The following is a 115,343-nucleotide window of genomic DNA, read 5'->3' on the forward strand; positions in this document are numbered from 1 at the left end:
ACCATAACCATAACCGTAGCCATAGCCATAGCCATAACCTCTGGCAAAATCGACATCATTAATTACAAAAGCCATATTTTTCAATTTACTTTGTTGATAAAGCTCTTTAGGCACTTGTAACAATCTTTTATCGAGATAATTTGCTCGTGACACATAAATAGTTAAGTCGGCATTATGGGCAATTAATACAGTATCAGTCACTAAGCTCACGGGAGCCGTATCAACCAAAACATAGTCATAATTTCTACGTCCGTACTCAATAACGTCGTCAAAATGACCGTTCATTAAAAGTTCCGCGGGATTTGGAGCGACATAACCCGAATAAATAATATCAAAATTGTAATTCCCAGGTTTCTTTATTACGATATTATCAAGTTCCATGTCGGGATTAATCATATACTGCGTGATACCTATATTGGTGTGTTGAAGGTGTGCAAGTCCCAAATAATCCAAAACTTTAGGACTTCGGATATCTGCACCTATCAGAAGTACCTTTTTCCCAGACATGGCAAGAATTTTCGCTAGATTAGTTGACACAAACGACTTCCCTTCTCCAGACGTTGTTGAAGTAATAAAAATAACTTTCGAATCATTTTTATTAGGTCCCAACATGAAGGACATATTTGTACGGAGTATTCGAAAAGCCTCAGCTAATGAAGAACGATCATTCTCCTGGATGATAGGATGGTCACTTCTAGGAATCTCTCCCAATATAGGAGCTTTTATAAGATCTTCAATATCCTTCCTAGACTGAATTTTGTTATCCAATAAAAACTTTAAATATAATATACCAAATGGCAAGATCACCCCAACAATTAAAGCTCCTAACAACACAATACTTTTCTTAGGAGATACTGGAATATTGGAGCCAAAGGCTTCATCAATAATCTTTAAATTGTCCGGTGTTGCTGCGGCCTTGATCTCATTCTCTTCTCTTTTTTGTAATAAAAAAAGATAAAGAGATTCGACAATCTGCTGCTCTCTTGAAATATCTTTAAATCCACGTTCTTGTTTAGGAAGATTACTCAATTTACCTTGTAACTCCGATTTCTTAGCTTGGGCAGAATTTAGGGCTAATTGTGTAACGTTTCGGTAATTATTTAATGACTTTATCACATTGTTATTCAAGACTCTAATATTATCATTGATATTTTTAATGACAGGATTATCAATAGTAGAAGACTTCAATAAACCATCTCTTTCTAATACCATCTTATTATACTCAGCAATTGTCTTTTCAATTGAAAGATCCTGAAGGCCGATATTTGTAGGCAAAAGTTCGGTATTGTTGGATTGCACATATTGCTTCATATAATCAACCAACTGAAGCTGAGTTCTTTGTTCTACAACTTTCTTATCTGATTCTGAAGCATTTTCAAGAAAAAGCTTCGCTTCAGATTCAACATCAATTAGACGATTCCCTTCTTTAAAACTTTCAGCTTTACTATCGACATGAGACAAATCCCCAGAAATTTTATCGAGTCGCTCGTTGATAAATTTAGACGTAGCCTTAGTAAGTTTATCTTTATCTTGAGTAAGATCTATATTATATTGATTAATTAATTCATTAATAATTTTAGAAGCCTGTAAGACTGAGGCAGAAGTAGTTGAAAAATTAATAATATAGGATTGCTTTTCTTGATTAGGAGTCACATTTATATCCTTCACTAAATTCTCTAATGCATTCAACCTAGGAAGAACTGTAATGTTTATACTTTTATTAATAAAAGACTGAATAATTGGAGTTTGAGGCAAAAGAATAATCTCACCTAAACTTGACTTAACTTTTGTTCCAAGAAGAATCTCTTTTGTATTCTTTCCAAATTCATCTTCGAGAATTACTTTTGTGGGAGAGAGTATATCAACACGAAATCGTCCTTTTATTGTATCTTGGTAAGATATATTTGAATTTACCAAAAAGAGGCGAATTGGGGATTCTTGTTGTGCTAACATTTCTTTCTTAAATCTACCTTCAGAATAAGAAATGTTCAAATTCAGCGTATCGACAACTTTTCCCGCCAATCTTCTAGATTTAAGAACATCAATCTGATCCATTACTTTAGCCGTATTACCAGCACTACCAGTGATAGATGCGAGATCCGCTAGGCCAGCCAACTCACCTTTACCTTCATTTTCATTTGGCAGCAGTATTTTAGCATCTACTTTATATTGCTTAGTTGCAAATTTAAGATAAAGAAATGCACTAAATAATACGATTGAAATAGACAAAACAAACCATTTCCAATAGTAAAAATATTGCTCAAAAAGGGCTTTTATATTTATTTGCTGGTCTTCTTGTGAATCAGAACTCAATTGCGATAAATTATCAGGCATAATAAAATTTGTAAATTTTTAACGTACAATAACAGAAATAACAGTGATAATCAAACCAACTACTGAGATCAACACATTCGTATTCTGACCATAATTAGCATTTCGAATTTGAGATTTATTTGGTTCAACATACACAACATCATTTTGTGCTAAATAATAAAAAGGGGAATTTAAAGCACCTTGTTTAGAAAGATCCACTCGATTAACCGTTTTTTGTCCATTTACCTCTCGTATGACCAAGACGTTATTTCTTACCCCTTTCATCGTCATATCTCCAGCCATACCTAAGGCCTCAAGCAATGTTATACGCTCATTTTGTAATGGAAATGAGCCCGGACGAGCCACCTCCCCAATCACCGTCACTTTGAAATTATTGAATGACATATTAACCCCTGGATCAACAATATATTTCTTTAATTCTCCCCGCAATTTATCCATCGCTTCCATTCTTGTCAAACCCTCCAAACGAATCTTACCTATTACAGGGAAATCAATCATACCCATTTGGTCGACGGTGTAAGTTGGCTTCATTGCCAAATCGGTACTAGTAGCACCATTCATTTGATAGGGGCTAACTTGATTAAATGGCATAGCAGCTTTCAAATCAGCAGCAGAAACAGTTATTGATAAAATATCATTAGGTTGTATACGTGGAATGTATTTTTCGTAATCATTAACAATATTTGTCGAGTCGGATTGGAGGTATATTATACTTTTTCGAGAGCCACATGATGTTAGCCCTAAAACTATGCTTGTTAGCAATAATAATTGAAAATAATGTTTAAACTTAAAATAAGTATGCATGAATGAAGTATTATTTGTATAATTCGTGGTAAAAATATCATTTTTTTATTGAATAATCATCTCAAGATTACAATTAGGTTGCTACTTGAACCCCATCATTATCAAAATCCAATACACTAAAATCTGAATTTTGGGATTTAAATTCTGGAACAATCTCTTTTAAAACTTTTACCAAGGACATTGCGTCCATTTTTTGCAATGAGGTCATAGTAACAAGTTCTTTCAATTTTTCACATTTAAATGCTAGATTTTCATGATTAATTTTTGCAATCATAATTTTAGGATGGTGAGTTTCCAGGGTATTTTCACCATTTGCTAACAGTTCTTCAAAGATTTTTTCACCAGGTCTAAGTCCCACTATTTTGATATCAATATCCTCAGGATACCGATATCCTTTTAAACGAATCATCCGTTTAGCCAAATCCATAATTTTGACAGAGCTACCCATATCAAAAACAAATATCTCCCCGCCTTGGCCCATAACGGCAGCCTCCTGAACTAATTGACAAGCCTCCGGAATAGTCATAAAATAACGTGTAATATCAGGATGCGTAAGTGTAAGTGGACCTCCTTCAGACATTTGCTTCTCAAACAAAGGAATAACTGAACCATTTGAGCCTAATACATTTCCAAAACGTGTAATAACAAACGATGTATTACCCTTACCATAACAACTGCTGACATAAATCTCAGCAGCTCTCTTCGTTGCTCCCATCACATTTGTAGGATTTATCGCCTTATCAGTAGAAATCATAACAAATTTTTTGGAATTATACTTTAAGGAAAGGTCTGCAAGATTCTTAGAGCCAACAACATTTGTCCAAATAGCTTCGTAAGGGTTATCTTCCATTAGTGGAACATGTTTGTAAGCAGCAGCGTGAAAAACGATATCAAAATTATACTGATTAAATAAATGATCTAAGAATACAAGATCCCTAACATCGCCAACAACACACTTTATTTTATCAGAATTATTCAGGTTTAATGATTGCTGCAAATCATAAAGTGGAGATTCGGCCTGGTCTAATAAAACCAGTTTTTTAAATCTTTGTTTTGCAATTTGACGAGAAAGTTCCCCCCCGATAGATCCTGCAGCGCCCGTTATCAGAATTACTTTATTCTCAGTCTCAGCTGTTATTTCAGGATTGTTCAATTTTATATTTTTCCTCCCTAATAAATCTTCTACTTTAAGAGGCCTAATTTCTCTCTTGATACCCGAATTTAACAATAAATGGGCCGGAGGCATAATTTTCAACTCAACTTTCAATTGCTGAAAAGCATCTGTTATTTTGGCCAATCTTTCGGGATCGTCATTTTCAACCGCTATAATAACATCAGAGATATCATTCCCTCGAATAAAATCTTTTGTTAAACTAGAAATATCGATTATAGGCAACCCCGCAATACGCTTCCCCACACGCGAGGCCTTATCTTCAACAAATGCGATAACTTGATATTTTGTCCTCTGATCTTCTTTCAGTAAAGAGAACGCAACCAAACCTGGTCTTGAAGCGCCAAAAATCAACACTTGCTTCATTTTTCTATTCCTCAGAAACAAACTTTCATATATTGTACGATAAAAAACTCTGGAGGCAACCAAAGAAACCATCGTAAAAAAGGTATGCATTAAAAGTACACCATATGATAATCTAAGAAAACCAAATATATTCTGATCTTCACCGAAGAAAACCCGAACTATCACACTTAATAATGCCAAAATCATAAAAGCAAGCCAAGATGTTTTAAATATCTTAACGGCATCACTTAGCCCTGTTTGCCTTACAATACCTTTGTAGGTTTGCATTATCACAAAACAGCTGAGGTAAATAATCAGTACAATAGGTGCCTTCCACATCATATCAAATATATCTAGACTTCCCTTAAAGCTATTAACGATAAAATTCGAAAAGACATAGCAAAACAAAACTATACCCAAATCAAATAATAATACAACCCATCGTGGATTTTCTTTGCGAAGCCTTCTTCTTAAATATGATAAATTCATAAAACCAAATATTTCATGGGTTACAATAACGTTTCAGTATTATCAAAAAACAAACCAAAAAAGAAAATTATCCTTATTTTTCCGGGACCGAAAGCACTTTTCATAAAACGAACAAATATACATCAAATTTAGAATTTGATGTATACTAAAAACGACACTTCGTAACTATTTACAGAATTTCATATACCTTTTATACTTTCATAACACATTTTTATCACAAAATAAACAACCCCCTATTGTAGCACTACCTTTTATTTAATTCCGCCATAATTTGATCCAGTAAGTAGCTGATCGCACCGTCGCTCATCTGCGGCAGTCGTGTGGACATTTCAACCTCAGCACGGTTGCCTACTATACCCTTGGAAGTGATCGCTGTACTGCCATATTGATTGAGCTGCGCCACCGTTGCTTCCCATTGTCTTCCCGGTGTTACGCCCATTTCCTTTAACATTGTCGGTAACTTTTTTAGGTCAATAGCCGCAGACATCTTATTTTGCTTCATCAGTTTTACAAAGTCTTTATTTCCGGGAGCATTCATCTTATTCTGACGGATATCATTTAGGGACAATGAGTCATTACTAACCATTACCAAATCTTCTTTCAAGAGAACATACATTGGAAAATCCTTGGCTTTCTGTTTTGAAAACGCATAAATGCCATCATAGACCTGCCCAACTTGCTTTGAAACAGCCATGTCCAAGCCTTTTTTTATCAGACGTTGATCCTTCGATGTGAACATCCAAATAAACACCGGAAGTGTTTCTTCCTTGGTCTTTTTCACTTCGGTTGCATTGTAATCATCGTCATAGGTGTAATCGATATAATCTTTTTTGAACTTACGAAGACCGTTAACAACCACGAGGTGGTCTCCTGGCATTACCTGGGCAATGGCCTTTTCATCTAGTGCTATTTCAAGAGCCATCAGTCCCCATTCGACAAGGTCCTGTTGAGGCCCCAATAAACCGCTATAATATTTTGCCATATAGGCAGGCATTTCTCTGAGATAAGCCTCCGAATTAATATTCACATTAAAAAAACCTAAGGTTTTATCCGTTAAATATTTACTGAACTTCGAATTAGGTTTTCGCGCATACATTCTTTTGGTCATCTCAGCAAGGGCCTTATCTAAACCCACAGATCCCTTTAATTTCAGCACATTGCCCTCTTGCACTAAATCCAATAGACCGTCTTGATAACCCGTCTTGAACTTATCCAGTTTAATTCCCATATAATAATAAGGAAGAGAGGTGGTATAAGGCAATAGACCACGATATAGATCCTCTACATGAGGAACATACAATCGAACAAGCCCGAGATTCTTTAGAACCTTCTCCTGATCTGAAATTGACAGGGACTTATAATTTCCTGAAAGCAAACGGGTAGCCTCATTCAACAACCATTTATCGCGTAAGCCGTGACGAATCGAATCGTTTTTCCGATTTTGATCTTCATAGGCCGTATAAAGCGAATCATAATAACCCGGATCATGCATGTCTGCCGCGTCAGCCGCTGCATCCGCAGCCGCAGCCGAAGCAATATCAACAACTGGTGGCAGTACTTCTGTAGCACCTACTATCGTATCAGGTTCTGCAGCTATAGCAACCGGTGGGGATACTGGCACCGCTAGATTTTCATCCGCATCCCAGACTACGGCAGCAGAGTCCATTGCGGCTACAGTTGTATCTGCCCAAGCATCTTCGTCATCAGCTGGACGTGCAACGTAATCCACCTTTTTGATTCCATAACGACTAGCGATCGAATCATTATCCAAAAAGGTAGTATTTGTCGTCGCCGAAATAAATCGAGCAACCCGATCGTTATACACCAACATACTGCCGGCTTTGAGACCTATGCTCGTATAACCATTGGCAAATGCCTTGGGTTCTCCAGCCTCATGAAGCAGTTTCTCAAATTGCCCCCTGTTGTTCAAGGAAAATATAAATTCCGTAAAACTGATACTATCGGTCTTTCTGGTATAAAAATAGGCCGTTTGAGATAGGTCTACTCCCAAATTTTTAATATCATTGTTCGCTGAAATTCCCGATGTCTCAAAAAAACCAGTCTTTTGGAGTAACTCGTTCAGTTTATTTGCATTTGCTTTCTGCACAATATCTTTCATATGGAAAGCTGCAATCATTTCTGCATCTTCAGGGATCTGTTTGATCAAGTCCTGTGCCTTTACACCTGTCCCAAAAGACAAACAGGCTAATCCTAGCAGTATAAATTTTGATTTCATTTTATAAATAATTTTTCAGCTACACCCAACCTACGCTATAGAAGCGCTTTCAGCAACTAAATATGGCCCTGGTTTCACCAATGTTATTAGGTTATTTTGTTAATGTGATTTTATTTGCCAAACTCGATTTACCATATACCAAATCCATAAACGGTAGCTTTAGCAAGACCCCTTTCTTATTTCCGGCAACCTTTGCCTGGCCGTTTGCCTGAGATGCTATCGATTTTTCAAAACGAATAATCTGCGTATAGAATGCGTCTGCAAACTGGGTCGTATTATCGCTTCCCAACTGATTGAATTTGGTCTTCCAGTCAGCAGAAGCCACAAATTTGCGTTCAAACACATTGCTTTGCGCGTTATAATAATAGCGGTTTGAATTCGATATTTTCGTTTTAAATCGATTTGCCAATATATCTGAAAAGGCATTCAACGATTCTATCTGACTAAAGTCACATGAAATATTAACGATATAATTGGTAAAATCTGTGCTGTACTGCACATTAGAAATACCTTTAGTCTGCTTGAGCAGCTGAACAGCAGATCGAATCTCTTTCTCCATATCGGCTTGAGAAGGGATCTGTATGCCCTTGATACTTTTCATCTTCATTAAAGAAGCTACCTTGGTCTTGCTTTTACTTAAATTCAATGTCGCTGCAATATGCCCAGAACCATTCGTTTTTAAGTCGATCTGCTCAACAAAATCAAAACAGCTCGATAATGTCAACGCCATTACAACGGCACAGATCATCGTATAAAATCTTTTCAATTTTCCTTTCACTTTAAGTACTTCATCCATTACAACGTTGTAACGATTAAAAATTTGTCAAATCAATATATGTTTTGACATGAACAGCAAACATTGTGCTATTTTTTTCCTATTGACAAATTTATTAAAAACGAGAATGCAGTTTACTACCTGATTTCAGGGAAAAATGAAGAAAACCAATGCAATGCTATTACTCCTTCACAAAGGAATTAAAACTGCTATCCTTAGCCCGACGCATCACGAGGACAAAAGCAATATTATTGTCTTAACAACTGTTTAAAAATGCTAAATATACATCCAATGAGATGCTAAAAAACCTGAATAGTCCCTAAAATATCTATCTCAAGATCAATTGAATACAAATCTTACAACCAGTAGCACTGAAAATATAGCTATAATGTATAGTCAACTTGCCTATTTTTGCCGTCACTTTATCAATATATACGAACTATTCATATGACGAACAAGAACACAGCAATCCCGGATCAAAATATATTCTGGATAGCTTACTTTATAATTGCATTGCTTACTTTTAGCTCTTGTCAGAAAACCGAATCTAGAATTGATCGAGCAGCGGTACAATTTACCTCCACCATTGTAGGCCAAATCAATACAAAAACGACAGGGACTTCTTGGGATAAAAATGATCAAATTGGTGTTTATATGTACAGATCCGACCAGTCTTTGGTAGCAACGTCGCTTATCAACCAAATCCAAAATCACCCCTTCATGTTTAACGGTTCGCTTTTTCAAAGTAGTAGCCCAGTCTTTCTACCCAATGAAAAAGTAGACTTTATCGCCTATTATCCTTACAAATCACTAGTAGACTTTCAATACCCCATCAATGTAAGTGATCAGTCCAATGTTGCAGCTTTAGACCTGATGTATGCAAGCAATGCCAAAAATATCGATAAAAGCAACAACACAATACCCCTTATTTTTGTACGACAGTTGAGCAAAATCAACATTAATCTATCCATTACCAATACAGCCGCATTGGAGACCAATCAGATTATAGTAAAAATGCCAGCGATAAGCATCCAAGGAGGATTCGATTTGACAACAGGAAAATTGGATGTTAATTCTACCGAGAAAAAGGAAGTGCACAAAAAGGTATCTGTAAATGCCAATAAAACCACTCGCATAGAGTTTGTGCTACTGCCCGGAGAAGATATCACAGGAAAAGCGATTAAATTTATTGCCACTAATGGTGAAACCTATACCTGGACAGCACCGCATAATCAGCAGTTAAAGAATTTAGTAGCGGGTAGCCAGTATAGTTTTAATATCAACATTGACAATGGAAAACTGACGGGAGAAATTGGTGATTCACAAGCTTATCTAGAAATACCCAAAATGAGTAATCTCAGTAGTGATGAGATATTTATACAACATTTTATGCCAGACGCAAGCGATAGTAGGAATTATGCAATGCTATATGATAAAAAGCTAAAAATGGCGTATTGGGTTGCATATCCCTTGTACAACAGCATTTTAGGCTCAGGCAACCGTACGGATGCCTGGGGTTACGACCCTGCTGTATCAACAGCATTTCAAGCCAATCTATTTAAGGGATTTCAACCAACAGGCTACGATAGAGGGCACCAGTTGCCAAGTGCTGACAGGAATTTCAATATCGCTCAAAATAAAACAACATTTTATTTTACCAACATGACAGCACAGGTTTCACGCCTTAACCAAGGGATTTGGGCAAACCTGGAAACGAAAGTCAGAACCTGGACCGCACAGTGTGACACGATGTATGTCGTAACCGGCGCAATACCTAAGACAAGCACAGATAACAGCCTCGATTTTGCGCAGGACAACGACGGAAAAGATATTGCCAAACCAAAATACTATTTCAAAGCCTTGGCAATGAAAAAAGGAAACGAATATTATACCATTGGTTATAAGATAGACAATGTCATTCCTCCCGCAGGAAGCACATTCGAAAATTATAGGTTAACCGTAAGCGAGCTGGAAAAAATAACTGGATTCACTTTTTTCCCTGATCTAAATGATACGCAGAAAGGAAATATAAATACCTCCATTTGGAATTATTAGGTTCCTTTTAATCTCATCATTCCACTATGGTTCTATCTCAATTTTTACTAGATTTATCAGATGAAGATTATACTATTTGATCTGGACGGAACACTGCTAGACACATTACAGGACCTCGGGGACAGCTGCAATGCTATTCTTGAACAATATGGATATCCAACCCATCCCCTTGTTGCTTATAAGAAATTTGTCGGCAACGGTGTCCAAAAACTTATCGAACGCGCATTACCGCAAGAAGCACGGACAGAAAAAATCATCTCAACTTTACTCCGTGCCTTTAAAGTGTATTATGAACAAAAACCTGTATCGCATACACGACCCTACACAGGGATCATACCGCTACTACAAGAACTGAAATCATTAGGCTATCTCATCTCGGTAGCATCAAATAAATACCATGAAGCGGTGATACCTTTGATGGCCGAATACTTTCCCGATATTTCATTTGATCTCGTCCTGGGGCATCGAACAGGTCGCCCCGCCAAGCCTGATCCCGATATTGTCTTCGACAGTATCCAAACACTCGGTGTTAGCAAACAAGATTGCTTTTATGTAGGCGATTCATCCGTGGATATGGATACCGCCAATAATGCAGGGGTAACAGCTATTGGTGTTACTTGGGGCTTTCGGGAAGAGAGCGAGTTAAGACAACACGGTGCACAGCATATTATCCACCATCCACAGGAACTGTTGGAAATTCTATAAAAGAAAAGCGGGACCTAAATCAACACTGATTTAAGTCCCGCGTTCACTCCCAATGGTCTGGAGTAGCGCTCATATACGTTTGAAATGCCGATGAGATCGCGAAAACCTTCGCGCGAACGCTAAAATTTACATTTTTGCATCCATTAATTGATCAGCCTGTACTTTGGGCCTACCAAGCTTCATTTTTACAACAAAAGCTTTATCTGTATTAAACGTTGCCGGAAGAACAACATCATAATATGTATTCTTATCAAGATCCAAACCAATGTCGGAACGTTTAAGAGCTAATGATTGACCATTTTGCAATAAGACAGCTTCTACCGGAATTACCACGATTCTATATAGTCCAACTTATTCAAAGACAAACAACACAACTATTCGGGACGATCAATATACTGTTTCTGTAAAAAAGTATTAACCGATAAAAGCGGGTCGTTTACCGAGATTGTCTCGAGATTGGCCTAATGCCCCTCTTCAGGGCCATATTTGCTTCCTATCTTTGAGTCATCAAATAAGAAATAAAAAAATTAAAAAATAAACATCATGGCAACTAAAACAACATTCAGCATCAACAGTAAAACAATTACTAAAGTTTTTCAAGATCTTTTTGATTCCTTCAAAAGCTCCCGTTTAAAAGTTTCCTCCAAGAATGGACAAGAATACTTAAATATCTCCTTGTTATTGGCTGTAATCATCGGAATTATTTTCCCTGTAGCTTTCATTGCATTGATTATTTTAAGTCTGATTGCACCGATTGAAATTGCAATCCTTCAAGAAGTAAAAGAAGAGCATGCTAATCAAAAGATGATTGAGCTCAAATAAATAAAGCTTCTATACCTTATAAAGAGCTAGGGCTTTCCAACGGTTGGATAGCCCTAGCTCTTCTCTTATTTCCTTTCTATCTTATCAAACGCTGTATTAGGAGACAAATTAAATGTAAAATTTCCTTTTGAATCCACACCGCCAGCACCTCTGACACGGGCTTTGATTTCGTATTTCGATTGGGGATTATAATTCGTTACCGTAAAATTGTAGTAAAAAGGTTTGATCTTGTTGGTTCCCCTAAATTTATCCGCAAGCGCATGATGTCCATCCTCTGCAATGACCTGCCCGTCCTGTAGCAATTATACGGCATCGATCTCCAGAAAATTCTTCCCCTCCACAAAGAAAAATCCAGCTTGCGCTCGTCCATTATCGTAAATCTTCCTGCTCACGTCAAAAGTTAGAAAGCTATACGTTTCCTTGATATCATTAGGGCCCCATGATCCGGCAATATATCCCCCGGGACGATAATAATCAATACGCATGGAGTCTAATCTTGGAAGATTGGCATCCAATCGATGGCTGAACGCTGAATAATCTTTTGCTGACTTAGCAGCCCATCCAATTTCAGCAACCGCAAGCAATCGCGGAAAATTCTGCACATTCAGGTCTTTAATATCCTGGGCCAACGCTGTCCACATATTTCCCTGAACACCGAGGACAAGCTGATCCTCAGCCGGACTAAGCCCTGCAGAAGGATCAAATTCATACACTCTTTTCAGCGAGTTTATCTGCGGATAGGCCAGGTCAGTCATAGTCCCATCATTCCGATCGGCCTGTGTAATATCAAAATAGAGATGCGATGCTGGTGTGGCCACGGCTTTAAACCCATCTTTGGTCGCTTCCTTGATCGCTTCTTCACCAAGCCAGCTCATAATCGCTGTGCTCTTTGGTAAGTTTTCATATCAGAAACGCGTTGAACGAAATAGCTCTGAAGGGCTTTGACATCCTTAATCTGGTGCTGCTTCATAAAATCCTGCACGTGAGCCTCTTTTTCCCACAAATCGTGACGAACCTCATCCCCTCCAAAATGAATATAACTACCTGGGAAGAGATTAGCGATTTCAGTGAACACATTATTTAAGAATTCATACGTAAACTCTTTTGTCGGATCCAATGTATTGGGGGTAAATTGATTTCCCCAATATCCCCAAGATGACACAAAAGGAAAGATGTGATTCGGGTAGGAATTTTTGTTTACCCCAAGTTCAGGATAGGCTAATATGGTTGGCCATGAATGTCCAGGAACATCAATCTCGGGCACAATCGTAATATTACGCTCTCGAGCATAATGAACAACTTCCTTGATCTGCTCCTGTGTATAAAATCCACTGCGTTCTGCAGGTTGCTTTTCTGTTCGATGAAATACCGTCGCATTTTCCATGGTCAATTTGGGATATTTCTTTATTTCGATCCTCCAGCCCTGGTCATCCGTCAAATGCCAATGGAACGTATTCATTTTGTATAATGCCATGACATCCAAATACTTTTTCACGGTTTTCACATCGAAGAATGTCCGGCTCACATCTTTCATATAACCGCGCCAATGATAGCGGGGATAATCTTTAATTTTCACAGCCGGAATATTCCAGCTTATTTCTTTGGTTGGGCTACCACCCTCGAAAGCTGTCGGTAAAAGTTGCCGCAGTGATTGCGTTGCATTGAAAAGCCCATGGGAGCTTTTTGCTGTCACGACCACTCCCCGATTGGAAACCTCAAGCTGATAGCCTTCATCATTAGGTGTTGTCAATTTAGAGTCTAGGTTAAATTCAATGCTATTGCTCGCCTGTTTCTTTATGTTCAGGGGATAATGCGTTACTTTTCTCAGCTGCTCAACAAACAAAGACACATCTTTCGCATCGCAGTTCTTAAAACTTAAGGTAGTTTGTGGATTTACAGAAACTGGCCCGCTCCCATATTGATTTCCTGAGGTTTGGGGATAATAGCAATCCCAGACTGCGCATAGAGCCCTTGCGCAAATAAAAGGGATAACGGTACTGAACAGAGGAGTGTTTTCATTAAAATTTAAGTTTTTATTTTTAAATAAACAGACAAAAAAAGACCGTTTATTGGTTTCGTTATGCAAAATAAAAAATAAAAAATGATCCTTCTACTCCAACTTTCAATCAAACGATTGTGTAATATTTGAAAAAGTAGCTGACTGACCACAGCAGTAATCGACTGATATGATTTTTTAGTATTAAATTTGACTTCCATAAAAATCAAAATGGACTATAGTTAAATTATTGGAGGTGAAAGAACAATAACGTGAAAAACAGTAAAAAATTATTTATTATCAGGACAGTTTTAATTGCTTTTCTGATTCTTTCCTTGGTTTATATCGGTTCGATATTTACCTATCAATATATTGAGTACCAAAGGACCGAAGCCCGTTTAAATAAAGCATATAGTTCTAAAAATCAATTGACGAATCTTTTCTACGAAGCTCATTAGTTATATTGATATTGATCCCAACATCTCAATCAAAAGCGGAACATATCGTGTACGTCAGATTGTTTCCAATCTGCTGAGCAATGCGATTAAATATACAAATAAAGGTCAGATCGAGGTGAAAGCATTTATCAGCAGCGATCAGAGCTCCAAATTACATATAGTAGTTAAGGATACAGGAAAAGGTATCTCTGCAAAAGATCAAGGACATATTTTCGAACAATATTATATGACCGATCAAAAATCCAAGCATAGTTTCGGATTGGGCTTACATATATCTAAGCTTATGACCGAGCAACTAAACGTAACCTTAAGTGTTAGAAGCCAACAGGGTAAGGGATCCATATTTACATTAGTCGTTCCATTAACCGAAGAAATTAAATACATGAAACAAATAACGAGCTTAGACAAACTTTCAAAAAACTTACGTTTTGTTGTTGTTGACGATAACCCAATTAATAACTTATTTGTTAAACAGGCATTACTACATTTCTATGATGTAAAGATTTTCGAAGATTCCTCCACTGCAATCGCATACCTCGAAAAGAATAACGCTGACATTATCATTACTGATCTCAAAATGTTTGGCCCTACCGGTTGGGACATTTTGAATACTGTCAAAGACAGTAATCTTAAACAGGAATGGAACAGCAAGGTTATCGCCCTCACTTCAGACGAGTCACAAGTAACCGTACAAATTCCCGAAGGGCAGCTACATCAATTTGATGGCGTCATGACCAAGCCTCTGGACAAGGCTATCCTTGCTCAGCTTATAGCAAAGATTTTGTAAGCGTGCTAGTCAAAAACATTACTCTTCAATACCTGTGTAAAAAAAACTACCTGCCGTATCAAGATTCTTTAAGGAATTGGATAGCCTTCCTATTCTTGCTTAACTCCATTTTTACAAACAAGGACCATATAATCCACCGCTAGCATAGGCAAAAGCTACAAACCTATTACGAAGCTGTTTATAGACAACATAAATAGCAATAAAGGCCCGATGCCAATAGTACTAATTCAAAATTTCGCCATATTGTAGCTATCTCTCGCAAAGGGATGAAAAGAGTTTCTGAGGAATATCCGGTTATTCGGGAAGTAATGCTGCAGCTTGCAGGTTTAAAGAAAAGGGCATTGGGTTTAAGTGAGATAGGAGCAATGTACCATTACCACTGAGCACAGTAACAGTTGTGGTTGCAGGACTGCTACCGTCTGCGGAACAGCTACCGATGGACCGGGCACACCAACGGTCCTATGCTGCGAGAACCGATAGGCGGAGGATATGCAATGGCCTGTACAGGGAAATACGGAAGTACTTAAACGAAAGAAACCCTTGACTGTTTCCAGCAAGGGCTTCCGTGTAAAAAAAGGCACCGACCTACTCTCCCACCTGTTACGGCAATACCATCGGCTCTGGCGGGCTTGACTGCTCTGTTCGGAATGGGAAGAGGTAGACACCGCCGATATAGGCACCTAAAAATCTTTATTGGATGATCTATGATATTCTTATCATGTGATTCATGCCAAATGACATATGTATTGAAAGAGGTTCGTTTCTTGTTTGTTTCTTAAAAATTAAAGAGGAAGACAACAGTGTCTGTCTGCTTGAGAAAGCTTCGGGCTATTAGTACCACTTGGCTTTGGTCTCTCAACCTTTACACCTATGGCCTATCAACGTAGTCATCTTCTACGACCCTATAAGGAAGTCTCATCTCGTGGCTAGTTTCGCACTTAGATGCTTTCAGCGCTTATCTATTCCAGACGTAGCTACCCTGCCGTACACCTGGCGGCATAACAGGTTCACCAGAGGTCTGTCCAACCCGGTCCTCTCGTACTAAGGTCAGATCCACTCAAACTTCCAACGCCCACAACAGATAGGGACCGAACTGTCTCGCGACGTTCTGAACCCAGCTCGCGTGCCACTTTAATGGGCGAACAGCCCAACCCTTGGGACCTTCTCCAGCCCCAGGATGTGACGAGCCGACATCGAGGTGCCAAACCTCCCCGTCGATATGAGCTCTTGGGGGAGATCAGCCTGTTATCCCCAGCGTACCTTTTATCCTTTGAGCGATGGCCCTTCCATACAGAACCACCGGATCACTATGTCCGTCTTTCGACCCTGTTCGACTTGTCGGTCTCACAGTCAAGCAAGCTTATGCCATTGCACTCCACGTACGGTTACCAAGCGTACTGAGCTTACCTTTGAAAGCCTCCGTTACCTTTTTGGAGGCGACCACCCCAGTCAAACTACCCACCAAACAATGTCCTCGGCATTGCCGAGTTAGAAACCGAATACAGAAAGGGCGGTATTTCAAGGTTGATTCCATGACTCCTGGCGAAGCCACTTCAACATCTCCCGCCTATCCTACACATCCTGTACCCAATCTCAATGTTAAGCTATAGTGAAGGTGCATGGGGTCTTTCCGTCCCGTTGCGGGTAATCGGCGTCTTCACCGATACCACAATTTCACCGAGCTCATGGCTGAGACAGCGCCCAGATCGTTACACCATTCGTGCAGGTCGGAACTTACCCGACAAGGAATTTCGCTACCTTAGGACCGTTATAGTTACGGCCGCCGTTTACTGGGGCTTCGATTCAATGCTTCTCTTGCGATGACATCCCCTCTTAACCTTCCAGCACCGGGCAGGTGTCAGGCCTTATACTTCATCTTGCGATTTTGCAAAGCCATATGTTTTTGTTAAACAGTCGCCTGGGCCTTTTCACTGCGGCTGCTCTTACGAGACAGCGCCCCTTCTCCCGAAGTTACAGGGCCATTTTGCCGAGTTCCTTAGCCATGACTCACTCGAGCACCTTAGGATTCTCTCCTCGACCACCTGTGTCGGTTTGCGGTACGGGTCTTCATAACCTGAAGCTTAGCGGGTTTTCTTGGAAGTCTGTTTACCTGCTCTATCAGCGCCACCGGAGCTTTGCTGTACTATTGGGTTTCAGCAGGGTCGGCGGATTTGCCTACCGTCCCTATACCTACGCCTTTCAACGAACTATTCCGTCAGTTCGCGGCAGTGTCACTACTCCGTCACCACATCGCAGTTATGAAGAGTACTGGAATATTAACCAGTTGTCCATCGGCTTGCCCCCTTCGGGTGCGCCTTAGGTCCCGACTGACCCTGATCCGATTAACGTTGATCAGGAAACCTTGGTCTTTCGGTGGGCGGGTTTCTCACCCGCCTTATCGTTACTTATGCCTACATTTGCTTTTCCATAACCTCCACAGTTCATTGCCAAACTGCTTCTCCGGCGATGGAATGCTCCCCTACCAGATGTACATATTTCAGTACAAATCCATAGCTTCGGTACCGTTCTTGATGCCCGTTTATTATCCACGCCCGGCCGCTCGACTAGTGAGCTGTTACGCACTCTTTAAATGAATGGCTGCTTCCAAGCCAACATCCTAGCTGTCTGGGCAACCGGACCTCGTTAGTTCAACTTAGAACGAATTTGGGGACCTTAGCTGATGGTCTGGGTTCTTTCCCTCTCGGCCTTGGACCTTAGCACCCAAAGCCTCACTGCCGGCTATATTTGATAGCATTCGGAGTTCGTCTGGATTTGGTAGGATTTGACTCCCCCGCACCCAATCGGTAGCTCTACCTCTATCAAACTCTACGCCGACGCTGTTCCTAAAAACATTTCGGGGAGTACGAGCTATTTCCCAGTTTGATTGGCCTTTCACCCCTACCCTCAGGTCATCCGGAAACTTTTCAACGTTTATCGGTTCGGTCCTCCATTACATGTTACTGCAACTTCAACCTGCCCAAGGGTAGATCACAAGGTTTCGCGTCTACCTCATCTGACTATGCGCCCTATTAAGACTCGCTTTCGCTTCGGCTGCGTCCCTGAAGGACTTAACCTTGCCAGACAAGAGTAACTCGTAGGCTCATTATGCAAAAGGCACGCTGTCACAGGACCTGCCTGCTCCAACCGCTTGTAAGCACACGGTTTCAGGTTCTTTTCACTCCCCTGTTCGGGGTTCTTTTCACCTTTCCCTCACGGTACTGGTTCACTATCGGTCTCTCAGGAGTATTTAGCCTTACCAGATGGTGCTGGTGGATTCCCACAGGATTTCTCCGGTCCCGCGGTACTCAGGATACCACTATGTCAACATTCTTTACCTGTACGGGGCTCTCACCCTTATTGCGCAGTTTCCCACCTGCTTCCAGTTCATAGCGCTGTACAATGTCGTGGTCCTACAACCCCGACCATGCCGTAACATGATCGGTTTGGGCTCTTTCCCGTTCGCTCGCCACTACTTGGGAAATCATTGTTATTTTCTTCTCCTACGCCTACTTAGATGTTTCAGTTCAGCGCGTTCGCGTTTTATACGACTATTCTTCAAATAGTCAGGTTGCCCCATTCGGAAATCTCTGGATCAAGTCGCATTTGCCAATCCCCAAAGCTTATCGCAGCTTATCACGTCCTTCTTCGCCTCTGAGAGCCTAGGCATCCCCCGTGTGCCCTTATTTACTTTCTTCACCGGCATAGCCTTTTGCTACTATGCGGCTGCTTTTGATATATATACACATATGCTAGGTTCGGGATCGTTCGGCCTTGACCGAGGGTCTCTCCCTTACTTCAGACACATACACGTATTGTCTCTATACTGTTGTCTTCTCTTGTAATTTTTTTTCTCTTTCAATATGTCAAAGAACTCTTTTTCCGGATTTTCTGAAGTATATCGCTATACACTTCCCCGGTGATGTGGAGAATAACGGATTCGAACCGTTGACCCCCTGCGTGCAAGGCAGGTGCTCTAGCCAGCTGAGCTAATTCCCCAATCGTTTTCGTAGTCCCGAGCAGATTTGAACTGCTGACCCCTACATTATCAGTGTAGTGCTCTAACCAACTGAGCTACGGGACTAGCTTATCTTGTTCATCTCTTTCTCTCGGTCCTGCTCCCTTAGGGGCGGGCACTTTCTTCTGATGTTTTTTCTTCTTGCAATCATATGTAACGTGACGAGCACCGATCTTCGATACTCTAGAAAGGAGGTATTCCAGCCGCACCTTCCGGTACGGCTACCTTGTTACGACTTAGCCCCAATTATCGGTTTTACCCTAACACGCTCCTTGCGGTAACATGCTTTAGGTACCCCCAACTTTCATGGCTTGACGGGCGGTGTGTACAAGGCCCGGGAACGTATTCACCGCGTCATTGCTGATACGCGATTACTAGCGAATCCAACTTCATGGGGTCGAGTTGCAGACCCCAATCCGAACTGTGAATGGCTTTTAGAGATTAGCATCATATTGCTATGTAGCTGCCCGCTGTACCATCCATTGTAGCACGTGTGTAGCCCCGGACGTAAGGGCCATGATGACTTGACGTCGTCCCCACCTTCCTCTCTGTTTGCACAGGCAGTCTGTTTAGAGTCCCCACCTTAAATGCTGGCAACTAAACATAGGGGTTGCGCTCGTTGCGGGACTTAACCCAACACCTCACGGCACGAGCTGACGACAGCCATGCAGCACCTAGTTTCGTGTCCCGAAGGACGAGTGCGTCTCTGCACTCTTCACTAACTTTCAAGCCCGGGTAAGGTTCCTCGCGTATCATCGAATTAAACCACATGCTCCTCCGCTTGTGCGGGCCCCCGTCAATTCCTTTGAGTTTCACCCTTGCGGGCGTACTCCCCAGGTGGATAACTTAACGCTTTCGCTTGGACGCTGGCTGTCTATCGCCAACATCGAGTTATCATCGTTTAGGGCGTGGACTACCAGGGTATCTAATCCTGTTCGATCCCCACGCTTTCGTGCATCAGCGTCAATACCAGCTTAGTGAGCTGCCTTCGCAATCGGAGTTCTAAGACATATCTATGCATTTCACCGCTACTTGTCTTATTCCGCCCACTTCAAATGGATTCAAGCCCATCAGTATCAAAGGCACTGCGATGGTTGAGCCACCGTATTTCACCCCTGACTTAATAGGCCGCCTACGCACCCTTTAAACCCAATAAATCCGGATAACGCTCGGATCCTCCGTATTACCGCGGCTGCTGGCACGGAGTTAGCCGATCCTTATTCTTCCAGTACATTCAGCTAAATACACGTATTTAGGTTTATTCCTGGACAAAAGCAGTTTACAACCCATAGGGCAGTCATCCTGCACGCGGCATGGCTGGTTCAGGCTTCCGCCCATTGACCAATATTCCTTACTGCTGCCTCCCGTAGGAGTCTGGTCCGTGTCTCAGTACCAGTGTGGGGGATTCTCCTCTCAGAGCCCCTAGACATCGTCGCCTTGGTAGGCCGTTACCCTACCAACTAGCTAATGTCACGCGAGCCCATCTCTATCCTATAAATATTTAATAATACTCCGATGCCGGAGAATTATGTTATGCGGTGTTAATCTCTCTTTCGAGAGGCTATCCCCCTGATAGAGGTAGGTTGCTCACGCGTTACGCACCCGTGCGCCACTCTCACCATCTTCGAGCAAGCTCTCCGATGGATCCCGTCCGACTTGCATGTATTAGGCCTGCCGCTAGCGTTCATCCTGAGCCAGGATCAAACTCTCCATTGTAAAATGAAGTTTTTGATTCTAACTATTTATAATAATCAGAATTCTTTTTTTTATATCTCTGATCTTGGATCGAATTGAACGAATTACTTGAATTTGTTCATGACTTTCGTTTGTCTACTCGTCACGCTTACATGATTGTGTTTTCTTAAAGAACTTTTGTCGCTTCAACTTCCGTATCCGCTATATTCCGATGGCATTGCGCCGTCTTTATCGTTTTGTTTTTCCCTTCGTTTCCGTTGGGACTGCAAAGGTAGAAATCTTTTTTGAACTTCCAAAAACTTTTTGAAGTTTTTTTTCTTTTCCCTTTTTTCGATTTCCGCGTTTAAAATAAACTGAGCGGGATTTTAATTCCTGCCAAACTTCTCTTAAACCCTTCTTTTTTCAGGATTCCCTCTTTCGTGGTAACCGTCCCTCCCTTGCGGAGTGGTGCAAAGATAGGGAGTTTTCACAATCACTTCCAAGCCTTTCGTTCTTATTTATTTCATTTTGTCCCTAACTACCTGTAACGGTGCGAGATTCTTTTTGTAAAACAGGTGATCGGAAGGCTGGGATGGCTGATCCGGCTGCCAGATTGGGCCACATAGCGGCATCGAGCAACGAAAACATCCCGAATTGCACCTGCCGGATCTATCGCCCCACCGACGCAGCATAGCAAAGGGAGATCGGAAAACGCAAACATACCCGAACAGAGAACAACAGAAGAATACCGCAGCACAGCAAAAGAATGAGAGCATACACCGCTCCGGATTACCCATTAAATGATCACACTCTTTTACTACTTTACTTAGGGTTTGTTTAGGTATAGCTTAGGTTATAGCTAAATAAATCCTAACCAAAAGCTAACTAAATACTAATTAAAATCTAACTTAAAGAAGAACTAAATAAAAACGAATAAACATAACATTATGTAAATAACCCTACAAGCGTCCCAGCATCCAACCAGAATCACCATGATATAGGCATTTTTGGAGGGTTTATGGGATCAAAGAAAATGAGCAAGAGAAAGCGTTCAGCTTGTAACACGTTTAGAATAACGACTAAGTTCAAAAAACATAACAACCAAACAAAAGGCTCCGAATCAATTTAGATGATTCGGAGCGTCAGACGTTATTATAGTTTACATGCTCTAATCTCTTAATGCTGTAAGATCAGCCTTAGGCTTGGGCAAGTTCATGTTTTTAATTGCCAGGCGACAGGCATCAACCATTTCCTGCGTCATGGTATAGGTATACATAATCGTCGTATTCCAACGTACCAACAAAAAAGAATCCGTATTTATCAAATAAATCTGTCAAATCCAATTTGGCCACTTCGCAGGCTGTTTTAACAAAATTCAGTTGATGAACGGCAGGATTACGCTCTCCCATCATCCGATCGGATCTCCAATCCGAACGCTGTCTTCTCGGTTTATTCATATTCTGCTGACGGAAATTAAACAATGGACGTGTCTGGTGTACGTGACCTACCTCAATTCCGGGACTAAAGTTGAACTGATAAGTAATACCAAAACGAATCTCTCGCCACTGACCGGCCTTTCTACTTCCGGCTTTAGCTTTTATTCCAACAATGGCGCCCAGCTCTGGTCTGTAGGCGGTGAAGCAGGTTATTTTTTCCAAGATAAACTAGCTGTCAAAGCAGGATTAGGTTTCACTGGTCAAAGATATGTATTCGATTTTGATGGCCAAAAAATCGAATTGAATTCTACACATTCGTTTATTTATAAAGCGGGATTAAAATACTATATTATCAATCAATTTCCCGTGCAGGTAGATCTAGGTGGTATTAATAGTGGTGGCGAGAATGCTTTCATTTTCGGAGGTCAACTCGGTTATGCCCTATTTTTAAAAGAAAACATTGCCATAGAGCCGGCAGTACATTATGATCATGGCTTCAACGACAATGCCGATGGCATCAATGCTTTCAGCGCAAGGATAGGCTTTTCACTGCATTTCTAGAATGACTAAAAAATAAAAGGGGAAATAATTATAGTAATCATTTCCCCTTTTTTGTCCGTATTCTTTCTTTATTAATGGATGCCTTTGAGAATTCTATTCCATCGTATTTTGGAAAGCCCATTGCCATTTGCGTTCCAGCTCATCCAGGTAAATAATGCTTTTCCGACAATATGATCCTCAGGAACAAATCCCCAGTCCCTCGCATCGAGCGAGTTGTGCCTATTATCTCCCATCATCCAATAATAATCCATTTTAAAGGTGTAGGAATTTGTTCGATTTCCATTGATATAAAGCCCATCCGTTTTCTTTTCCAACAGGTTATTTTCATACACCCTTATGGCTCGCTCATAGAGTGGTAAGGTCTGTGCATTCAGAGGAATAGTCATGCCCTTTCGAGGAATAACAAATGGGCCAAAGTTATCGTAGTTCCATTTATATTGTGGATCGTTCGGAAAAGTATTTGCCTCAGCTTCTCCAGGTTTACGCAAGTTCATTTGCATGGATTTGACATTGGACCAGGATTTCACCATTGCTGCCTGATCTTTGGTTAAAAAGATTACATAAACGTCTGGTTGAATAGCAGAGACTTCTATTCCCATATCTCTCAGGCGCTGTTCGTCCAGACCTGCCTCATCTGTGATCACGGTATAATCCATCTGGCTTTCCGGGGCTACAAAACCTGGTTGGTCGTTCACAAACAATACTCCTTCTGTCATGCTAATTTTATCCCCGGGCATTCCCACACAGCGTTTAATTAAATGTTCGCGTTTATCGACTGGGCGGGTCTGAATTGTAAATTGTTGATGTACTGCTTCACGCCCCATGCTACGCACCAAGTCATAATAGGGCAAGTCTTGATTTTCAACAGCAACGGTGTCACCTGCAGGTGCATTAAAAACGATCACATCATTCCGTTTTATTTCTTGAAATCCGGGCAATCGTTTGTAAGGAATTTTAATGAGTTCGGAGAATGCTTTTCCTCCTACTAATGGCATCGTATGATGTGCAAAAGGAAAGGCTATAGGTGTATTTGGAATACGGGGCCCGTAATTTAATTTACTGACAAAAAGATAATCTCCAATGAGGAGAGACTGTTGCATAGACCCCGAAGGAATCATAAATGCCTCCAATAAAAAACCACGAATCAAGGTAGCAGCGACAGTCGCAAAAACAATCGCATCCGCCCATTCTCGTACCATCGATTTTTTATAGGGATATTTCTTCTTATAGTCTATATACGATTGATGCGCAATTTCCAGTTCAGATTCCTTTGTCGCCACGCGACCTTCGGCATGCGCTACTTTCAGATTTTTGGCATATAGCCCATTCATAAATTGCACATTTTTATCTCTGCCCCAAAGTGGTAGCACGATAAACGGAACCAGCACAGCAGCGCAGTTTTCCCAAAACCTTCGTTTCCCAAAACAATGAATAAAATCGAGGTAGAGATTATAAAAGATAAAAACATTGACGATCGGAACAATCAACAGAATAAGCTGCCAGGTCTTCTTGCCGAGTATCCGCGATTGGATCCACTGACTATAGACGGGCACAATTCCCTCCCAACCTTTGCGTCCTGCCTTTTCAAATAGCAACCAAAAGCCGTAGGCTGCGACTATAGTCAATACAATAAAGATGGTAAGTATCATAAATTCGTTTTAAATGCAATATCAGTGAATAAAAAATCTCAATAAATAATTAGTTGCTTTCTCTCCTCGGAAGAGGTTTTTGAAAGTTGAAGCTCATTATAGCGCATAACGTATTTTATAAAAAGATCATAATCATACTTTTTCTCATTTTCAAACTCAGCAAACAACTCCGGTTCGTCATTGATCAAACGCCCTAAAGCAATTGTCCGCTTTTTTTTGCTGTTGCTAAAAAGTTCGTTCGTATTGCTACTTATTTCAATCACTTCACCGGTTGACTTTTTTAATGCATAAGCATATTTAGACTTACTGATTCCAATGGACAACATTGTACCGCCACCACCCGTACCAAACATCATTCCTCCGCCACCACCAAAGTTCAAATTAGACACATAATAAACCATTATTTCTCCATCAACCAACACTTCAGCAAAAGTTGGCTCCTCCGTATAATATCGACCTATTTGAAATACTTGTGGAGAAGTTCCCTGAACGGGCTCCAAGCCATTTTCGACATAAGAAGGTGCATAAACTTTTCTTTTGGATTCCCAGTAAGCACGAAACACCTGGCCTGGGGCAAAAGTTAGCTTCTCTTTCTGTTGATTTTCAAATTTGAGTTTGTGATCCTTGATGGAGTAGATTTTTCCGTAAAGGGTATCTGCGTTCATAAGCACTAAATAATCTATTTTTTTTGCGGCTTCCTGTGCACGAGCTGTCATTAGTATACTGGCGCAGGAAGAAAAAATCACAGCAGTTAAAATTGATATGGCTTTCATTTGAACATTTATTTTGCACTATTTTTAAATCGCATGGCATGCGCTGCCACAAGTAAGGTAAAACTACATAAAAATATGAAATTCAAGTTCGGCCTTCGGAGTTTTAACGTTTGTTAGCATTTTGTTTTGCTAGGCGCATTCCTACAATATTGCGCAAAGATTTTAAGATCCCTAAAAACGACCTCTAACAATACAAGTCGATACAGCCGTATTTCTCAAGCAAACAACAGCTGTACTTCAAAAAAACAAAGCCACATCATTTTCGGTGATGTGGCTTAACTGATTGCTTATGCAAAAAGATTAACTTTTATATTTACTTTCAAATGCTGTGGATGCTTGATTGACACCATTGCTCATATTTTCAAACGCTTTATTGATATTTTCAAGCAATGCAGACTCTTTAGCAGCATCAGGTGTCTTATTTTTTCGGAGTTCAATCAATTTCGGATAATCCTCCGTAACGATTTTTTTATACCCATTTAAGCCATCAAGAACGGCTTTTTGGAATGTCGCATCGCCTCTGAAATCTCCCAGATCTTCGACTTTCTTGATATCATCATTCAAAGATTTTTCCCAATCTGCGCGGACCTGTTCGGCTTTCGTATAATCGGAGCCATTCATGGCGGCATTCATGTCTGTCACATGTTTTTCACTACTATTTATAACGGTAATAATTGAATTGTTGTATGCTGCAGGATCTATTTCTCCCGAACCACAACTTGATAGGCTCAGAACCGCTGCGGTCATCATGCCCGTAATAAATTGTTTAATCATATTGATCTATTTTATAATTTGTTTTTCCTCATTTTTCGTAAAAATAGCAACACCACATCATCCATAGGACAATCTTTAGTGCATTAAAAATCTGTTTAGGTTACGCTAGCAACCGCTATTTCACCAGTGCCTTTTTCTAATTATGAATATCACTCACCAATGCATAACACTCTAAATCAAAGATAATTGAAGCCGAAAAATATTACTATCGCTGAAATCAGGGATTTGTTTCTTCAAGCCTTATCATGCAACATTGTTGCTTTTTATTCCTTTTTTTTATTAGCTTTGTTGCAACTTAATTGCAATATATTATTGGGAATACCATATGTATTGCACGAATTACGCTTTACGAATCGAATCCACATAGATGAATAGGTATATCATTTTTTCCCTTATCGCAGCACAACAGCTATTTTTCCCATGTTATGGACAGGAAAATAGTATCGAGCTTGAAGAAGTAAAAGTTGGCGGGCGACGTTATCACCGGGCAGCAGAAGGAGCATTATCGATCCAGCTATTGACTGCCGACTCTATACAAAAATACCAGGCGGGAAGTTTAATGCAGACATTAAGCAGACTTCCCGGCGTTAATGCCATAGGCATAGGTGCTAATCAGTCTAAACCGCAGATTAGAGGGCTCGGATTTAATCGTGTGGCCACGGTAGAAAATGGCATTAAACATGAAGGCCAGCAATGGGGGTTGGATCATGGATTGGAAATCGATCAATTCAGTGTAGGGAGTGCCGAGGTACTAAAGGGGGCCAGCTCATTTCTATATGGCTCGGATGCCATTGGCGGTGTCATTCGGCTATCACCGCCAGCGGAACTACAGGAGACAGGTTTTAAAGGGCAGTTTAACCTATTGACAAAGTCAAACAACGCTACTTTTGGCGGATCGGTACAAGCACAGGGCCGAAAAGGGAATTGGGTATTTGGAGGAGGATTCACGCACCTGGAATATGGCGATTACCGTGTCCCCACAGATACAGTCTATGTTTACAATTATGCGGTACGCCTAAAAGATCGGCATGTTCGCAACACTGCGGGACGAGAGACACATTTTCAACTACGCGGCGGATATCTATCAGATCGTTTTTCTTCGATTTTCTACCTGAGTAATTATCATACAAAGTTTGGCTTCTTTACCAATGCGCACGGCTTGGAACCAAGGGGCGTAGATACAGCACTTTATGACAAATCCAGTCGTGACATCGGTTTCCCAAGCCAGACGGTCAATCACCTGAAGCTTATTAACCGCAACTTTATCGATCTGGATAAGCACAAGCTTTGGATAGATCTGGGCTATCAGAAAAATTACCGGCAAGAATATAACAATTACACCGCGCATGGTTATATGCCACCTGTTTATCCAAAAGATATGACTATCCCCATCAATTTGGAAAGGTTATATGACAAACAGGTCTATAGTATCTCTGTAAAAAACCAATTTGATTTGGCCACACATCGACTTACCCTAGGTGCAAATGGAGAGTATGAGGATAACCGTATTGATGGTTGGAGCTTCCTTATCCCCACTTTTCGCCAAAAGGCAATGGGCCTATTCGTCTATGATCAATACAAACTCGCGGACGAAACCATGCTATATGGGGCATTGCGTTACGATTACAGCCATATTCAGACATCACCTTATCAGGATTGGTTCGAATCAAAGCTGGAAGATAATCAGTCGGGCAGAATAGTCCGGGCTTCGGCGCTCAGTCGCCATTTCAATAGCCTGGTTTGGTCTATAGGAGCGGCACATCAATTCGGAGATCTAGAAACAAAAATCAATGTAGGAAAAAGTTTCAGGGCCCCCATTGCACAGGAGCTTGGCGCCAATGGTGTCAACTATCACTACTTCAGTTATGAAAAAGGCAATCAATCCCTGTCGCCCGAACAATCCTACCAGCTGGATTTATCATTGGCCTGGAGTCCCAGAAAAGTCTTTGTCGCCTTTACACCATTCTTTAATTACTTTTCCAATTATATCTACCTCAACCCCACGTCGCGCTACGATCAATATTATGGTGCTGGCAATCAAATCTTTGAATATATGGAAAGCCGTGTTCGCCGCTATGGAGCTGAATTGAAGCTCAGCTATCAGCCTTTGAAACAATGGAAAGTAGAATTATTGGGCGAATACGTCCGATCAGAACAACTATCGGGTGCAAAGAAAGGCTATACACTTCCATTCTCTCCGGCGCCTTCAGCGTTGATGGACATCAGCTGGACAGCAAAAAACAGCAAACATTTTAAAGAGACCTACCTTTCCGTCGATTGCAAATGGACAGCTGCACAGCATCATATTGTTCCGCCAGAAGAGTCCACAGCAGCTTATCAGGTCTTCAACTTTCGAGCAGGAACACAGCTTCGGTTTTCGGGATCTGCCCTCCAATTACGCTTACAGGTTCAAAATCTATTTGATAAGAAGTATATGGATCATACCAGCTTTTATCGGCTGATCTCATTGCCTGAACAGGGGAGGAATTTTATGCTATCCATTGGAGTTCCCTTTGGAAAACAGTCCAGATCGTAACATGAACGACCGCGAATGAAGAATAAGAATAAAAATAACATTCACCAAAAGATAGTCACTTTAAATAAGCTTTTGATCGCAATGAATTACGTGAATCGAAGCGTGCAGTGAACTCTTATGCAATTTGTAACCAAGACACCTGAATAACCGAACATCACAAAAGCATGCTAACAATAAAAGATATACGAATGAATAAAATTTATAGATGAAAACACTTCAAAAATACACACTTATTACAGTGTTACTTACGATGGCCGTTGCCTGTAAGAAAGATAAGGAAAGCATCGATACCGAAAAACCGGTCATCACCATCGATTCCGAAACAGCCTTTCCAAAACAGTGCAGCACCATTAAACGCGGTACAAGCTTTACTTTCCACAGTAAGCTATCCGACAATGTAGCGCTCGGAAGCTATAGTATTGATGTACACCACAATTTTGATCATCATTCGCATAGCACAGAAATCGGAGAGTGTACTATAGAACCTATCAAAACGCCTATCAAACCCTTTACTTTAGTCAAGACGGTCAATATTCCGGGTCAGCCACAGCAATATGATGCCGAATTAAAAATCGATGTGCCAGCAGATATCGATCCCGGTAATTATCATTTTATGATTCAGGTGACTGACCTGGCGGGATGGAGTAGCCAGAAGGGGATCAGCATCCGTATACTCGAGTAATACCATACCTATTTATCAACTCAATTTAATTAAATCCATTTTACATGAAAACTAGAAACATTCGCTTCTTCTTCCTGTTAAGTACAATTCTTTTAGGCTTCCTATCGTCCTGTAAGAAAGATAACGAGGAAATTCCAGCACTTGCAAAACCCCAGATAGGCACACTTGAAATCGGCAGTGGCAATAATAAAACTGTCCAAGCGGGATCAGATCTTCATCTTGAAGGTGATATTGTTGCCGAAGCACTGATTGCTAAAATCGAAATTGAGGTTCATCAAGAAGGTGGCGGTCAGTATAAGTTTACAAAAGCCTATACGGATGGAAAATACATTGGCGTGAAAAATGCGACATTTCATGAACACATTGATGTTCCCGCTGATGCTCCCGCCGGGGCATATCATTTTCATTTTACGGTAACCGACAAAGCCGGAAATGCGACTACAGCTGAATCACCATTGACCATACAAGGTTCAGATGCCAAAGTTGCTTATAAGCTTGTATTTACAGAAGTAGCCGGCGAAGCCCATGGAGACCATTTCCATGATCTTGCCGACAAAGAAAAGGTAGAGCCAATTGCTATCAGCTTTGATGAGAAGGGAACAGCATTGGCTGGAGGACATGCACACCTCAATCCCGCAGGTATCTATAAAATTGAATTAAAACAATTTGATGCTTCTTCAAAAGAAATCCAGGGACAATACATCAGCAATAAAGCAACTGCAGACTACTACAAAGCATTCCTTACGGGTGGTTCTTTCGTTTTAAATCCGAATAGCAGTACAGGAAATGGTGCAATCTTTCAAACGAAAGAAACGAACTACGATGATGGCACTGCAGTAAACGGAGCAACGGAGACGACAGGGATTATCACTTATTTTACGGCAGGAAAAGACAATGAAGGCGAGAAAAATGTATTCTTTGTACTTCGCAAGTTTAACGATGCCAGCACAAAGGCAAAAGTTACCCGTACTGACTGGAACTTATCGGATTATGCTACTAAGTTTGCTGGTCAAGACCTCATAAAGCTATCTTTTGAACTCCACGCAGAGGAAGGAGAAGATTAGTTAGCGCGATAAACTCAGCCTACCTGCCCAAAAGAACCTTCATGATTTCGCCGCTATGAGTGCGTGTAAAATCATGAAGGTTTTATTTGTACAGAAATATCATTTAGTCCCTTACTTTCGTAAGCACATTTCCCTGTGGATCGAGTACCACCTTCCACTCCTCTTTTCGACTTTTCACTTCAAACGCATAACTCACTTTCTGTTCGGCGGTAATCTTTTTTGCGTCTTCAATGCGATAGCCCGGAAAATCTCTTTTCACCCGGTCCAGCACACTCTTCGGTAGTTCTCTTTTGTTGATTTCAGTTTTATACCGCAAAAGTTTTCCGTTATGCTGAAACCAAGCTTCCTGGTCAATGCCAAATAAACCCGTTTCAAACTCCGCTTCATAAACATTCCCCTTCAATTCCCAATCTACTTTTTTGGCTTTTGGAAATTTCTGTTGGAAACTATTCACCACGACAGCGGGAACTTGACTTTGTGGTATATCCTGAGCAATAGCTCCTGTTGTTGTCAGTGCAAGTACGAAAGCACTCCAGATTAATTTACAGTTCATGATTCTATTTTTAAGTGTACTACAAAGTAAAAAAGCGAATCTGTAAAGATTTGGGAACACTTACCTTCTCCTCCTATATTTTCTAAGGGACAATATTGAGCTGAAAGCTATGCTGATTGTTTTCATACTGGTAGACGATTACAAAACCATAGAGGTGACAGATGGCCTGCACAATGGCCAGTCCCAAGCCAGTACCTTTGGATGCTGCATCTGACCTATAAAAACGGGAGAATACCAGGTTAGCATCCAACGCTGCATGTGTACTCGTATTGGACACCGTAAGCCCTTTGTTCGTTATATGGATATTCACCTCGCCGCCTAATCTATTGTGGAACAAAGCATTTCGCAGGAGATTTGACACCACTATATTTGCCAAAGCACTATCCATTTGTACACTCAGCTGATCTTCTTGCACGACATTGATTTTTATCTGTTTAAATTCAGCAATAGCCTCAAACTCCGCTACAATATTTAGCACAAGCGTATTGAACGAAAGATCCTCATTGTGCAAAAATTGTTTATTCTCAATTTTACTCAACAGCAACAAGGATTTATTGAGGCGAACAAGCCGCTCGGCAGTTGCTAATACCGCTGCAACAGCCTCAGACTGTTCCTGGCTCAACCCTTCTGTTTCCGCCATGATTTCCAATTTGTTGATCATAATGGCCAACGGTGTCTGTAATTCATGTGAAGCATTGCCAATAAACTGTTTTTGCTGTTCATAGCTTTCCTCGTTATGGCGAATTAAGGTAGTCACAGCAAGCTGTAGGTCTTTAAATTCCTGGATCTGCGTATCCATCGTGGGCTTCTCCTTGGTTTTGCCTAAACGAAACCGTGTCAACTGATCCAAGAACGTATATAATGGCCCCCATAAACGTTCTATGACGACTTTATTGATAGATACGATACTGATGACCAACAAAACAAATAAAATAACAACAGAATAAAAGAGATTCTTGATTAGATCGCTCTCTTCGATCATCGAATTGATGATCGGAAGTTCATAATAATGTCCTTGATGTTCAAATGCTGTCGTCAACATTCGAACTGGTTCCAGTTCCGGCTGGGGATCATCATCGTCCTGCATATACAACATGGTGTCCTTATAAACGTTTTGCATCTTAAGGGCCTGTTCTTCGGAGATCTGGCGCACCTTATAGTTATTTATCCCAAACTCTAAATCTGGGGCTACGGTGGGATTGCTGGAAAGTTCCTGGATAATGAGCCGTTTTTGGTTTTCGAGTTCTTCGTCGATATTATCGTGGATCACCTCCAGCATAAATAGATAGAACACTGTTGACCAGAGAGCGATGACCACCAATACGGAGATCGAAAGATACTTTAGTGTTTGGTTGGCTAATCTCATTTTTCGACAAGTTTATAACCGATTCCATATACCGCTTCAAAATCCACATCAGCATGACTAGCCAAGAATTTTTTGCGCAAGTTTTTTATCTGTGAATAGATGAAATCAAGATTATCCGCCTGGTCCGCTTCGTCTTCAATAACCAATATTTTCATCTTCTTAATTCTATTTAGCGGAAAACTTGTGTAAACAATAGTATTCTGTCCATGCTAAATGACAAGTTACATACACAATTGTTTATGACAAAGGTACCTTGAATTTGGGAAAGATTTAGGAACACACTGCTTGCCTCTTATTTTAAGCTGACATCCAGGTAAACCGAATGACGTCCGTAAGTATCATAAAAAGGTTTATAAAGGACATCATCAATGTAAAATTCCAATGTTTCGGGATTCCCTTTAATAGACTTAGCAATATCCTTTGCGTCTAAGGTTACTTTACGCCAGTCCTTTCTTGCTGCAGGTTCCTGGGCGGCTAATAAGATTGGCCCATAAAACAGACTCGCCATATTGGGCTGATCCATAACCGGGTCCAGATGAAACTGAAATGGCATTTTGAGGTTGATCACATCCCCATCTTTCCAGGTACGGTTTAAGGTCAGGTAAGTGCCCGGCTCAGCTTTAATTTTTTGATTGACTCCATTTATTGCAACAAAAAATCCCTTTGTTGCCCAGCTTGGCACCCGCACATGAAGTTCAAATTTGCCATTCCCCCGTATGGTCAACGCTGTTTGATCCGCTTTCGGAAAACTGGTTTGTTGCTCGACGCTGATTCCCCGTTCCGTCCAGTGTAGGGTAGAAGGAATATACAGATTGACATACAGCGCCTGGTCATCCTTACTTTTAAAATAGATTGTATTCTGCAATTTAGTACTGCTCTCAATAGCCGTACCATTACAGCAGGTAAAGCCTTTCATATCGGCATTTCCAAACTGCTTAATAGATCCCGCGCGTAAAGGTACATGATACGTGTTTGCTGGACTATTTTCTGCAACAGAAGCTAAGATATGATTGTATAATCCACGTTCATAATAATCCATCAACTCTGCGCGCTGATCGAACATAAACAAGTCACTTGTCAATTTCAGCATGTTATAGGTTGCACAGGTTTCGTTCTGCCCACCTGCAGAAAATCCATTTTCATATAATGTCGCCGGCTGACTAATAAAACATTCGGCATTGGCGGGATTTCTGGCACCAGCCACACCACCGATACTATACATATAATCGTTGGTGGCCTTATACCAAAAGTTGTCCGCAATTTTATAATATTGGGGCTCATTGGACACCCGGTAAAGCTCCATGCTACCCACAATTTGAGGAATATGCTGATTGGCATGTAAGCCCCTAAAAGTATCTACATTTTTGGCCAGTCCATGTGTATGCGCGGCATCGCCGTAGAACATATCAATATTGTCAAATAAGCGGGCAGTTTTTAAATAGTTCTCTTCACCTGTTATACGATATAACCTTGCCATCACTTCATTCATTCCGCCAAATTCACCTGCGATATACGTATTCCACATCTTGATTAATGTCTCTGTCGGGACTTTATTTAAGCGTGTATACACCCAATTGCCCATTCCCTCTGCGATCTCCAATGCTTTTTTATTTCCACTTACCTCATAAACATCCATCAGGCCGGCCAGGATTTTATGCAGCGTATAATAAGGTGCCCAAACCTGGTTCTTCTGCCCGCCATATTTTGCGCCATGTTCAAGCATAATAAACTGATCCGGGGGATAGGCACTGATAAAGCCAAGTCCCCAGTTCCAATAATCTGTACGGATTCCTTCGTCACTCAGGTCAGAATCATAAGCTGATTTACCGGGACCATAAGGCACCGCAGCAGGATCTGCAATAGAAGCCTGCCCCGCCTGTCTCGGTGTACCCGACAACTTTGACAAGGCATAAAGCACGTTGACCATGGTATCCATCTTCCCCAAAAATTTTGATTGGAGTGCCTTATCATAGCCTGTACTCGCATAAGCTTGTGCAATTGCCGTCAGGTAATGTCCTGTAGCATGACCGCGCAGTTTGATATCCTGGCTGTCCCATACCTCCAAAGGTTGCACACCGATCGGTTGTTTTTGCCCAAACGCGTGTTGAAACATATAGAGGAATGAATTGGGATCCGTTTTTGCCAATGTATCAATGAATTTATTGCGATTTTCAATAAACTTCGTTTGATGTTGCTTTACATCCGTATTAAGGGAAACCTGATCCAAGTGAAATGCCTCCAATTTTAAGCTAGGTATCTTGGACTTTACCTTCCCTTTGACTGTAATGATGGCTTTGGGTTTCAGATCAGTCCCGGGAATACGCCCCGTGACGGTGTAAGCTGTTTGCTGCGCGACGGCACTATTGTCGGTTGGTGCAGGCCACAACACACGTACTTTTGGTCCCACCATACCGTCTTTATATGTACCGACGACGTAACTCGGCAATCGAGGCAGCTCGCCTATCGCTGTTTCTACGGTGACATCTGCAACCCCTGTTAAGAAGGCATTATAAAGCGCTGCTTTATTCATTGGAAATCGCGGCAGGTCATCCTCAGCCTTACCTTTAGAAGCAACATCTTCACGCACACCCTTCAACGCATTTCTATACACCATGCCGATCTGGTTTTGATTCAGTGGCACACGATAAATGCGAAAATCATGCAACAGTGCATTTAAACTTACATTGCCACCCGACAGGGATTTTCCAATGTATAGTGTCCTCTTGCTACCTGCTTGTCCAAAAACCTCGGTCAGCTCCTGCGGGATGTCGTTAACTTCTCCGGCGGGCATACCATCCAAATATGTTTGCATGGTCCCTGTAGCAATATCAACTACGATGGCCAAGTGCACCCATTTGTTTAAAGGCACAGCCGAAGAGACCGCATTTTTTACTGCGGCCTTCTTTTGCGCGATTATCCCCATATAGCCATTTTGCTGCGCTGTACCTGTTGGTGTTCCAGCAAAATGCTTAGCAATATCTTGTCCAAAATCGAATAAATACTGACCAGACTGCGCTGCACGTAAATATATCCAACCTGTTATGCTGATCGACTCAAGATCATTGAGTACTTGCGCTGGAAGTACGACAAAATCGTCCTTTCCTCCAGCGAGAGAAAGCACCTTTGTAAATTGCTTATCTGATACAAATGAAGCTTTTGTGCCCTGGAATTTACCATGTAGTCCATTGCGCGACCAATCCTTAAAATCCCCATCAAAGACATAGCGGGCCACCATGCCTGTCTCCCCGATACCATCTAAGATCTGATCCCCACCCTGTGCCACAACTACAACTGTCATTTTAATAAAAATTGTGAGAATTGCTGCAAAATATATCGTATATCTTTTCATATCGCTATCTTTTATTCGCTAATGATTTATTGTTTAAAGATATCCTTCTAGCCCGGTGAAAGCTAGTACCGTATCCTTTTCCTTGATTGTCTTCAACAGATGACAAACAAGAAGAAAAGCAATGCCTATTAATAAGCTTCCAAAATCGAAGAATATTTTCTGTATTGCTGTCTATTTGACATTTATAAAATTAATGACTCTACATCATTATACATAGGTTTATTTTAGCCAATATTCTCCAGATTTTAACTAAGGTGTACCGAGTCTACTATCGTTCATAGCCCCACAACTCCTCCTGTCCCCTAGCAGAGGTAACACCACCACTATACTATGCCCATACTAAGAGCAGGTACCAACACCACTATAACGATGCCCATACAAACCTATAGAAACTCAGCCCGCCATGACCGATTACTCCTCGGTATTTTGTATTTTAGATTCGATATGATCTACTTTGGATAAACGAAATTCAAAAATTTGGGCACCAGTGATCAGTCTGGATGGTTTCCGCAAGGAACAGACTGCAGGGCGCGACGAACTCCTATTTAATGAACTGCATGGCGAACGGCTCATCGACAAACCGCATAAACATGATTTTTTTTATCAGAAACTCTGCTCTGGCTCTTGCGGGCGCAACATTTATCCGGGGAATGCTATTTGCAGAAAATCAACCTAATGCGGTTTATCAAGAACTTTTGAGCGGCTACCAAGGTAAAAAAAGTTATACACTGAAAAACGTGTTGTTGGAAACCGGATTTGAGTACGGTGGTGATGGTAATGTAACCGCAACAAAGACCGGTCTTTTTTCTATTCAGATCGCAAACGGAAAAATCAAAAATATCAGTGCCAACAGCAACAGTGCTGATACGATCGATGCAAAAGGACTTTTGATGCTGCATTCTTTTAAAGATATGCATATCCATTTGGATAAGACCTATTATAGCGACAAATGGCAGGCTGTAAGACGCCGCCCAGGAGGTGTAAAGGGTATGAATGCTGGCGCCTTATCTCCAGAAAGCGGCTAAAACCAATATTGATTTTATCGGTGGGGTCGATCCTTGCAGCTCAGGTATACGGCCAGGCTACGAGCATTAGATTAATTGGTTGCTGGCACGAACAAGATAAGAGAAAATGGCATTGACAAAAAAATTATTCAGTGTCAATAATTACTGAATATGAGTTTAATTTAACTCCGCATTGGATTAGTTAAAAATTAGCGAATTGATTATATTGCTTCGTCAGGTTAAAAGCAACTTGACGAATAAATAAAAGGCTAGGATTACTATCATAGCCTTTACAAATCAATCTTCAATTAACTTTACTCAGTTACTAAACGTGCAAAAACAAACCATATACAATTAAAATGAAAACTGACTTCTAAAAAACCTGCAGATTTTTCAATCTACAGGCTGGAATGCACTCATATTTATGAATAATCAAACGAGTGTATCTAATATACGTAATTATAAGTAACAATGAAAATTCATAATTTTTAAAAATTTATGAATATCTTAATTATTATTCTCCAATTGAATAATATTCAAATCCCATATCAGCCATTTTAACAGCATCCAATATTCTACGTCCGTCAAACACAAAAGCTGGACGTTTCATCAGATTTTTTATCAAAGCCCAATCATACGCCTTAAACTCATCCCACTCAGTCAATATCGCTACGGCATATGCATCTCCGAAAGCAGTGTAAGGATCGTTCACGACCTTAAGAAGATTTCTATTCTGCTCAGGCGATCTACTATTCAATCCATCAATATCGCTATAAATTTGCTCTTCTTTCACTTTTGGGTCGTAAACAACAACTTGGGCTTGCTCATCAAGCAGATGATCAGCCACATAGATAGCAGAAGCTTCACGTGTATCATTTGTATCCTTTTTGAATGCCCAGCCTAAAAACACGATTTTCTTCTCATTTACAGTGTTATACATTGTCTTAACAATTCTTTCTGCAAAACGTGCTCTCTGGTGATCGTTTATGGCAACGACTTGCTCCCAATAGTCTGCAACTTTAAAAAGATTATACGATCTCGCAATATAGACTAAATTCAAAATGTCTTTTTTAAAACAGGATCCACCGAAACCAACAGATGCTTTTAAGAATTTTGAACCGATACGATTGTCCTGACCTACTGCATAAGCCACTTCATCAATGTTAGCTCCTGTTACTTCACAAAGCTCAGATATCGAATTAATACTAGATACGCGTTGGGCGAGAAAAGCATTTGCGACAAGTTTAGATAATTCAGAGGACCATAAGTTCGTCGTTATAATCTGTTTTTTAGGTACCCAAGCTTCATATATATGAGCAAGTGCATCAATAGCTTCCTGATCTTCTCCTCCTATCAATACGCGGTCAGGATGGTGTAAGTCGGCTATCGCTGTTCCTTCAGCCAAAAATTCGGGATTGGAAAGAACCTGAAAACTTACGCCATTACCTGTATTATGTAAAATACTTTTTAATGCTTGCGCTGTACGAACAGGCAAAGTAGATTTTTCTACAACAATCTTATCAGATGACGCTACTCGTGCAATCTGCCGAGCACACAACTCAATATACTTTAAATCGGCCGCTTCACCTTTACCCTTTCCATAATTTTTTGTCGGCGTATTTACCGATATGAAGATCATATCTGCCTCCTCTATAGCAGCATCCACATCTGTGCTAAAAAAAAGGTTTCTGCCCCTTGATTCAGCCAAAACAAGATCCAAGCCTGGCTCATAAACAGGAATTTTGCTTAAATCAGAATCGTTCCATGCCGATATGCGCTTTTCGTTGATATCAACTACTGTAACTTTAATAGCGGGATTTTTCTGAGCAATAACCGACATTGTTGGCCCCCCAACATAGCCTGCTCCAATACAAGCAATCTTTTTTATTCTTTTCATTTATTATAATATCACAGCTGCTTCACAAATAAAAATAATTACAGCCCATTTAACACTCTTCTTGATATTGTACAAACGCTCGGGCTAATATTAAAAAACTGGCGCTTGCTTTTCTAGAAATTTAAAGAGCGAATATCCTGACTTAGTTAACGCCAAGATATTCGCCCTTTAAATTACATGAAGGTTCACTACAATCTTCTCTTCGTATAACATGTCTTTCATGATGAATGTCCGTACCCACAAGATCCACTAACCCCTCACTGGCCAGATATTTTGCCATACGCTTTTCGTGCATCCCATAGTAGCCCGTAACAGATAAAAGATTAACCTGCAATAAACAACCAATTTCACGTAACCGCCTGATTTGATCCACATTGCCATGGTAAAATTTATAGCGTTCAGGATGTGCCAAAATGGGATTATATCCCTCGATCAACAAATCAAAAATCATTCGTTCAATTTGATTATATTCCTGCGCATAGGACATTTCGATCAAAATCAAATTAGTGGGCAATGTTAACAATTTCTCATCAGCTTTTAAAAGCTGCTCAAAGTGACTATCAACCATATATTCCGCGGCATATCCCCCAAGAAAACCGGCGAATTCTCCGATAGATAACTGAGCAAATGCTCGTTCTATATGTGAAACGGTATTGGGATACATTTCCTTAAACACATGGGGTGTAAAATATAGCTGCTTCAGATTTAAATCAGCTAGACGGCTCAATATCTTCATACTTTCCGCTGTATTGGCACAACCGTCATCCAATCCAGGCAAAACATGGCAATGCATATCAACCTCCATCCAACTGAGGTCATAAGGTTGACTCTTTCTATTAAAAATAGACCGCATGAGGATTTATATTAATTGTTAATTTATATCAAATTAAATATTTTTACTCATCTTTCTGAAATCTCCGGCCGGTCCAACCAATCGGAGTATTTCATCTACAATCACAAGCTTAACACTTGAGGCCTTTATAATATTCCAGATAAAAGATTTGGCGACATTTTGAATCGAATATCCTACCTGAGAATAAATCATCCGCAAAAACTATCAACAGTAATAAATCAAAATTTAACACATGTTCTATCTTTTTAGATTCCAAACAATACACCAGAACAACCTCAAATTTCAATTTAGATAATATATATTCTAATAAAAGCTATTTTTAAAATGAGATAATCTGTTCATCCTCCTTTTGCAATAAACTGAAAGGCTATTTTAAAAATTCAATCTTCGATTATTATAAGTTAATAGCATAAAGCTAGGCTTTTCAAACTGTAAATCATAAGCATTCCGATTTTGAAAAAACTATATTAGCTTTATTCAAAAATGAAATTTATTTTTTACATATCCCAAATATAATCATATATTTCACATTTCAACATTTATTTTACATTGCTTTTCGTTAAATTGCAAAAAATATTTCAATTCTTTAATTATATTACGTAAATCCCTCTCCATTGTTAATAATTCGATACACTAAGAGTAGAATAATATTTTTCGGCCCCGATCGTATACTAGGATCTTATATTATTATTCAAGGTTATAATCATAATACAACATGAATAGATTAATCTTTTTGTTATTTCCCCTATTTTTACAGCTTGTCTTGAGCTATCCACAAAAATTGCAGGCTAGAGCATACTGCAGATTTATCCATCAGCAACAGCATATTCCTATCGAAATTGATTCCTCACAGGTGAAAGAGTACTATAACAAAGCAAAAGAAATATATCGCAGTGACCCAAAGGAGGCCCAAAATATCGTAGAAAAAGGGATTTCGCTAGCTCAACTTCATCACATGAGTGAAATGGAAGTTGACCTCCTTAATCTAAAAGGCGTCATACTACTAAAACTAAACCAATTTGATGAAAGTATAAAAACACACTTTGAAGTACTCAAAAAAAGAGAAGCCCTCCAGGACAAAAAAGGTGAAATGTTGTCCTTATTGAATATAGGAAATGTATTCAATAAAAGTTATGATCCTGATCAAGCCCTTATTTACTATCTTAAATCACTAAAAATTGCCCAACAAATCAATGACGCCCCAAATCGGCCAAACATACAACTGAACATAGGAAATATATATGCACAGCGGGCATTGAACGGAACAGAACAAAAACCAGCAAATAAAGCAATAGAATACCTTTTAACAACTGTAGTATACAGCAAAAAAAACACACCGCAGATTGATCTGTTCAATTCTTATATATTATTAAGCTATCTTTATTTAAAGGTAGAAAAATTTAATCTGAGCTCACATTATACCGACATGGCAGTCGATATTACGAGTAAGAAAAAAGATCCAGTTGGAGAAAGTTACGCGAGAATTAACAGAGCAAATATACTTGTTCAAGAAAAAAAATTTGAACTAGCCAAAAGGAAAGTTTCAATCATAAAACAAATTATAGCGAGGAGCGGCCTCAAGGAACTTAATGAAGAATTAAGCGGGGATTTTGAAAAGATTGCTAAAGCTATAAAAATGAGCAATACAGCACTGGTATTATCCGATATAGATAGTGCATCAGCTGAATCCACAAAGAACTCGGAATTGATACGCACAAAAATTAGGGAAGAACTTCGTGAAAAATATGAAACGACAAAGAAAGAGCTCGAAAACAAAAATTTAAAATTGCACAACGAAGCCATAGAAAAAGAAGTCAAATGGAATAGGTCGGCATGGCTATGGACCTGTGGTTTCTTACTCATTTTTTCGGTGCTGCTTCTTTTACTTTATAATAAACATAAGCTATTGATTTTGGAAAAGCGAAAAGTTGAATTCCAAAGCCATGAGATCGAAAAGCAACATGCTTCTTTAATACAGGCTGATCATTTCCGCTCAAGAATCTTTTCTGTCATATCGCATGATCTACGAACGCCCATAGCAAATTTTAATGCCCTGCTTTCTTTAACAAAAATTGCCTCCATACCCGAATCAGAAATAAAAAGCTCGCTGGTGAGCATTGGACAGGAAGTGAAAACGGCATCGAAAATGTTAGAGGAATTACTTGTATGGTCATCTCAGCAGATGTCGAATGAGCAGATCGAATTCGCAACGATATCAATTTATGATACTGTTATGCAAAGCGTGCAACTTTTTGAAGATAGAATTAGGCTAAAAAAGCTAACTGTTGTTTATTATATCGATAAAAACCTCACTGTATACACTGATGGCAAACGATTGGAATTCATTATCCGTAACATGATCAACAACGCGATCAAATTCAGTTTTATAGGAAAGCCTATTAAAATAAACGCGAAGGAACAAAACGGAGAAGTGATTATCGCCATAGAGGACCAAGGCTCCGGAATAGATGAAATTAAATTAGCCGCCTTAAGGCGGAAAGGACGCATTTTCAGCACTTTAGGCACATTGAAAGAAAAGGGCACGGGCATAGGGCTGATGTTATCACAAGAATTTGCAGAAAGAATAGGTTGTCGGATCAGTATTTCCAGTACGGTTGGCCTTGGCAGTATATTTTCTTTACATGTACCAATGTAATTGTCAAAATTAAGTTCAAATAGAACCCTAGGGACTATTTAGTTTACGCATTAATATTTTCATCTTCGCAATAGTAAATTTAACATGTATTATACTAAATTGAATTCCTAATAAATAAAAGTCATGTTCAATAATATTAAATTCCATAAACCAGGTCAATTATTATTTTGCTTAATAACAATAGCAATTCTATTAACCAGTTGCGGTTCTTCTAAAAAAACTATATTGACGGAAGAGGATATACTGACCGATACTTATTGGTTACGCAAAAACATGGAAGCGGAATTACTTTATGGCGGTGGAGACAATTATTTGCGTGTCCATTTCCAGCAAGGAAAAATTTATGAAATCGTTACAATGAAAGGAGAACGCTTAACGGGCTTAAAAGAAGAAGGTTCATATACTGTAACTGATAACAAAGAAATAGTTTTAACAACAAAAAAACAAGATCAAAAAGTATCCTATAGATATATACTTGCTAATAGCCGGACATTAAATAAAGTTTCCGAAGATGGCAGCCTGCTGACCAACGACTACGAATCTTACAAAAAGCAATAAAAACTTTTCCTCCATATTATTTCAGGATAGTCTTCAAAAACTACATAAGACCGTTGCAAAAGTGTTTGGTTTTTATTTTATTGATATTCAAGTTTTTAATTTGTTTCTTGTTGATTTTCGTTATATTTAAGGTATGGAAAAGACAGAAAAAGTTAGCTTTGTTGATTACATGGTTCAAAGACGGAAAATCAAGCAGGAATTCTTCGATCAGATCAATACATTGGTAAATTGGCGTCCGATTTCAAATATTATCAACAAGCATTACCACAAAGGGGAAAGCAAAATGTGACGCCCTAGTTATTCTGGTCTTGTCCTCTTCAAAATGACACTTCTACAGACCTGGTATGGTCTGAGTGACTACGAAGTAGAAGACCGTATAAACGACAGTATCTCCTTTAGTCGCTTTGTTGGCATCAGTTTGGACGATTCGGTTCCCGATCACAGTGTTATTAGCCGTTTTCGCAGCTCGCTGACAGAAAAGGGTGTTTATGAGAATCTATTCAAGGAGCTGAACAAGCAGTTGAATAAACATAAAATATTGGTAAAACGTGGAGCTATCGTTGATGCCAGTATTGTTGATTCTCCGCTAAAACCAAAAGGCAAAGTTATTTACGAGATCGAAAGTGACCGTAGTGAACATCCTCGCTAAGATTCTGAGCTGGATAAAGAGAATAGTGAACAGTTATTGATCCAACAAGAGAGCCCGGGTGTTGACCATGAAGCTCGTTGGATAAAGAAGGCTGGGAAAACACGTTATGGCTATAAAAAGCATTATGTCACCGATACAGAAGGCCTGGTTCTGGGCGTGGTAACCACTCCAGCAAATGTAAATGAAATTGCCAATCTTCAACAGGTAATATCTTCGGCTGACCTTCCAAAGGGCATCCATATCTATGCTGACAAGGGATATCGTTCCTCTAAAAATGAGGAATTGATCAAATCAGGAAAGCTAAAAAGCAGGATCTTGCATAAGGCAAAGAAAGGAACAGCGTTAACCGAAAGAGAGAAGTTAAGAAACAAACTGATCGGCAAGATCAGGTTCAAAGTTGAACGGACCTTCGGGAGCATCCGGCGATGGTTCAACTCAAGCTGTGCAAGGTATAAGGGGATCGCCAAAATGCATACACAAAATCTAATGGAAGCCATGGCGTACAATCTTTACAGATCACCTGGGATACTTGTGTCCAATGCAATAAAAAACACAAATTAAGCAGTTGAAAAGGCCTCAAAAAGAGGATTTTTCAAGAAAACGCAACTAGATTTCCGAATCCAAATCGGAAAAAACTGCAAAAAAAAGCAAAAATAACCGATCAGAAAATATCAACATTATTTTGCAACGGTCTTCATAGGTTTATTTTAGCCAATATTCTCCAGATTTTAACTACTGTCCGTCGACTCTACTGTCGTCCACGGGCCCACAAATCCTACAGCCCACCAGGAGAGGTAAAAACGCCAATATGCTACGAAAATGCTTCATGATCCGCGGTTCAATCCGATCGCTCAGCAGATAAGCCAGGGCAAGCATAAGAATGATAACACCTGAAAGGAGCAGGTATTTATTCAGATACAGGTGATTAAAAATAATAAAGCCGATGTGTTGATGGATTAAATACAGCGGATAGGTCAACATGCCAATTTTAACAAATCCGGACGAATTGATCGCCTGGAGCTTTTTACAGGAAACCAGTAACATGAGCAGGTAAAACACAACGATGGTCGCACCAATAATATAAGGTGAAAAGTCACTGTGAAAAGTGCGTTCCAGCCAATGAATACGCCCCACAGCACCATCGATGGAAATGTACAAACACCAAGGTAAGGCGACAAAATGCTGGACTTTTGGTCCATGAAGAAAAATCTGGCAGAATATAATTCCCGCAATAAAATATGCACTCCAGTCGAGTAAAAAAAACTCATGGATTGCGTCATAAATTTCCGAAGGCCCAACAAAAAAGCGTAGGCTGGACAATAGCAACCAAAAATAAACCAAGTAATCCAAGCTTATTTTTTTAAATCGATTCAGAATTAGAAACAAAGCGATGATCAGGTAAAATTTCAACTCTACATAGAGCGACCAATAAGCGCCATCGACATCCCCCTGTCCCCATAGTTTTTGCACCATGGTCAGATTGGCCAATAGTTGGGTAAATGTGACATGATAGCGCGGTGCGCCCCAAAAATAAGAAACGATAAAAGTCAACAGCAAACAAATCCAATACATCGGATACAAACGCTTGAAGCGGGAATAACAGAACTTAAGCAGTGAAAGATGTTTGATGGAAAAAGCAATCACAAAACCACTAATGATAAAAAATAAGTCTACGCCCAGGTAGCCGTATTTAAAATATTCTCCGACGCCATCGAAACCCAATAGCGACATATTTCCGGCTGCATACCCCCGATATAAATAATGATATAATACGACGGCAGATGCTGCGATAAAACGAAACAGATCGATTTGGTAAATTCTTTTGGACTCAGACATTTGGCTGTAAATATAATCAATTATCTTCCCTGTTTGTCCAGCATGGTTTTATATTCGTGAAGTTCATTGTATTTAATAGTTTTTTTTATTTTTACTGTTTTATTGAAACAAACTAACCATGCATCGTTTAACCATCCTATTATTTTTTACCATATTGTTCTTCACCCATCATGCATATTCCCAAAACAGTGGTTGGGAAAAGGTAGATAAGCAGCTATCGGAGGCAAGTAACGATTCGACCCGAATATTAGCTTATTACAAAGTAGCATCTGAAATCTATCGCAGCAATCCCACAGAGGCGCAAGAAATCGTTTCCAGAGGATTAAGCCTCGCTAAGGACAAAAGGTTTGCGACGTTGCAAATTGATTTATTAAATTTATAGGGAGTTATATATCTGAAGCTAAATAACTTCGATGAAAGTGTAAAACCCCATTTCAACGTACTCAAAAAACGAGAAGAACGCAACGACAAAAAAGGCATGATGCTTTCTTTTCTGAATATAGGAAATGTGTTTAATAAGAGCTACGACCCCGATCAGGCCTTAAAATATTATCAACGCGCACTAGACCTTGCAAAGGAACTGCTCGAAACGAGGAATCGAGCCAATATATCGACCAATATTGGGAATATAGATATGCCCAAAACGCATTAAATGGAGAGAAGAAATAGGATGTAGCGCATGCCATCGATTATTTAGTAAAAACGGCAGAGTTCTGTAAAGCCAATGCGCCGGATGTTGATCTTTTCAATACCTACATTTTATTGAGCTACCTCTATCTCAAGACAGATAAACTTGAATGGAGCACCTATTATACCGACCTAGCGACTCCTGATTGATCTTCCCGGCATCAATCGCATAACGCAGATGCCGTTATTATGGTGTCGACGTCAAAGCTATCGCGATGACTTTATTGAAATCAGGTATGTAGGATTTTGTGGGCACTGACCTTCACCATGAAAAACATCTTAAAACCCTTACAGATATTGCTGAAAAATATCCTATACGAGAAATGTTAAAAACATCCCCCATTTTAAACCATTTACTGTTAGATCATATCAGCGATGTCAAGTCTCAGCATATCGCCGGATAGGAAACTTATTGTCCAAAGCGCTTGACATTGACCTTTTTTGACTTCACTTTTAAAACAAAAGGCTCAAGGACCAAGTCGGCATCCAGTTTTACCGTTCCCGATTGCGCCTCTTGATCGGTAAATACATTTGCCGGGAAGCTCGCATTATCCAAATAGAAACTATAGGTGCCCTCTGGCAGGCCAAACTCAAAATGTCCATCCTTATCGGTATGCATTTCGACGACCCTTCCGTTCCTGTCTTTTGCTAACACTTTGTAAATATCTAAATTCAGATCAGTCTCCAAGCTAAGTCCTTGGGTATACTCGACACGAACAGCTCCCTGTACCATTCCACCGCGCTGGAGCGGAATTTGGATTTCTAGATTTGACTGCTGTATCGCGATCACCTTCGAAACCGCCATATACTGCCCCTGCTTTGGCGAAAAAAACAAGTATGATCCATATGGTAATTTTTTAAAGGAAGCATATCCTGCTTTATCCGTTACAAACAAAATCCCTTTTACCGTAAAGCTATGGTCAGCCATCGGAATATCCCCTTTATCAAATATTCCATTAAAATTTTTATCCTGAAAACAGAAAAAACGCGCATTCCCGGTCTTGATTGCCGGGCGATCAAGATTTGATCCTTTTAAGTTCTGCCGAACACCAATCCGTAAATTATTAAAATCGTAGTCATATCCTGTTTTCATGACACTATAATTGTATTGAAAAATACCCGTAAGTAAGGTATTTTTCAGCACACGGTAATTCAGGCTCGCGTTCCCCCCGAAACTATTTCCATAACTGCTACTCAGATTCGCCCGGGCGTTGGCCGTCCACTGCAGTCTTTCCTGCAAAAGGGATCCGCTTACACGGGGTCCTAAAGAAAAACGGTTTCCAAACGAACGTCCTATTAAGAGTGCACTCACCAGATCCGAAATCTGAAAAGCACCTTGCTGGTAAGAAGCAGAAAGTCCCAGATTTTTATAATTGTAATTAACATCTGTCCGTACCGCAAAAAGTCCAGTAGCTTGATCGGTCATTGACACAAGCCCTGTCTCAGTGGTTACATTCAGGTTGTGCTGCAGGTTACGCGACCGCACATTCACCGTTGACAATAGGCGCCATGAGGTTGACTTCAATTCACGAGTGCCTGCGGCAAACATATAGGTTCCAATCTCACGATTATAGTTTGGCAACACGGATAGCGTCACAAATGAACTCAGGGGCATATACATACTTAAATCCCAGCGGGAAGATTGGCTTGCGTAATTGAGAAAACGTGTATTCAGGTAGCTTGGGTTATAGCGGTAAAAGGTATAACTTAGTGCCGCCGATAACTTACCCCAATTTCGATTTACACGTTCGACAAACTGCAAAGAACCACGACGATTACCTGTATAATAAGGAGAACTATAAAAATTATCGGAACTAAAACTCCATTTGGCAAAACGCTGATCCATTCGCATACCCAATGCCCATGAAGGCATGGATGAGTCCCGTCCTACTTGTTGGCCATTTTGGCTTTGAAGTCCAGCGGCGACAAAACCGCGAAGCACGGTGTTGCCTGCATATTTTTGTTTCAGAAAGTCAAAAGAATTTGCCCATAGCAGGCTCGTTGTACTATCCAAACCATTGCGATCGTAAAAAAGCTGACCTTCATAACGCCGGTGCTCAGGCTTATTTTCCCCCAACACCACCTTTCCAAAAGCTGTATAACCGGGGTCGCTGGAAGAGCTGTAATCCAGCAGATCCACAGCGCGCTGCAACAGGCCTATTGTAAAATTGGCGGCCCTTGCCGTATCGATATGGTCAAATTTGACGCCTCTTCCAAAGGCCGAAGCCTCCATACTTTCCTGCAAATTTCCGATCGTGTAGGTATTATTTCCTTTCTGAAAGGCTGCAAAAGTATTGCTTAAAGCAGGCCGGTCCATTCCACCCGTTTTAGTCAGATAAGCACTGTATCGAATCTGCCCATTGGCCAGGCGATATTCTCCCTCCGACCTTAAATAAAATGATTTTTGTTCACTTAGCAGGTTATCGAGCTGCAAATCAAAAAAATTACGCGAGTATGCGGCCAAATTCCCCCGGTTGTCAAATAATTGCTGGTAATTTCGATCGGCCGCAATATTGGATAAGAGCACCGATAGATTTCCAAACACATCGCCATTCTCGTATAAACCGGTGACATTAACCGTGTACTGCGCCCGGTTTAACATGTATTTCTCCACAGCAAAACGAAGTACCAAAAGCGTATCACGCCCGGCTGGAAGGAAAAGGTTCTGTTCCTTAAATTTGGTATTGCCGATTCGATCGGGAGAAGAAAACAAGATTTTGATCTGTTCGTCCGTTGTACCATTATTTATAACCCGTGTCCGGATAAAGATAGAGTCACCCACGTGCTTCAGATACTGCGGTTCCGAAACATCCTGCAAGATCACTGCTTTTTTGGGTGGCACATCGATAGCCATTGTCTTGTTGTCAACTATATGCCCCTGTGGATCCCGAAGCTGAACAACTACTGCCTGCCCCCTGAGCTGTGCAGGTGTCTGACTTTGTAAACGTTGGGTAATAAAGCGTTTTTTACCCGCAGGTACTGTAAATGTTAAACGATCCGAACCTAGGGCACGTAAACCCTGCGGCAACACCAACTTGAGCTCGCCCATAAAATCCTGCTTGCTGTTGTTGATCAGTTGCAGATCAATACTGTTGAGACCAGCCTCTAAGCGGAGCTGCTCCGGCAAAACGAGCTGCACCGACTTTTCCTGCTGCGCCCAAACGAACTTGACCAGCAGCAATAACAGCGCGAAGACTGTAAATCTAATCTTATGAGAAAAGCATTTAAACACGCGATGAAGTCAAACTATTGTGGGATCAATAAATAGAGGAGGGACACGCTATAGCTTCCAGATTTAGAAGCCGACACCTGATCAGCCGTCAGATTCGCTTTATACTCCACATTAAAGGTTTGCGCTTGCTTTTTATCCAACGAAGCCGCCGATACAGCAACTTGTTCCTGTGTCGTTAAAAATACTTTGGGGTTGGATCTTATCCTGTTTATTCCCGTTCCTGCAGTTAATTGAAGTGACAGTGTCGACAGCGGTAGTGTTCCGCCACCATTGCGAACAAGCTCACTGTCAACCGACTTAACGCGAAGCTCGTAGTCCGTTATAGAGTTCACGCGGATTGCATTTGCAACCAACGAACTTACTCCCTGCATGTAGTCTTTTTGTGTCGAAAACTGCAAGGTGGCATTAGCGGCATCCGCGGCAATCTCCAAGCTATAATCAGGCTCCATATCGACCATCCCACCGTCAGTCAGACGCGGCGGCAATTGCATTTCATAATTAATCTCCTGCGTCCCCAGCACTTTTCCGCTTTCACTATACAGGGTAAACAACAGAGGAATGCGGTACTTCAGGTACGTATATTGATCAGGACTTAGATAGTCGTCCAGGTATTTACCTTGCGCAACAGTCAGCGCACTATAAAGTTGGTATTGCTGGTAATAGTTTCCATTGGAGCTAATGGGTTGTTTCGCCCGATTAATCAGCAGCACATCGTTACTGTTTTGCAAAATAATCGGCGTACGGCTTGCGCCGATACCATCGAGACGAAAATTCGCTTCATTGTTGTCTCCGGTCCAGCGCAGACTGATCTTGTCGACGGGAAATGTATTGCCACTGCGATTCTTCCCACCGGCAATGGTCCGTATTGGAGCTAGCAGGCGCACGGCGAGCGACCAATTTTTCTCGTTTACATTGAGACCATTCAAATCAAATTGAAAAACATTGAATCGATCCGGCGTTGTTTTGCCCAAGTAGGATGTCACTTCGAAATAGTTGTCCGACCAGACTGAAAAACGCAATTGCGCAACAAGAGGTAAGGCTGAAAACAAGCCCCAAATCAAGAGTACTGCTATTTTAGTTCTTTGCCACATGTTTAAATTCCAATTCCGCGATCTTCACCACATCCTGATCGCCATAAAATGCCAATACTGAAACGAGGTAATTCCCAGATTTCAACGATTTGGGAATTGCAATATACTGTTTACGCTTATCGCCGGGCAAGCAGTAAAAATTAAGATTGTCCACCACTTCTTTTTCACCTGTTTCCTGATTTAAAAACTCGGCACGCAATCTTCCTTCCAACCAGATATTGCCGGTCACATCGTAACTGACCTCCAGAAACTGTCCAACAGAATCCACATCTTTATAAACCAGATTCGTAATTTCAAGATCCGGCGTTTCCCTCCCATTGAAACGATGATAAACTTTTACTCCCGAACGAACGGCCAAACGGATATTAGCTCCTTCCTGTTTTTCTCTCGCCCTGGGATTCAGCTGTGTCACAAAGAGCATCCCTGTGTGAATTGGCACCGCGGGGCTAAATTTCACATCCTTAGGCACCTGCATATTCAGTTGCAATCGTTTTGATTCACCGGGTTTCAGCGAGAAATACGATTCCGATACCGACAGCCAATTTGCACAGCTCGTCGGCAAGGTTCCCTTTGGACTCAATACATTATCACCATACTCGGAATAAGACCAGTCCTCAAAAGAAACACCCAGTTCGAGCGTATAATCTTTACTAGGATTGGTCACATCAACATATTGCGTTTGTGCCTGGCCGGCATCACCCACAAAATACAAGCGCGGCGGCCCAACGGTCAATCCTGTTTGAGAAAAGGCTACTGTAGCGATAAAAAGCAAAAAAAATGAGGCAATCAGGTTCTTCATAAAAATATATTTGGGATAAAAATACATAAAAAAGCAGGTATCTTCCGATACCTGCATCTATATGATTTTCATAGCGTAGTATAGGATCTACTAGTTTGCTGCAATAGTGTACACCACATCGATGGTATATTTTGCTTTTGTATCTTTACCACCATTACCCAACAATTCCTTTACTGTTGCTTCATTAAGTGGTTTACCGATATATTTTACATCCAACTCTTTGTTCAATACCGAAGCTTCTGCTGTACTTGTACTTCCAAAAGGACCGAATTCCATGTTGACATCTGTTGAAGCAGTTTTACCATCTACCTGAATTTCGATTAATTTTTTAGCATCGTACGTATTCGCACCATTTCCAGCTACTTTATTGAATTGTCCATTAGTCAATAAAGTTGCTTTTACTTTGTAACCAGAACCTACCGAAGACACTTTCAATTGTTTTGCAATCGATTTACTTACCCCGTTGGTATAGTCAGCTGCCTTTTCGTATTTCAAGGTTACTTCGTCATCATAACCCGATGTAACTGGACCATCTTGTCCTGCACCGCTACCAATTTCGATAGATTGAAAAGGATTCAATTCAACATTCACTTTTACCTTTGCTTGTGATTGAGATTGAGCGTTTGCTGCAGTTACTGAACCAACGATTGCTACTGCGAAGAAAGTAATTTTTTTCATTTTGTTTTTATAATTTAATATGACTTATTCGTTATTATTTATCCTCTTTGGACAAAACAAAAGTACAGCAGGAAATGAGGCAAAAAGTATGAATTTGAGTCCAAAAAGTATAAAAAAGGGAGCGCGTGAAATGTTGTAGCTGTACAGCTACAAAAGCTTGTAGCGTGATCACTACAGCGCGGGGTGTCTACGGCAAAAGAATTGAATTAAGGGGAATATTATCTTGTTTCGATGCTATACATAACATCATTTGTAAAAGTAACCGTGTTATTTTTTTCTACGTATTGCATTAAGTCGTCAGCTCCGGGACCAGTGTAGGTAACATCGAACAGTCCGTTGAGGGCGGGTGAATCTGAAGAAATGATGGTTTCCTTATTGGTAGAAAGGACGCTACTAGCTGTATTTACGGCTTGCCCTATATGAGTGGCAGTAGCTCTAACGCGAATCAATGGTGAGGGAATTTTTTCTGTCTGTGCCTGACCGAGCTTTATAAAATCTTGATTGGCCATTTTGACCTTCACTTCATAGCCCGACGTGCTAAATACCGAAAGATGTGCTTTTTGGATAGACTCAACGCCATTTTGATAATCGGCTAAGGTATGGTAGGCCAAGGTAACGATCGATTGATCTGGATTAATAACAAGATGCTGCACATCGTGGAGCTCAATATTCAATCTCACGCCAGTCTGTGCGAAGGCTGTACCTCCTAAAAGAACCAATCCCAAAAACAATATTCCCTTTTTCATAGCCTACTATCTTATCCTTACAATCGCATGAACCATCCATGATATTATGATAATCTGTCCTACAGCATCATTTCTTATTGAATCTTTATCAAATTTTGACGCCAAAAGAACGTGAATTTTCACCGCGTAAATATTTCATACGCTTTCGTTGCTTTACTATAAATAGTCGTTCCTTAACAAAACCCACTATTTAATTTATTTTTAAAAACAGGATTAGAAAACAGCATAATTTGTATCTTATAAAATAAGAAAATAATTTTCTGTTTCAGTAGTTCCATCATTTTCTTCATGTTCCAAGCGGTTGCAGCTAGTAATGCATTGATTTGTGGTCCCGTTTCTCCCATGAAGTAATTTTTTGCCAGCCTAAAATCGGTTTTTAAATGTCCGATGATAGGTTCTATTGCCGCTCTGGTTCTAAATTTTTTGCGCTTTGTCTGCTTTTGATAAGCAGTGTCTTTTTTTCTTGGAGTGCTTGGGATGGAGATTTTCACGCCCTTTATTTCTGATTTTCCTCTGCCACCTCTATCGTAAAGGAGTTCTTTTGGGAGCTTTTGACCACCGGTTTCCATCTGTTCCAAAAGTGGTTCTATGGTGTGACCATCGTAAGGAGTTTGCAAAAATGCTTTAATCCCGAGAATGATTTTCTTGCCTTTGTTGGCGGTGGTTATCAAACCTACCTTATTCCCAAATTCATACTGGCTATGCGCTTTTCCTTTGGCAATACATCGGGTAAAAGGCTTGTGAATGCTGTAAATTTTATCGGCATCGTTTCTTTTTTGTGTGACAACCTTGGTGTACAATGTCATTAAATCTTTATAAAATTCTTGCTGTTCTGCATTAAAATTCCGTTGCAATTCACGAATCAGTCTCATGGCGATGGTTTTGAGCTGTCTTTGAGATTTCCTTGCCGCTTTTGCCCGCTTGGGATGTTTTCCGTTGTAGGTGTTGCGCACCATTTGTTTGCTGACTTTTGTGTAGCGTTGTCTTTGTTTTATGCCTTCATTTCCGGCTATTTTGTTGCAATAATCAATCACTTTTTTGCACAATTTTGCATCGGTAGGAAAAGAGGTATTATTCTCCTGAACGGTAGTATCGGACAAAACAAAATTTGAGGTGTTCGTCTTGGCATCGTGCATTCTTACGCTGTAGGCAAAGATTTTTTCGATACCTTTTTCGCCAATTCTTTTTCGGAAATGAACAAAATTACTCGGGTCACAAGGAAATTCGTGTTCAAAGAAAACCCTGCCACAAAAATGCTGCATATAAGGATTCATGATCCAGGCTTTTTCCAACGTCTCATCGCCCAAATTATACAAATGTTTCAGTAGCAAACAACCCACCATAAACCGAATCGGATGGCTCGGATTGCCCACTTTGGAATACAAGGGCGAAAATTCTTTCTCAAAATAATTCCAATCTATTTTTTCTGAAAGTAGAACAAGTTCATGCTCGTGGTCAATAAAATCCACCAACATTGGGCGAAATAATTCTGGCTTCTTTTCTGGATTTTTCCCCAACATATTTGCAAGGTTTTAAAGCTCTAAGATACAAATTCTTGCAATAAAAAACAAGCTATTTTAAACCCAAAATACTAATAATCAGTAAATTATAGGTGGTTTAAGGAGAGACTAAATATACCTTTTATAAAAAAAACGAAAGAATAAGAACAATTCTTTTTAATAGGAAAACATGTAATATTTTTAATACAGAAAAGTTATTGCTGCCAGCGCTTACGGTATTCTGTTGGTGTGAGGGATGTTTCTTTCAGAAAAAAGGTACTAAAGTTATTCACGTCTGTATACCCTAATTCCCAAGCTACTTGTTTGATACTGAGTGAAGATTCCACAAGAAGCTTCTTACTGACACGGAGCAATTCTTTGGTGATAAGTTCTTTGGGTGTGGTACCCAGGGTCTCCTTGGTGAGATTGGTCAATTTTTTACTTCCTATATTTAATTGATCCGCGTAGAAAGCAACCTGTTTTTCCTTTTTTACATGTTTTTCAACAAGCTCCTGAAAACGTCGCACCAATGATACTTCCGTCCGCTGCCCCAGCAGTTCGCCCGATCGACGATCTTCTGCATATATAGCCGCCAGAAGCACAATCTGCTTCACGATATTATGTGCCAAATCCCGATAAATTGCCTGATTATAATTCTGCTTAGACAGTTTCAGCTGCATGCCTACAAATTCATAGTAGGTCGCGTATTCTTTGGGCACGCTAAGTGTTCGATAGGTATATTCACTTCTGTTAAATGACTTGAAGTTTCGAAGGAAGGCCGTATCAACCTCGGTACGTGCAAAAAAACTTTCCGAAAAATAGATAATCAAAAATGGGCGCTGTTCATTTGTGTTGGCTTCGATTTGTATCCCGCGCGGAATCAAAACTAGACTATATTCCTCAATCTCAGCGATCTGTTTATTGATCTGCATGCTACAGCCGCCACTTGACACAAAAAGAACGACATAGTTCTCTTTTGCTGTTGCATCCTTAATTTCCGAAGACTCCCGTTCTACACCAATAACCCGATGAACTCCAAATTCCATAATAATTATTTACCGCATGTAATGCCTGAAAAACATTTTACGTGCTTAGGCGTGAAGCAATTTAGTAAATAAATCCCGAACACAAAAACTCGCCTCATATTGTATCACAGTTTTATCTGTCTTCATTTTCAAAGCAACCTTATGGTAAGGAAGCAGGTATTCCCGTCATCAGAAGCACATTTCATACATTATTTTTCACAAATTATAATTGATAGATCAGCCTCCAAAAGCCACTAAGTGTTTTTTCTTGGCCACTAAGAGGCAACCCCACAGCCATACCGATAGCCAATTTGTTGTTAAGTCCTAACTTAATCTGGGGATGCAAAATTGTTCTTATCTCATCGGAAGAAATTTCCTGATTGACCTCAATACCGATAAAATGGTCTGTCTGTCCTTCTCCCCCTTCCGCGCGCCAAGATCCCGTACAAGATCATTATATAAAGGTTCGGCATGATGTACTTTATCGGGCAGGGATTTATTTTCTTGGGCAAGGCCAGCAACTGAAGTGACGAGGGCACATATAAATAAACATGCGCGCAAGCACCGAGATGTAAGTTTATTGTTTTCCATATCACAAACCTCGATGTGAAATATGGAAAGACTTGGGAATGTTCTTTTCCTGCTTCAGTAAAGAAATAGCAAGGTATAATTCCTTAAGATATATTGATCATAAGCCCGACCAAACATACAATAATGCAGCGCAAAATGTTGGCACGATTAACCGTTAACACCGATTGTCACTTTCTTCCTCTTTTCCATCAGCAATCATCGCATTGACATCGGCCATATCACCGGCTTCCAAATGTTCAATATCTTCCGCCTGCTCATCGGAGTAGCGATCGATAAAGAATGTACAGCCCATCGGAAAATGATCGGACCCAACAGAAGGATAGATAAACAATTTGTCGATAAATACGGTCGGACTATGAAACAGCAGGTCCAAAGGCACTCTGAAAAACCAATAATTGGCATGAAAGGTGGAAAGAATACCTCGCCCGATGCGTGCATCAATCAATTTGCTGGTTTTTTTGAACAAGAGCGAAGATTTGGCCCAGGCTACATTGTTAAAGTCTCCTGTGACAACGACTGGCATTTTATAATCGCGTACCCGCTTACCCACACTGAGCAGATCACCATCCCTTTCTTTGGAGTTTTCTTCTTCTGTCGGACTTGGTGGTGGTGGATGAACAGCAAAAAAGATAAAACGATGCTCATCGGCTGTTTCCAATTCTGCTTCAATACTGGGAATATCATCTGCTACAAAATAATGCACCTGACATTTGTTAACCTTCAGATTGGTGTAAAAATGCATACCGTAGGTATTGTCCAGGGTCACCTTCTCAAAATTGGGGTAATCGCTTTCCAATATACGCAGTGCTTTTTCCCAATCAGCATCACTTTCCATGGTCAAAAAGATATGTGGCTTTTCTTTCTGAATCAGGTCAATAAAGCGATCATAAGCCGTATTGAATTGCAGCACATTACAGGAGATCACTTTGATACTATCAGATGCATCCTTGCCCTTTTCATATTTTTCGCGACGCCAAAATTTGGTGTAACGTATCAATAGATAGGCGTGGTATACAATCAGCGCCAGCTGTCCCCCCTGCAACCACCATATCCACGAATCTTTCCCCACGAGATAAAACCCCATTGCCAAAGCCGGCACCTGAAACACCAGCAGTTGCAGCTTCACAAATTCAGCTACCCGAAAGATCCAATGCTGGCTTTGAAAAAAAGGTAACACACTCAGTAAAATCAATATACTGGAGAATATAACATAGAAAATCAGCATATCGCTAACGCTAACATTTTAAACAAACTTAAATAAATTACACTTATTTTTCAACAGATTATCATTTCTCTATCGCTACTTAGCTATTATAGCCCCTTTTGCAAACTCTCCTGATAATCCACCCTTGTCCTGGCTAGCGCATTCGGGAAGTTCGTGTGGATATACGCAATCATTTGTTCCCGAATATAACAGCTTAGATAAAACAAAGCTAAAAATAAAAAATGATTGCTATTTCAATCATTTTAACTACTTTTGTTTATAATAGCGAACAAAAATAATATATGAGCTCTAAGAAACAAATCATTTTCCCTAAGTTAGCCAAACTTATGGAACAAGTAGGCGAAAATATTAAGTTAGCAAGAAAGCGTCGTAAATTAACAACTATTCAAGTTGCAGAGCGAGCTGGAATTGCGCGTTCAACCTTATACCTTATTGAAAAAGGAGATACAAGCGTCGCATTTGGCGCATATTTAAATGTGCTCCGGGTATTGGGGCTACAAAATGATGTATTGCAATTAGCAGCAGACGATGATTTAGGAAGAAAACTACAAGATCTCGAATTATTAAAGTAGCAATCAATGGCACACAACAAGTTTGATATATACGTATATGCGCACTGGAAAGGGATGGCGGAGCCTAAACTTATAGGGACCCTCTCAGCACATTTTGCTAAAGGTAAAAAGGCATTCAGTTTTGAATACGATAAAATATGGTTGAAATCGGAGCAACTTCAAATCTTAGACCCTGAAATACAGTTTTTTTCAGGAACACAATATGCTAGCGAAAAAGGAAACTTCGGTATATTTCTAGACAGTATGCCCGACACTTGGGGGCGAACACTCATGAAAAGACGCGATGCTCAGTTGGCAAAGGGGCGGAACGAAAAGCCTCCCTTCTTATATGATATCGATTATTTATTGGGGGTTTATGACGAGAGCCGTATGGGAGCACTACGTTTTAAAACAACTAAAGACGGTCCATTTTTAGATGATAATAATCAAAAGCCAACTCCTCCATGGTCATCGGTAAGAGAGCTGCAGCACGCTGCTGATCGGCTCGAAAATGACGAAAGTAACGACGATATAAAGGAATGGCTTACGATATTAATGGCTCCCGGATCTTCATTGGGAGGAGCCAGACCTAAGGCTAATATTTTAGATGATAATAATGAATTGTGGATTGCAAAATTTCCCTCTAAAAATGATATTTTTAATAAAGGTGCATGGGAATTTTTGTCGTACCAACTTGCCACTGGAGCAGGTATAACAATGGCTCCATCCAAAATGGAAAGGATATCTGGAAATTATCATACCTTTTTTACGAAACGATTCGACCGTAAAAAAAAAGATCGTATCCATTTTGCTTCGGCAATGACTATGACCGGCAATAATGAAGACACAATTCGTGACAATCCTGCGAGCTATCTGGAAATTGCAGAATTTATACAAACACATGGAACAATGATTGAAGAGAATTTGCAACAGTTATGGAGAAGGATTGTTTTCAATATTGCGATATCCAATACCGACGATCACCTACGAAACCACGGTTTCATTTTAACAGATGAAGGCTGGATTTTATCTCCAGCGTATGATTTAAACCCCTCTATTGAAAAAAATGGTTTATCACTGAATATCGATATGGAAAATAACGCGCTGGATTTTACCCTGGCGATAAGTGTGGGGGAATTTTTTAGACTTAATTCCACTCAAATGAATAGTATTATAGGTGAAGTACTGGAAAGCGTAAATCAATGGGAAAATGTTGCAGATAAGATTGGCATATCAAGAGCAGAAAAAGAATTAATGAGTAGAGCATTTAAAACACATTTCTAGATCATCCATCACCTACCCCTACTATTTTCAAGAGACCATCATTTATCAAGCGCTCCTCAGCTATTAAATACCCAATTGATCGCTCTCCATATAATCCACTCTTGTCCTGGCTAGCGCATTCGGGAAGTTCGTGTGGATATACGCTATCATCTCCTCGCGGATAAAACAACGCAGGTCAAAAGCTTGCCCCGAATTGCGGCAGCTCATCAGACATCGGATCTCCATGGTACGCTCTTTAAAATCAGTTACCTGAAGCACATTGACTTTACCGTCCCAAAGGGGGTGTCCGGTAAGTAAGGCTGTCAATTTCTCACGCAATAGCTGCACAGGTACGGTAAAATCTGTATAGATAAATACAGTACCCAATATTTCAGAAGTCGTACGTGTCCAATTTTGGAACGGTTTTTCGATAAAATAGGTGATGGGCAATACCAAACGGCGTTTGTCCCAGATATTGACTACTACGTAAGTGAGATTGATTTCCTCCACACGCCCCCATTCCCCTTCAACAACCAAGACGTCATCCATTCGGATAGGCTGTGTAAAAGCAATCTGAAAGCCAGCAAGTAAATTTCCCAAGGACTTCTGTGCAGCAAAACCGATGATAATACCGCCAACCCCCACTCCCGTGAGCAAACCGGCGCCGATCTTTTGCATGCTATCAAAACTTAATAGGATTATCGCAAGGGAGATCACGATGATCAGGGTGACGACCACTTTTCGTATAAAGACGATTTGCGTTCTAATCTTTCGTTCGCGCAGGTTATTCTCCTTATTGATATCAAAACGATGATAGAGATAATCTTCAAAAACCTTAATCCCCTGTATCAGCACAACAGCAAAGAAACTGACCAATAAAAGTTCATTGGTTTTGGTCACGACGCGGAGGGTCCTTTCGTTAAATTGGGCAAAGGGAAGTAAACTGTTAAAGACAATTAATGGGATAAATACACTCAGCACACGGTTAAAGCGACGGATAAATGAACGGAAAAGGGAATACGATTCCTGTTCAATGGCCTGCCTGCGCAATAAAGGAATAAATATCAGCTTAATCAAAATACCAATCAAAAATGAAAATAGAATTAATGCAATATTCCAGAGCCATGCGGGCCATTTCTGTGAAAGTTGAATTAATGTTTCGTTCATCATACTGTTCTTTCTTTGTGTTAACACTTGTCTTTATTAAAGTATAACTGCTCAGCAGGGTTAACGTTTGTTTTATTTTGAAAAAGATTGGCTAAATAAACAGCAAAGAATACGGCCATGCACTTTGCTAAGCACACGAGTGTTGATGCGCCATAATAAAAAGGCATTCACAATACCAAAAATCAAGAATTCTTCAAAATAAAAATTAAAAAAAACAGTATTACACAATAATATAAAGTGATAAAACAAAAAAAACCAATAATAATAAGCATAAACGGAAAAATAAAATGAAAAAAAAAGAGCAATTATATGCTAAAACAAAAGAGACGGAGGCAAAAAGAAGCAAAAAATCAAATAAAAATAAATTTTCACCAAAAAAAACAAATAAAAAACAGATTAAATTTTGCAAAAACAATAATATACCCTATATTTACAACACCTTAATAGGTTTATAATTGGTTATTTAAAGGTTTTCATCTCCCCGATTGAAAACCTTTTTTTTATTTTATATTTAACCATCAAAAAATATGTTCTTTGAACATTCTTTACAGCAAAATCCAATCAATCTCTAGCAAATCACCACAAATATGTCCAAGAATTTGATCCCCTTAACTTAAAGATTCTACATATCGGTGGCACCACAGCCAATTATATGATCGGAATCGGTTTGGCTGTAGAAGCCTTCCTATTCTTTCTAATGGGCTTTAATCCCCCTCCTGCAGAACCAGACTGGACATGTGTCTATCCTGAATTGGACGATAATTTTACTGGGCTGCGTGATTTCAGCGAAAAAGTATCTGTTATGAATAAGCTTTCAGATGTTTCACTTGCGACAGGAGAATTCACCAATAGGCTCCGAACAGCAACGTCTAAGTTTGATAACCTGAGCCTAGCGTTTGAAAAAGCTTCGCAAAACCTAGTCGCCATGTCGAATACCTCTGGCGATACGTCCAATTACCACGAACAGGTAAAAAGTCTAACAACCAACCTAAGTCAATTGAATGCAATGTACGAGCGTGAACTACGCGATTCGGCCTCACATTTACAATCGATGAAAAAGTTTTATGAGAACCTACGCTTTACTATGCAAAACTTCAACGAATCGCTGGATGATTCCAAAGCATTTAAAGATGAAGTGGGCAAGCTTGCGAAAAACCTCAATGCCTTGAATGCCATTTATGGCAACATGTTGAGCGCGATGAATCAGCCGCGTGTGTAATTAATTCTTGTATCACTTAAATCAAAAACAATGGCATTAAGAAGAGAAACTCCAAGACAAAGGATGATCGTATTCCAGACCCTATTGCCAAGTTTGCTGGTAAAACAGGCGGTTCGATGGCTACTGTGCGGAAAACTGGCTAACGATGCGATACATGCGGATAAAATAATCGCGCTCAATGATTTCCCCCATTGGATAGATAATGATACCCATCCCACAGTGCTTCGCGATAATTTAAAATGTCTTTAGCAGCTCCCTGTGCCTGTTGCTGCTGAGACTCACTGAATGCTTGATACAATTCATCGTCTGTCGTAAAGATATTTTCTATCGCACTCGAAGCCTTAGCCTCTTGCAAACTAATGGAATTGATTAAAATACCCTGGTTTGGTATGACAATACTTCGCCCCTGTAGACGGCCTATTGCCGCTTTAGCATTTCCCAGTTGCTCATATATTTCGACAGTCTGATAGTATTCGGGAGCTATCGGCAATTCAGGAAGCCCATTCCATGGCGCTGCTCTATCAGGGTTAATCCTATATGTCATATACGAATATACAAAAAATGAACCTTAAAAACCAATACATTTTAAGGTGAACACTAATTTGAGCCTCACTCAAATATAATTTTATAACTATTGTTCACCTTAAAAACACTCATCTTTTAAGGTGAACAATAATTTGAGCCTACTTTCTCCCCCTCCACCAGATCCAATACCCTAGCACAGCTAGTAAAACTGCCCCTATCGCAAAGATTTGAGTTGATACGACTTTATTTTCCCGCTTCACATATAAATCAGAAGCCGCTGCCGCCTCGCTGTTTACACGCTGAAGCTGCAAATTCTCTTCAGTTTGTTTTATGTTCGACTGCTCTGCGAAAAGTCTTCCGCCCTTAGCCCATAATCCGCTATCCGGCTGAAACCAAAATGGACTATCCGTACTAAAATACCAATAGGAAGATAAACTATCCTGCTGCTTCTGATGATAGGCCAGATCCCAATGTTCATATTGATTATAACGCTGCGTGGATTTCTCTTCCAATTGCTTTTTCCCTTGGAAAACGCTGCAACTGATGATTACAGCAGTGCTTATCATGAAGAGGAAAAAAACTAGGCTTCGAGCTACCGAAATTTTGTATTTATTCATGACCATGCCCTCCTCAATCGATCCAGTTAGCGATAGCATAAATAGTAGCAAGTGGACGCCGCCGCGATTCTACCCGGTCATGGCTATTGCCTTCTACCGAAATCAACAGGGATCCCTTTATAACTTTAACTAGGCCTACATGATGGATCCGTTTTAATTGGCTGCTATAGATCGCAAATAAATCGGCTTGCCGCACATCTCCTTTCAAGAACTGCACTTTAGTATAGCAGCGCGCTTTTGGAAAGAGCGCGGGGCTCCATGCACTGCGCGGTATGGAAAGACCAGCCTGACCATAACACCAGCTGGCAAATGCTGCACACCATTCATAACCTTCATCGAGGCCTACATAGGCCAGGTATTTGGAAATCTCCGGTCCCTTATTTTCACCCCCTGTCTCCCTTACGCCAATTTCATTCGCTGCAATTTCATCAATCTGCCGCCTAAGCAGATCAGTGTTACGTACACGAGCATAATCATTGTTACACCTTCCGTCTAAAACAGCATTTCCAGTAGCAGCAGAAATGCAAAGAGCAATAGAAAGAAAACCGAGAAATAAAGAATGGATTGTTGCCATGAGTTTAATTGATTAAAGTGATAATAAATATCTTGTCTATAATATTTGAAGGGTCTCCAGAGATATTCCAGCAACCAGGTGCAGCAACAGATAAAGACCAATCCGGCCATTAGCCCAAAATAAAGCAGGGACAGTACTCCCAGATCAAGCGCAGCTGATGCCGGGTCGAAAAATTGTAAGATACTCCCAACATATAGGAAAATAATGACCAATAATATGCTTGCCATACCGAGCAGGTACTTGGGCTCGATCGGCAGTTTTTGTGTTAGACCATACCATGGTCCTTTCATTTCTACACTGTTCATAGTGATATAATTTAATAGTAAAAAATAGTTATACGTTGCCCGCATATTGACTCCGCGAATAGCGGTTTCGATTCCGATCGCGCAGCAAGATAAAGACATCAAGCCGGACATTTTGCATATAATCAGGCAGTTCGAGTCTTAAGCCTGAACTCGAGCGCGTAACCAGGGCCTCGTTACGGATAGCGACTCCGGCTATCGGATCATAAGCCACCAACAACAGCTCGTCATCGTGGTTCATGGCTGTGATCTCACCACCGTCAAAGTCTAACCACAATCCATTATCATCCAGCGCCATACTCCCTACGCTTATCCCTTGCACAGAACCATCGGAGAGCAGAATGAGAGCAGGATCAATATATTGATCCGGGTATTCACCTTTGACCGCATATTTGACCGCATGCGCCATTGCCAGATTTCGGGCAGAAAGATGTTTTGCTTTTTCCCGACGTACGTACTGTGCAAATCCCTCCTTAATAATCGATGCCAATGGCAAGAGATATTGGCTGGCCAGATAAAATTTTTGCTGCGTCATCAGCATACCTATTGTCTTCTTTTGTTTTCTTTTTTTCATCTGAAATGTATTAATGAATAACATCCTTTTCACGATACCGAAATATACCAAGGGCAGGTATGCCCTTGGCAATTTTCTGCTTCTTAGGCGAGCATTATTTCACCGAGATAACTGCTTCTGCTGATTTTGGTCTTTGTCCGGTCGGACATAAAATACCAGATATGTACAGCATCCCCCAGCAGATGCTCAGGTACTCCAAATGTGATCACCCCATCTTGCCTTTTCGGCAAAGTTGGCGAAGTCATGAATTCATCCTTTGCCGGATGGTAACAGATCACATAAAAGAGATCGTCTCCTTTTGTCTCGTAGACATCGTTATTGCCCGTCGACCAAGCCACTGTGATCTGATCTGCATCAAAACCAGCTTCTACTGTTCCGCCCCCGCCGTAGATCCCATCGGCAATTCTGATCTTGCTATAGTCCAAGCTCAGATCAGGATAAACACCCTGAATAGCCAGATCCTGATTTAGCTGAAAAGCATAGTTGAGCGGCGTGAGGCGGTCTGCCTTTTTCTGGCCAAAACCGATTTTTAGAAAGTTATTAATCGGCAGCAGAAAACGCATCAGCGTCTTAAATCTTGCCTGCACGATGAGCTGTGCTTCCGTATACGGCTTATTGCTCTTTTTAGCGAGCCCTCTGATATAGTTGATGCTCTTCCAGCTGGCACCGATCACTGAGCCGGCCTTACCACTAAAGCCCCCATTTGCTCCGTTTACAATTGTTCCCATTTTTAAAAATTTTAAGGGTTAAAAAATAAATCGCCAAGATTTTTATACCGGTATTTTTGCTTGACAGAACAAACATAAAACATTCATTAACAGAAAAATACAACACAAAACAGATTGTCCGATGCTTGTCCGAAGGTTGCCTATCAATTGTCCGAATGCAGCCAATCGATAAGTAGAAAACCCTACAATGATCTGCTACCGGATTGCTTATGGCCTCCAGTTGGGATTGACTTATCAAATACCGATGATGAACCTATTTAAGACCTAGTTCGATAGGTAAACACAAGGTCTCAACTAGGAGTTAGCTAGGAAAATTGGCGAGAAAAGGGCATGAAAGGGATGAACCAAGCCTATGGCAGATGCGAACGATCGCTTAAACAGCAGCGAAGCCCGGCCCGATGGCCAAGAACTTCGCTGCAATTTAACATCAGCTATTTAAATAACGTTTGAGTCGGAGCACGTCGTCAAGCTTAAAATACTTTTTGCCCCCTTTATCGCGCTGGTACACCTCAATAAGGCCTAAGTTTTGATACCGCAGCAACGTACGATCCGATACGCCTACCGTATCTTTGACAAATACCGTGTCACGAAGTTCCACCTTGTCATCATCAGCCTGAATGCTATCCAGCACTGCAGTTTTCAACTTTTGTATTTCTGTAAAAAGGATATGTAAGGCCTGCAAGAGATGCGCATCTGTCTTTGGGCTTGGGTTGTTGTACGAATTTTTTCTCATATTTTTAGTTGTCTATAATGGCAAATGGGATTATCCACCAAGTGTATTGGAATTAATAAAGCTAAAGAATTCCGGATACAGTTTTTTGTCACCTACGGGGAGCGTTTTTTTCGTTCCTTCAGTCATCAGTACCCCGCCAACGCCATAACTGTAAAAAAAATTGATATTAATAATAATGCTCTGATGGCATTGTTTAAACCACTTCACCGGCAGTCGGCCCAATACTTCCCGCATGGTACTGCTGCAGCTCAGTGCTTTACCTCCGATCATGTGAAATTTAACCTGGCCATTGGTACTTTCCACATAAACAAGTTCTTTCATACGAACCTCCGTACGTTGATAACGAACCGGCCCTTTGATCATAAAATAATAGGTATAATTTTCCAGCGAATCGTGATCAGCGAGGGGGATCAATTTAGCGAGCACTTCGTCCACCCGGCGCAATGCGGCATAGAAACGACTCTTAGACACCTCTTTGAGCAGCACATCAACGACACCAAAATCATATCCCGGGTCTTCGTATTGGCGGTGTGCTGTATAAAGAATTGTTTTTAGATTTGAGCTGGGCAGAGTTCTTAAAAAATCAAAAGCGTTGGTCTTTCCTAGTTCGACATCAAGGATCATAAAATCCACTTTGTTGGCACGCAGAAAAATCCGGGCTTCCTGCGGATCACTAAATGTTTTGGCAATCTGCACATAGCCGATCTCTTCGACCATTTCAAGCAGATGGTCTATATGCGGCTTTTGGTCATCGATGATGATTCCTATCCATATTCTATTCATATTTTCCGTCATTTTTTGTTCCTTAAATTATTTGTAGCGCTGCACACATAACATGAGTTCATAATGCTCAGCGTCCTGCTTTTCTTCCATCGAAAAGTCCGTTCCAAAGAGGTATTCCATGCGTGTTCGTACATTTCGAAGCCCCACATCGTGACTTGGCATCATCTGAGGGCCGCTTCGTTTTTTATTTTGAACCATAATCCGATAACCGGCATTACCGACAAGAATGTCGATTTTGGCCGGGTGATCTTTATCCCAAAGGTCCGCATGCTTGAATAAGTTACCAGCGAGCGTCTGCAATAGTGTAGGTGCACTACTAAATCGCATCAGGTTACCCGAGCAGCAAACATTTATATAAAAAGGATTCGGTTCGACTTCCTCCTGGATGGACAAGTACTGCTCCAGTGCTTTCACTTCATCTGCTAATAATATATGGGTTGCCCCTTCCACCTGATGGGCCTCCATGTAGAATTTCATTAAGCGATAAATTTCCTCAAGCTGCATGCCCAATTTACGATCATAGGGATCCACCTTATTTTTTAAATGGCTAAAAATATTCGCCATCATATGCGGATGCACCTGTGCAGATAAGGTTGTATACTGAAAAGATTTCATGCTAGATTCTGCATTCAGGCGTGCTTTCACTGCCTCAAGTTTATCAGTTGATTCGCGAAGCTTACTCTTATAGTAATAATAGCCCACCGCCATCACCGTATAATTACTATGCATGACGAGAAAGGTCTGAGAATACTTCGTCCAACTAAAGGCATGATGAACGACAACGTACTTGTTATTTATAATCTCCAGTCCAAATTTTCCATACAATTCGTAGTACACGAATATTCCGGAGAGTAAATAAAAGCCTATCATCAACACGATAGTTCCCAGTATATGACCCCGATCGTAAACATACTTCAAAATCAGATATATCGCATAGAAGATGATCGCGCAGTAAAACACGGTGATGAAGGAAGCTCCCAGATTCAGTCTGGAATTGCCTAGTGCATTTACAACAAAAAAATAAAAACTATATCCTATCCAGAAACAACAGTGCGACAGCCACTTTCTTTTAAAGAACCTATTCATATTATTGGTTTATATTGATAACCTAAAGATAATTACAACATTATGTTTATACAAGTATTCCAATCGATTTCTTATAAAATCGTTACAGGAAGAGGATAACTCAGGTAAGTAAACTTGTCGAGCAGCAGCTGTTTCTCTTTCATGCTAAATGAAATTATACGATTAGTTGCCGACCAGGTTGCTTCATCTGAGCTTGGTGACATACTTTTGTGTAGGTAAAACCAAGCTTCCCAGGCCTCCGGATATTCCAACAGGATCTCTTCGAAATCCCCATAAATGATGCGGCTAAAATAGTCCGTAAACTGCCTGGCGCTCGGAAACCAGTTTTTATACCAATGACTCAATGTGCAAATAACAATGGGCTCATTTTCTGCCACTATTTTGGCAATTAGAACTGTTATATTTTTTTGAAGCAAAAAAGCCATATGTAGAATCCCATGCTTTATCTTAATGCTGCCATTTAGAAAAGGGATTTCGCTTAATTTTTGCGCCTGGAAATCTTTTTCGGCGCTTACCCCTCCATCGAGGTAGCAGAATATATGATAGCCAAGATCCATCTGCTGCCGCAACTTAAAGAAAAGATAAGGATCCTCGGCGTCTAGAAATACAACTTGTTTTTGCCAACGGTCACCGAGCAAAGCTGCATAATGCTGTGACTGCTGCAACATAACCTCTTTAGCCACAGGAATACAAAGCTTATAGCCGCGCTGAACTAGAAAAGCTGGAACAGCGCGATAGTAACCAAAATGAAAGCTAAGGATAACTTGTGGTCGCTCTGGCGGCGAGAGCCAAAAGATGTTGTAATCGAACTGAAATTTAGCAGGGTCCATTTCTGCCTGCCGACTTGAGAAATTAATCGTTTCACGGTGTAGATTTTGCTGGATATCGAGCTGATGGATACCCAAAAGATGTTGCACATTGGCCGAGAAAAAAACAAAGTCCCGCCAATCCTTTTCGGTGTAGGCCTGCATAGCGGCTTTCCAAGTAAATTGCATATAAAAATACGTTAGGGTTAACATTGGGAATATGCCATGCCTAAGGATAAGGCACAGCATACTCAATTATCTTGATACTCTTAAGGGAAAACGATATTGCATTTCCCTCCATCATCCTCTTCATCAATACCTAACATCAGGTCAGTGATGGTCAGAGGATGTGGATTGTATAGTCCAAATTGGGCCAATAATGTTGTTATTTCCACGCTGTTTCTCGTAAAAAATAAAACCATAGGCTGTTCTCGCAACAGCATTACGGCTTCAGGCACTGAAGACTGTGGATCGATCGGGAGTAAAAATTCAACTAATAATTGGAGAGCCAAAAGACATTGCCTTCATCTACCTTTTGGTTCCTAAACTTTCCATTTTGTCGATAATTTGGGGGGCAAAAGAGGTTTCTCCAGAGTCAAAAGGTATTATAAGGGTAGTTTCGTCAATGATTTTCAATCATCGTAGCTTTGTTAGTGCAACATATATTATTGTCAGTTAGCCAGATAAACCGAAAAAAACTTTATTATGTCAATTAAGCATAACCCCAAGGCGGGATTCAAACTATTATTTGATTTTTGGGGAAAATATCACACAATAGATCATTTTCACTATCAGTGGGCAAAGGACAACCTCAAAGTCAAGATCGTCAAACGAGGCGAGCAACTCAGTCCAGCTGACCGTCATTCGGAGATGACCTATTTTGTCGCGAAAGGCCTCCTGTCTCGGGTTGAAGAGAACACTGAAACCGGCAAACGCAGGATTATGAGCCTTGCTATTCCGAACATGGCTTTAATGACGACCAATCACCTCTATACACATCATCTACACAGCGGGCATATTGTGGCGCTCCGTTCGGGAATTATTATTGCGATCCCGCATTCGGTACTTCGGCAATTTCAGGAACAGGAAAAATCCATCGATACATTGATTGACGTATTGGGCAATAAAAAGAAGAGGCAACTGGTTTTGCTAAGGCAGGCCACATTGGGCTATTCTCCTTTTGAGCGTTACCTTAACTTTACCCGGCTGTTGCCCGAAATTAAAGCTGCTACCACACAGGTTGAGCAGGCTGATCTTCTGGGCATCTCCCGCCACACGGTGCAGCAGGCTCAGTATTTTCTGCTTACTGGAAAATATGCGCAAAAATAGCACCTATAGAACAGGCACATATCAGACTGACGAAGCATGCAACTTTGTATCAGAGCCAGCGATGCGTGCTGGCTCTAATAAACATTTTATAAACTAAATTTTTTGCCATGGCAACAAAAAGAAACAGCTGGCTACGTGTCGGCACATTAGCAGTATTAGGATTGGGTCTTGCATACGGTACTCAAAGTTTTACGGAAAAAGAAGAAGTGAAAGTAGAGCCAAAAACTACAACAACAAGAGCCAACCAGACTTGGTACAACAATGAGCTGGTCAATTCGGATCCTACAAATCCAGCTAACTATGCATTGACGCCTAAATTTGAATGTGGGGATAAAACAGAAGAAATCTGCTCTATCTCAGCACCCGACAATGGTTCTGGTCAACCAGACATGTCCCATGTTCAACCTTCGGGTCAAACTGTAGAAAGCGAAATTCAAGACGCGACTTCTACCCCTACTCCTTCAACGAATGACACTGTTCTCGCTTTTCGTTCTAGTCAGTAAAACAATAAGCAGGCTTTCAATTTCAGAAAGCCTGCTTTCCTTTCTTACCGTGGGTTTTGTGGAATATTACTTTGCATAATCACTTCGGCTGGAATGGGATATAGATAACGGGAATCATTTGCAGGCAGCTCGTACCTTTTTATTTTTCCGTTGACATTTATTTCACGATAGAGATCAATCGCATAATCAGGATCTACATTCAATCGCTTCAGATCAGACCACCGTACACCACGAAATAGCATTTCCTTACGCCGTTCGTTCAATATCAGATTTAAAAGATCCTTCGTATCTGAAACCACCAACTTTTCAAAAGTCCCCTTACGGACTCTATTTTCCAAAAGCTTATTCATATCATCCAACGCCTCTTTTGTAGCCCCTAGCCGGACACTGCATTCCGACCGGATCAAGTAAAGCTCGTCATTTGCAAATCCGGCAAAGTAGGAAGCTGATCTCCCCGAATAGTAACCTTTAAATGCATATTCTGTTGTGTTGACAGTTTTAAAAAAAAGCGATTTACGAAGATCATTATCTGCAAATGAATTATAGATAGACTTCGGTATCCGTGCCGTGCTATTATGTAACACACTACTCGCCGATATTGTTGAGCCATAATAGATCATCTCCACATTCTTCGGATTAATCGGAAAAGCAGGTGTCGGATCGATTGCATTAAAATCCATTAAATCAGCATTTAGTTTCAGACTTTCATTTGCATAATATCGAGCCTGTACATAATCCGACATACTAAGATAAATGCGGGCTAGGGCTGCATAAGCGGCACGTTTGCTCGGCCTATTGATTTCAGCAGCCTGATCTTTCAAATATGGGATTGCACCACTAAGATCATCAATAATCTGTTTATAAGTCTCATGCACTGTCGCTCGGGTAACAGGCACATTAAAATCAGAAGTCAACCGGATTGGTACCCCATAGGGACTATCTGTATCCTTATCAAATAGAGGACTGTATAACTGAGCGACATAAAAATGTGCCAGTCCGCGAACAAACATGGCTTCACCTCGGATATCCATATTTTTGATTGGCTGCAATCTTTCTACTCCCTCCAATACAATATTAGCAATCATGATGGTGTTGTAACATAATCTCCAATAATCAACATCCATAGAGTGCATTTCCTTATCCCAAGTATAAGCTTCCTGATAGCTTGCCAGCATTTTTCCATAGTCGGCATCAGCCAAATAATAATCATCCGTCCCTAATTCGATCAAGCCAGGATAATAAAGATTAATCTGGGATTCAAAATCTAACAGCGCCCTTAAGTCCTCTTCCTTATCTGGAGTAGCTGCAGACAACTGAGGCTTTTCATCCAAAAATTTATCACAAGATTGGGAGAAAACACTCAGAAGCAAAATCATCATTGTATAAATAATATATTTCATATCCATCGTTATTTAAAAATGCACTGATACCCCGGCAGTGTAATTTCGAGCCGGAGGCATATTATTATAGTCGGGGTCTATCCCCCATTTGTTGGCTTTCCATAGCAAAGCCACATTATTTACCGAAGCATAACACTGTATAGGATAATTCTTTGCTAATTTCCACTGATATTGTAGTCGTATATCCTGTAAACGTATTAGGTCACCTCTTCCAATGTTTGCTTCAGAGTAGGCATAGAAATTATCTCGGTTGGAATTTGCCGGATAAGTCATGGAAGGTACCGATGTCCACAATTCATCTCCAGGATTCTGCCAACGTTGTGTATAATCACCATGTGTACGCCAACTATTAAATAAATCCTGATAACGTATGGTTTCCTTCTGAAAAAAATGGCCAAACTTATAGGCAATATTCACAGTCAGCATCCAGGATTTCCAGCTGAAGGTCTGATTTAATGATCCATAATACGGGGGGATTCCCGAACCGTGGTAGACCAAATTTTGGATAGAGTCTGCCAACATCTTGGTATAATCTTTGGACACTTCTCCTTTTAAAGATCCTTGAGGGTCACCACTCAATGGATCGAGCCCCACAAAGCGATAAGAAAAAACAGGATAAAGTGCTTTATCTTCTACGGGCGATAGATTTCTTCCAGCAGAAGAAGTAAATGTCAATGCGCGCCATGTTCCGCCGTAATATTTATCCACCTTATCCTTATTGATCGTAAAAAGTACTTTCGCTTTCCATTTGAAGTTGCCATCCAGCAACTTTGCATTCAGGTCGATATCGATTCCTTTTCCCGATGCAACGGCTACATTTCGCCTTACCGTTGTAAAACCGTAGGTTGGATCTATAGGATCAGAAGCAAAGAGATCGGTAGATTTTTTGAAATAAGCATCTGCCGATAATGAAATTCTATTATTAAAAAGTGCCGCATCCAAGGCGACATTGATCATCCGTACATCCTCCCAGCGAAGCGATGGATTAGGTAGTATGGATACTTTTGCACGAGGAAAAGTACTTACATCAGTATTCAGACCTGCCATATATGTCAAGATGGGTAGACTTGTAGTCATGCCTCCCGAATTTCCGCTATGCCCCAAGGTGGACCGTAGTTTTAGGCTATTGATAACACTATTCTTTGGAAAAAAAGCTTCGTCCGAAACTCTCCAAGCCAGACCGGTAGACCACAGTGGATTCCATCTATTGTTGGCATTTACTCCAAATAGATTAGATGCATCCCTACGCCCACTAACTGAAAAGATATAACGCCCCTTGTAAGTATACGAAGCATTTCCAAATAACGAAACATAGCGCCGAGTCAGTTTATCAAAACCATTTGTATAAGGAATTCGGCTCAAGCCACTAAGGCCATCATAAATTGGATAGGCATCTACAGGATTGACCAATTGGCTGATATACAATTTCTCATCAAATCCGTAAGTTGTAAAAAGATCACTCTCCTCTGTCCGAGTGGATACTTCTGATCCAGCAAAGAAATTCAGTTCATGTAGATCACTCCATTTGTGTGCAAAATTGAGCTGTACTCTTCCTTTATGGCTGGTGAAATCATTGTTCCCATTGGTCAGTATCCCTCCCAGCGGTACAATCCGTTTTACGGTCCCATTACCGACCTGTGTAAAGCGATTGATCAAATCACGCGTAAAGAAAGACTCCTGTCCGCGTAGGGTCCGGTTCGCCCCCAATTGCCCTTCAAAACCATACTGACCAGTAATCTCCAAACTATTCCACAGCTTGACCGATAGTTTAAGCCCTGCATTCCAATAATTGGTATTGTTATTGGCTTTGGAAACACCAAATTCATTCAAAGGCCGGTAAAACCAGTCGAGCAACCCCTCATTGCGATCAGCAACCGACTCCATATACCTAAAATTATACTGTGATGGAATTACCAACGGATTGCCGGCATCATCCATCAATTGCGCATAAGGATACAGATTTGTCCTACCCCCGCCGACACCTATCGGATAATCAACGAGGTCCGGATTATAGCTATTCTTCATATTGGAATAAAGCAGATTGCTCTCCAGCCTAAAGTGTTTCCAGAAATTCAGCTGATAACTTCCATTGATCACCAGCCGTTGATTGCTGCTCTCCCTTTTGCTGAGCATATTTCTATCGTAGCCGATCCCTACCCGGTAACCACTCTGCTCACCACGGCCTGACAAGGCGATATTATTTTGGCTTAGGGTACCATTGCGATAGACGTAGCGGAGCAGGTCATTGCGGTAATCCAATGTTTTATATTTTTCGATACGTGCATTCATTTCCTCCTGCGTAACCAGTCCTTTGGAAAGATCATACAGTCCATCAACAAGCGGAGAGACGATACCCCTATTGGAATTTGTTCCATTCAATATCGTATTGTAAAACCCTTTGTCAAACAGCATTTTTTCCACTTCGATAAACTCTGCCGAAGACATTTTAGGTAAATACATCAGGTCAGGTTTTGCGGTAATGGTCAGATTAGACGAAAAGTCCACCGCTGTTCCCTCCTGTTTATTGCGATTTTTTAGTTTGATTACGATAACACCATTTCCGGCCCGTGCCCCCCAGACCGATGTTGCTGCAGCATCCTTAAGCAGCGTAACGGTCTCCAAATCATTCGGATTAATCGCGTTGATATCACCCTCAAAAGGCAGATCATTGACAATAATTAACGGTCCCATGAGCGCACTGGAAAGCGTATTGATACCGCGAATATTGATCTGATTGGTACCATCGCGCCGATCCATCTGCAGAGCTGAAAAATTCCCTTCCAAGCGGTCAAGAATATTGCCCGATGATAGTCTCTGCGTTATGACCTTATCATCTACCTGTGCAAAAGCCCCGGTAGCACGGTCTTTGGGAATGCGCTGATAGCCTGTCTCGACCATCACCTCCTCAAGCTGATTTGTTTTCTTGTTAAGAACGATCCAAAAGTTCCTATTTTTGGATTCAGCAAGCGCCAGTACACGCGTTTCATACCCCATGTAGCTGACAGATAGCCGTTCACTAAGATCAGTCGCCGATACTTGAAACTTTCCTTCGCGATCCGTCCTCGTTTGCGTCTTTGTTTTCAACAGCGTAATGCTTGCGCCAGCAATTGGGTGGGCGGACTCATCTACTACTGTTCCAGTATAGATGTGCTGCGCTTTTAATTCCATCTGCAAGAAGCATAATATAATGAACAGCGCGTAAGTTAACCATCTATTCATAATTACCTTGCCCCCTCAACAAGTCGATTACATTATCAATCTGTTCTTTATTTACGAATGTATGACCTGTAATTGCCAGCACGGTACCGCGTGGCGAGATCCATACATATCTCGGAATTGAAGCATGCGGAAACAAGCTTATTAGATATTCATCATTATAAACAGTAGGTAGCGAGCTCCCTCCTATCTGAGCTAAGGTTTCGCTATAGGTCTTTTTGATTTTTTGGAGATCATCCCGGCGATGTTTGGTATTGACAAGTACCATGGCTAGCGTATCTGCATACTGTTGGCTCAGCTTCTCCCCTTTTGGCATCTGAGTGAGGCACATTCCGCACCATGAGGCCCAGAAGTCCAAGATGATCAGCTTACCTTTCAGATGTTTTAGATCTGTAGTGATAGCCTTACCATTCGTGTAAACTTTATACTGTCGGGTATAAAAATCTTCGGGTACCCGATCGCCTACATTGATCGGTGCAACTGCAGGAAGCCCAGACGCCCCACTGTCCTTGCGGGGCGTCTGGGCCGATAAACTAAACATAGAAACCAAACACAGCAGTATCGCTCGTGCTCGTTTGCTCTTAAAAGCCTTGTGTAAATTATTTGATATTGATTTCATCATCTTAAGGTTTTGGTTGGTTAATGGATTGAAAAAAATCGTTGATTTGTTTGGTCAGCTGGATTTCCTTCATATTAGCTTCCAGAGTTGACAGTTTTAATTGGGTTGTATCTAAATGGCGGCTATGCGTTAGGAAATACGCCATCAGAGCACGTAGAATATCGGCCAAAAACAGCGTTTGCTGTACAGCCTCTAATTTGCTTTCGGTAACTTCGCCGAGGGTTTTGCATTTGAGGTCCAATGCATAGAGATACTCGCGTATCGTGACTAGCGAATAATTATCCCAAAAGCTTTCGATACATTTCAATGGATCGTAATTGTCTTCATGGATCTCGTAGAATGGCCTATCGAGATATAGGAGATCTTCATAAATGGCTTTCATGTGTTTAGTTTTTGGCTGTGACCTTAGCGCATAGCTCTCCCTGTCCGACCGAAATCAGCTTTTTTTGGGGGACCTGAGCTTGCTTAGGTCAGGTAAACAATAAATTAATTGGGAAGCTAGATCGCATTTGAGTGGTTATCACAAAGGTTATCATATTGGCGTGATGCAATCCATAGCAGTGTAGGGTCAAATCATGTTTGACTTAGCTACCCGAGCTACTCGGGAGCTGAAATAAGATTTTTTGTTGTCTGTTTTTTGTGGTTCATGCTCACGTTTATAATTGTGAGTCTTATTCGGGAAAATGGCTATAGCAGGCCCTATCACCGTACAGCAAGGTTCCGACGCCTTTTAGAAACGGTCTACGATAGGGCCCATGACGCTATAGCTGTACAAATGTACAAATAAAGCAATCATAGGCATTATCCTATCGTCTCGTTCTAAATCAAATTGTCGGAATTTGCTGTCGAGACTCTTTAGTTTAATACCTTATTCATCTTGGATATTGATTCAAATATAGTCATAAAATTTATAAAATAAAAATTATTATTTATGAATAATAAATTATAACACACATTTAGTCTGCAAAAAGCAACATTTAGTAAATCAAACTTCAATAAATGAATGCGTCGACTAAATCCAGCAGTGCTGATCCTGATTTCCTTGCAGTAAAGTCATTATTTGAGTCCAAGATCATCAAATCGATGAGGTTATTGGAAAAGCAAGGTCCCACAAAGATGGCGAAAGCTTTAGGGCTTCAATATAACTCCTATCTTGATAAATTAAATAACCCACAGAAATTCACTTTTGCCCATATATTTAAGATCGCATATTTATGTGATCTAGACCCCGATCTTATTTATAAGGTCATAAAAAACCAAACTTTTAAGAATCCTTAAAATCAAGCTTTCTTATTAAAAATGGACCTTTATTATAGAATTTCTATAATAGTATTTGTCTCAAATCTTTGCTTTTGATATCGGAAACCCTTACTTTTAAAGTGCGAATAAAAAAGAGAAGGGAGCCGTGCAATTTTGTAGCAGAGTTATTAGAAAGTACAGGTCGGCAAAATCAACATAGTAAGTGCTACCCACAGGCCTTGCTGGCTTTTGTATGCACATTCCTCTACCGAGGTAAAGGGCGTTGCTGATTTTAAGCTTTTGAGAAGCTATTCAGGCGGGCAGTATTTGTTCTTGATGAGCAGTGATACTGCAAGCTGACGAAGCTGATCCTTTATCTGCCGTCGTTCTGTTGTGGTTAATGACTTTTTTTGTCTCATAATTTACTAGTTGGGTTATCAACAAGAGTCTCGAAGGGGAAGGTCAAGCGCTAAATAAAGAGGATGGCCCACTATCTTCAACCAGCAGTGAGGCACGACGAAGAGCCTTTGACACGGTATCCAATAGGGAGCCATCCCCTTTTTTTGTAAAAATACAAAAAGCATGGGGGTTAGCAAACCCTACGTCTCGTGTCGTTGGAAAATTCGTCGTTTTCACTTCTGAGACTCAATCAGAAAACTGATTATATCACAAATATAGTCAATTATATACAACAATGAAAAATACGATTCAAGAAAATATAGAACAACCTGATTATAAGTATATTAAATTTAAAGAATTTAGAAAATATAGTTATGAATTGATTAGATCATGTAACTTAAACAAAGTTGCTAAAGAAGATAAAAAGGATACAATTCAAGACCTCATTGCAAGAAATGGAGGTGATATTTTTTCTGGACTTATGTTTTACTTGGTCTTGAAAGAACTTGACGCGGATATCAATATTGCCTGCGAAGACTTATTTCACGACTACACGTATCCAGGCATGAAGTCCCCAGCAGAAGATCTAACTAAGTTCGCAAAATTTATCTCAGGTATTAGCCTTACCGATGGTGAGATCGCATCCGCAATTGGCGCCAGTGGAAGTCGAATAAGCAGAATCCGACATGCAAATGATGGAACCGATTTTTATCCCTATCAAGTGTATGCCTTAGCAAAAATATCACAAATTCAACCTAGCCAACTCTTCGATTATTTTTACGGTGATGGCGAGCGACCAATGATTGGGTTAACCTAAAGTAACATCCAAAACGGCAAAAATAAAGATCAAAAATCTTTTATAATTTTTTCAATTTCAAAAAATTATTTCTATATTAGATCAGCCGGTTGAAATATACCAACATCTAGCTAAGCGCCTTAATTTATTAGGGCGCTTTATTACTAAAAAGCGTCAACCCCGTCTACATAAAAACAGATTTTTTTCATAATATATTTAGTTTATAAAAGGTACTCCTCTCTCATCACTCGATGAAATGGGGAGTTTTTTTATTAGAGCTACTCTATCCTTAAAATGAAAAAGCCACATCCCTTCGGAAATGGCTCCAATAAATTAAATAAATTATACACTCAAAACTATTTGATTACAGTTTTTCGATTTCTTCGATAGAAAGCCCGGTGCCTTTAGCAATATCAGCAATAGGTAGCCCCATTTTCTTAAACTCTAGTGCAATGGCAATAGCTTCTTCACGCTTACCTTTTTCAATACCAGTCTTAAGACCTTTTTCAATGCCTTTCTGAATTCCTTTTTTTTCAGCTTTATCTAATAAATATTCTTGAGTGCCCATAGTATCGCTCCTTCCTATTTTTGTTTTAATTTCTTCTTCAAACTTAGATAAATTGCCTACAAAAAGCAATTTATCGATTCTCATTTGCTCGCAATTCCGATTCTTCCTGATCGAGGATCTTATAGCTATTAAAATCGTAGCGTAATGAAGTTCCCATAAACTCCTGGCTATATACCACTGGTCGATAGCCTTTGTTTTCATCTGCCAAAATTGCAATAGCTGTAATTGGAACTTTGTAACGATCCCATATTCTATAAAAATAGCGAAACATGCGCTCGGCCAAATCTCCCCTGCCTTTATTGCTCTGAATCTCTACATGGCAGAGTACGAACTGTTCGCGGCCATCCTTTAAAAATACCTTCACAAGCTTGTCTACATAACGGACTCCCCTGCCGTTGAGAGTTTCAAACTTATCAATAAAAGAGTTATTGGTGTTAAAAGTCAGCAACAGGTGATGTATAGCGATTATGGCGCCATAAATATTACTATTGGAAGCTTCAGGAATAGCTCCTTCTATCCTATGGTCTTTACGAGATGGAAAAATCAATTTGTTTGCAGTAAATTTTCTATTCCACAATCTCGAATGATGAGCACAAACATTACGCACATCATTTAGAAAAAGGAGCCACTTAACAAGGGTTTTCCCTGAGGGTAGTTTAAATGCAGTAGCTATCGAATTTTTCGTATTATCATTCTTTAGACAGGTATATAATTTAATTAACTTACCAAATGACAATGTTTCAAAATACATATTTTCGGGAGGGTAAGTTTCTTCTGTATATTTGAGCTTAAAAGCTTTCAAAAACTGTTCTTTGGGCTTCTCAAAATCTATAATTACTGAATCCAAAACATAGGCACGATAGTTTAAAACCTCATTTTCATTATTCCTCAAATCTCTTTTATCAAGAAAATTCAGCGGATCTACGGACCAATAAAAACCTTTGAGTTCAGAATATGCATTAAGTATACGCGTTCTTAAACACACTTCTACCCGTTCCAAATACTCTAAGAATACACATCGCAGCTTTTTGTCGAAGGTATATAAGTTTATAATATCACTAAATGTAGTTCCTTCTTAAAAAATCGATGCATTTCCTTTATCTTGGAGATGGAACAATTGGCATTTCAAGCAAACTCAACCGAGTCCAGCATTTCCTTAAAGAAAATGCGACGCCAAGCCAAGAAATTGAAAAACAAAAGTATTTCAAAGGTGAAGAAGAAAAATGCTTAATTGATTTCGCAACACAACATTCTCTGTGCTATTTAGGTGAAATAGATTAGCAAGCGTCCCCTAGCCAACTTTTGCATATTCCGATGATGTTGACCCCATTCCGGGCATACTGACCCCCCTGATTTTGGTTCAAGGGTTATCATTACCAATGACCTGACAATATTACCTTTTTTTTCTTAGACTTTCTCCTTTATTATGGAAAGCTTTCCATAATAAAGGCTATGACAACAATATGGATATGTAAAGTCCATTATCAGATCTCTTCTCAAAATTCATTTATAGCCAATTATTAATACGACTACACATAATTGCTTTCCATAACGTTAGTGTTGCATATTACAATATATCAACATAAATAGTAAAAGTTATGGAAATTCAAAATCTTATTGAACGTACTAACCAACTTTTAAAAGAGGCCAGATATTCAGGCAGTCGTATCTACACCTATAATTGGTTGTGGAAGAAAGGCATCCTTGTTTATATGCACTCAAGAGGCTTGGTTGACTACGACGAAAACGTCGGCAACGAATATATGCTGACGTGCCGTGATGGTTTCAACGTTACATTCCATCATCGCGACCTTATTAAAAGTATTGAAGTGTTGACCCATGTTTTGTTGGATAGCAATCTGGGAGGGAGAAGACAGCATGTGGTACAACATCCCTTACGGGGTGACATCGGCGCCGCCGCTATTCAGTATCTTGAATACTTGAAATCCCTGGGCTTAAATGAGAAGAAGACACTTCAGCGTTACAGAAAAACAATGAGCAACTTTATAGAATATCTACTCGAACTGGGAATAGACAATCGTTCGGGAATAACCGAAGAAGCTATAGTGAGGTATGTTGAGAGTCGCGAATATCAACAGAAGGAGTATATTGATACTACGCGCCGCTTTCTATTATTTCTCTTCCGCGAAAATATAATTGCAAAGGACTATTCCTATATGCTAAAATCACTTGGTAAAAAAATCAAGCGTGTAAAGGCCCCTTCGTTCTATGCTCCAGATGAAGTACAGAAGATAGAGACATCGATTTCCCGTTCAAGCAATATTGGAAAACGCAACTATGCTATGCTATTATTATGCTCCCGTCTAGGGCTGCGCGTCTCGGATATAGCCAATTTGAGTTTTAGCGACATAAATTGGGAAACCAATAAAATAACGCTTGTGCAATATAAGACCGGAAATCCATTGACACTTCCACTTTTACCTATAGTTGGTAATGCCATTATCGACTATGTTCGGTATGCACGCCCAAAATCCATGTCAGACAAAGTGTTTTTAAGTTGTCGTCCTCCATATGGGGCACTTAATGGAGGAGCGGTTCATGGAGCCATCTTAATTGTTTTTAAGTCTTCTGGAATCGAATTCGGGAACAGGCATCATGGAGGGCATGCATTGAGATTCAGTCTGGCGCAAAGAATGCTGGACAAATCCACGCCAATCTCAATTATATCGGAAACACTGGGTCACTCCGAAGCAGATACAACAAGAACCTATGTCCGGATAGACCTGTCACATATGCTGGGATGCGTACTAGATGTTCCGGAATCCAGCGATTGCTTTTATACGCAGAGAGGAGGGTGGTTCTATGACTGATCCATTTGACTATCGGGGAGTATTGGCTCCTTATATGAAAGCCCTGATCCGGATCAAAGAATCCTGTGGGTCCACCGTGCTATCAACCAAATGGACTTACAAAGAGTTTGACGAGTTCACCATAATATATGGTTTATCAAATCCAGTTATCACGAAAGATCTGATAGGTGCCTGGGCAAAGTCCAGGGAAAATGATTGTAGTAGAACATTCTATGGAAAATGCTCCCGTCTGGCCCAACTGGCGAAATACATGAATGAGCACGGGGTTAAATCATATATCATGCCTTTGCCAAAATGTACGAACGATCGTGGTTTTGTACCCTATATCTTCACTGAAGAGCAGATGCTGGCCATATTCCGGGAATCTGACGGGCTTCAGCGAGGAAGCCATCGAAAAGATGACCCAATTATATCCCTACCCTGTCTTTTTCGACTTTTATATAGTACAGGCCTAAGAATCACAGAAGCAACCTCGCTGCGAAACAAGGATGTGGATCCCGACAGGAATGTATTAAGGGTTGGCACTTGGGGCAATACTAAAAATGGAGAAGAACGCCTGGTTCCCATATGCAGCTCTTTAAAGGAGGCCCTTCTGAAATATTTACATTACAGGAGCATGCTCCCCGTAAAAGGCGTTACTGATAGCGAACGTCCATTCTTCATTAAATTGAATGGTACAGCCGTGTCTTCCGCCAACGCATACAACTGGTTCAAAAAGGTATATACGAAATGTGGAATTGCATATAAAGGTGAATGCTTTGGTCCTCGGGTGCATGATATAAGACACACCATGGCAACGCATTCTCTTGCAAAAATGATAAGAAAAGGGCTTGATGTGTACACTGCCCTTCCATTACTGGCTGCTTGTCTGGGACACAAGTCTCTTACATCCACCGAAGAATATGTGAGACTCACCTGCAACGAATATCCCGAACTATTGGAAATGTGTATTTCCCTCAATGAATTTATATATCCCCAAAAAGATGGCAACGAATAACATAGCAAAATATATCACAGGTTTCCTTGGTGTGTATCTTCCGCACGAGCGAAACGTCAGCCCCAATACCATATCCGCGTACCGCGATGGTTTTGTCTCCTTTTTTTCCTTCTTGAGGGATGAGAAACAGATAAAGATTGAAAATGCGATTTTGTCAGATATTAATAGGGATAATGTGGTTGAATATCTACGATGGCTGATTGAGCGGCAGGGAAACAGTATTGCGACGCGCAATAATAGATTGGCAGCGATACATTCCTTTGTAGCATATCTTCAGTATGATAGCATCGAATACCTGGATCAGTGGCAAAAAGTCCTGAAGATTGGAAATCTGAAAAAAGCACATCCTACCCCGGTATACTTTACAAAAGAAGGAATAAAGCTTCTACTTGAACAACCGGATAGTGCATCTTATCAAGGGCTGAGACACCTTACGGTCCTTGCTTTGATGTATGATACAGGTTGTCGGGTACAGGAACTGGCTGACCTGACGGTAGAGTCAATGCGAATACAGTATCAGCCATACTCGATCAAGGTATATGGAAAAGGAAGAAAAGTGAGAATAGTACCGCTTTCTGAGCATGTCGTCGTAATACTCAAGAAGTATATGGAAAGGTACAATGTTGACTACGAGATTGATATAAAAAGACCGATCTTTTGTAATAGCGCGGGGAATAAACTCACCAGAGCCGGTATAACCTATATCTTAAAGAAATATGCAGATATGGCCCGTATATACGATTCTAATCTTATTCCCGAGGTTACCAGTTGCCATCAGTTAAGGCATAGTCGCGCAATCCACCTGTTGCAATCTAGTGTAAATCTGGTTTGGATAAGGGATCTTTTGGGGCATACCTCGGTCCAGACCACAGAGATATATGCAAGGGCCGACTCAAAACAGAAAAGAGAGGCTATAGAACAGGCATCGGAATGCCTTACACCTAACCAGGTTACCGGAGAATGGATCGATAACAGTAACTTGATAACTTGGCTGAAAGGGCTGGGTAAGAAATAACGATTATGTAAAGTCCAAATGTAAAGCCGTAACGCAATGCTCTGTGAATCAATGTACCTTTCAATGGACTTTACATATCCATATTGTTGTCATAGCCTTTAAGTTCAATCCTGTGAGACACATGGACAATTCTATCTAGTATTGCATCGGCAATAGTATCCTCACCGATTATATCATACCAACTTGCCACGGGTAATTGACTTGCTATGATGGTAGCCTTTCTGCCATGTCTGTCCTCAAAGATCTCCATGAGATCCAACCGTTGCTGTTGTTCCAGTCGCACAATACCGAAGTCATCCAGGATGAGAAGGTCCGTTTTGGCTAGTCTGTCCATAAGTTTTTGTAGGCTTCCTTCCAATCTTGCCATTTTTGAACGTTGCAATAGCTTCTGCAGATTGTAATAAGCCACTCTTTTTCCCTGTGCACAAGCCTTCAATCCGAAAGCGGAGGCCATAAAAGATTTTCCACAGCCAGCTGCCCCTGTGATAATGATTGGTTCGGCTTTCTCCATATAACCCCCAGTTGCAAGATCGGTAATAAGCGAGTGGTCAATACCTCGAGTGGCATCCATATTGATTTCTTCAATAGAGGCCTGATAGCGGAATGCAGCATTCTTTTTCAACCTGTCATAGCGTTTACTCTCACGATCATCGACTTCAGACTGCAAAAGCATCTCCAGCCCTTGCTCAAAGTTCAGTGTGCCATGTTGGCGTGTTTCTTTCATCGCTCTCCAATGTTGCTCCATGCCATTCAGACGAAGCATTTTTAGGTGTTTTTCAATGTTCATTTTATATCTATTTTATCATTTAATGGTTCTGTTAACTATAATAACCTGCACCTCTGATGTTGTTATGATGAGGCATTGGCATTTCATTTTCTTGAGGTTCATTCCATCCCGCCATACCGCTGGCCAGCATATTTCCAACCGATTTAGAACTGAACATGCTGTTTTCTACAGCCATGTTGCAGGCCTTATCGAACATGGCTGCGGAGTAAGTACGTTGCAAACGAAACAGCCCATCACAGGTACGGTAGAGCTGCTCGGGATAACGTCCCTTTTGATTGAATATCGCTATGATAAGCTGCTCGAATGAATGGGATATCTCAGAAGCTTTCTTGCGATATTTTTCAGGACTAATATCCATGTATTCACGATGACTGGACTCTAGATGTTCTGGGTTGGTGGTATATGAGTTTGGACGCAGGCTACGCTGATGTACAGCTACCTGATTGCCTTGCACAAAGATGTAGACCATACGATCAGTGTATACGACCTGCGCTTTTTTCCTGCGGTAGATATGCGGTACACTATAAGAGTGACGGTCGCGGCCCAAGTAAATATGGCCGTTGTCAGCCACTTTAAGCTCGGTATAGTGCTTCAGCTCAAAGCGGCTCGCAGGAAGTTTGCCCAATAGATGCTTTTCACTACTGATAAAGCGTTCCTGACGGCAGTAACTGCGGTTTTGCATTCGTGTCTGGTTGAGCTTGTCTATGCACGAGGTGATGGCTTCATTGAGCGATTCTAGGTCAAAGAACCTACGGTTGCGTAATCGTGCGAATACCTGTGTGTAGACGATTTTGACATGGTTCTCAACAGCACTTTTGTCCCTTGGCTTTCCTGCCCGAGCAGGAACCACAACGGTATCGTAGTGATTGGCCAGATCTTCCATACTTCTGTTGATATCAGGTTCATAACGATCGCTCTTGGTTACAGCCGACTTTAGATTATCCGGTACCAGTGCCTTGGGAACTCCGCCCAGGAACCACAGGCAATCGTTCAGCGCTCCAATAAAATCAGGGATTGTTTGGCTACGCACAGCTTTTGCATAACAGTAATTGGAATAAGGAAGACAGGCGACAAATACCTCGCAATTAATAAGTTCACCTGTCTCAATATCAATATAATGCAACTTCTTGCCGGAGAAGTCGATATAGAGCTTGTCTGCAGCTTCATGTTGCATTACCATGGTTCCTGAACGGGCAGAAACACTGAGCTGTGAAAAGTGATAACAGAACTGGGAGTAACCATACCCCTGGGCATAAGATACTTTGTATTCTTCCCAAAGCAGTTTACGCGTTACGCCAACTCTTTTAAGTTCTTTCTCCAGATGCGGCAAACGCTCTTTGAGATCCTCGAACCTGGGATCACGGTAGGCCGGATTACCTGAATGCAGCAGACCTTCCAGGACCGGGTCTTCCACAGACAGAATGTCGCTCATGTTCAACTTTGCCTCACCTATCTTAAAAAGATAGGACTTTACGGTATTCTTACTTATACTGAGACTGCGGGCTATCGCTTTGATGGCATAGCCCTGCTGGTGCAGCCTGATCATCTGTTTTATCTGACTCATGGGTCTGGTTTTTCCGGCCATTGGGTAATATCATTTTCCCAAAAATAAAACCAAAATCAGGACCCCCGCAAGGGGTCAATATCCGGTTCTTCCGCACTTTTGGTGGTAATACCATCATATTTGTCTTCAATTAGCGTTCATATTTTAATGAATGCATCAAAACTTGTTTTTTCGGACGATGGTGATAACTTTAGGATTATATCAGTAGATAACCAGCAAGATGTACTGGTAGTTTATGTGCAGAGTACTACCCGAAGTGCTGTCTGCCCAAACTGCTGCATCACTTCGAAAAGAATCCACAGCTATTACACCCGCAAGATCGCAGACCTTCCTGTCTTTGGTAAAACTTCCAGAATTATTCTTCGCTCTCGTAAATTTTATTGTCATCAAGACGAATGTCCGTTCAAAATATTCACCGAGAGGTTCGAGAGTCATTTCAGGCCATATAAACGGAGGACTGAGCGTCTGGAAAGTAAGATCAGACAACTTGGGCTTCTTGCCGGAGGAAGGCCTGCTCAGCGGATTTGTACCATATTGTCGATACCCACTAGCGATACGACTATACTACGGTTGATTGAAAAAAGCGATTTTTCACCAGCAAAAGGTGTAACCGCCATTGGCGTAGACGATTGGGCTTACAAAAAAAGGAAAAGTTACGGTAGTATTTTGGTCAATCTCCACACAGGGAAAGTGATAGATCTATTACCAGACCGTGAACAGGAGACATTGCGTAAATGGCTACAGGAACGTCCAGAGATTGAAGTAATGAGCCGGGATAGATACAGTAACTATCAAAAAGCAATTACTTTGGGTGCTCCCCAATCTATCCAGGTCACCGATCGTTGGCACTTGTTGAAAAATTTAAGTGAGGCGGTACAGAAAGTTTTGATTAGGCATTACAGCAAAGCCACAGCTTTGTTGGCCAATAAGCAGTTGCGGGTTGACGATCAACAAATAGCTGAAAATCAAAGCTCACTATCTGAAAACAGAAGCTCTCCGGATTCAGCTCATGGCGGGATCCGCTTAAAGCGGTTTGAGCAACTGAAGGAATTACAGAAAAAAGGATATTCCATACGTGCCATGGCACGGCATCTGTGCATGCACAGACAAACCGTCAAAAACTATCTGGACATGGAGACCTTGCCCCGGAAATCTCAATGCAAGATTAATCCGCTTGAAAAATTCTTTACGCATATAAAAAAGCGTATGGAGGAAGAGCCGAGCATATTGATCACCACATTGTGGCAGGAGCTCAGAACCCAAGGATATAAGGGAGCCTATTCAACTTTCTCAGAAGGCTTGAAATTCTATGGGATCCGAGTGGGCAAAAAAGCTGGGTTCACTAAAGAATTACCGAATCATGGTGCAGCAACTTTTAAACCATCATCAGCGGCGATATGGTTTCTGTCAGATCAACAAAATCTGTGGGATGACCAACGGAATATCATCCGCGAATTATGCAAATCCTCCAAAGAGCTGAATAAGACTTTTATCCTAGTGCAATCCTTCCGTAAAATAATGGCTGAGAAGTCGGGCGATACAAAATTGAGGGAGTGGATCGAGAAATCAAGCACCTCGGGACTAAAAGAAATAGCATCATTCGCAAAAGGACTGCTCGCCGATTGCCCCGCTGTTGAAAATGCGCTCACCTTACCATGGAGTAATGGTCCCGTGGAAGGAAACGTGAACCGACTGAAAATGATTAAGAGGCAGATGTATGGTAGAGCGGGGTTTGACTTATTGAGGAAACGTGTATTATACGCTCCGTCTTGACCACCAAAAGTGGGGAAGAACCAATATCCTCCGGAATACTGAACTCCCAATAATATCAGAGGGGTCAGCATGCTCCAGAATAATAATCGTCAAAACAGAAATTAATCCGCAAAGGGGTCAATATGCCCCGGAATATATAGCTGTTCTGAACAAAAGAGGGGTCAGTATCTGACGGAATGCCATGCGATAACAACGATTAAACAAACACGACATACCTAAACTAACTCCGGAATCAGGGGGTCAGCATGCTCCGGTCTATGCAACTTTTTCGGTACAGTAAGCGACCAATAATTGGACTAAGCTAGGATAGCCGCAAAAATGAGGGGAGACAAACAGCAAAAAGTTATTTTTAACTTTTAAATTTCAGCAAACTGTTCCTATATCATTTTAGCTGGCTGAAATATACAAAATGCAACGAAGCACCTTAATCAATTAGAGCACTTTATAATTAAATATATGTCGAACAATTGCTCAACATTATCTCAATGAAATAGGCTTTTTATCTTTCACCCTGACAGGGGTATTTTAGCATTCCTAAAGAACGCTCAATTGAAGAGATATTGGGAAAAGATTAGAAGTGTGACGACGCCTCAATTAATCATCTGACAATAAGCACCTTACAATAAAAAACACTGATAACCCCGACACAGATGTCGGAGACATCCCCCAACCAAATTATACAATAACTTGTTTTCCAATATTTTAACCGTATTTTTATACCCTAATATTGATTTCACATGATATCCGACTTAACAACTGTCTATTTCGGCGATCCCCGGAATGGGGTCAACATCTCCCGAACATGCAGTTTCTTGGAAATTTGGAAAATTCACCGTATGTTGATATAATTAAAACTACTGAAGCAGTGATAAAAACTGATTCACCTCAATATTTTCAGACTGACGGACAGATTTTGGACAGAACCAGTGAAGTTAGTATAAGCATTATAAAAAAGGCTGTCACTATCATTGTTCCATAAAAAAAGGTTGCTCGAAAAAGCAACCTTTTTTTATACAAAGCAGATAGCCATTATTTATTATCGTCAACCTCTTCAAATTCAACATCAGTAGCTTCTTCTACATCATTTGAATTATTAGCCTGTGTTCCATTACTATTGGCCGAACTTCCGCCCGAAGCAGCTTGTTGAGCCTGATATATTTCTTGTGAAGCGCTTTGCCACGTTTTGTTTAACTCATCCATTGCTGCTTCAACGGCTGGAACATCCTGTTTGCCGTACGCTTCTTTTAAACGGCCCAATGCCCCTTCAATTGCGCTTTTGTTTCCGGCAGAAATTTTATCGCCATATTCTTTGAGCTGCTTCTCGGTCTGGAAAATAAGAGAGTCAGCCTGATTTAGTTTATCAACTTTTTCTCTGGCCTGCTTATCAGATTCGGCATTTGCCTCTGCCTCCTGTTTCATCCTTTTAATTTCTTCTTCGGTTAATCCGGATGAAGCTTCAATTCTGATTTTTTGTTCTTTACCGGAAGTTTTATCCTTAGCACTTACGCTTAATATTCCATTGGCATCAATATCGAATGTTACTTCAATTTGAGGAATTCCTCTGGGTGCAGGCGCTATTCCATCTAAATGGAAACGGCCAATTGTTTTGTTATCTTTTGCCATGGGCCGTTCCCCTTGCAAAACATGAACTTCTACTGACGGCTGATTATCAGCTGCTGTTGAAAATATTTCAGATTTTTTGGCCGGAATTGTAGTATTGGCTTCAATCAATTTGGTAAACACTCCTCCCATAGTTTCAATTCCAAGAGAAAGTGGGGTTACATCAAGCAACAACACATCGTTAACTTCACCAGTCAGTACACCTCCCTGAATTGCTGCGCCAAGTGCTACCACTTCATCAGGATTCACACCTTTTGATGGTTTTTTACCAAAGAATTTCTCAACCTCTTCCTGTATTTTTGGAATTCGGGTTGACCCACCGACTAAAATCACTTCATCTATATCAGAAGTTGAGAGCCCTGCATCTTTTAGGGCAGATTTCACGGGTTTCATAGCCCTTTTTATTAACTCGTCAGCAAGTTGTTCAAATTTTGCTCGCGTTAATTTCTTAACAAGATGCTTTGGTACACCATCAACCGGCATAATGTACGGTAAATTAATATCTGTTTCCGCAGAACTGGAAAGCTCTATCTTCGCTTTTTCAGCTGCCTCTTTTAATCGTTGAAGCGCCATTGGATCTTTTTTCAAATCCACGCCTTCATCTTTCTGAAACTCTTCAGCCAGCCAATTGATAATCACATCATCAAAATTATCTCCTCCCAAATGCACATCCCCGTTGGTTGATTTTACCTCAAATACACCATCGCCAAGTTCAAGAATGGAAATATCAAATGTACCTCCACCAAGGTCGTACACAGCAACTTTCACATCTTTGTTTTTCTTATCAAGGCCATAGGCCAGTGCAGCAGCAGTAGGCTCATTGATAATTCTTTTTACCTCAAGCCCTGCTATTTGTCCAGCTTCCTTTGTTGCCTGACGTTCAGCATCGTTAAAATAGGCCGGTACAGTAATTACCGCTTCTTTAACTTCCTGTCCCAGATAATCTTCGGCGGTTGATTTCATTTTTTGCAAAATAATAGCCGATATTTCCTGAGGGGTATATGTCTTCTTGCCAATTTTAATTCTTACGGTTTCATTATCACCTGAAACCACTTCGTAAGAAATGTTTTTTAATTCTTCCCCCACATCGCCATATTTTTTACCCATAAAACGCTTTATTGAGCTTATTCCATAACAGCTACACAGGAGTTGGTTGTTCCTAAGTCAATACCTATAATTTTTCCCATATCTTGTAATATTTTATTTGTTAATACCCAGTTTTATCACTGAATTTATAATCAACTTATGTGATAAACCAATAATGATGGCATTATGACATTTTTTTGACGGCTTAGGGGCTGACAATATCAATTATCCGAAAAATCCATTAGTTCATTTGTTTTAAGAATAAGTTTTTCAAAGGATTGAACATCCATATCTTGCTTTGCCTTATTATCTAAAATATCGTTTCTTATTTCAACCGAAACCATTGACATTTCATCTAACAAATCATCCAGGTCTTTTTCAGAAATCTTTTCATATTTCGCCAGCTTAACAAACCGGATAACAAACTTATTGAACGCAACCAAAACATTTTCACCAGCAATAAAAATCATTCGTTGGCTTAAAAGCCTTAATTCTATTATATCCTCGTGGGTAATCTTTTCTTTACGCACAATATCTTCCAATTGCTTTATAAGTTCCTGGTAAATGGTCGTTTTTAAAGTTAAAAAACGAATACGTACCTCTTTGTTAAGCTCATTTTCGGTTTGTTTCCCCAGCAACGACCAGGTTGTTAGGGAAGTTATTGTGAAACCTATAATGGCTGCAAATATCTCGTATGTAAAAGGATCTGACTTTTCACTATTTAAAACCATACGCAAAATCAAATACCCAAAAAAGAGTATAATTGCTATTATTATCAGTTTTTTAAATGTGTTCATTTAATTTGGTTGTGTTTTTTCCGCATTAATACCCTTCACGGTTTTTAGAAAGAAAGTATTATTTGGTACGTTAAAGATTCCATCATCATCTTCTAATTCAGTAAACATCAGATTTATATTTACTACTGTCGCTTGTACTTCAGGGTCATACAGCTTTATTTTCGAACCTATTTTGAAAGGGTTCATTATAAAAATAAATATTCCTGAAATAATATTGCTTAAAATACTCCATACAGCAAACAACCCAATTGCTACAACAGAGAGAAAACCACCAAGATATACCCAAACATTATTTGGGTTTCCCCCCCAAATGATAAGCGTTAAAAAAATCAAAGCAATCCAAAAAGCTATAGCAATCGTTTTTCTTACCAGAAATAGACGATGCGGGTCATATGAATAAAGTGCAGAAAGCTTAATAAGTCGTTTTTTACTTAACGCTTTCAGAAGGAATACAACTATCACCAAAATAATGGTTAATGCCATCTTTATGAAATTTGAGTTCATGGAATTGAAAAAGTCTGGGTTTAAATGGAATCCATTTACATCAGATAATTTAGTTATGAGATAATTTAGGGAGCTTATAAATGAAATTTTGTATTATCTCTATCCAAACAGAAGTTATCATCATGGTAACAGTTATTACAGCTAAGGTCATTTGATAACTATAATCGCCTATTACCCCCATGGAAGCAGCCGCACTAACAAGAACAAAACTAAATTCGCCAATCTGAGATAACAAAGCTCCGGCATATATACTATCATGCCATGTACTGCCCATGCCTTTAAATATCATGGCATTTATTAAACTATTAATAACCATAACTGCAAGGGTGATTAACAATATAACACCAATGTTTTGGTATGCGAAGTGTAGGTTAAGTTGCAAACCAACTGCTAAAAAGAAAAAGGCTAAAAAGAAAACACGAAAAGGGACCAGGGCATGGTCTAACCATTGGGTGGACTTATCCTGTCCGACCAATATACCTGCCAAAAGCGCCCCCAAAGCAGCCGATAACCCAAACCAATGACTTACCTGTGCCATTCCAAAACACAAAACAAAACCCAAAAATACTTGCAAGTCGTGGTCTCGTATCAAATCATGCCTGAATGGAATTTTTATTAGTTTTTTGCGAATGGCGACATGCATAAAAATCAATATGGCCAGACCGCCAAATACTGTTCTTGCTAACTCAATGGTCTCCAATTTACCTTTGGCCATAAAGTTTAAGGTAAGCATCATTGGTACGATGAGTATATCTTGCATGATTAATACTCCGGATGTTAACAGCCCTATTTTACTTTTAATTTGCCCAGTGTTTGATAAATATTGAAAAATAATGGCAGAACTACTTAAACTGATGACAAAACTCAAAAGTATAATTACCTGCCAGGACCAATTTAAAATTTGACCTGTTATAACCATGAAAGCAAAACTGAGTAGCAACTGCGATAATGTACCCAGTAATGGTTTTTTAAAACTTTTAGAAAAGTCGGGCAGGTTAATTTCTGCTCCGATAAAAAACATGAGTAATATTACACCAAGTTCTCCAATTTCGTTAATCGTTGATGAATTTGAAATAACCCCGAACACCTCAGGCCCCAGAATGATTCCCGCTATGATATAGGCAATAAAATAAGGTTGTTTCGCCCTTTTTAATAAAAGTGCTAAAAATAATATCGTAAGCGATACTATAAACAGTCCGTTTAACAATCCATGATTCATTTCAACTAAAAGTTAAAGTTACCAAAGTTTTGTTTTTGCACCATTTTCTGATGTTTTTTTAATTTAAAACCCAAAAAGAAATAAGTCATTGCCGATAGAAACGCATTAATTCCAAGCAACCAACCCGAAGCCAACAATACATCTTCAGGTTGGGTTATAAACATCCAGAGGATGATAGCTCCCAATATAACTGAGAATAATCCGCTAAATATCATCCACAATTCTCCTTTGATTTCTTTGCGAAGCCGAAGGGCTGTTATTATTTCTGATATGCCAACGAATATTGACCAAAAACTAATGCTGGCCCATAAAAAGCTGGCAATTACAACAGTGGCAATAAGTGGAGAAACAATAACAGCAATACCTGCCAGTATACTAATAATAGCGCTAAAAATAAGCCATCCCCACCGCTTTCCCTTTCTGATTTTCCGAACCGATACAATAATGCCAAAAATACCATCAGCTAAGGCAAATGCACCAAAAACAATTGCCAGGGCAAGTATGGCTGTAACCGGCATAATAAAAGCCAATACCGAGAATATTAGCGCAAGGAAGCCTTTAATGATGAAAGCCCACCAGTTTGAGGAAATACTTTCTATTCCCTTTTGTTCGTCTTGAACTTCATTACTAATTGTTGTCATTTTTATTGTTTTTTAATTTAAAAGTTTGAAACTATTTATTCCCTCGAATATATTTTTAATTAGACATCTGTTTTTTAAACACTTAAAATCGTCAAAATTGACTTTAGCACTTCTATTTCCGTGGAACCCTCTTGTTTATTGCCTTTGGCGAGCTCGCAAGCTCGGTTCATGTCCTTGTTGTGGACGGCAGTGCATAAGGGTTTCATTAAGAAATAAATCAGACCATTTTTTTTAACAACTCCCATTGAAAACGGCCAACTAAAGGATTGTCTGGGTTGCCATTAATCATGGTTAGGAAATACGCCGTTTTAGACATTTGCCAGTCAATCTTTAAGGTATGCGAACCGCTGTTAGAAACGTACCTTTTGCCGAAGTGCTGCTCAAGCGGAAACCCTAAATTCCTGCAAATAGCCATTGCCCGTTTAATAGCCATCCCCAACTCCTTATCTGATTCGAAAAAATGCTCCATGGATGCAGCATTGAAGTGCATTTCCAATTGTTCTATGGCTTCAATAAAAGCCCCAATATGCAATGGCACATTTTGGTTGTACGGAACTATTGTTTCTATCTTTTTCATACATTTTTATTTTTTAGTTTTGATACAATACTGAATGAGATATCATCAATGATATTTTCGACAGCTTCAATTTGCATACGCATCGACTTTGCAATCTCATTAGCAGTCATTTCTTGTAGCCAGAACAGTTCAAAAGCCCGTTTAGCATTTTCATCAACATTAGCCAAAACCTCGTTTACAACGGGTTCTATTTCAATATCGGCAGGGAGTTCAATTAGCGCATCGTTGTTGAGAATCTCATTGCCTAATTTTGTGTTCTCGTAAGAAATATCATCCAAATCTTCCTGCATGATAAGTTCTCCGTCTGCATCAGCGGTAAATTTTTCTTCCATGCTTAAAAGTTCTTCTTCAGCCAGCTTATTGAACGAAATATGTGCGTTTTTTGTGTAATGCTTTTCCATAAAACTTTCCAAAGTTTCGCGGGCAATTTGAAAACTCCATGGGGAGAACTCTTTGTCATTTTTAGGTCTTTCTTCAAATCTTTCATAAAGAGCAAGGTATATCTCATCCACCAAATCATCAATTGTAAACCCGCTGGGAACTTTTGTTTTGCTATACGAAAGATACCTGGCTACAAACCCGCGGATAGCAGGCAAAAGTTGTTTTATAAGGAAGTTAAAGTGTTCTTTATCCTCTTCGTTTCTTAGCTTATTAAGTTGGGATAAATGCTTGCTTGCTATGTTAAGTCTTGTTTTTTTTTGTGAAGCTATAAATTGCCTTAAAAACCTGGATTTAAGCCGGGTCATTATTTGTTCAGCTAAGATCGCCGGTTCAGTGCCTTCAGCTTCTACAAAAACCTGGTTAGCTCCTTGTTTTAAATAAAAAGTTGCTTTTATCCCCTTATTGGTTTCTGTTAAATAAGCATCCAGTTTATTGGAATTAAGAAGAACATCCATGCGGTCAAACCATTTATTATGATTTTTTATGACCTCTTCAAACTGACTTGCCAAGTTGCTATCTGTCAATAAATGTTTGTTATGAATTGTTGTTTTCATCTTATTTCATTTTAAGGTTCAACAAAATATTTGCCTGCATTACACAAAATGGTTAAATCAGATTATACTAAGCTTCAAAACTTAGTTTTTCGTTTTCATTTTCGGGCTCCCTGAATACAATTTTATTATCAATAGCATCAATCACAATATGTGAATCGGGGTTTACCGTGTCCTCGAGCATGGCAACCGATAGTTCATCCAGGATTTTGCGCTGTATCAGCCTTTTTAAAGGCCGGGCCCCAAATTGTGCATCAAAACCTTCTTTTTGCAGGTAGTCTAAGCAGTTATCTGTTACATAAAAAGTTATATTTTGCTTTGATAATACCTGTTGCAGGTGTGCCAATTGAATTCTTATAATTCCTTCCAAATCGTTTTTTGACAGCGGACGGAACATAATAACTTCATCAATACGGTTTAAAAACTCCGGTCTGATACTTGTTTTAAGCAATTCAAATAATTGCTTCCTTGTTCTATCAATAATATCTTCGGTATTTTTTTCTGTAATTTCGGAAAAGTTATCCCTAATAATATCAGAACCTAAATTGGAAGTCATGATAATAATTGTATTTTTAAAATTGGCAATACGCCCTTTATTATCAGTTAGTCTTCCATCTTCCAATACCTGTAACAATATATTGAATGTATCAGGATGTGCTTTTTCTATTTCATCAAGTAAAACCACAGAGTAGGGTTTTCGTCTTACCGCTTCTGTTAATTGTCCGCCTTCGTCGTAACCAACGTAGCCCGGAGGCGCTCCAACCAGCCTTGAAACAGCATGTCGCTCTTGGTACTCACTCATGTCAATGCGAGTCATTAGTTTCTCATCATCGAACAAGTACTCTGCCAGGGCTTTGGCAAGTTCGGTTTTTCCAACCCCGGTTGTTCCGAGAAACAAAAACGAGCCAATGGGGCGGTTTTCATCGGACAGCCCGGTACGGCTTCTTCGTATAGCTGCCGCCACTGCATGTATTGCTTCATCCTGGCCTACGACCCGTCTATGCAGTTCTTCCTCAATATGAAGTAGTTTTTGTTTTTCGCTTTGCAGCATCTTGCTTACCGGGATGCCTGTCCATCGGGATATTACCTCGGCAATATCTTCAGCGGTTACCTCTTCTCGTACCAACCTTTTACCATCCCTTTCATATTCCTGAAGTTTTGCAACCGCCTGTTTTAATAGCTCTTCTCTTTTAGGAAGTTCTCCATACCTGATTTCTGCTACCTTACCTAAATCTCCTTCACGCTCAGCTTTTTCTGCTTTATACTTAAGGTCTTCGATAGCCTGTTTAATGTTTTGTATATTTGTAACTACCGATTTTTCATCTTCCCACAGGGCCATTAGTTGCTTGCGTTCGTCTTGAAGGTCGGCAAGTTGCATGGAAATGAGTTCTACCCTTTCTTTATCTTTTTCGCGTTTAAATGCTTCCCGTTCTATTTCCAGTTGTTGAATTTTGCGGTCGAGTATGTCAATTTCTTCGGGTTTAGATTTCATCTCTAATCGTAGGTGAGCAGCGGCCTCGTCAATCAGGTCAATAGCTTTGTCGGGCAAATAGCGGTCGGAAATGTACCGAATGGAAAGTTGCACTGCTGCCACAATAGCCTCATCCTTAATCCGTATTTTGTGATAATTTTCATACCGTTCCTTTATACCCCTTAAAATTGAAACAGCATCTTCTTCGGTAGGTTCGTCAATAAACACTTTCTGAAACCTTCTTTCCAATGCTTTATCTTTTTCAAAGTATTTTTGAAATTCATTGAGGGTAGTTGCACCAATAGCCCTTAATTCTCCGCGTGCTAATGCTGGCTTAAGGATGTTGGCTGCATCCATAGCACTTTCACCTCCGCCACCGGCACCTACCAAGGTATGTATTTCATCTATAAAAAGAATAATCTGCCCATCTGATTCGGTAACTTCTTTTACTACCGTTTTCAACCGTTCTTCAAATTCTCCTTTATATTTTGCTCCGGCTATAAGGGCTCCCATGTCGAGCGAATATATCTCTTTGGAAAGCAGGTCTTCGGGTACATCTTCATTAACTATCCGAAAAGCTATCCCTTCAGCTATAGCTGTTTTACCAACTCCTGGTTCACCTACCAAAATGGGGTTGTTTTTACTTCTACGGGCAAGAATTTGCAGCACCCTTCGTATTTCATCATCCCTGCCAATAACAGGGTCGAGTTTACCGCTCTGTGCGCGTTCGTTCAGGTTTATGGCGTATTTTGATAATGAATTGTAAGTATCTTCAGCACTATGACTGGTTACACGCCCTCCTTTTCGTAACTCTTTTATGGCAGAAGTTAACTCTTTTTCGTTCAGCCCACTGTCTTTCAATAAACTGGCAACAGGGTCGTTTACTTTCATCAGTCCTATAATGATATGTTCCAACGATACATAATCATCTTTCATACTTTTTGCAGCACTTTGGGCTTTTGTTAATGCCTCGTTGGCCGTGTGGCTAAGGTACTGTTGCCCTCCGCTTACTTTAGCATACCCGGTTACAATACCGTCAAGAGCTGCAGTTACATGCTGATGATTTATTGACAGCTTTTTAAAAATAAAGGGGAGTACATTTTCATCTACCTCCATAATACCTTTAAGTATGTGTCCACATTCTATAGCCTGATGCTCATTTTCCATTGCAAGTTGCTGTGCCCGTTGAATGGCTTCCTGCGATTTTATAGTAAACTTGTCTAGTTGCATATATTTTAGGTTTTTATAAATTTTGATTTATTAAATTAATTAATTGCGGTTTAGAGGCCACGCCGGATTACCTCCAGATAATTTGCCCGTTTTTAAATAGAATTAACGTTGGCACGCCTTGCACGCGATATTGTTGTGCTATTGCCGTATTCTTATCAACATCAATCTTTATAATCCGTGCTTTGCCTTTGATTTCAGCAGACACTTCTTTAAGAATAGGAGCCTGCATCTTGCAAGGGCCACACCAGTCGGCATAAAAGTCCACTAAAACCTGTTGTTCACTTTTAATAATTTCGTTAAAAATCCCTTTCATATCTCATTGTTTTAAGTTTTTACCAAGTATCTGTTTTATTTCTTCATGGTTTATAACCTCCTGCTCCAACAAAATATTCGCCATTTTATCCAATAAGTCATGTTTTTCGGAAAGAAGCTTTTTTGCATCTTCGTAACATTGATTTATTATTTGACTTACTTCCATATCAATCTGCATCTCCACATGTTCCGACCTTCGTTCCAACCCTGATGCCTGTTCCAGGAAGCCGGGGTTTGATTTATTAACCAATGAAATGTTCGGTAACTTTTCGCTCATGCCGTAAACAACAATCATGTTCCTGGCCAGTTGTGCTATCCGCTCAAGGTCATTGGATGCGCCTGTTGAAACTTCTTTAAAAATCAATTCCTCTACGGCCCGGCCTCCAAGTAAGCCCTTTATTTTACCAAGCAACTCTGATTTTGACATCAGATAGCGGTCTTCAAGCGGCATCTGTAAAGTATATCCGAGTGCACCTATTCCCCTGGGCACAATACTAACTTTCTCGATTTATTTTCTGAATACTGTCGCTCAATTTCATAACCAGTTCTTTTTGTTCCGGGGTCAACTTATCCGGTAGCTTCACCTGAATTTTAACATATAAGTCACCATACGAAGATTTACCATATACAGGCATACCCTTTCCTTTAAGCCTGAACTGTTTGCCGTTTTGAGTACCTTCAGGAATTTTCATGTTTATTCTGCCTGACAGGGTTTGGATTTCCATTTTGCCACCAAGTAGTGCTGTAAACAAATCCACAGGCATGTTCATATGCAAGTCGTTCCCTTTGCGCTCATAAACCGGGTGAGGGGACACGTTGATGGTGATGTACAGGTTGCCTGCCTTTCCTCCCCGGCCTTTCTCTCCTTTTCCCTTTGCGCGGAGTTTTAATCCGGAGTAAGCTCCAGGTTTTATTTTCAGCTTAATCTTTTCACCCCCCAGGTCAATAATGCGTTCGGTACCTGTGTAGGCTTCCTCTAATGAAATAGTTATTTCTCCTGCCAGGTCGTTACCGGGTATATCTGCATCGAACCCGGAAAACCCGCCGGTTCCAGAGAATCCTTTCCCCTGTCTGGTTCCTCTTCCAAAGAGAGACTCAAAAAAGTCGGAAAAACCACTGCTACCATCTCCAAAAAACTCAGAAGGCTCGCCTTCAAACTCATAATAATATTGCCCATCGGGTGCACCCTGTGAATATCCTGCTCTTCCACCAGCGGTTGATGGGTCATAGCCAGCATCCCGGTATTGCTTCCAATTGGAGCCCAGTTGGTCGTATAGTTTTCTTTTTTCCGGGTCACTCAATACTTCATTAGCCTCACCAATTTCCTTAAATTTTTCTTCTGCCTCCTTGTTTCCGGGATTTTTGTCCGGATGGTATTTTACCGCCAGTTTGCGATATGCCTTCTTTATTTCATCCTGAGGGGCTTTCTTATCAACACCCAGTATTTTATAGTAATCTTTGTATTCCATATTCTTAAATAGTTATTATTCATCACTATGTCCAAGCAAAGCAAACAAATAATAGAGTAAAGTAGCAAGCGAAGACAAGGCAGCAAATACATAAGGTGAAGCTGCCAAACGCAATGCTTTTTCAGCCTTTGAGTGTGAATAATAATCGGTTATTCCGGTACGTTGAATCCATGCTAATGCTCTTCTGCTTGCATCAAATTCAACTGGTAGTGTAATAAATGCAAAAAGGGTAAAAAATCCATAACATGCAACAATTATTAAAGGTGCCGTTTGCATGGAGAATAAACTTCCGAGTAAAAACAAGCCGAAAAACATTCCAATAAAAATCATATTTAAAATAGTTGCGCTGATATTTTGTAAAGGCACAAGCGCTGAACGCAGGCCTAACCAAGCATAGGCATTAGCATGTTGCACGGCATGGCCTGCTTCGTGAGCGCCAACGGCAGCTGCCGCTACATTTGTACCATAATAAACATCTTGGCTAAGATTTACAGTTTTGGTTTGCGGATTGTACTGGTCGGTTAAAGTTCCTTGAACTGACGTAATATTAACATCATAACAACCATGGTCGTAGAGCATTTTTCGGGCAACTTCGGCTCCGATCATGCCGTTGGCAGTAGGAATTGCTGAATATTCCCTGAATTTGGATTTTAGTCTGCTTCCCGCAATCAAAATTAAAATAAAAAATATCCCGAATATCAACCAAAGCATCATAATGTTAAAGATTTTAAGATTAAACAACTACTTTTTTCTACACAATCTGCAATTATGAAAATGTAACATTTCTATACGCTTCTTTTCACTATATTTTAATACAATTTTGTACCTTTCAGATGGTTCTTTTTACCTGATGTCATGAAACGGACATTTCTCGGCAATTTCGTCTTTTAAGGGGCAGCCGAATATTAAACCCAAAATACTATATTTGTCAATATCATCCATTTTCTCAAGAATTACAGTTATTTGATGTTTATAATCTGTAACCCTATTTACACAGGAATACCGATTTATAGTGAAATAATGTTATTCATTCTTTCCTTTCTCAGGAAATTGTTCCATGGAAAACTTGTTTTTGATAGAGTCCATTTCCCAAAATAGTCTTTCCATTTGTTGCATATTATTCATAAAACGTTCGTGAAAAAAGTCGTTTTTGTAAAAACCATACTTCAACAAGCTGTCTTCGAAGAACAAATCATTGAAATATGGCATTGTTGAGAAAGAATAATTGTTTTCAAACATATTCCGGAAATTATTAAAAATACTGTCGGCAACAATTTCATCTCCTTCAATATTTGAATAGTAATAGGTATAAGTAGAATCATAACGGATTAAATATCCATTCTCATCGTACTCTTTATTTACCTTAATATCTTCTTTAGGTTGGTTACCCAATATTAAAGTAGTATCAGACACATTATTATTCTTTTCCTTTTTTTATTTCCTGTCCATTGCATGACGAAAAGGTTATTGAAAAAGCAATGAACAAGGCTATGTAATTTGCGTTCATGTTTCCACTGTTTTGGAATTATTAATCAACATTTTTAAAATTTCGAAATATTATTCCGGCTTTTATTGCTTAAAGGGGCTGCATGTTATTTAATATCTTACAGCCCCAGTTAATTTAATCTAAAAGTTAAGAATAAAAATTGTTATGAAGCTATTCTTTTCTTAAAATCAGCAAGTTTTGTTTTAAATTTCTCAAACAATGCCTGAGAATCACCATCATCTTTCACTGATTTTTTCAATTCTTTGATGGTTTTGTTTAGTTCTTTATATTCACGGTCGCGGTCGCCATAACCAAGCTCTTCGGCCATAATTAACTGGTATTCTGCATTGTCAAGAAGTGCGAGCACCTCTTTCTTTTTTTCTTCATTGGAAGCATCATCGGTTTTGGCCTGTGCGATAAGCGCCTGTGCCCTCAGTATAGGCAAAGGAATGCGTTCTTCGCTTATAACTAATGTGTTAAGAGCTGTGTATAGCACTACTTTGGCTTCATTAGTTTTCCCTTTGTCAATTAAAGCCGCTGCTGATTTCATGGCTTCGGGAAAAGTTGCTAAAGGTAATTCAACTTTAGTAACCTGCAATTCACTGGCCAGTTTTGCTAACTCATCGCGCAACACCTGGAAATAGTCCTCTTTTAAGGCCTGTCTTGCTGCTCTTTTTATATTCCTGATTGTTTCAAGGTCGGCCACCAGGTCAATGGTTTTAACCGATACATCAATAGGTATCAGTGCCAAATCGGGTTTACGGGCCAGTAAAATATTTAACTTGCCGGTTGATTTTTCAAGCGCTGCCAGAGCTCCTTTGGTATCCTTTGCTTTGAGGGCGTCAAGCGCCACGTAAACTTGTGCGAGAGCTTCTGAGGCTTCTGCCACTATTTGGTCATTCAATGATTCAACAGCATCAATTGCCTGCTCCTGAACCTTACCTGCAAGTGAATCGGCATTCATACCCAATTCACCCGGTTTTTTCATTCGGATTTCTTCCGTTTGCGCGACACTATCTCCGCAACTTGTTAGTAAAACAATTGCCAGAAAAGTATAAAGAATTTTATTTAATATTTTCATGATCATTTAATTATGTGGTTACTATTTAATTTCTATTGCCTTTTTGTTTTCTTCTTTACCCTTTATTTTACCAACTTTTATTTTCAATACCCCGTTTTTCATAGAAGCATCTATATATTCAGGGTCGGCATTCTCGGGTAATTGAAACATTCGTTGGAACGAGGCATAACCATATTCACGGCGCATCCAATTGCCTTCGTTTTCTTCTTTTTCGTATTGTTTTTCAGAAGAAACAACTAAGCAATTGTCCTTAACTTCAAGTTTAATGTCTTTTTTATCCATTCCCGGCACGGCTAAAGAAACCTCAAAGGTGTTGCCTTTATCGTTTATGTTCACTGCGGGTACGCTGGCGATTTCTTCCGAACCCGAAGCCTGGTCGTCAATTTTTTTACCAAAAAATTTCTCAACAACATTTGGAAATTTTGGTTTAATGTTTTTTGTCCATTTAATTAAGTCCATATCAGCCTATTTTTTTTAAAGTTTTACAATTAAATTCAATAACAGGTCATCGCAAAAATTGCAATGACCTGTTATAATAAATTATGAAATTTCAATGCTTTTTGGCGGTTTAGGCTTAGCTTCTTCCTTTTTTGGAATAGTAACGGTTAAAATACCATCGTTGTAAGAAGCGCTGATTTTATCAGCATCGGCGCTATCGGGCAGTGTAAAGGAACGGGTGAAAGCCTGGTAGGCAAATTCTCTCCTGGCGTATTTTTCACCTTCGCCCTCTTTTTGTTCTTCCAGCTTTTGCGAAGAAATTGTAAGCAGGCTGTTATCAACATTAATTTTAAAATCGCCTTTTTTCATACCCGGCGCAGCCATTTCAACTATAAACCCATTTTCGTCTTCCTTAATGTTTACTTTAGGAAGTGTGGTGTTGGTAGCCGAATAGTTTTGGTTTCTCCAATCAGCCAATTCGGTGCCAAAGAAATCATCAAAAAGATTTCCGAATAGTGGATAATTTGTTTTTACTAGTGCCATAATTTTTAAGTTTAAAGGTTAAAAACGAATTATTTAAAATGATTCTAGCTAAAGTTATGTATTTTAGAAATGCTTTTCCTTGATTCAAATCAAGACACTGAAAAAATTTGTTCAATCGTTCATATTTGATATTTTAAATAATTTGTCTTTTCTTAAAAGTTCAATCATTCCGTTTATAGATTTAATAAGTCCGGATTCCTGAAACCTGGTTAAATACCTGCTAAGCGTTTCAGGGCTAATGTTTATTATTTTAGCCAAATCTTTTTTAGGTAAACGAATCAGGCTGTCATCATGCACAGGGCTATTTTCAGATGCCTGTTCGAGATCTAATAATAAAGTAGCCAACCGTGAATCAATTTTCTTTGAATGCAGGTTCACAATTTGTATTTCACTGCTCCTTATCTCATTAAACAACATTTGAATAATTGACCTGGTAAAATCATAGTTCTCATGTATAAGTGTGAGGAATACATTTCGGGGAAAAAAGTATAGCTCGCAATTTTCTAATGCCTGGGCATTGTCAGGGTATGGTGTATCTTTTAATAAAGATACATAACCAATAAATTCGTTATGCCCAAGCATCCGCAATATAACCTCATCACCTTCATTGCCACCCCTAAATATTTTAACCCACCCATATTTCATAAAATACACACCTTTAGGCTTATTACCTTTTCTGTATATAAATTCTCCTTTTTTAAAAGTCCCTATCTCAAAGGAGCTATTTATTTCATTGCTGAAACGGTTGCGAAGCTCTGCAAAAAGTTTGTTCGATATGTTTCTTTTTTCACTCATTTTTGTTTCCTTGTTTACAACACTTTCATTGAACAGACTATTACAGGGGCGAAATTTCAAGAAAGCATAAAATTGATAGATGCAAGTTACGTATTATTATTGGCAATAATTTAAGTCTTTTCCCGCAGTAATTCTTCCAATAATAAATCAAGGTTTACCGATGCAAAAGACGATGCATAGTCACTCATGGCATAGAAAGATACACCGATTGGTCAAATTCGTAGGAGATCTTCACGTCATCGGGCATATTACGCTGAATGTCCGGCAACTGTTTCTTTAGCGTGTTGACAACATCTAGTGTAGAGGCATTACCTGCTTTTGCAATATTGATATATACGGAACGTTTTCCGTCAATAAGGGCATAGCCTTTCAGGGCTGAGTATATTTTTGGGTATGGTTGTGCTGTAGAGGCTATCCAGTTGATAGGTCTTAAAGTCCTCACCCAGAAATACGGCAAGCTGCTTTGAGTATTCCAATACCTTATCATAAGATTTAATCTGGAAAGATTTTGCGTTGGAAACCTCCGCCTTGGCCATTGAAGCATCTACTTCCGGGATCAGGCCGCTTTTTGCACGGGAGTCGGTCATTTCAAAAAAACCTGTGCCCGTTCCAGTTTTTTTTCCTGTACATACTGTATGCGCTGTCTGGCCAATAAGTTCAGATAGGCAGCACTCGTTTTCACCTGAAGCTGGAAAATCTTCTGTTCAAGATCTGCAATGGCAGTCTTTTCTTTTGACTGCCCCAGTTTTACCTCATTCTTTATCCTGCCGAAAGTGAACAGGTTCCAGTTGACATTGGCAAAGTAGAGTGAACCAAAAGCGGCATTCCAGTTCTTTTCCGCCAGTGGCAGTGAAGTGGATGCAGAAGCCAGACCTCCGTAGGCGTACATAGAACCGTGTACCATATTAATGGTTCCGAAACTCTGCTGTGCCGCAAGGGTTACATCCGGCAGGTATTGTTGTTTTTGAAAAACGGTATTTTGTTCGAACGCAGAAACTATCGATTTTTTGGATTTTATCCTGTCATAGTTTTCAGCGGAACGTTGGAGTGCATTGTCCAGATGCAGTACCTGTGCATAGCCATTAAGACTGCACAGGAACACTACACCAATAGATGCAATGATCTTTATATTCATTGTTATAAAAGTTAGAGATTAGACATAACGAATTAAGGCATAACCCTATGTATGGGCATGCAGTTCTTAGTTTCAGAACATCAGATCCTAAATTCTATAAACGCAGTGAAATATGTAGAGTGGATTGCCCCTCATCGGGATCTTGGTAGAAAGGTAGGTTGGTTTTGAAGGTTCAGCGTATATTCCTGAAAATTCAAACAATGCCCCCAATGTTTCATCGGGAATAGCTTCGCCCCAGAATTTAACCGACAGGTAAAATCATGAATATTTATGTGCAGCATTATCTACCTTAACGATCTTGGTTTCGTGCTTACAGCAGCCTTTCTTTTTTTCTTTTAGTTCTTTATTCTTGTTTGAACGTATCAGACAGGGTTTGTCCGAATCGGCATGGGTATTACTATTCGTCAGACTGTAAAGTTTTACAGCCATTCCCTTGCACATATGGGAGTACTGGATAAAGCCCGTAGACAATACCAGATACAACATGGAAAGGAATATGACGAATAGTTTTTTCATGAATTATTATGCAAATTTAATAAAAATTACAGTTAATTATACATTTTTAGCAGTTACCTGAGCAATCTATTGTCCAATCATCCGCATCATTTTCATGTACTGCAATTTTACTGATGATCTCGTCTGCTTCGGTGTCCGTGTAGGTCCCGTAACCATTCACAAATACACCTTTAGCCCCATCACTCTTATTGTGCATAGCGTAAAGGATGGCTTCGTCATCCGGATCGTTCTGCCCGGTAAAACGGTAGATCTTATCAATGACCAGATCATTGATGTTGATGCAATGTTTGTCCGGCGTATAGGATGCGGAAACTTCCAATAGGTTGAAGTCTTCGGTATAGCCCCGCTGTCTGAGGATCTCCATAACTTCCGATAAAGTTTTCTCTGTTGTGATCATATCTGTTCGTTTTAAATTATTTGCGTTTTTTCAGCTATTCTTTTGACCGTTTTTAACGGCAGTAATTCTTTTACCTGTGCCAACCCCTTATCAACGATAAGTGCACAGTGTTCGCTTTCCACATCTTCCAAGGGTAGATAGATGATCCCATTTTTATTATCAGTTTTCTTCAATATTCTTTTTCATTGGTGTCCGGTTAAAATTTAAACGTTTACTATTTACAGACTGAATCATCTGTAAACGCATTATTTTTGTTTTTTCGAAAATAGAACCTCCCCTATGTTTTAAACAGGGATAATTGGTTCTGGTTCACGTTGCTTAGGTCTCTCCAATCTCCATCAGGTTTTTTCAGGAATTTAAAAAGATCAATATATGTCATCAAGTGATACCGGATGACGGACATCATATTAGAGAAGGCCCATTTTCGTTTTGCCTTTCTTTGAATGACCAGCATGATCAGACCAATAATCAGGCTGACCCAAACTTGGATTTCGATTGCATTTTGATTATCCCCCAGGAAATACTTTAAGGGGAAGTTTTGTTTCAATCTTTTAAACAGGGTTTCAATTTGCCAGCGCTGCTTGGATATACTTGAACAATCATCGGAATATCCAAAAAGTATATGATTACAGTTTTTCGATTTCTTCGATAGAAAGCCCGGTGCCTTTAGCAATATCAGCAATAGGTAGCCCCATTTTCTTAAACTCTAGTGCAATGGCAATAGCTTCTTCCCGCTTCCCTTTTTCAATGCCTTTCTGAATTCCTTTTTTTTCAGCTTTATCTAATAAATATTCTTGAGTGCCCATAGTATCGCTCCTTCCTATTTTTGTTTTAATTTCTTCTTCAAACTTAGATAAATTGCCTACAAAAAGCAATTTATCGATCTCTCCTCTGCCATTAAGGACTAATATATTGAGGAAATATACTTAAAACTTCCTCATTATCAAAACTTACGTAGTAAGTAAGGAAATCATATAGCCCCTGTCGGGTATCCTTATCCATCTTCCTTTTCATCATCTCATCATACAGATCATGTTTTATTTCTTTCAGTCCATCATCGGTCACTTTCTTGTTTACTACAGCCAAAAGTGCAGTAAGGACAATCACTGAAAATGGATTCTCATTTGCTCGCAATTCCGATTCTTCCTGATCGAGGATCTTATAGCTATTAAAATCGTAGCGTAATGAAGTTCCCATAAACTCCTGGCTATATACCACTGGTCGATAGCCTTTGTTTTCATCTGCCAAAATTGCAATAGCTGTAATTGGAACTTTGTAACGATCCCATATTCTATAAAAATAGCGAAACATGCGCTCGGCCAAATCTCCCCTGCCTTTATTGCTCTGAATCTCTACATGGCAGAGTACGAACTGTTCGCGGCCATCCTTTAAAAATACCTTCACAAGCTTGTCTACATAACGGACTCCCCTGCCGTTGCTTTCCGGAGGAAATAAACTCTCAAACTCTTTATCGAGATAATCAAAGGGTCTGCTCAGATCAAAAACGGCATCCGCATCCGGAAAGATAAATCGTAAAAAATGCGAGAACGTTTGTTCTAAGATAGATTTCCACAAAGGGTCGTCTACACGCCTTGATTTTGGACTCATAATTATTTATCAACTGGTTAACAGTACAAAGATACGAAATAACAATATAAAATACTAATATAATTAGTATTTTATAAGATAGGGTGAGTGCTCCATTATGGTCGCATCTTTAGTATCCACTTTTCTAAAAAGGAGACCTATATTGAGTATCAGCAGTGGACAATAAAAATAAACAACCACACATATAATAACTTTCAGTTATTATAACTATCTTTAAAATTATACAAAGGTTAAAAATCACACAGCTTGTTTACTCAAATCGCGAAAAACATGCAATTTAAAACGACTCTCCGCCCTCTTCTTTTTCTCTGCGCCCTAGGCTTATGTTTTAGCTCTTGCCAAAAGGATGCCTCTTCTGAGTCGGAGGGTCTAATTGATATTGAAACCAGAGATGCTGCCTGGACGAAATTGAGTATCCCGGGCCAGCTCAGAGGTACATCGGCTATTTACGGTAATATTGACGATACTTTGGTCGTGGCCACCATGTACAAGATTTATATGACTAAAGATAAAGGAGCTTCTTGGCAAATGGTCAACGATGCGGGACTTGGCATACCAAGCTTCAGTATGTATCAGGGAGAATTGATGGCTTTAAGCAACTTCCAGGACCACTCGACAAGTCCATTTTTATTCTCGTTGGATCATGGCAAAAGTTGGAGCACAAAGGGCAAATATGGCTATGAAGTCTATGATAAAGTACGGGTCAATCGAAAAGAAACAAAGATCAGTGAAACTGAATCCTACAAAATCAGCCCACAGCCCAATGAAATCATCGACAAAGAATACGGCCGCCCGTTAATGCAGCCAGATAAACTAGTAAGAGTCACTGATAAAGGCGAACAGAAGCTCGATTTTCCTTTCCGTCGACAACTGAATTATATTTACCACGACAAGAAAAACCGACTTTACATTGGTGCTGAAGGTATACGTTTTGAGTGGACTGTCCGAACGTTCCATCAACTCTTTGACTAAGGAGAAACCTATTTCCGGCCCCTGTGCTTCAAGCGCTTTGCCTGCGCGCTCATGGACTTTAAATACGACATCCAGATCTTCATGTGGAATGCCGATCCAAGATCTTCCAAATAGTGTACAATTTCTTTGCTTGTCTTTTCCCCTAGATTGCAAGATAAACCTGCTCGGTAGCTTTGGCATATTTCACAGCGTTAAAAACCATATTAACAGAAGCATATTTATGCGTTTTTATTCAACAGATTACACATTTCAGCCTAAAAAAATCGAAAAATATTTTAAAAAATGCATTTTTATGCTATATTTGATATAAAACATATACAAACCGATTTCTAACCGCTATAAATTTTTATGAAATAGCACAATATTTATGTTGCCCAAGCACCAGGTGTATTGGCAAAACCTAAGTTAAACGAAACTAATCAAACACAATTTTATTATGAAAAGAAGTATGCTCATACTAGTGAGTTTACTGAGTACGTATGGTGTCGCCCTGGCCCAAAAAATCGTTACCGGTAAAGTCACTACGACAGATGGGTCGGCATTAGGCGGTGTAACAGTTCTCGAAAAAGGCAAAAACACCCAGTCCATCACCACCAACAGTGGAATGTACAAGATCACCGTACAAGAAAACGCCACCTTAATTTTTAGACATGTCGGTTATAACCAAATCGAAAAAGCGCTCATGGGGCAGTCGGTAATCAACATCAGCCTATCCGAAAACAGTTCGTCCCTCGACGAAGTGGTAGTCACCGCTTTCGGAGTCAAACGTGATCGAAAAACCCTCGGATACTCCACACCTATCGTTGCCGGATCAGATGTATCCGAAACCCAACGCGAATCGTTTTTCCAAGGTCTCCAAGGCCGTGTACCGGGCCTATCTGTCAATAGTACCAGTGGTATGCCAGGTGCATCAGCACAAATCGTACTGCGCGGCTTTGCCTCCATCTCTGGCGACAACAATGCCCTTATCGTTGTCGATGGCGTACCCATCAACAACTCCACACTGAATGAAAATGACCTGGCTAGCAATGGAGCAAATCGAGATCTCGATTACTCCAATCGGGCAATGGATATCAATCCAGACGATATCGAAACCTACACCATTCTGAAAGGCCCCGAGGCGACAGCCCAATTCGGCAGCCAAGGTGCAGGCGGAGCCATTCTCATAACAACCAAGAAAGGAAAAGCCGGTAAATTTACCGTCAACTATTCGCTTTCAGGACGCGTTGAAACGGTCAATAAATACCCCGAGCGGCAATATGTTTATGCACAGGGAACCAATGGTGTATACGCCGCTAATTCGGTCTATTCAATGGGACCAAAATATGCAGAAGGAGTCACGCTCTACAAAGACAATGTCAACAACTTCTTCCGCACCGGATATAATCAAAAGCATAATCTTTCTTTCGAAGGCGGATCAGAAAAAGTGACTTACCGCTGGTCCAATGAATACAGCAACAATACTGGTATCGTCCCCAATACCAGCTATAAGCGCTTTTCGACCCGCCTCAATGGAACAGCAAAATTTAACGACAAACTCGAATTTAACACCTCTTTCAACTATATCAATTCACAAAACGATAAAGTCCGTAAAGGCAATACAGGCTACCTGATTACCCTGATGCGCTTCAACCCGCTGTTTGATGTGAGGGACTGGATCGATGAAAAAGGGAATCGTGTACTCCACAGCACCGATATTTACAATGAGCTGGATAATCCCTTTTGGGATGTATACCGCAATACCGCCAATGATGATGTAAACCGCCTCCTTGCCACTTCCAACATTACCTATCGTGCTACGAACTGGCTAAGCCTCAACGGGATCATCGGCATCGACTTTGCCAACACACGGGGGCAAAGCGTTTACCATCCTCAATCCTACTCCGGATCAGGGTCTTCGACCAATGTACGCAATGGCTCCATGAATGAGTATCAAGTCAATGCACGCGTGCTCTCGGGATCATTTATGGCGACGGCCAATACAAAAATCGGTCGCGACATTAGTTTTAGGGCAAACTTGGGAACAGAATTTAAAGACTACAATACCCTTACTAACTCCCAATATGGCGAGGACTTTTACGATCCCAACTTTTACAGCATCAACAACACCTTTCCGAGCACGCGCCTGGCGCGATCTGTTGCCAATAACTTTCGTACAGTCGGATTTTTGGCACAGGCCGGATTTGGATATCTCGACAACCTCCTGTACCTCAATTTAACAGGTCGATTGGATGCAGCCTCCCGCATGATGCCCAACAATCCTTATTTTGGCTACCCATCGGCATCCTTGGCCTTTAATTTTTCAGACCTGTCTTTCTTCAAAAATAAAGTACAATGGCTCAGTGACGGAAAATACCGCATCTCTGTCGGCACGACCGGAAAAGCACCCTTCAAAAGCTACTATACCCTATCCAATCTAGAGCCAAAGCTCTCAACAGGAGGCGGATTTGCTTACGGCGTGAACGGCGGTAACCCCGACCTGAAAGCCGAAAAAACCAGAGATTTTGAAACAGGACTCGAATTTGGCTTTTTTAAACGCCGCCTCACATTTGATTTCAGCTATTTTAATCGATTAAGCACAGGACAGATCATTCTGCCAAGATTGAGCTATGGCTCAGGCTTTGTACTACGGATGATGAACGGCGGCGAAGTCAAAACGTATGGCACCGAATTGCAAGTGAATGTCAACCCGATCAAAAAAGACGATTTCAGCTGGGATATGACCTTCAATTTTACCCAATATAAAGGAAAAGTACTTTCATTAGCAGAAGAATTACCCGAACTGTATGATTCTGACACCTGGGTACTGAGCGGCGTACGTTCTTCCGTGATGCCAGGCTATAGTATCGGTACCCTAACAGGTACGCAGTTTAAAAGAAACGAGCGTGGAGACATTTTGATCAATCCACAAACAGGCTTACCCATTGCCGGCACCGATAAGTATTATCCGATAGGCGACCGCATTCCCGACTATACACTTGGCATTGTCAACAAGTTCAATTACAAAAACTTTTACCTAACGTTTTTATGGGATCTCCGCAAAGGTGGCGATGTGCTCAACGGGCTAGATTATAGACTCTATACCTATGGGCAGTCTGTGAAAACATTAAATCGGGAAGACCCGCGGGTAATTCAGGGCGTATTGGAAGACGGGCTTGAAAACACGGCCAATCCAACAGTAAACCACATTGCAGTAACACCATATTCCGCATCCGCCTACTATATGACCAATATCGAACCGCAGATGTTTATCGAGAAAAACATTTATGCATTTAGGCTTCGGGATGTAACTCTTCGCTATGCCCTACCCAAACATCTGACACAACGCATCTCATCACAAGCCGCACTTAGCGTATTTTTTACGGCCACCGATCTCTTCCTGTTCACCAATTACACAGGGCTGGATCCCGAAAGTAATAGCAATACAGCAGGACTAGGCGGTATCGGCGGATACGGAATCGATTACGGGAATATGGCTAAACCCAGAGGTTTCAATTTTGGTTTAAACATGAGATTTTAGGAGGAATACACCATGAGAACAACGCTTTATATACTTATTTTCTTAGTCCTGACCGGATTGAGCAGTTGTAAAAAATACCTGGACATCAATGAAAACCCGTCCAACCCACAGCTTGTAAAAGCCGAATTGCTTTTAGCTCCGATTATCTATCAAATGGCCAATGGTTATGCCAATGACCAACGTCAGATGAACAAGTTCAATCAGACCATCCTTGGCGCCAGCACCGATGAATCCTCCCGAATCTGGGAGCGGCATGGATTTCCACAGCAAAGTGATGTTGGCGGTGTGATGTGGCGTATGGTCTATTTTGATCACGGACTAAACCTGCAGTTGATGATCAATGACGCCATAGCCAATCAGAAATATGAATATGCCGCAATCGGCTATGCCGTAAAAGCCTGGGGCTATCAGATGCTGACCGACTATCACGGCCCCATTATTCTCGATGAGGCCTTGCGTACGCAACAGTTATCTTTCAGATACAATGACCAACCAGAAGTGTATGCTAAAGTACGCGTATGGTGTGATTCTGCATTATATTATCTGGATCAAAAAAGCCCCGTCGATTACAGCGCCAACCTCAATTCAAAAAAGGGCGACAATCTCTTTCGGGGCAATATGGACCGCTGGCGCAAATTTGTCTACGGCCTAAAAGCACTTCAGTACATTCACTTGGTTAATAAACCCGATTTTAAGGAAAAGTATGCCGACTCGATTGCCTATTTTGTGGACCGCTCCTTTGATTCACCATCCGATGATGCAGGCGTTAAATTTGACGGCGACAAATCCGAAACAGCCAATGTGGTAAGCTCAAAATTCGGCCTTTATACCACATCCTATTACAACAGAGCCGGTAAGCCTATTGTGCGCTACCTAACCGGGGGATTGCGGGGCGAACCTATTGAAAATCCAAAAATATCGACAGACCCTCGTCTATCGCGTATGTTGATGATCAATAATCCTGTTGACAGTATTTACGTCGGTGGTGAGCCCAATGTATCCAATACCACCGTTCCAAATATCCTAGGCGACGTCAGTAGCGGTGTAGGCAAATTCATCTTTAGAGACGCCGCAGATTTTCCATTGATGACCTATGCGCAGCTGCAACTGGTCAAAGCCGAGGCCCTCTTTATCAAAGGCGACGCAGCAAAGGCCTATGAGGCCTATATCAAAGGTATCTATGCCCACATGAACTTCGTCAATAAGTACATCAATACAACCAATGAAAAATCCATTACTGCTGTTGAAATAGATAATTACATCAAGGGAGGAGAAATACCGCTATCAGCTGCTGATCTAACCCTAGCCGACATTATGGGACAAAAGTATATTGTGCAATGGGGCTGGGGAGGTCTTGAACAATGGTGTGATTTAAGAAAATATCATTATAACACCGAAATATTTAAACAGTTTATTCCATTGGCCGGCAGTCAGCTTACCTATAATGATTATTGCTACCGCGTCCGGCCCCGTTATAATTCGGAGTACGTATGGAATGCTTCAGAGCTAGAACGATGGGGCGGATTAGAGCCGGAGTACGTGATTAAGCCAACCTGGTTTGTTACAACAACTTATTAACGTATTAAAGGAAACATTATGAAGATATTCAAAAACTTAGCATTTCTAGCTTTAGGTGTCTTTGGCCTATATTCATGCGAGAAATCCATTCAGGACTTTGGAAAAGTAGATTTCCTTGGCGCCGATGATGTCATCGTGAAAATCAATATGGCATCGATATATCCCGATGACCGCTATATGTATGTCAAATTTGACGATCAGCGCGTTACTTCACTCATTCGGGGACGCGAGCCCTTTCCCGGCGGCGGGTATAATACCCGCGGAGATTCACGGCCTGATTTTTTAAAATGGAAAGCCGGCAACGTAAAGGTACAAGTTGCCCTTCCACATAAAACCGACGATGGACGCGACTCCATTATCTTGGCCGAATCATCCGTTAACCTGAGCGCAGGCAAGCGCTATACCATTCATATTACCGATACGGCGCAGAACACAAAAATGATCCTCAATGAAGAAGACCTCACACGGCCCGACAGTACACAAGCAAGGTATCACTTTACCAATCTGATGCCCAATGTACCATCAATAGACCTGTACTATGGTGCTGCGGCCACTGGGAGCGCAGATGCCACCGCCGTGCAAGACTCACTTGTCGCCAAGGACATTAAATACCTGGAAACAAGTCCATATTTCCAGCTCAACCGCATTGCCACCCGTACCTGGAAGATCCGCAAGGCGGGATCTCCGGTAACAAATGGCACTGTAATCGCCTCCTACAGCAATGCCGGAGCCATCCTGGACCGCAGGTCATATGTCATTTATGCTTTGGGCTATGATGGATTTACCAGCACCATCATGAAGCCTTATGTTTCATTTTTCTTAGTTCGATAGATATGAAAAGAAAAACAATATTAAGAAATGTCCTTTTGTACATCACGTGCATCAGCATGCTATATTCCTGCAAGCAAAGGGATGATTATCCCAGCTTTGACGATAAAGAGATAGTAACTCCGCCCACCGATATTATTCCAGAAGACAAGGAAATAGAGCCCGTCACCAAGAAGCTCATGGCGCAGACCGACCTCATCAAAACATTTCTGGTCGATTCATCTGTTACCCTAACCAATGGACTTGTACGAACCCATATTCGCTACCAGAACAAGCTCGATCAACGCGTGAGCCTTCAACTGCTCACTGTAGATCTTTCATCAAAAGCGGTTTTTCCTTCAATCATGAGTGCATTTGATGATTACCTATATGTGAGCCAGCCGATAGGTGATATGGCCAAGTACTGCGAACCACGCGCAGGCGGCGAGATCCTCGCAGCAACAAATGCGGCGTTATCGTCCACTTATTCCTACATTAAAAACGGGCGGCAGATCAATGTATCCACGAGCAATATAAAGACCAAAGAGAAGACCAGACCTTTCTTTGCGATACACAAGGATGGCACGCCTTACATAGGCAATTGTGCCGATACCACCAAGTTTGCTTTTGAGCCTTATGATTTGAATCAATTTAGCGGGCTGGTATCCGGCACCAATTGGGTCCGTTACCGGGGTTATAACGTTTTGACTACAGCAGCAATTGTTCAAGCGATAACAGCCATTGGCCTATCCGCAGATAATAAAACGATGTATGCCTTAGTTGTCGACGGAGGCGACACCAATTTTTCAGTAGGCATCAGTTTAAATGATGTTGCCGTTTTGATGGGAGCCTTAGGCAGTTACGATGCATTTGTATTGAACGGCGGTCCCACCAGCGTGATGGTCCAAAAGACCAATACAGGAAACCAATTTAATCCCGTGGTCTGGAACACCGTATCCAAGCCATTAACGGCAGGCGGATCTGCAAGCATCAGCGGTATCGCATTTGTGAAGCGATAAATTAGAAAATCAGCTACTCAACAACGGATTTTGAGTAGCTGATTTTTTAAATTTAAATTTGTTTACGCTGTTATTTCATCTTGCTTGCAGCTAAGCAAAACACGATTATTTCGCCCAAGAAAATTCAATCACAAGAATTTTATTTTCCTCATGCCCGAAATAAAACTTCCAGCCGAAGTTAGTATTGGGGTCAACGTATCTACCAATATATTTCAATATAGCCTTAATTATTAAGTTTTCGGTTGTTTTTTTTGTATCTTAACGTTAGATTAATTTTTCAATGGACAAACTAGGAAAAGCAATTAGATTACTGAGACATCAAAAAGGCTGGAATCAAGGCGATGTTGCAACGCGATTAGAAATATCAATTCCTGCATTTTCTAAAATTGAAACCGGTTTTACAGATTTAAATATCTCTCGATTAAACCAAATCGCAAAGGTATTTAATTTGACAACCGCACAGCTTTTATATTATTCTGAAAATAAAGAAATTAAAGAGCATGTTGAGGAGTTAAAAGTTATTTCGGAAAAGATATCCCAACGCGAGGACGAAATCATTCAGCTTCAGAAAAAGCTTATCCAGCTCTATGAGCAATTGTACAAGTACGATAACGCTTAAAATTAAATAATTCCGAACCCATTAGGCTAACGTTCGCGATGAAACTGGAAAAAATAAGCGAACGACGGTTCCTTTGTTAAGTTCGCTCGATAAATGAATCGTCCCACCGATACGTTCCATGAGATGTTTACCCAATGCCAGCCCGATTCCCGATCCAGCAATCTTGGCAGTATTACTCGCCCGTTCATTTGTAAGAAAAACCTTCTGCAACTCGTCTTCCGGAATCCCGAGGCCATTATCTTCGAGATAATATACTACTCCTTTATCAGCTTTTTCACTATAAATATGCAAAAAAGCCTCGCCTGATTTTTTTGCATATTTAACGGCATTACCAATTAGATTTATAAAAACCTGATAAACGATTCCGCCATCCGTATACAAAGGAAATAGATCTCCTAATTTGATTTCCATTTGTTTGTCGGGATATACCAGTTTAATTTCATCAATACAATTCCTTATTTTTTTATCCATTGCCACACACGCGACTTCTTTCTCGGCACTGTGTATCTTGC

Annotated in this window: 105 protein-coding genes, 2 tRNA genes, 3 rRNA genes and 3 pseudogenes (2 of these 113 only partly in view); 32 read left to right on the forward strand and 81 right to left on the reverse strand. The window is 40.4% G+C overall.

Annotated features, from left to right (window positions below; all coding sequences use genetic code 11):
- The 5 genes from AACH28_RS14295 to AACH28_RS14315 form a co-directional block, all read right to left on the reverse strand.
- On the reverse strand, positions 1 to 2,334 hold the 5' portion of the coding sequence (locus tag AACH28_RS14295; RefSeq protein ID WP_312357092.1) for a polysaccharide biosynthesis tyrosine autokinase. The gene continues 69 nt to the left of window position 1, outside the view; 2,334 of the gene's 2,403 nt are visible here — the first part of the coding sequence; its start codon is at positions 2,332 to 2,334; its stop codon lies beyond the left edge, outside the window.
- Between the two features lie 18 nt (positions 2,335 to 2,352).
- Entirely contained in the window at positions 2,353 to 3,138 is a 786-nt protein-coding gene (locus AACH28_RS14300) for a polysaccharide biosynthesis/export family protein (protein WP_201639789.1), read from the reverse strand.
- Positions 3,139 to 3,211: 73 nt separating this feature from the next.
- Positions 3,212 to 5,143, reverse strand: a complete 1,932-nt coding sequence (locus AACH28_RS14305) for a nucleoside-diphosphate sugar epimerase/dehydratase (RefSeq protein WP_312357091.1) — start codon at positions 5,141 to 5,143, stop codon at positions 3,212 to 3,214.
- A gap of 244 nt (positions 5,144 to 5,387) precedes the next feature.
- Positions 5,388 to 7,379, reverse strand: coding sequence for a hypothetical protein (locus AACH28_RS14310; protein ID WP_341830807.1), 1,992 nt, complete (start codon positions 7,377 to 7,379; stop codon positions 5,388 to 5,390).
- Between the two features lie 91 nt (positions 7,380 to 7,470).
- Positions 7,471 to 8,175 (reverse strand): hypothetical protein, encoded by a 705-nt coding sequence (locus tag AACH28_RS14315; RefSeq protein WP_341830808.1) that lies wholly within the window; start codon positions 8,173 to 8,175, stop codon positions 7,471 to 7,473.
- A gap of 426 nt (positions 8,176 to 8,601) precedes the next feature.
- On the opposite strand from AACH28_RS14315, the gene AACH28_RS14320 reads away from it, so the two are divergent.
- On the forward strand, positions 8,602 to 10,209 hold the full coding sequence (locus AACH28_RS14320; RefSeq protein WP_341830809.1) for a DNA/RNA non-specific endonuclease: 1,608 nt from the start codon (positions 8,602 to 8,604) through the stop codon (positions 10,207 to 10,209).
- Positions 10,210 to 10,269: 60 nt separating this feature from the next.
- Positions 10,270 to 10,914 (forward strand): HAD family hydrolase, encoded by a 645-nt coding sequence (locus AACH28_RS14325; RefSeq protein ID WP_341830810.1) that lies wholly within the window; start codon positions 10,270 to 10,272, stop codon positions 10,912 to 10,914.
- Between the two features lie 126 nt (positions 10,915 to 11,040).
- On the opposite strand, the gene AACH28_RS14330 is transcribed toward AACH28_RS14325, so the two are convergent.
- On the reverse strand, positions 11,041 to 11,247 hold the full coding sequence (locus AACH28_RS14330) for a hypothetical protein (protein WP_312357081.1): 207 nt from the start codon (positions 11,245 to 11,247) through the stop codon (positions 11,041 to 11,043).
- A 210-nt stretch (positions 11,248 to 11,457) separates the two neighbouring features.
- On the opposite strand from AACH28_RS14330, the gene AACH28_RS14335 reads away from it, so the two are divergent.
- The gene (locus AACH28_RS14335) at positions 11,458 to 11,736 is read left to right on the forward strand and encodes a DUF4342 domain-containing protein (RefSeq protein ID WP_070561781.1); all 279 of its coding nucleotides are present in this window, start codon (positions 11,458 to 11,460) and stop codon (positions 11,734 to 11,736) included.
- Between the two features lie 65 nt (positions 11,737 to 11,801).
- Here AACH28_RS14335 and AACH28_RS14340 read toward each other — a convergent pair whose 3' ends face one another.
- From AACH28_RS14340 to AACH28_RS14360, 5 genes and pseudogenes are all read right to left on the reverse strand, one after another.
- Positions 11,802 to 12,038 carry a hypothetical protein gene (locus AACH28_RS14340; RefSeq protein WP_341830811.1) on the reverse strand — a complete coding sequence of 79 codons (237 nt, stop codon included), beginning with the start codon at positions 12,036 to 12,038 and terminating at the stop codon, positions 11,802 to 11,804.
- Entirely contained in the window at positions 12,039 to 12,611 is a 573-nt protein-coding gene (locus AACH28_RS14345) for a family 20 glycosylhydrolase (protein WP_341830812.1), read from the reverse strand. It lies immediately after the preceding gene.
- Positions 12,608 to 13,312 (reverse strand): family 20 glycosylhydrolase, encoded by a 705-nt coding sequence (locus AACH28_RS14350; protein ID WP_341833119.1) that lies wholly within the window; start codon positions 13,310 to 13,312, stop codon positions 12,608 to 12,610. The genes AACH28_RS14345 and AACH28_RS14350 overlap by 4 nt, the downstream gene beginning before the upstream one ends.
- Before the next feature lie 42 nt (positions 13,313 to 13,354).
- Positions 13,355 to 13,615 (reverse strand): annotated as a pseudogene (locus tag AACH28_RS14355) (glycoside hydrolase family 20 zincin-like fold domain-containing protein); the annotation flags it as partial.
- Positions 13,616 to 13,629: 14 nt separating this feature from the next.
- On the reverse strand, positions 13,630 to 13,755 hold the full coding sequence (locus tag AACH28_RS14360) for a hypothetical protein (RefSeq protein ID WP_341833142.1): 126 nt from the start codon (positions 13,753 to 13,755) through the stop codon (positions 13,630 to 13,632).
- A 493-nt stretch (positions 13,756 to 14,248) separates the two neighbouring features.
- On the opposite strand from AACH28_RS14360, the gene AACH28_RS14365 reads away from it, so the two are divergent.
- The gene (locus AACH28_RS14365; RefSeq protein WP_286778595.1) at positions 14,249 to 14,977 is read left to right on the forward strand and encodes a hybrid sensor histidine kinase/response regulator; all 729 of its coding nucleotides are present in this window, start codon (positions 14,249 to 14,251) and stop codon (positions 14,975 to 14,977) included.
- A gap of 572 nt (positions 14,978 to 15,549) precedes the next feature.
- Here AACH28_RS14365 and rrf read toward each other — a convergent pair.
- From rrf to AACH28_RS14395, 6 genes are all read right to left on the reverse strand, one after another.
- Positions 15,550 to 15,661, reverse strand: a 5S ribosomal RNA gene (gene rrf / locus AACH28_RS14370).
- A 128-nt stretch (positions 15,662 to 15,789) separates the two neighbouring features.
- Positions 15,790 to 18,671, reverse strand: a 23S ribosomal RNA gene (locus AACH28_RS14375).
- A gap of 228 nt (positions 18,672 to 18,899) precedes the next feature.
- Positions 18,900 to 18,973, reverse strand: a tRNA-Ala gene (locus tag AACH28_RS14380).
- Between the two features lie 11 nt (positions 18,974 to 18,984).
- Positions 18,985 to 19,058, reverse strand: a tRNA-Ile gene (locus AACH28_RS14385).
- Between the two features lie 121 nt (positions 19,059 to 19,179).
- A 16S ribosomal RNA gene (locus tag AACH28_RS14390) occupies positions 19,180 to 20,708 on the reverse strand.
- Together the 16S, 23S and 5S rRNA genes with 2 tRNA genes alongside form the textbook arrangement of a ribosomal RNA operon.
- 1,126 nt (positions 20,709 to 21,834) lie before the next feature.
- Complete coding sequence (locus AACH28_RS14395) at positions 21,835 to 21,990, reverse strand: hypothetical protein (protein WP_341830813.1); 156 nt, start codon at positions 21,988 to 21,990, stop codon at positions 21,835 to 21,837.
- Positions 21,991 to 22,048: 58 nt separating this feature from the next.
- On the opposite strand from AACH28_RS14395, the gene AACH28_RS14400 reads away from it, so the two are divergent.
- A complete protein-coding gene (locus AACH28_RS14400; protein WP_341830814.1) occupies positions 22,049 to 22,663 on the forward strand; it encodes a hypothetical protein in 615 nt (204 codons plus the stop codon).
- A 71-nt stretch (positions 22,664 to 22,734) separates the two neighbouring features.
- Here the strand turns inward: AACH28_RS14400 and lepB are convergent, their stop codons facing one another.
- The 3 genes from lepB to AACH28_RS14415 all read right to left on the reverse strand — a co-directional run bounded on the left by lepB (position 22,735) and on the right by AACH28_RS14415 (position 25,859).
- Positions 22,735 to 24,312, reverse strand: coding sequence for a signal peptidase I (gene lepB, locus AACH28_RS14405; protein ID WP_341830815.1), 1,578 nt, complete (start codon positions 24,310 to 24,312; stop codon positions 22,735 to 22,737).
- 38 nt (positions 24,313 to 24,350) lie between these two features.
- Positions 24,351 to 25,085 carry a hypothetical protein gene (locus AACH28_RS14410; RefSeq protein ID WP_312350774.1) on the reverse strand — a complete coding sequence of 245 codons (735 nt, stop codon included), beginning with the start codon at positions 25,083 to 25,085 and terminating at the stop codon, positions 24,351 to 24,353.
- 300 nt (positions 25,086 to 25,385) lie between these two features.
- Positions 25,386 to 25,859 (reverse strand): hypothetical protein, encoded by a 474-nt coding sequence (locus AACH28_RS14415; RefSeq protein WP_312357330.1) that lies wholly within the window; start codon positions 25,857 to 25,859, stop codon positions 25,386 to 25,388.
- 367 nt (positions 25,860 to 26,226) lie between these two features.
- On the opposite strand from AACH28_RS14415, the gene AACH28_RS14420 reads away from it, so the two are divergent.
- From AACH28_RS14420 to AACH28_RS14430, 3 genes are all read left to right on the forward strand, one after another.
- Positions 26,227 to 28,395, forward strand: coding sequence for a TonB-dependent receptor domain-containing protein (locus AACH28_RS14420; protein ID WP_341830816.1), 2,169 nt, complete (start codon positions 26,227 to 26,229; stop codon positions 28,393 to 28,395).
- A 205-nt stretch (positions 28,396 to 28,600) separates the two neighbouring features.
- Positions 28,601 to 29,077, forward strand: coding sequence for a DUF4625 domain-containing protein (locus AACH28_RS14425; RefSeq protein WP_046673887.1), 477 nt, complete (start codon positions 28,601 to 28,603; stop codon positions 29,075 to 29,077).
- Between the two features lie 44 nt (positions 29,078 to 29,121).
- On the forward strand, positions 29,122 to 30,141 hold the full coding sequence (locus tag AACH28_RS14430) for a DUF4625 domain-containing protein (RefSeq protein WP_341830817.1): 1,020 nt from the start codon (positions 29,122 to 29,124) through the stop codon (positions 30,139 to 30,141).
- A 103-nt stretch (positions 30,142 to 30,244) separates the two neighbouring features.
- Here the strand turns inward: AACH28_RS14430 and AACH28_RS14435 are convergent, their stop codons facing one another.
- The 4 genes from AACH28_RS14435 to AACH28_RS14450 all read right to left on the reverse strand — a co-directional run bounded on the left by AACH28_RS14435 (position 30,245) and on the right by AACH28_RS14450 (position 35,409).
- Positions 30,245 to 30,694 (reverse strand): PepSY-like domain-containing protein, encoded by a 450-nt coding sequence (locus AACH28_RS14435; RefSeq protein ID WP_341830818.1) that lies wholly within the window; start codon positions 30,692 to 30,694, stop codon positions 30,245 to 30,247.
- A gap of 82 nt (positions 30,695 to 30,776) precedes the next feature.
- On the reverse strand, positions 30,777 to 32,060 hold the full coding sequence (locus AACH28_RS14440; RefSeq protein ID WP_341830819.1) for a HAMP domain-containing sensor histidine kinase: 1,284 nt from the start codon (positions 32,058 to 32,060) through the stop codon (positions 30,777 to 30,779).
- A complete protein-coding gene (locus AACH28_RS14445) occupies positions 32,057 to 32,215 on the reverse strand; it encodes a helix-turn-helix domain-containing protein (protein ID WP_341830820.1) in 159 nt (52 codons plus the stop codon). Before AACH28_RS14445 ends, AACH28_RS14440 begins: the two co-directional genes overlap by 4 nt.
- A 137-nt stretch (positions 32,216 to 32,352) precedes the next feature.
- Complete coding sequence (locus AACH28_RS14450; RefSeq protein ID WP_341830821.1) at positions 32,353 to 35,409, reverse strand: beta-L-arabinofuranosidase domain-containing protein; 3,057 nt, start codon at positions 35,407 to 35,409, stop codon at positions 32,353 to 32,355.
- 590 nt (positions 35,410 to 35,999) lie between these two features.
- Here AACH28_RS14450 and AACH28_RS14455 point away from each other — a divergent pair.
- Positions 36,000 to 36,434: a hypothetical protein gene (locus AACH28_RS14455; protein WP_341830822.1), complete on the forward strand. Its 435-nt coding sequence runs from the start codon at positions 36,000 to 36,002 to the stop codon at positions 36,432 to 36,434.
- A 493-nt stretch (positions 36,435 to 36,927) separates the two neighbouring features.
- Here the strand turns inward: AACH28_RS14455 and AACH28_RS14460 are convergent, their stop codons facing one another.
- Positions 36,928 to 38,310, reverse strand: coding sequence for a nucleotide sugar dehydrogenase (locus tag AACH28_RS14460; RefSeq protein WP_159332702.1), 1,383 nt, complete (start codon positions 38,308 to 38,310; stop codon positions 36,928 to 36,930).
- A gap of 142 nt (positions 38,311 to 38,452) precedes the next feature.
- Positions 38,453 to 39,163 carry a CpsB/CapC family capsule biosynthesis tyrosine phosphatase gene (locus AACH28_RS14465; RefSeq protein WP_341830823.1) on the reverse strand — a complete coding sequence of 237 codons (711 nt, stop codon included), beginning with the start codon at positions 39,161 to 39,163 and terminating at the stop codon, positions 38,453 to 38,455.
- A gap of 715 nt (positions 39,164 to 39,878) precedes the next feature.
- Between AACH28_RS14465 and AACH28_RS14470 the strand changes: the two genes are divergently transcribed.
- From AACH28_RS14470 to AACH28_RS14480, 3 genes and pseudogenes are all read left to right on the forward strand, one after another.
- Positions 39,879 to 41,819 (forward strand): tetratricopeptide repeat-containing sensor histidine kinase, encoded by a 1,941-nt coding sequence (locus AACH28_RS14470; protein ID WP_341830824.1) that lies wholly within the window; start codon positions 39,879 to 39,881, stop codon positions 41,817 to 41,819.
- A 123-nt stretch (positions 41,820 to 41,942) separates the two neighbouring features.
- Entirely contained in the window at positions 41,943 to 42,377 is a 435-nt protein-coding gene (locus AACH28_RS14475; RefSeq protein ID WP_341830825.1) for a hypothetical protein, read from the forward strand.
- A gap of 169 nt (positions 42,378 to 42,546) precedes the next feature.
- Positions 42,547 to 43,587: pseudogene (locus tag AACH28_RS14480) on the forward strand (IS5 family transposase).
- Between the two features lie 171 nt (positions 43,588 to 43,758).
- Here the strand turns inward: AACH28_RS14480 and AACH28_RS14485 are convergent.
- Entirely contained in the window at positions 43,759 to 44,862 is a 1,104-nt protein-coding gene (locus AACH28_RS14485) for an acyltransferase (protein WP_341830826.1), read from the reverse strand.
- 118 nt (positions 44,863 to 44,980) lie between these two features.
- Here AACH28_RS14485 and AACH28_RS14490 point away from each other — a divergent pair, with 118 nt between their 5' ends.
- Positions 44,981 to 45,244: a hypothetical protein gene (locus tag AACH28_RS14490; protein ID WP_159332696.1), complete on the forward strand. Its 264-nt coding sequence runs from the start codon at positions 44,981 to 44,983 to the stop codon at positions 45,242 to 45,244.
- Positions 45,245 to 45,340: 96 nt separating this feature from the next.
- Positions 45,341 to 45,514, forward strand: a complete 174-nt coding sequence (locus AACH28_RS14495) for a tetratricopeptide repeat protein (protein ID WP_159332695.1) — start codon at positions 45,341 to 45,343, stop codon at positions 45,512 to 45,514.
- A 444-nt stretch (positions 45,515 to 45,958) separates the two neighbouring features.
- Here AACH28_RS14495 and AACH28_RS14500 read toward each other — a convergent pair whose 3' ends face one another.
- From AACH28_RS14500 to AACH28_RS14535, 8 genes are all read right to left on the reverse strand, one after another.
- Complete coding sequence (locus AACH28_RS14500; RefSeq protein WP_341830827.1) at positions 45,959 to 48,730, reverse strand: hypothetical protein; 2,772 nt, start codon at positions 48,728 to 48,730, stop codon at positions 45,959 to 45,961.
- A 65-nt stretch (positions 48,731 to 48,795) separates the two neighbouring features.
- Positions 48,796 to 49,872, reverse strand: coding sequence for a hypothetical protein (locus AACH28_RS14505; protein WP_341830828.1), 1,077 nt, complete (start codon positions 49,870 to 49,872; stop codon positions 48,796 to 48,798).
- Positions 49,856 to 50,671, reverse strand: a complete 816-nt coding sequence (locus tag AACH28_RS14510; RefSeq protein WP_341830829.1) for a hypothetical protein — start codon at positions 50,669 to 50,671, stop codon at positions 49,856 to 49,858. Before AACH28_RS14510 ends, AACH28_RS14505 begins: the two co-directional genes overlap by 17 nt.
- A gap of 90 nt (positions 50,672 to 50,761) precedes the next feature.
- The gene (locus AACH28_RS14515) at positions 50,762 to 51,349 is read right to left on the reverse strand and encodes a hypothetical protein (protein WP_070570047.1); all 588 of its coding nucleotides are present in this window, start codon (positions 51,347 to 51,349) and stop codon (positions 50,762 to 50,764) included.
- A 218-nt stretch (positions 51,350 to 51,567) separates the two neighbouring features.
- Positions 51,568 to 52,095, reverse strand: a complete 528-nt coding sequence (locus AACH28_RS14520; RefSeq protein WP_341830830.1) for a hypothetical protein — start codon at positions 52,093 to 52,095, stop codon at positions 51,568 to 51,570.
- Between the two features lie 173 nt (positions 52,096 to 52,268).
- The gene (locus AACH28_RS14525; RefSeq protein ID WP_112373584.1) at positions 52,269 to 53,615 is read right to left on the reverse strand and encodes an IS5 family transposase; all 1,347 of its coding nucleotides are present in this window, start codon (positions 53,613 to 53,615) and stop codon (positions 52,269 to 52,271) included.
- 194 nt (positions 53,616 to 53,809) lie between these two features.
- Positions 53,810 to 54,640 carry a helix-turn-helix domain-containing protein gene (locus AACH28_RS14530; RefSeq protein WP_341830831.1) on the reverse strand — a complete coding sequence of 277 codons (831 nt, stop codon included), beginning with the start codon at positions 54,638 to 54,640 and terminating at the stop codon, positions 53,810 to 53,812.
- A 724-nt stretch (positions 54,641 to 55,364) separates the two neighbouring features.
- Positions 55,365 to 56,435: an endonuclease/exonuclease/phosphatase family protein gene (locus AACH28_RS14535; protein WP_341830832.1), complete on the reverse strand. Its 1,071-nt coding sequence runs from the start codon at positions 56,433 to 56,435 to the stop codon at positions 55,365 to 55,367.
- A 281-nt stretch (positions 56,436 to 56,716) separates the two neighbouring features.
- On the opposite strand from AACH28_RS14535, the gene AACH28_RS14540 reads away from it, so the two are divergent.
- Together AACH28_RS14540 and AACH28_RS14545 are read left to right on the forward strand one after the other, a co-directional pair.
- Positions 56,717 to 57,007: a helix-turn-helix domain-containing protein gene (locus AACH28_RS14540; RefSeq protein WP_070570037.1), complete on the forward strand. Its 291-nt coding sequence runs from the start codon at positions 56,717 to 56,719 to the stop codon at positions 57,005 to 57,007.
- 6 nt (positions 57,008 to 57,013) lie between these two features.
- Positions 57,014 to 58,270, forward strand: coding sequence for a type II toxin-antitoxin system HipA family toxin (locus AACH28_RS14545; protein ID WP_070570035.1), 1,257 nt, complete (start codon positions 57,014 to 57,016; stop codon positions 58,268 to 58,270).
- Positions 58,271 to 58,333: 63 nt separating this feature from the next.
- On the opposite strand, the gene AACH28_RS14550 is transcribed toward AACH28_RS14545, so the two are convergent.
- The gene (locus AACH28_RS14550) at positions 58,334 to 59,419 is read right to left on the reverse strand and encodes a mechanosensitive ion channel domain-containing protein (RefSeq protein WP_341830833.1); all 1,086 of its coding nucleotides are present in this window, start codon (positions 59,417 to 59,419) and stop codon (positions 58,334 to 58,336) included.
- A gap of 284 nt (positions 59,420 to 59,703) precedes the next feature.
- Here AACH28_RS14550 and AACH28_RS14555 point away from each other — a divergent pair, with 284 nt between their 5' ends.
- Together AACH28_RS14555 and gldL are read left to right on the forward strand one after the other, a co-directional pair.
- On the forward strand, positions 59,704 to 59,871 hold the full coding sequence (locus AACH28_RS14555) for a hypothetical protein (protein WP_341830834.1): 168 nt from the start codon (positions 59,704 to 59,706) through the stop codon (positions 59,869 to 59,871).
- 173 nt (positions 59,872 to 60,044) lie between these two features.
- Positions 60,045 to 60,635 (forward strand): gliding motility protein GldL, encoded by a 591-nt coding sequence (gene gldL / locus AACH28_RS14560; protein WP_407073648.1) that lies wholly within the window; start codon positions 60,045 to 60,047, stop codon positions 60,633 to 60,635.
- A gap of 175 nt (positions 60,636 to 60,810) precedes the next feature.
- Here gldL and AACH28_RS14565 read toward each other — a convergent pair whose 3' ends face one another.
- The 11 genes from AACH28_RS14565 to AACH28_RS14615 form a co-directional block, all read right to left on the reverse strand.
- Positions 60,811 to 61,179, reverse strand: coding sequence for a Fic/DOC family N-terminal domain-containing protein (locus AACH28_RS14565; RefSeq protein WP_341830836.1), 369 nt, complete (start codon positions 61,177 to 61,179; stop codon positions 60,811 to 60,813).
- Between the two features lie 139 nt (positions 61,180 to 61,318).
- The gene (locus tag AACH28_RS14570) at positions 61,319 to 61,726 is read right to left on the reverse strand and encodes a hypothetical protein (protein ID WP_157698343.1); all 408 of its coding nucleotides are present in this window, start codon (positions 61,724 to 61,726) and stop codon (positions 61,319 to 61,321) included.
- 64 nt (positions 61,727 to 61,790) lie between these two features.
- Positions 61,791 to 62,351: a CHAP domain-containing protein gene (locus tag AACH28_RS14575; protein WP_088159906.1), complete on the reverse strand. Its 561-nt coding sequence runs from the start codon at positions 62,349 to 62,351 to the stop codon at positions 61,791 to 61,793.
- Positions 62,270 to 62,656, reverse strand: coding sequence for a hypothetical protein (locus AACH28_RS14580; RefSeq protein ID WP_286851676.1), 387 nt, complete (start codon positions 62,654 to 62,656; stop codon positions 62,270 to 62,272). The genes AACH28_RS14575 and AACH28_RS14580 overlap by 82 nt, the downstream gene beginning before the upstream one ends.
- Positions 62,657 to 62,684: 28 nt before the next feature.
- Positions 62,685 to 63,251 (reverse strand): DUF6266 family protein, encoded by a 567-nt coding sequence (locus tag AACH28_RS14585; RefSeq protein ID WP_341830837.1) that lies wholly within the window; start codon positions 63,249 to 63,251, stop codon positions 62,685 to 62,687.
- Between the two features lie 59 nt (positions 63,252 to 63,310).
- Positions 63,311 to 63,955 carry a DUF6266 family protein gene (locus AACH28_RS14590; protein ID WP_088159904.1) on the reverse strand — a complete coding sequence of 215 codons (645 nt, stop codon included), beginning with the start codon at positions 63,953 to 63,955 and terminating at the stop codon, positions 63,311 to 63,313.
- A gap of 427 nt (positions 63,956 to 64,382) precedes the next feature.
- A complete protein-coding gene (locus tag AACH28_RS14595) occupies positions 64,383 to 64,688 on the reverse strand; it encodes a hypothetical protein (RefSeq protein WP_088159903.1) in 306 nt (101 codons plus the stop codon).
- A 30-nt stretch (positions 64,689 to 64,718) separates the two neighbouring features.
- Positions 64,719 to 65,471, reverse strand: a complete 753-nt coding sequence (locus AACH28_RS14600; RefSeq protein WP_341830838.1) for a LytTR family DNA-binding domain-containing protein — start codon at positions 65,469 to 65,471, stop codon at positions 64,719 to 64,721.
- Positions 65,472 to 65,498: 27 nt separating this feature from the next.
- The gene (locus tag AACH28_RS14605) at positions 65,499 to 66,557 is read right to left on the reverse strand and encodes a histidine kinase (protein ID WP_341830839.1); all 1,059 of its coding nucleotides are present in this window, start codon (positions 66,555 to 66,557) and stop codon (positions 65,499 to 65,501) included.
- Between the two features lie 71 nt (positions 66,558 to 66,628).
- Positions 66,629 to 67,552, reverse strand: coding sequence for a hypothetical protein (locus AACH28_RS14610; protein ID WP_341830840.1), 924 nt, complete (start codon positions 67,550 to 67,552; stop codon positions 66,629 to 66,631).
- Between the two features lie 80 nt (positions 67,553 to 67,632).
- Entirely contained in the window at positions 67,633 to 67,875 is a 243-nt protein-coding gene (locus AACH28_RS14615; protein WP_341830841.1) for a hypothetical protein, read from the reverse strand.
- A 193-nt stretch (positions 67,876 to 68,068) separates the two neighbouring features.
- Here AACH28_RS14615 and AACH28_RS14620 point away from each other — a divergent pair, with 193 nt between their 5' ends.
- Positions 68,069 to 68,692 carry a hypothetical protein gene (locus AACH28_RS14620; protein WP_341830842.1) on the forward strand — a complete coding sequence of 208 codons (624 nt, stop codon included), beginning with the start codon at positions 68,069 to 68,071 and terminating at the stop codon, positions 68,690 to 68,692.
- A 107-nt stretch (positions 68,693 to 68,799) separates the two neighbouring features.
- The gene (locus AACH28_RS14625; protein WP_341830843.1) at positions 68,800 to 69,195 is read left to right on the forward strand and encodes a hypothetical protein; all 396 of its coding nucleotides are present in this window, start codon (positions 68,800 to 68,802) and stop codon (positions 69,193 to 69,195) included.
- A 44-nt stretch (positions 69,196 to 69,239) separates the two neighbouring features.
- Here the strand turns inward: AACH28_RS14625 and AACH28_RS14630 are convergent, their stop codons facing one another.
- From AACH28_RS14630 to AACH28_RS14645, 4 genes are read right to left on the reverse strand one after another with little or no spacing between them, the layout of a single operon-like run.
- On the reverse strand, positions 69,240 to 70,595 hold the full coding sequence (locus AACH28_RS14630) for a RagB/SusD family nutrient uptake outer membrane protein (RefSeq protein ID WP_341830844.1): 1,356 nt from the start codon (positions 70,593 to 70,595) through the stop codon (positions 69,240 to 69,242).
- A 12-nt stretch (positions 70,596 to 70,607) separates the two neighbouring features.
- Positions 70,608 to 73,763: a SusC/RagA family TonB-linked outer membrane protein gene (locus AACH28_RS14635; RefSeq protein WP_341830845.1), complete on the reverse strand. Its 3,156-nt coding sequence runs from the start codon at positions 73,761 to 73,763 to the stop codon at positions 70,608 to 70,610.
- A gap of 43 nt (positions 73,764 to 73,806) precedes the next feature.
- Positions 73,807 to 74,433: a TlpA disulfide reductase family protein gene (locus tag AACH28_RS14640; RefSeq protein WP_341830846.1), complete on the reverse strand. Its 627-nt coding sequence runs from the start codon at positions 74,431 to 74,433 to the stop codon at positions 73,807 to 73,809.
- A gap of 1 nt (position 74,434) precedes the next feature.
- A complete protein-coding gene (locus AACH28_RS14645; protein ID WP_341830847.1) occupies positions 74,435 to 74,812 on the reverse strand; it encodes a hypothetical protein in 378 nt (125 codons plus the stop codon).
- Positions 74,813 to 76,363: 1,551 nt separating this feature from the next.
- On the opposite strand from AACH28_RS14645, the gene AACH28_RS14650 reads away from it, so the two are divergent.
- Positions 76,364 to 76,885, forward strand: a complete 522-nt coding sequence (locus AACH28_RS14650; protein ID WP_341830848.1) for a hypothetical protein — start codon at positions 76,364 to 76,366, stop codon at positions 76,883 to 76,885.
- A gap of 343 nt (positions 76,886 to 77,228) precedes the next feature.
- On the opposite strand, the gene AACH28_RS14655 is transcribed toward AACH28_RS14650, so the two are convergent.
- Together AACH28_RS14655 and AACH28_RS14660 are read right to left on the reverse strand one after the other, a co-directional pair.
- Complete coding sequence (locus AACH28_RS14655) at positions 77,229 to 77,516, reverse strand: hypothetical protein (protein ID WP_341830849.1); 288 nt, start codon at positions 77,514 to 77,516, stop codon at positions 77,229 to 77,231.
- Positions 77,503 to 78,492, reverse strand: a pseudogene (locus AACH28_RS14660) (Abi family protein); the annotation flags it as partial. The gene AACH28_RS14655 and the pseudogene AACH28_RS14660, both read right to left, overlap by 14 nt.
- 26 nt (positions 78,493 to 78,518) lie before the next feature.
- Between AACH28_RS14660 and AACH28_RS14665 the strand changes: the two are divergent.
- From AACH28_RS14665 to AACH28_RS14680, 4 genes are all read left to right on the forward strand, one after another.
- Positions 78,519 to 78,713 carry a hypothetical protein gene (locus AACH28_RS14665; protein WP_201639834.1) on the forward strand — a complete coding sequence of 65 codons (195 nt, stop codon included), beginning with the start codon at positions 78,519 to 78,521 and terminating at the stop codon, positions 78,711 to 78,713.
- A gap of 317 nt (positions 78,714 to 79,030) precedes the next feature.
- Positions 79,031 to 80,263: a tyrosine-type recombinase/integrase gene (locus AACH28_RS14670; protein ID WP_312339883.1), complete on the forward strand. Its 1,233-nt coding sequence runs from the start codon at positions 79,031 to 79,033 to the stop codon at positions 80,261 to 80,263.
- On the forward strand, positions 80,256 to 81,260 hold the full coding sequence (locus AACH28_RS14675; protein WP_070568342.1) for a tyrosine-type recombinase/integrase: 1,005 nt from the start codon (positions 80,256 to 80,258) through the stop codon (positions 81,258 to 81,260). Before AACH28_RS14670 ends, AACH28_RS14675 begins: the two co-directional genes overlap by 8 nt.
- Positions 81,247 to 82,275, forward strand: coding sequence for a tyrosine-type recombinase/integrase (locus tag AACH28_RS14680; RefSeq protein ID WP_341830850.1), 1,029 nt, complete (start codon positions 81,247 to 81,249; stop codon positions 82,273 to 82,275). Before AACH28_RS14675 ends, AACH28_RS14680 begins: the two co-directional genes overlap by 14 nt.
- A gap of 70 nt (positions 82,276 to 82,345) precedes the next feature.
- Here the strand turns inward: AACH28_RS14680 and istB are convergent, their stop codons facing one another.
- Complete coding sequence (gene istB / locus AACH28_RS14685) at positions 82,346 to 83,062, reverse strand: IS21-like element helper ATPase IstB (RefSeq protein ID WP_313269545.1); 717 nt, start codon at positions 83,060 to 83,062, stop codon at positions 82,346 to 82,348.
- Positions 83,063 to 83,093: 31 nt separating this feature from the next.
- Entirely contained in the window at positions 83,094 to 84,626 is a 1,533-nt protein-coding gene (gene istA, locus AACH28_RS14690; protein ID WP_341830851.1) for an IS21 family transposase, read from the reverse strand.
- 147 nt (positions 84,627 to 84,773) lie between these two features.
- Between istA and AACH28_RS14695 the strand changes: the two genes are divergently transcribed.
- Positions 84,774 to 86,399 (forward strand): ISL3 family transposase, encoded by a 1,626-nt coding sequence (locus AACH28_RS14695; protein ID WP_341833120.1) that lies wholly within the window; start codon positions 84,774 to 84,776, stop codon positions 86,397 to 86,399.
- A gap of 1,029 nt (positions 86,400 to 87,428) precedes the next feature.
- On the opposite strand, the gene dnaK is transcribed toward AACH28_RS14695, so the two are convergent.
- The 25 genes from dnaK to AACH28_RS14820 form a co-directional block, all read right to left on the reverse strand.
- Entirely contained in the window at positions 87,429 to 89,126 is a 1,698-nt protein-coding gene (gene dnaK / locus AACH28_RS14700; RefSeq protein WP_407073618.1) for a molecular chaperone DnaK, read from the reverse strand.
- 200 nt (positions 89,127 to 89,326) lie between these two features.
- Entirely contained in the window at positions 89,327 to 89,902 is a 576-nt protein-coding gene (locus tag AACH28_RS14705) for a hypothetical protein (RefSeq protein WP_341830852.1), read from the reverse strand.
- Entirely contained in the window at positions 89,903 to 90,385 is a 483-nt protein-coding gene (locus AACH28_RS14710) for a mechanosensitive ion channel domain-containing protein (protein WP_341830853.1), read from the reverse strand.
- A gap of 70 nt (positions 90,386 to 90,455) precedes the next feature.
- The gene (locus AACH28_RS14715; protein WP_341830854.1) at positions 90,456 to 91,625 is read right to left on the reverse strand and encodes a cation:proton antiporter; all 1,170 of its coding nucleotides are present in this window, start codon (positions 91,623 to 91,625) and stop codon (positions 90,456 to 90,458) included.
- 5 nt (positions 91,626 to 91,630) lie between these two features.
- Positions 91,631 to 92,266, reverse strand: coding sequence for a DUF308 domain-containing protein (locus AACH28_RS14720; protein WP_341830855.1), 636 nt, complete (start codon positions 92,264 to 92,266; stop codon positions 91,631 to 91,633).
- Positions 92,267 to 92,483: 217 nt separating this feature from the next.
- Positions 92,484 to 92,843: a hypothetical protein gene (locus AACH28_RS14725; protein WP_341830856.1), complete on the reverse strand. Its 360-nt coding sequence runs from the start codon at positions 92,841 to 92,843 to the stop codon at positions 92,484 to 92,486.
- Positions 92,840 to 93,838, reverse strand: coding sequence for a sigma-70 family RNA polymerase sigma factor (locus AACH28_RS14730; RefSeq protein ID WP_341830857.1), 999 nt, complete (start codon positions 93,836 to 93,838; stop codon positions 92,840 to 92,842). The genes AACH28_RS14725 and AACH28_RS14730 overlap by 4 nt, the downstream gene beginning before the upstream one ends.
- 67 nt (positions 93,839 to 93,905) lie before the next feature.
- Positions 93,906 to 96,536, reverse strand: coding sequence for an ATP-dependent chaperone ClpB (clpB, locus tag AACH28_RS14735; protein WP_341830858.1), 2,631 nt, complete (start codon positions 96,534 to 96,536; stop codon positions 93,906 to 93,908).
- A gap of 67 nt (positions 96,537 to 96,603) precedes the next feature.
- Positions 96,604 to 96,849: a thioredoxin gene (gene trxA / locus AACH28_RS14740; protein WP_201639843.1), complete on the reverse strand. Its 246-nt coding sequence runs from the start codon at positions 96,847 to 96,849 to the stop codon at positions 96,604 to 96,606.
- A 3-nt stretch (positions 96,850 to 96,852) separates the two neighbouring features.
- Entirely contained in the window at positions 96,853 to 97,338 is a 486-nt protein-coding gene (locus tag AACH28_RS14745) for a hypothetical protein (protein ID WP_341830859.1), read from the reverse strand.
- A 4-nt stretch (positions 97,339 to 97,342) separates the two neighbouring features.
- A complete protein-coding gene (locus AACH28_RS14750; RefSeq protein WP_341830860.1) occupies positions 97,343 to 98,317 on the reverse strand; it encodes a DnaJ C-terminal domain-containing protein in 975 nt (324 codons plus the stop codon).
- A 15-nt stretch (positions 98,318 to 98,332) separates the two neighbouring features.
- The gene (locus AACH28_RS14755; protein WP_341830861.1) at positions 98,333 to 99,031 is read right to left on the reverse strand and encodes a zinc metallopeptidase; all 699 of its coding nucleotides are present in this window, start codon (positions 99,029 to 99,031) and stop codon (positions 98,333 to 98,335) included.
- A 309-nt stretch (positions 99,032 to 99,340) separates the two neighbouring features.
- Positions 99,341 to 99,730, reverse strand: coding sequence for a hypothetical protein (locus AACH28_RS14760; RefSeq protein WP_341830862.1), 390 nt, complete (start codon positions 99,728 to 99,730; stop codon positions 99,341 to 99,343).
- Between the two features lie 236 nt (positions 99,731 to 99,966).
- Complete coding sequence (locus tag AACH28_RS14765) at positions 99,967 to 100,884, reverse strand: YfdX family protein (protein ID WP_341830863.1); 918 nt, start codon at positions 100,882 to 100,884, stop codon at positions 99,967 to 99,969.
- 21 nt (positions 100,885 to 100,905) lie between these two features.
- A complete protein-coding gene (locus tag AACH28_RS14770; protein WP_076781576.1) occupies positions 100,906 to 101,343 on the reverse strand; it encodes an Hsp20/alpha crystallin family protein in 438 nt (145 codons plus the stop codon).
- Between the two features lie 81 nt (positions 101,344 to 101,424).
- Positions 101,425 to 101,865, reverse strand: a complete 441-nt coding sequence (locus AACH28_RS14775; protein ID WP_341830864.1) for an Hsp20/alpha crystallin family protein — start codon at positions 101,863 to 101,865, stop codon at positions 101,425 to 101,427.
- Positions 101,866 to 101,976: 111 nt separating this feature from the next.
- Complete coding sequence (locus AACH28_RS14780) at positions 101,977 to 102,660, reverse strand: Crp/Fnr family transcriptional regulator (RefSeq protein ID WP_341830865.1); 684 nt, start codon at positions 102,658 to 102,660, stop codon at positions 101,977 to 101,979.
- Between the two features lie 184 nt (positions 102,661 to 102,844).
- Entirely contained in the window at positions 102,845 to 103,147 is a 303-nt protein-coding gene (locus AACH28_RS14785; RefSeq protein ID WP_341830866.1) for a hypothetical protein, read from the reverse strand.
- 96 nt (positions 103,148 to 103,243) lie between these two features.
- A complete protein-coding gene (locus AACH28_RS14790; RefSeq protein ID WP_341830867.1) occupies positions 103,244 to 103,795 on the reverse strand; it encodes a TolC family protein in 552 nt (183 codons plus the stop codon).
- A gap of 258 nt (positions 103,796 to 104,053) precedes the next feature.
- Positions 104,054 to 104,311 (reverse strand): HYC_CC_PP family protein, encoded by a 258-nt coding sequence (locus AACH28_RS14795; RefSeq protein ID WP_201639854.1) that lies wholly within the window; start codon positions 104,309 to 104,311, stop codon positions 104,054 to 104,056.
- 46 nt (positions 104,312 to 104,357) lie between these two features.
- On the reverse strand, positions 104,358 to 104,708 hold the full coding sequence (locus AACH28_RS14800; protein WP_076781566.1) for a hypothetical protein: 351 nt from the start codon (positions 104,706 to 104,708) through the stop codon (positions 104,358 to 104,360).
- Positions 104,709 to 104,719: 11 nt separating this feature from the next.
- A complete protein-coding gene (locus AACH28_RS14805) occupies positions 104,720 to 104,881 on the reverse strand; it encodes a hypothetical protein (protein WP_281047737.1) in 162 nt (53 codons plus the stop codon).
- A gap of 104 nt (positions 104,882 to 104,985) precedes the next feature.
- A complete protein-coding gene (locus AACH28_RS14810; RefSeq protein ID WP_341830868.1) occupies positions 104,986 to 105,255 on the reverse strand; it encodes a hypothetical protein in 270 nt (89 codons plus the stop codon).
- Between the two features lie 79 nt (positions 105,256 to 105,334).
- Positions 105,335 to 105,583, reverse strand: a complete 249-nt coding sequence (locus AACH28_RS14815; protein WP_341830869.1) for a hypothetical protein — start codon at positions 105,581 to 105,583, stop codon at positions 105,335 to 105,337.
- Between the two features lie 22 nt (positions 105,584 to 105,605).
- Entirely contained in the window at positions 105,606 to 106,316 is a 711-nt protein-coding gene (locus AACH28_RS14820; RefSeq protein WP_341830870.1) for a hypothetical protein, read from the reverse strand.
- A gap of 270 nt (positions 106,317 to 106,586) precedes the next feature.
- Between AACH28_RS14820 and AACH28_RS14825 the strand changes: the two genes are divergently transcribed.
- From AACH28_RS14825 to AACH28_RS14850, 6 genes are all read left to right on the forward strand, one after another.
- Positions 106,587 to 107,288: a hypothetical protein gene (locus tag AACH28_RS14825; RefSeq protein ID WP_341830871.1), complete on the forward strand. Its 702-nt coding sequence runs from the start codon at positions 106,587 to 106,589 to the stop codon at positions 107,286 to 107,288.
- Positions 107,289 to 107,724: 436 nt separating this feature from the next.
- On the forward strand, positions 107,725 to 110,808 hold the full coding sequence (locus AACH28_RS14830) for a SusC/RagA family TonB-linked outer membrane protein (protein ID WP_341830872.1): 3,084 nt from the start codon (positions 107,725 to 107,727) through the stop codon (positions 110,806 to 110,808).
- A 12-nt stretch (positions 110,809 to 110,820) separates the two neighbouring features.
- Positions 110,821 to 112,386: a SusD/RagB family nutrient-binding outer membrane lipoprotein gene (locus AACH28_RS14835; RefSeq protein ID WP_028069322.1), complete on the forward strand. Its 1,566-nt coding sequence runs from the start codon at positions 110,821 to 110,823 to the stop codon at positions 112,384 to 112,386.
- A gap of 18 nt (positions 112,387 to 112,404) precedes the next feature.
- Positions 112,405 to 113,217: a DUF4397 domain-containing protein gene (locus AACH28_RS14840; protein ID WP_341830873.1), complete on the forward strand. Its 813-nt coding sequence runs from the start codon at positions 112,405 to 112,407 to the stop codon at positions 113,215 to 113,217.
- A gap of 176 nt (positions 113,218 to 113,393) precedes the next feature.
- On the forward strand, positions 113,394 to 114,212 hold the full coding sequence (locus tag AACH28_RS14845; protein WP_341830874.1) for a phosphodiester glycosidase family protein: 819 nt from the start codon (positions 113,394 to 113,396) through the stop codon (positions 114,210 to 114,212).
- Between the two features lie 280 nt (positions 114,213 to 114,492).
- Positions 114,493 to 114,831, forward strand: a complete 339-nt coding sequence (locus AACH28_RS14850) for a helix-turn-helix domain-containing protein (protein WP_115045883.1) — start codon at positions 114,493 to 114,495, stop codon at positions 114,829 to 114,831.
- A 21-nt stretch (positions 114,832 to 114,852) separates the two neighbouring features.
- Here AACH28_RS14850 and AACH28_RS14855 read toward each other — a convergent pair whose 3' ends face one another.
- Positions 114,853 to 115,343 carry the end of a PAS domain-containing sensor histidine kinase gene (locus tag AACH28_RS14855; RefSeq protein ID WP_286775342.1) on the reverse strand. The gene runs 613 nt beyond the window's last position, so the window shows 491 of its 1,104 coding nt (coding positions 614-1,104); its start codon lies beyond the right edge, outside the window — the gene reads right to left on this strand; its stop codon occupies positions 114,853 to 114,855.

The sequence above is a fragment of the Sphingobacterium thalpophilum genome (assembly GCF_038396785.1).
Lineage (GTDB): Bacteria > Bacteroidota > Bacteroidia > Sphingobacteriales > Sphingobacteriaceae > Sphingobacterium > Sphingobacterium thalpophilum_A.

What these genes read in the sequence shown, in the direction of transcription:
- AACH28_RS14650 (WP_341830848.1), top strand. Translation starts at nt 76,364, where the DNA reads ATGAAAAATACGATTCAAGAAAATATAGAACAACCTGATTATAAGTAT.
- AACH28_RS14525 (WP_112373584.1), bottom strand. Translation starts at nt 53,615, where the DNA reads ATGTTGGGGAAAAATCCAGAAAAGAAGCCAGAATTATTTCGCCCAATG.
- AACH28_RS14640 (WP_341830846.1), bottom strand. Translation starts at nt 74,433, where the DNA reads ATGATGAAATCAATATCAAATAATTTACACAAGGCTTTTAAGAGCAAA.
- AACH28_RS14460 (WP_159332702.1), bottom strand. Translation starts at nt 38,310, where the DNA reads ATGAAAAGAATAAAAAAGATTGCTTGTATTGGAGCAGGCTATGTTGGG.
- AACH28_RS14600 (WP_341830838.1), bottom strand. Translation starts at nt 65,471, where the DNA reads ATGAATAGAATATGGATAGGAATCATCATCGATGACCAAAAGCCGCAT.
- AACH28_RS14465 (WP_341830823.1), bottom strand. Translation starts at nt 39,163, where the DNA reads ATGCGGTCTATTTTTAATAGAAAGAGTCAACCTTATGACCTCAGTTGG.
- AACH28_RS14825 (WP_341830871.1), top strand. Translation starts at nt 106,587, where the DNA reads ATGCAATTTAAAACGACTCTCCGCCCTCTTCTTTTTCTCTGCGCCCTA.
- AACH28_RS14455 (WP_341830822.1), top strand. Translation starts at nt 36,000, where the DNA reads ATGATTTTTTTTATCAGAAACTCTGCTCTGGCTCTTGCGGGCGCAACA.
- AACH28_RS14495 (WP_159332695.1), top strand. Translation starts at nt 45,341, where the DNA reads ATGATGCTTTCTTTTCTGAATATAGGAAATGTGTTTAATAAGAGCTAC.
- AACH28_RS14595 (WP_088159903.1), bottom strand. Translation starts at nt 64,688, where the DNA reads ATGAGAAAAAATTCGTACAACAACCCAAGCCCAAAGACAGATGCGCAT.
- AACH28_RS14675 (WP_070568342.1), top strand. Translation starts at nt 80,256, where the DNA reads ATGACTGATCCATTTGACTATCGGGGAGTATTGGCTCCTTATATGAAA.
- AACH28_RS14605 (WP_341830839.1), bottom strand. Translation starts at nt 66,557, where the DNA reads ATGAATAGGTTCTTTAAAAGAAAGTGGCTGTCGCACTGTTGTTTCTGG.
- AACH28_RS14360 (WP_341833142.1), bottom strand. Translation starts at nt 13,755, where the DNA reads ATGAAAACACTCCTCTGTTCAGTACCGTTATCCCTTTTATTTGCGCAA.
- AACH28_RS14710 (WP_341830853.1), bottom strand. Translation starts at nt 90,385, where the DNA reads ATGGCATTAACCATTATTTTGGTGATAGTTGTATTCCTTCTGAAAGCG.
- AACH28_RS14715 (WP_341830854.1), bottom strand. Translation starts at nt 91,625, where the DNA reads ATGAATCATGGATTGTTAAACGGACTGTTTATAGTATCGCTTACGATA.
- AACH28_RS14645 (WP_341830847.1), bottom strand. Translation starts at nt 74,812, where the DNA reads ATGAAAGCCATTTATGAAGATCTCCTATATCTCGATAGGCCATTCTAC.
- AACH28_RS14720 (WP_341830855.1), bottom strand. Translation starts at nt 92,266, where the DNA reads ATGACAACAATTAGTAATGAAGTTCAAGACGAACAAAAGGGAATAGAA.
- AACH28_RS14585 (WP_341830837.1), bottom strand. Translation starts at nt 63,251, where the DNA reads ATGTTATTCATTAATACATTTCAGATGAAAAAAAGAAAACAAAAGAAG.
- AACH28_RS14775 (WP_341830864.1), bottom strand. Translation starts at nt 101,865, where the DNA reads ATGGCACTAGTAAAAACAAATTATCCACTATTCGGAAATCTTTTTGAT.
- AACH28_RS14305 (WP_312357091.1), bottom strand. Translation starts at nt 5,143, where the DNA reads ATGAATTTATCATATTTAAGAAGAAGGCTTCGCAAAGAAAATCCACGA.
- clpB (WP_341830858.1), bottom strand. Translation starts at nt 96,536, where the DNA reads ATGCAACTAGACAAGTTTACTATAAAATCGCAGGAAGCCATTCAACGG.
- AACH28_RS14515 (WP_070570047.1), bottom strand. Translation starts at nt 51,349, where the DNA reads ATGAAAAAAATTACTTTCTTCGCAGTAGCAATCGTTGGTTCAGTAACT.
- AACH28_RS14845 (WP_341830874.1), top strand. Translation starts at nt 113,394, where the DNA reads ATGGCGCAGACCGACCTCATCAAAACATTTCTGGTCGATTCATCTGTT.
- AACH28_RS14625 (WP_341830843.1), top strand. Translation starts at nt 68,800, where the DNA reads ATGGCAACAAAAAGAAACAGCTGGCTACGTGTCGGCACATTAGCAGTA.
- AACH28_RS14785 (WP_341830866.1), bottom strand. Translation starts at nt 103,147, where the DNA reads ATGATAAGGTATTGGAATACTCAAAGCAGCTTGCCGTATTTCTGGGTG.
- AACH28_RS14450 (WP_341830821.1), bottom strand. Translation starts at nt 35,409, where the DNA reads ATGAAAAGATATACGATATATTTTGCAGCAATTCTCACAATTTTTATT.
- AACH28_RS14475 (WP_341830825.1), top strand. Translation starts at nt 41,943, where the DNA reads ATGTTCAATAATATTAAATTCCATAAACCAGGTCAATTATTATTTTGC.
- AACH28_RS14795 (WP_201639854.1), bottom strand. Translation starts at nt 104,311, where the DNA reads ATGAAAAAACTATTCGTCATATTCCTTTCCATGTTGTATCTGGTATTG.
- AACH28_RS14430 (WP_341830817.1), top strand. Translation starts at nt 29,122, where the DNA reads ATGAAAACTAGAAACATTCGCTTCTTCTTCCTGTTAAGTACAATTCTT.
- AACH28_RS14665 (WP_201639834.1), top strand. Translation starts at nt 78,519, where the DNA reads ATGCATTTCCTTTATCTTGGAGATGGAACAATTGGCATTTCAAGCAAA.
- dnaK (WP_407073618.1), bottom strand. Translation starts at nt 89,126, where the DNA reads ATGGGTAAAAAATATGGCGATGTGGGGGAAGAATTAAAAAACATTTCT.
- AACH28_RS14770 (WP_076781576.1), bottom strand. Translation starts at nt 101,343, where the DNA reads ATGGACTTAATTAAATGGACAAAAAACATTAAACCAAAATTTCCAAAT.
- AACH28_RS14620 (WP_341830842.1), top strand. Translation starts at nt 68,069, where the DNA reads ATGTCAATTAAGCATAACCCCAAGGCGGGATTCAAACTATTATTTGAT.
- AACH28_RS14750 (WP_341830860.1), bottom strand. Translation starts at nt 98,317, where the DNA reads ATGGAATACAAAGATTACTATAAAATACTGGGTGTTGATAAGAAAGCC.
- AACH28_RS14680 (WP_341830850.1), top strand. Translation starts at nt 81,247, where the DNA reads ATGGCAACGAATAACATAGCAAAATATATCACAGGTTTCCTTGGTGTG.
- AACH28_RS14410 (WP_312350774.1), bottom strand. Translation starts at nt 25,085, where the DNA reads ATGAAAGCCATATCAATTTTAACTGCTGTGATTTTTTCTTCCTGCGCC.
- AACH28_RS14555 (WP_341830834.1), top strand. Translation starts at nt 59,704, where the DNA reads ATGAAAAAAAAAGAGCAATTATATGCTAAAACAAAAGAGACGGAGGCA.
- AACH28_RS14630 (WP_341830844.1), bottom strand. Translation starts at nt 70,595, where the DNA reads ATGAAATATATTATTTATACAATGATGATTTTGCTTCTGAGTGTTTTC.
- AACH28_RS14835 (WP_028069322.1), top strand. Translation starts at nt 110,821, where the DNA reads ATGAGAACAACGCTTTATATACTTATTTTCTTAGTCCTGACCGGATTG.
- AACH28_RS14790 (WP_341830867.1), bottom strand. Translation starts at nt 103,795, where the DNA reads ATGAATATAAAGATCATTGCATCTATTGGTGTAGTGTTCCTGTGCAGT.
- AACH28_RS14755 (WP_341830861.1), bottom strand. Translation starts at nt 99,031, where the DNA reads ATGATGCTTTGGTTGATATTCGGGATATTTTTTATTTTAATTTTGATT.
- AACH28_RS14550 (WP_341830833.1), bottom strand. Translation starts at nt 59,419, where the DNA reads ATGATGAACGAAACATTAATTCAACTTTCACAGAAATGGCCCGCATGG.
- AACH28_RS14780 (WP_341830865.1), bottom strand. Translation starts at nt 102,660, where the DNA reads ATGAGTGAAAAAAGAAACATATCGAACAAACTTTTTGCAGAGCTTCGC.
- AACH28_RS14840 (WP_341830873.1), top strand. Translation starts at nt 112,405, where the DNA reads ATGAAGATATTCAAAAACTTAGCATTTCTAGCTTTAGGTGTCTTTGGC.
- istB (WP_313269545.1), bottom strand. Translation starts at nt 83,062, where the DNA reads ATGAACATTGAAAAACACCTAAAAATGCTTCGTCTGAATGGCATGGAG.
- AACH28_RS14705 (WP_341830852.1), bottom strand. Translation starts at nt 89,902, where the DNA reads ATGAACACATTTAAAAAACTGATAATAATAGCAATTATACTCTTTTTT.
- AACH28_RS14670 (WP_312339883.1), top strand. Translation starts at nt 79,031, where the DNA reads ATGGAAATTCAAAATCTTATTGAACGTACTAACCAACTTTTAAAAGAG.
- trxA (WP_201639843.1), bottom strand. Translation starts at nt 96,849, where the DNA reads ATGAAAGGGATTTTTAACGAAATTATTAAAAGTGAACAACAGGTTTTA.
- AACH28_RS14470 (WP_341830824.1), top strand. Translation starts at nt 39,879, where the DNA reads ATGAATAGATTAATCTTTTTGTTATTTCCCCTATTTTTACAGCTTGTC.
- AACH28_RS14400 (WP_341830814.1), top strand. Translation starts at nt 22,049, where the DNA reads ATGAACGGCAGGATTACGCTCTCCCATCATCCGATCGGATCTCCAATC.
- AACH28_RS14655 (WP_341830849.1), bottom strand. Translation starts at nt 77,516, where the DNA reads ATGAGAATCGATAAATTGCTTTTTGTAGGCAATTTATCTAAGTTTGAA.
- lepB (WP_341830815.1), bottom strand. Translation starts at nt 24,312, where the DNA reads ATGATACTTACCATCTTTATTGTATTGACTATAGTCGCAGCCTACGGC.
- AACH28_RS14520 (WP_341830830.1), bottom strand. Translation starts at nt 52,095, where the DNA reads ATGAAAAAGGGAATATTGTTTTTGGGATTGGTTCTTTTAGGAGGTACA.
- AACH28_RS14545 (WP_070570035.1), top strand. Translation starts at nt 57,014, where the DNA reads ATGGCACACAACAAGTTTGATATATACGTATATGCGCACTGGAAAGGG.
- AACH28_RS14445 (WP_341830820.1), bottom strand. Translation starts at nt 32,215, where the DNA reads ATGAAAATATTGGTTATTGAAGACGAAGCGGACCAGGCGGATAATCTT.
- AACH28_RS14830 (WP_341830872.1), top strand. Translation starts at nt 107,725, where the DNA reads ATGAAAAGAAGTATGCTCATACTAGTGAGTTTACTGAGTACGTATGGT.
- AACH28_RS14325 (WP_341830810.1), top strand. Translation starts at nt 10,270, where the DNA reads ATGAAGATTATACTATTTGATCTGGACGGAACACTGCTAGACACATTA.
- AACH28_RS14730 (WP_341830857.1), bottom strand. Translation starts at nt 93,838, where the DNA reads ATGAAAACAACAATTCATAACAAACATTTATTGACAGATAGCAACTTG.
- AACH28_RS14335 (WP_070561781.1), top strand. Translation starts at nt 11,458, where the DNA reads ATGGCAACTAAAACAACATTCAGCATCAACAGTAAAACAATTACTAAA.
- AACH28_RS14535 (WP_341830832.1), bottom strand. Translation starts at nt 56,435, where the DNA reads ATGCTGATTTTCTATGTTATATTCTCCAGTATATTGATTTTACTGAGT.
- istA (WP_341830851.1), bottom strand. Translation starts at nt 84,626, where the DNA reads ATGAGTCAGATAAAACAGATGATCAGGCTGCACCAGCAGGGCTATGCC.
- AACH28_RS14490 (WP_159332696.1), top strand. Translation starts at nt 44,981, where the DNA reads ATGCATCGTTTAACCATCCTATTATTTTTTACCATATTGTTCTTCACC.
- AACH28_RS14800 (WP_076781566.1), bottom strand. Translation starts at nt 104,708, where the DNA reads ATGATCACAACAGAGAAAACTTTATCGGAAGTTATGGAGATCCTCAGA.
- AACH28_RS14695 (WP_341833120.1), top strand. Translation starts at nt 84,774, where the DNA reads ATGAATGCATCAAAACTTGTTTTTTCGGACGATGGTGATAACTTTAGG.
- AACH28_RS14485 (WP_341830826.1), bottom strand. Translation starts at nt 44,862, where the DNA reads ATGTCTGAGTCCAAAAGAATTTACCAAATCGATCTGTTTCGTTTTATC.
- AACH28_RS14850 (WP_115045883.1), top strand. Translation starts at nt 114,493, where the DNA reads ATGGACAAACTAGGAAAAGCAATTAGATTACTGAGACATCAAAAAGGC.
- AACH28_RS14510 (WP_341830829.1), bottom strand. Translation starts at nt 50,671, where the DNA reads ATGAAGAACCTGATTGCCTCATTTTTTTTGCTTTTTATCGCTACAGTA.
- AACH28_RS14420 (WP_341830816.1), top strand. Translation starts at nt 26,227, where the DNA reads ATGAATAGGTATATCATTTTTTCCCTTATCGCAGCACAACAGCTATTT.
- AACH28_RS14635 (WP_341830845.1), bottom strand. Translation starts at nt 73,763, where the DNA reads ATGGAATTAAAAGCGCAGCACATCTATACTGGAACAGTAGTAGATGAG.
- AACH28_RS14300 (WP_201639789.1), bottom strand. Translation starts at nt 3,138, where the DNA reads ATGCATACTTATTTTAAGTTTAAACATTATTTTCAATTATTATTGCTA.
- AACH28_RS14540 (WP_070570037.1), top strand. Translation starts at nt 56,717, where the DNA reads ATGAGCTCTAAGAAACAAATCATTTTCCCTAAGTTAGCCAAACTTATG.
- AACH28_RS14440 (WP_341830819.1), bottom strand. Translation starts at nt 32,060, where the DNA reads ATGAGATTAGCCAACCAAACACTAAAGTATCTTTCGATCTCCGTATTG.
- AACH28_RS14530 (WP_341830831.1), bottom strand. Translation starts at nt 54,640, where the DNA reads ATGGAATTTGGAGTTCATCGGGTTATTGGTGTAGAACGGGAGTCTTCG.
- AACH28_RS14505 (WP_341830828.1), bottom strand. Translation starts at nt 49,872, where the DNA reads ATGTGGCAAAGAACTAAAATAGCAGTACTCTTGATTTGGGGCTTGTTT.
- AACH28_RS14575 (WP_088159906.1), bottom strand. Translation starts at nt 62,351, where the DNA reads ATGGCAACAATCCATTCTTTATTTCTCGGTTTTCTTTCTATTGCTCTT.
- AACH28_RS14570 (WP_157698343.1), bottom strand. Translation starts at nt 61,726, where the DNA reads ATGATAAGCACTGCTGTAATCATCAGTTGCAGCGTTTTCCAAGGGAAA.
- AACH28_RS14345 (WP_341830812.1), bottom strand. Translation starts at nt 12,611, where the DNA reads ATGAGCTGGCTTGGTGAAGAAGCGATCAAGGAAGCGACCAAAGATGGG.
- AACH28_RS14765 (WP_341830863.1), bottom strand. Translation starts at nt 100,884, where the DNA reads ATGAAAATATTAAATAAAATTCTTTATACTTTTCTGGCAATTGTTTTA.
- AACH28_RS14610 (WP_341830840.1), bottom strand. Translation starts at nt 67,552, where the DNA reads ATGCAATTTACTTGGAAAGCCGCTATGCAGGCCTACACCGAAAAGGAT.
- AACH28_RS14315 (WP_341830808.1), bottom strand. Translation starts at nt 8,175, where the DNA reads ATGGATGAAGTACTTAAAGTGAAAGGAAAATTGAAAAGATTTTATACG.
- AACH28_RS14590 (WP_088159904.1), bottom strand. Translation starts at nt 63,955, where the DNA reads ATGGGAACAATTGTAAACGGAGCAAATGGGGGCTTTAGTGGTAAGGCC.
- AACH28_RS14565 (WP_341830836.1), bottom strand. Translation starts at nt 61,179, where the DNA reads ATGACATATAGGATTAACCCTGATAGAGCAGCGCCATGGAATGGGCTT.
- AACH28_RS14415 (WP_312357330.1), bottom strand. Translation starts at nt 25,859, where the DNA reads ATGATTAAACAATTTATTACGGGCATGATGACCGCAGCGGTTCTGAGC.
- AACH28_RS14725 (WP_341830856.1), bottom strand. Translation starts at nt 92,843, where the DNA reads ATGAAAAAGATAGAAACAATAGTTCCGTACAACCAAAATGTGCCATTG.
- AACH28_RS14425 (WP_046673887.1), top strand. Translation starts at nt 28,601, where the DNA reads ATGAAAACACTTCAAAAATACACACTTATTACAGTGTTACTTACGATG.
- AACH28_RS14580 (WP_286851676.1), bottom strand. Translation starts at nt 62,656, where the DNA reads ATGAACAGTGTAGAAATGAAAGGACCATGGTATGGTCTAACACAAAAA.
- AACH28_RS14820 (WP_341830870.1), bottom strand. Translation starts at nt 106,316, where the DNA reads ATGAGTCCAAAATCAAGGCGTGTAGACGACCCTTTGTGGAAATCTATC.
- AACH28_RS14435 (WP_341830818.1), bottom strand. Translation starts at nt 30,694, where the DNA reads ATGAACTGTAAATTAATCTGGAGTGCTTTCGTACTTGCACTGACAACA.
- AACH28_RS14310 (WP_341830807.1), bottom strand. Translation starts at nt 7,379, where the DNA reads ATGAAATCAAAATTTATACTGCTAGGATTAGCCTGTTTGTCTTTTGGG.
- AACH28_RS14320 (WP_341830809.1), top strand. Translation starts at nt 8,602, where the DNA reads ATGACGAACAAGAACACAGCAATCCCGGATCAAAATATATTCTGGATA.